The sequence below is a fragment of the Nonomuraea sp. NPDC005650 genome, from assembly GCF_040605375.1.
GTDB lineage: Bacteria > Actinomycetota > Actinomycetes > Streptosporangiales > Streptosporangiaceae > Nonomuraea.
Genome location: NZ_JBEXCR010000019.1, coordinates 166,379 through 256,218 on the forward strand (window position 1 = coordinate 166,379; position 89,840 = coordinate 256,218).

General features: G+C 70.2%; 84 protein-coding genes and 1 pseudogene (1 of these 85 cut by a window edge). 42 read left to right on the forward strand and 43 right to left on the reverse strand.

What is annotated here, in order from left to right:
- From lysS to ABZS69_RS31510, 4 genes are all read left to right on the forward strand, one after another.
- Window positions 1–91, forward strand: the final stretch of a protein-coding gene (gene lysS / locus ABZS69_RS31495; protein ID WP_355378921.1) for a lysine--tRNA ligase. 1,511 nt of this gene lie to the left of the window's left edge; the window shows 91 of its 1,602 coding nt (coding positions 1,512–1,602); the start codon falls outside the window, past its left edge; the stop codon is at window positions 89–91.
- Window positions 88–618, forward strand: coding sequence for an AAA family ATPase (locus ABZS69_RS31500; RefSeq protein ID WP_355378923.1), 531 nt, complete (start codon window positions 88–90; stop codon window positions 616–618). Before lysS ends, ABZS69_RS31500 begins: the two co-directional genes overlap by 4 nt.
- A gap of 62 nt (window positions 619–680) precedes the next feature.
- Window positions 681–1,409: a glycosyltransferase family 2 protein gene (locus ABZS69_RS31505; protein WP_355378925.1), complete on the forward strand. Its 729-nt coding sequence runs from the start codon at window positions 681–683 to the stop codon at window positions 1,407–1,409.
- Between the two features lie 12 nt (window positions 1,410–1,421).
- Window positions 1,422–2,384: a 2-dehydropantoate 2-reductase N-terminal domain-containing protein gene (locus ABZS69_RS31510; protein ID WP_355378926.1), complete on the forward strand. Its 963-nt coding sequence runs from the start codon at window positions 1,422–1,424 to the stop codon at window positions 2,382–2,384.
- On the opposite strand, the gene ABZS69_RS31515 is transcribed toward ABZS69_RS31510, so the two are convergent.
- Window positions 2,359–2,886 carry a DUF6886 family protein gene (locus ABZS69_RS31515; protein WP_355378928.1) on the reverse strand — a complete coding sequence of 176 codons (528 nt, stop codon included), beginning with the start codon at window positions 2,884–2,886 and terminating at the stop codon, window positions 2,359–2,361. The two genes, ABZS69_RS31510 and ABZS69_RS31515, sit on opposite strands and share 26 nt — an antisense overlap.
- A gap of 74 nt (window positions 2,887–2,960) precedes the next feature.
- Between ABZS69_RS31515 and ABZS69_RS31520 the strand changes: the two genes are divergently transcribed.
- The gene (locus ABZS69_RS31520; protein ID WP_355378930.1) at window positions 2,961–3,317 is read left to right on the forward strand and encodes a hypothetical protein; all 357 of its coding nucleotides are present in this window, start codon (window positions 2,961–2,963) and stop codon (window positions 3,315–3,317) included.
- A 1-nt stretch (window position 3,318) separates the two neighbouring features.
- On the opposite strand, the gene ABZS69_RS31525 is transcribed toward ABZS69_RS31520, so the two are convergent.
- Entirely contained in the window at window positions 3,319–3,732 is a 414-nt protein-coding gene (locus ABZS69_RS31525; RefSeq protein WP_355378932.1) for a hypothetical protein, read from the reverse strand.
- A gap of 62 nt (window positions 3,733–3,794) precedes the next feature.
- Here ABZS69_RS31525 and ABZS69_RS31530 point away from each other — a divergent pair, with 62 nt between their 5' ends.
- A complete protein-coding gene (locus tag ABZS69_RS31530; RefSeq protein WP_355378934.1) occupies window positions 3,795–5,696 on the forward strand; it encodes a nitrate- and nitrite sensing domain-containing protein in 1,902 nt (633 codons plus the stop codon).
- Between the two features lie 3 nt (window positions 5,697–5,699).
- On the opposite strand, the gene ABZS69_RS31535 is transcribed toward ABZS69_RS31530, so the two are convergent.
- Genes ABZS69_RS31535 through ABZS69_RS31545 form a run of 3 tightly spaced genes read right to left on the reverse strand, consistent with a single transcriptional unit; the run spans window position 5,700 to window position 7,530 of the window.
- Window positions 5,700–6,605: a WD40 repeat domain-containing protein gene (locus ABZS69_RS31535; RefSeq protein WP_355378936.1), complete on the reverse strand. Its 906-nt coding sequence runs from the start codon at window positions 6,603–6,605 to the stop codon at window positions 5,700–5,702.
- Window positions 6,606–6,630: 25 nt separating this feature from the next.
- Window positions 6,631–7,356, reverse strand: coding sequence for an MBL fold metallo-hydrolase (locus tag ABZS69_RS31540; RefSeq protein ID WP_355378938.1), 726 nt, complete (start codon window positions 7,354–7,356; stop codon window positions 6,631–6,633).
- A gap of 24 nt (window positions 7,357–7,380) precedes the next feature.
- Window positions 7,381–7,530, reverse strand: a complete 150-nt coding sequence (locus ABZS69_RS31545) for a hypothetical protein (RefSeq protein ID WP_355378940.1) — start codon at window positions 7,528–7,530, stop codon at window positions 7,381–7,383.
- A 409-nt stretch (window positions 7,531–7,939) separates the two neighbouring features.
- Between ABZS69_RS31545 and rho the strand changes: the two genes are divergently transcribed.
- The 3 genes from rho (at window position 7,940) to ABZS69_RS31560 (ending at window position 12,463) form a co-directional block, all read left to right on the forward strand.
- Window positions 7,940–9,043 (forward strand): transcription termination factor Rho, encoded by a 1,104-nt coding sequence (gene rho, locus ABZS69_RS31550; protein WP_355378941.1) that lies wholly within the window; start codon window positions 7,940–7,942, stop codon window positions 9,041–9,043.
- A 453-nt stretch (window positions 9,044–9,496) separates the two neighbouring features.
- A complete protein-coding gene (locus ABZS69_RS31555) occupies window positions 9,497–10,546 on the forward strand; it encodes a putative RNA methyltransferase (protein WP_355378943.1) in 1,050 nt (349 codons plus the stop codon).
- Window positions 10,547–10,690: 144 nt separating this feature from the next.
- The gene (locus ABZS69_RS31560; RefSeq protein ID WP_355378945.1) at window positions 10,691–12,463 is read left to right on the forward strand and encodes a prolyl oligopeptidase family serine peptidase; all 1,773 of its coding nucleotides are present in this window, start codon (window positions 10,691–10,693) and stop codon (window positions 12,461–12,463) included.
- Between the two features lie 100 nt (window positions 12,464–12,563).
- On the opposite strand, the gene ABZS69_RS31565 is transcribed toward ABZS69_RS31560, so the two are convergent.
- Complete coding sequence (locus ABZS69_RS31565) at window positions 12,564–13,757, reverse strand: GAF domain-containing SpoIIE family protein phosphatase (RefSeq protein ID WP_355378947.1); 1,194 nt, start codon at window positions 13,755–13,757, stop codon at window positions 12,564–12,566.
- A 36-nt stretch (window positions 13,758–13,793) separates the two neighbouring features.
- Between ABZS69_RS31565 and ABZS69_RS31570 the strand changes: the two genes are divergently transcribed.
- The 3 genes from ABZS69_RS31570 (at window position 13,794) to ABZS69_RS31580 (ending at window position 19,049) form a co-directional block, all read left to right on the forward strand.
- Window positions 13,794–14,147 carry a hypothetical protein gene (locus tag ABZS69_RS31570; protein ID WP_355378949.1) on the forward strand — a complete coding sequence of 118 codons (354 nt, stop codon included), beginning with the start codon at window positions 13,794–13,796 and terminating at the stop codon, window positions 14,145–14,147.
- An 81-nt stretch (window positions 14,148–14,228) separates the two neighbouring features.
- Entirely contained in the window at window positions 14,229–18,416 is a 4,188-nt protein-coding gene (locus ABZS69_RS31575) for a HAMP domain-containing protein (protein WP_355378951.1), read from the forward strand.
- Between the two features lie 3 nt (window positions 18,417–18,419).
- A complete protein-coding gene (locus ABZS69_RS31580) occupies window positions 18,420–19,049 on the forward strand; it encodes a response regulator (protein ID WP_355378952.1) in 630 nt (209 codons plus the stop codon).
- A 389-nt stretch (window positions 19,050–19,438) separates the two neighbouring features.
- Here the strand turns inward: ABZS69_RS31580 and ABZS69_RS31585 are convergent, their stop codons facing one another.
- Window positions 19,439–20,641 (reverse strand): NYN domain-containing protein, encoded by a 1,203-nt coding sequence (locus ABZS69_RS31585; RefSeq protein ID WP_355378954.1) that lies wholly within the window; start codon window positions 20,639–20,641, stop codon window positions 19,439–19,441.
- Between the two features lie 187 nt (window positions 20,642–20,828).
- The gene (locus ABZS69_RS31590; RefSeq protein ID WP_355378956.1) at window positions 20,829–23,252 is read right to left on the reverse strand and encodes a sigma-70 family RNA polymerase sigma factor; all 2,424 of its coding nucleotides are present in this window, start codon (window positions 23,250–23,252) and stop codon (window positions 20,829–20,831) included.
- A 135-nt stretch (window positions 23,253–23,387) separates the two neighbouring features.
- Between ABZS69_RS31590 and pyrE the strand changes: the two genes are divergently transcribed.
- Window positions 23,388–23,921 (forward strand): orotate phosphoribosyltransferase, encoded by a 534-nt coding sequence (gene pyrE, locus ABZS69_RS31595; RefSeq protein ID WP_192789323.1) that lies wholly within the window; start codon window positions 23,388–23,390, stop codon window positions 23,919–23,921.
- A gap of 12 nt (window positions 23,922–23,933) precedes the next feature.
- Here the strand turns inward: pyrE and ABZS69_RS31600 are convergent, their stop codons facing one another.
- Window positions 23,934–24,368: a hypothetical protein gene (locus ABZS69_RS31600; protein ID WP_355378958.1), complete on the reverse strand. Its 435-nt coding sequence runs from the start codon at window positions 24,366–24,368 to the stop codon at window positions 23,934–23,936.
- 38 nt (window positions 24,369–24,406) lie between these two features.
- Window positions 24,407–25,099, reverse strand: coding sequence for a VTT domain-containing protein (locus tag ABZS69_RS31605; RefSeq protein ID WP_355378960.1), 693 nt, complete (start codon window positions 25,097–25,099; stop codon window positions 24,407–24,409).
- Window positions 25,100–25,207: 108 nt separating this feature from the next.
- Between ABZS69_RS31605 and fbaA the strand changes: the two genes are divergently transcribed.
- The 4 genes from fbaA to hisC all read left to right on the forward strand — a co-directional run bounded on the left by fbaA (window position 25,208) and on the right by hisC (window position 29,212).
- Window positions 25,208–26,230, forward strand: coding sequence for a class II fructose-bisphosphate aldolase (gene fbaA / locus ABZS69_RS31610; protein ID WP_355378962.1), 1,023 nt, complete (start codon window positions 25,208–25,210; stop codon window positions 26,228–26,230).
- Window positions 26,231–26,264: 34 nt separating this feature from the next.
- Entirely contained in the window at window positions 26,265–26,675 is a 411-nt protein-coding gene (locus tag ABZS69_RS31615; protein ID WP_355378963.1) for a DUF3151 domain-containing protein, read from the forward strand.
- 107 nt (window positions 26,676–26,782) lie between these two features.
- On the forward strand, window positions 26,783–28,066 hold the full coding sequence (locus tag ABZS69_RS31620) for an adenylosuccinate synthase (protein ID WP_355378964.1): 1,284 nt from the start codon (window positions 26,783–26,785) through the stop codon (window positions 28,064–28,066).
- 87 nt (window positions 28,067–28,153) lie between these two features.
- Window positions 28,154–29,212, forward strand: a complete 1,059-nt coding sequence (hisC, locus tag ABZS69_RS31625; RefSeq protein ID WP_355378965.1) for a histidinol-phosphate transaminase — start codon at window positions 28,154–28,156, stop codon at window positions 29,210–29,212.
- Here hisC and ABZS69_RS31630 read toward each other — a convergent pair whose 3' ends face one another.
- The 3 genes from ABZS69_RS31630 to ABZS69_RS31640 are packed head-to-tail and all read right to left on the reverse strand — an operon-like array spanning window position 29,213 to window position 32,469.
- Window positions 29,213–30,736 carry a hypothetical protein gene (locus ABZS69_RS31630; RefSeq protein ID WP_355378966.1) on the reverse strand — a complete coding sequence of 508 codons (1,524 nt, stop codon included), beginning with the start codon at window positions 30,734–30,736 and terminating at the stop codon, window positions 29,213–29,215.
- A gap of 27 nt (window positions 30,737–30,763) precedes the next feature.
- Window positions 30,764–31,585: a carbohydrate ABC transporter permease gene (locus tag ABZS69_RS31635; RefSeq protein ID WP_355378967.1), complete on the reverse strand. Its 822-nt coding sequence runs from the start codon at window positions 31,583–31,585 to the stop codon at window positions 30,764–30,766.
- Entirely contained in the window at window positions 31,582–32,469 is an 888-nt protein-coding gene (locus tag ABZS69_RS31640; RefSeq protein WP_355378968.1) for a sugar ABC transporter permease, read from the reverse strand. Before ABZS69_RS31640 ends, ABZS69_RS31635 begins: the two co-directional genes overlap by 4 nt.
- Window positions 32,470–32,669: 200 nt before the next feature.
- Between ABZS69_RS31640 and ABZS69_RS31645 the strand changes: the two genes are divergently transcribed.
- Genes ABZS69_RS31645 through ABZS69_RS31670 form a run of 6 tightly spaced genes read left to right on the forward strand, consistent with a single transcriptional unit; the run spans window position 32,670 to window position 39,407 of the window.
- Window positions 32,670–33,965: an extracellular solute-binding protein gene (locus ABZS69_RS31645; RefSeq protein ID WP_355378970.1), complete on the forward strand. Its 1,296-nt coding sequence runs from the start codon at window positions 32,670–32,672 to the stop codon at window positions 33,963–33,965.
- Window positions 33,949–34,950 carry a Gfo/Idh/MocA family oxidoreductase gene (locus tag ABZS69_RS31650; protein WP_355378971.1) on the forward strand — a complete coding sequence of 334 codons (1,002 nt, stop codon included), beginning with the start codon at window positions 33,949–33,951 and terminating at the stop codon, window positions 34,948–34,950. The genes ABZS69_RS31645 and ABZS69_RS31650 overlap by 17 nt, the downstream gene beginning before the upstream one ends.
- Window positions 34,941–36,551, forward strand: coding sequence for a heparinase II/III family protein (locus ABZS69_RS31655; protein WP_355378972.1), 1,611 nt, complete (start codon window positions 34,941–34,943; stop codon window positions 36,549–36,551). Before ABZS69_RS31650 ends, ABZS69_RS31655 begins: the two co-directional genes overlap by 10 nt.
- Window positions 36,545–37,282, forward strand: coding sequence for an amidohydrolase family protein (locus ABZS69_RS31660; protein ID WP_355378973.1), 738 nt, complete (start codon window positions 36,545–36,547; stop codon window positions 37,280–37,282). Before ABZS69_RS31655 ends, ABZS69_RS31660 begins: the two co-directional genes overlap by 7 nt.
- Window positions 37,279–38,085 (forward strand): amidohydrolase family protein, encoded by an 807-nt coding sequence (locus ABZS69_RS31665; protein ID WP_355378975.1) that lies wholly within the window; start codon window positions 37,279–37,281, stop codon window positions 38,083–38,085. Before ABZS69_RS31660 ends, ABZS69_RS31665 begins: the two co-directional genes overlap by 4 nt.
- Window positions 38,086–38,093: 8 nt before the next feature.
- Window positions 38,094–39,407 (forward strand): GTP cyclohydrolase IIa, encoded by a 1,314-nt coding sequence (locus ABZS69_RS31670; protein WP_355378976.1) that lies wholly within the window; start codon window positions 38,094–38,096, stop codon window positions 39,405–39,407.
- Here ABZS69_RS31670 and ABZS69_RS31675 read toward each other — a convergent pair.
- Genes ABZS69_RS31675 through ABZS69_RS31695 form a run of 5 tightly spaced genes read right to left on the reverse strand, consistent with a single transcriptional unit; the run spans window position 39,404 to window position 44,292 of the window.
- On the reverse strand, window positions 39,404–40,144 hold the full coding sequence (locus tag ABZS69_RS31675) for an SIS domain-containing protein (protein WP_355378977.1): 741 nt from the start codon (window positions 40,142–40,144) through the stop codon (window positions 39,404–39,406). The genes ABZS69_RS31670 and ABZS69_RS31675 overlap by 4 nt on opposite strands.
- Window positions 40,141–41,400, reverse strand: a complete 1,260-nt coding sequence (locus tag ABZS69_RS31680) for a hypothetical protein (RefSeq protein ID WP_355378978.1) — start codon at window positions 41,398–41,400, stop codon at window positions 40,141–40,143. The genes ABZS69_RS31675 and ABZS69_RS31680 overlap by 4 nt, the downstream gene beginning before the upstream one ends.
- Entirely contained in the window at window positions 41,397–42,320 is a 924-nt protein-coding gene (locus ABZS69_RS31685; protein ID WP_355378979.1) for a BadF/BadG/BcrA/BcrD ATPase family protein, read from the reverse strand. The genes ABZS69_RS31680 and ABZS69_RS31685 overlap by 4 nt, the downstream gene beginning before the upstream one ends.
- Before the next feature lie 16 nt (window positions 42,321–42,336).
- A complete protein-coding gene (locus tag ABZS69_RS31690; protein WP_355378980.1) occupies window positions 42,337–43,437 on the reverse strand; it encodes an AraC family transcriptional regulator in 1,101 nt (366 codons plus the stop codon).
- 9 nt (window positions 43,438–43,446) lie between these two features.
- Window positions 43,447–44,292, reverse strand: coding sequence for a fumarylacetoacetate hydrolase family protein (locus ABZS69_RS31695; protein ID WP_355378981.1), 846 nt, complete (start codon window positions 44,290–44,292; stop codon window positions 43,447–43,449).
- 114 nt (window positions 44,293–44,406) lie between these two features.
- Between ABZS69_RS31695 and ABZS69_RS31700 the strand changes: the two are divergent.
- Window positions 44,407–45,558: pseudogene (locus ABZS69_RS31700) on the forward strand (aminotransferase class III-fold pyridoxal phosphate-dependent enzyme); the annotation flags it as partial.
- A gap of 12 nt (window positions 45,559–45,570) precedes the next feature.
- Here ABZS69_RS31700 and ABZS69_RS31705 read toward each other — a convergent pair.
- Window positions 45,571–46,590, reverse strand: coding sequence for an EamA family transporter (locus ABZS69_RS31705; protein WP_355378982.1), 1,020 nt, complete (start codon window positions 46,588–46,590; stop codon window positions 45,571–45,573).
- Window positions 46,591–46,756: 166 nt separating this feature from the next.
- Between ABZS69_RS31705 and ABZS69_RS31710 the strand changes: the two genes are divergently transcribed.
- Complete coding sequence (locus ABZS69_RS31710; RefSeq protein ID WP_355378983.1) at window positions 46,757–47,191, forward strand: rhodanese-like domain-containing protein; 435 nt, start codon at window positions 46,757–46,759, stop codon at window positions 47,189–47,191.
- Window positions 47,192–47,774: 583 nt separating this feature from the next.
- Here ABZS69_RS31710 and ABZS69_RS31715 read toward each other — a convergent pair.
- The 4 genes from ABZS69_RS31715 to purD all read right to left on the reverse strand — a co-directional run bounded on the left by ABZS69_RS31715 (window position 47,775) and on the right by purD (window position 52,656).
- A complete protein-coding gene (locus tag ABZS69_RS31715; RefSeq protein ID WP_355378984.1) occupies window positions 47,775–49,064 on the reverse strand; it encodes a GTP cyclohydrolase IIa in 1,290 nt (429 codons plus the stop codon).
- A 201-nt stretch (window positions 49,065–49,265) separates the two neighbouring features.
- The gene (gene murA, locus ABZS69_RS31720; protein WP_355378985.1) at window positions 49,266–50,531 is read right to left on the reverse strand and encodes a UDP-N-acetylglucosamine 1-carboxyvinyltransferase; all 1,266 of its coding nucleotides are present in this window, start codon (window positions 50,529–50,531) and stop codon (window positions 49,266–49,268) included.
- 77 nt (window positions 50,532–50,608) lie between these two features.
- Window positions 50,609–51,445, reverse strand: coding sequence for a phosphoribosylaminoimidazolesuccinocarboxamide synthase (locus ABZS69_RS31725; RefSeq protein WP_355378986.1), 837 nt, complete (start codon window positions 51,443–51,445; stop codon window positions 50,609–50,611).
- On the reverse strand, window positions 51,442–52,656 hold the full coding sequence (gene purD, locus ABZS69_RS31730; protein WP_355378987.1) for a phosphoribosylamine--glycine ligase: 1,215 nt from the start codon (window positions 52,654–52,656) through the stop codon (window positions 51,442–51,444). Before purD ends, ABZS69_RS31725 begins: the two co-directional genes overlap by 4 nt.
- A 453-nt stretch (window positions 52,657–53,109) precedes the next feature.
- Between purD and corA the strand changes: the two genes are divergently transcribed.
- A complete protein-coding gene (gene corA, locus ABZS69_RS31735; protein WP_355378988.1) occupies window positions 53,110–54,132 on the forward strand; it encodes a magnesium/cobalt transporter CorA in 1,023 nt (340 codons plus the stop codon).
- On the opposite strand, the gene ABZS69_RS31740 is transcribed toward corA, so the two are convergent.
- Window positions 54,129–55,034 (reverse strand): glycerophosphodiester phosphodiesterase family protein, encoded by a 906-nt coding sequence (locus tag ABZS69_RS31740; protein WP_355378989.1) that lies wholly within the window; start codon window positions 55,032–55,034, stop codon window positions 54,129–54,131. The genes corA and ABZS69_RS31740 overlap by 4 nt on opposite strands.
- Before the next feature lie 109 nt (window positions 55,035–55,143).
- On the opposite strand from ABZS69_RS31740, the gene ABZS69_RS31745 reads away from it, so the two are divergent.
- Window positions 55,144–55,791: a GNAT family N-acetyltransferase gene (locus ABZS69_RS31745; protein ID WP_355378990.1), complete on the forward strand. Its 648-nt coding sequence runs from the start codon at window positions 55,144–55,146 to the stop codon at window positions 55,789–55,791.
- Between the two features lie 167 nt (window positions 55,792–55,958).
- Here ABZS69_RS31745 and ABZS69_RS31750 read toward each other — a convergent pair whose 3' ends face one another.
- The 5 genes from ABZS69_RS31750 to ABZS69_RS31770 form a co-directional block, all read right to left on the reverse strand.
- Entirely contained in the window at window positions 55,959–56,627 is a 669-nt protein-coding gene (locus ABZS69_RS31750; protein WP_355378991.1) for an NUDIX domain-containing protein, read from the reverse strand.
- Window positions 56,628–56,670: 43 nt separating this feature from the next.
- The gene (locus tag ABZS69_RS31755) at window positions 56,671–58,458 is read right to left on the reverse strand and encodes a DUF4434 domain-containing protein (RefSeq protein WP_355378992.1); all 1,788 of its coding nucleotides are present in this window, start codon (window positions 58,456–58,458) and stop codon (window positions 56,671–56,673) included.
- A gap of 10 nt (window positions 58,459–58,468) precedes the next feature.
- Window positions 58,469–59,560, reverse strand: a complete 1,092-nt coding sequence (locus ABZS69_RS31760; RefSeq protein WP_355378993.1) for a glycosyltransferase — start codon at window positions 59,558–59,560, stop codon at window positions 58,469–58,471.
- Between the two features lie 19 nt (window positions 59,561–59,579).
- Window positions 59,580–60,833 carry a nucleotide sugar dehydrogenase gene (locus ABZS69_RS31765; protein ID WP_355378994.1) on the reverse strand — a complete coding sequence of 418 codons (1,254 nt, stop codon included), beginning with the start codon at window positions 60,831–60,833 and terminating at the stop codon, window positions 59,580–59,582.
- Window positions 60,834–60,963: 130 nt separating this feature from the next.
- Window positions 60,964–62,511, reverse strand: a complete 1,548-nt coding sequence (locus ABZS69_RS31770) for a glycosyltransferase family 4 protein (protein WP_355378995.1) — start codon at window positions 62,509–62,511, stop codon at window positions 60,964–60,966.
- Window positions 62,512–62,687: 176 nt separating this feature from the next.
- Here ABZS69_RS31770 and wecB point away from each other — a divergent pair, with 176 nt between their 5' ends.
- Together wecB and ABZS69_RS31780 are read left to right on the forward strand one after the other, a co-directional pair.
- Complete coding sequence (gene wecB, locus ABZS69_RS31775) at window positions 62,688–63,818, forward strand: UDP-N-acetylglucosamine 2-epimerase (non-hydrolyzing) (RefSeq protein WP_355378996.1); 1,131 nt, start codon at window positions 62,688–62,690, stop codon at window positions 63,816–63,818.
- A gap of 54 nt (window positions 63,819–63,872) precedes the next feature.
- Window positions 63,873–65,909 carry a glycosyltransferase gene (locus tag ABZS69_RS31780; protein ID WP_355378997.1) on the forward strand — a complete coding sequence of 679 codons (2,037 nt, stop codon included), beginning with the start codon at window positions 63,873–63,875 and terminating at the stop codon, window positions 65,907–65,909.
- A 200-nt stretch (window positions 65,910–66,109) separates the two neighbouring features.
- Here ABZS69_RS31780 and ABZS69_RS31785 read toward each other — a convergent pair whose 3' ends face one another.
- The 4 genes from ABZS69_RS31785 to ABZS69_RS31800 all read right to left on the reverse strand — a co-directional run bounded on the left by ABZS69_RS31785 (window position 66,110) and on the right by ABZS69_RS31800 (window position 69,966).
- Window positions 66,110–66,793: a hypothetical protein gene (locus ABZS69_RS31785; protein WP_355378998.1), complete on the reverse strand. Its 684-nt coding sequence runs from the start codon at window positions 66,791–66,793 to the stop codon at window positions 66,110–66,112.
- A 75-nt stretch (window positions 66,794–66,868) separates the two neighbouring features.
- Window positions 66,869–68,200: an SPFH domain-containing protein gene (locus tag ABZS69_RS31790; protein ID WP_355378999.1), complete on the reverse strand. Its 1,332-nt coding sequence runs from the start codon at window positions 68,198–68,200 to the stop codon at window positions 66,869–66,871.
- A gap of 78 nt (window positions 68,201–68,278) precedes the next feature.
- The gene (locus ABZS69_RS31795; protein ID WP_355379000.1) at window positions 68,279–69,751 is read right to left on the reverse strand and encodes an SPFH domain-containing protein; all 1,473 of its coding nucleotides are present in this window, start codon (window positions 69,749–69,751) and stop codon (window positions 68,279–68,281) included.
- A 14-nt stretch (window positions 69,752–69,765) separates the two neighbouring features.
- Window positions 69,766–69,966 carry a hypothetical protein gene (locus ABZS69_RS31800; RefSeq protein ID WP_355379001.1) on the reverse strand — a complete coding sequence of 67 codons (201 nt, stop codon included), beginning with the start codon at window positions 69,964–69,966 and terminating at the stop codon, window positions 69,766–69,768.
- Between the two features lie 230 nt (window positions 69,967–70,196).
- On the opposite strand from ABZS69_RS31800, the gene ABZS69_RS31805 reads away from it, so the two are divergent.
- The 5 genes from ABZS69_RS31805 to ABZS69_RS31825 all read left to right on the forward strand — a co-directional run bounded on the left by ABZS69_RS31805 (window position 70,197) and on the right by ABZS69_RS31825 (window position 74,681).
- Window positions 70,197–71,054, forward strand: coding sequence for a PrsW family glutamic-type intramembrane protease (locus tag ABZS69_RS31805; RefSeq protein WP_355379002.1), 858 nt, complete (start codon window positions 70,197–70,199; stop codon window positions 71,052–71,054).
- Between the two features lie 167 nt (window positions 71,055–71,221).
- On the forward strand, window positions 71,222–73,348 hold the full coding sequence (locus ABZS69_RS31810; RefSeq protein ID WP_355379003.1) for a nitrate- and nitrite sensing domain-containing protein: 2,127 nt from the start codon (window positions 71,222–71,224) through the stop codon (window positions 73,346–73,348).
- A gap of 13 nt (window positions 73,349–73,361) precedes the next feature.
- On the forward strand, window positions 73,362–73,769 hold the full coding sequence (locus ABZS69_RS31815) for a roadblock/LC7 domain-containing protein (RefSeq protein WP_319707425.1): 408 nt from the start codon (window positions 73,362–73,364) through the stop codon (window positions 73,767–73,769).
- Entirely contained in the window at window positions 73,766–74,128 is a 363-nt protein-coding gene (locus ABZS69_RS31820; protein WP_185069806.1) for a DUF742 domain-containing protein, read from the forward strand. The genes ABZS69_RS31815 and ABZS69_RS31820 overlap by 4 nt, the downstream gene beginning before the upstream one ends.
- Window positions 74,109–74,681: an ATP/GTP-binding protein gene (locus ABZS69_RS31825; RefSeq protein ID WP_355379004.1), complete on the forward strand. Its 573-nt coding sequence runs from the start codon at window positions 74,109–74,111 to the stop codon at window positions 74,679–74,681. Before ABZS69_RS31820 ends, ABZS69_RS31825 begins: the two co-directional genes overlap by 20 nt.
- Here the strand turns inward: ABZS69_RS31825 and ABZS69_RS31830 are convergent.
- The 7 genes from ABZS69_RS31830 to ABZS69_RS31860 form a co-directional block, all read right to left on the reverse strand.
- On the reverse strand, window positions 74,678–75,055 hold the full coding sequence (locus ABZS69_RS31830; RefSeq protein ID WP_355379005.1) for a DUF742 domain-containing protein: 378 nt from the start codon (window positions 75,053–75,055) through the stop codon (window positions 74,678–74,680). The two genes, ABZS69_RS31825 and ABZS69_RS31830, sit on opposite strands and share 4 nt — an antisense overlap.
- Complete coding sequence (locus ABZS69_RS31835; protein WP_355379006.1) at window positions 75,052–77,433, reverse strand: nitrate- and nitrite sensing domain-containing protein; 2,382 nt, start codon at window positions 77,431–77,433, stop codon at window positions 75,052–75,054. The genes ABZS69_RS31830 and ABZS69_RS31835 overlap by 4 nt, the downstream gene beginning before the upstream one ends.
- A gap of 56 nt (window positions 77,434–77,489) precedes the next feature.
- Complete coding sequence (locus tag ABZS69_RS31840) at window positions 77,490–78,176, reverse strand: DUF998 domain-containing protein (RefSeq protein ID WP_355379007.1); 687 nt, start codon at window positions 78,174–78,176, stop codon at window positions 77,490–77,492.
- Between the two features lie 79 nt (window positions 78,177–78,255).
- A complete protein-coding gene (locus ABZS69_RS31845) occupies window positions 78,256–78,627 on the reverse strand; it encodes a VOC family protein (protein WP_355379008.1) in 372 nt (123 codons plus the stop codon).
- A gap of 17 nt (window positions 78,628–78,644) precedes the next feature.
- Window positions 78,645–79,022 (reverse strand): VOC family protein, encoded by a 378-nt coding sequence (locus ABZS69_RS31850; RefSeq protein ID WP_355379010.1) that lies wholly within the window; start codon window positions 79,020–79,022, stop codon window positions 78,645–78,647.
- Window positions 79,023–79,167: 145 nt separating this feature from the next.
- Entirely contained in the window at window positions 79,168–80,169 is a 1,002-nt protein-coding gene (locus tag ABZS69_RS31855) for a S1 family peptidase (RefSeq protein WP_355379011.1), read from the reverse strand.
- Window positions 80,170–80,414: 245 nt separating this feature from the next.
- A complete protein-coding gene (locus tag ABZS69_RS31860) occupies window positions 80,415–80,747 on the reverse strand; it encodes a helix-turn-helix domain-containing protein (RefSeq protein WP_355379012.1) in 333 nt (110 codons plus the stop codon).
- Window positions 80,748–80,830: 83 nt separating this feature from the next.
- Between ABZS69_RS31860 and ABZS69_RS31865 the strand changes: the two genes are divergently transcribed.
- Together ABZS69_RS31865 and ABZS69_RS31870 are read left to right on the forward strand one after the other, a co-directional pair.
- Entirely contained in the window at window positions 80,831–81,403 is a 573-nt protein-coding gene (locus ABZS69_RS31865) for an NAD(P)H-dependent oxidoreductase (protein ID WP_355379013.1), read from the forward strand.
- Between the two features lie 15 nt (window positions 81,404–81,418).
- A complete protein-coding gene (locus ABZS69_RS31870) occupies window positions 81,419–82,699 on the forward strand; it encodes a TIGR04013 family B12-binding domain/radical SAM domain-containing protein (RefSeq protein WP_355379014.1) in 1,281 nt (426 codons plus the stop codon).
- Here the strand turns inward: ABZS69_RS31870 and ABZS69_RS31875 are convergent.
- Window positions 82,696–82,929, reverse strand: a complete 234-nt coding sequence (locus tag ABZS69_RS31875) for a hypothetical protein (RefSeq protein WP_355379015.1) — start codon at window positions 82,927–82,929, stop codon at window positions 82,696–82,698. The two genes, ABZS69_RS31870 and ABZS69_RS31875, sit on opposite strands and share 4 nt — an antisense overlap.
- Before the next feature lie 44 nt (window positions 82,930–82,973).
- Window positions 82,974–83,483, reverse strand: coding sequence for a VOC family protein (locus tag ABZS69_RS31880; protein ID WP_355379016.1), 510 nt, complete (start codon window positions 83,481–83,483; stop codon window positions 82,974–82,976).
- Between the two features lie 63 nt (window positions 83,484–83,546).
- Here ABZS69_RS31880 and ABZS69_RS31885 point away from each other — a divergent pair, with 63 nt between their 5' ends.
- The 5 genes from ABZS69_RS31885 (at window position 83,547) to ABZS69_RS31905 (ending at window position 87,708) form a co-directional block, all read left to right on the forward strand.
- Window positions 83,547–83,996: a MarR family transcriptional regulator gene (locus tag ABZS69_RS31885; protein WP_355379017.1), complete on the forward strand. Its 450-nt coding sequence runs from the start codon at window positions 83,547–83,549 to the stop codon at window positions 83,994–83,996.
- A 60-nt stretch (window positions 83,997–84,056) separates the two neighbouring features.
- The gene (locus ABZS69_RS31890) at window positions 84,057–84,245 is read left to right on the forward strand and encodes a hypothetical protein (protein ID WP_355379018.1); all 189 of its coding nucleotides are present in this window, start codon (window positions 84,057–84,059) and stop codon (window positions 84,243–84,245) included.
- 29 nt (window positions 84,246–84,274) lie between these two features.
- Window positions 84,275–85,420, forward strand: coding sequence for a xylose isomerase (xylA, locus tag ABZS69_RS31895; RefSeq protein WP_355379019.1), 1,146 nt, complete (start codon window positions 84,275–84,277; stop codon window positions 85,418–85,420).
- The gene (xylB, locus tag ABZS69_RS31900) at window positions 85,417–86,820 is read left to right on the forward strand and encodes a xylulokinase (RefSeq protein WP_355379020.1); all 1,404 of its coding nucleotides are present in this window, start codon (window positions 85,417–85,419) and stop codon (window positions 86,818–86,820) included. The genes xylA and xylB overlap by 4 nt, the downstream gene beginning before the upstream one ends.
- A gap of 129 nt (window positions 86,821–86,949) precedes the next feature.
- Window positions 86,950–87,708, forward strand: a complete 759-nt coding sequence (locus tag ABZS69_RS31905) for a hypothetical protein (RefSeq protein WP_355379021.1) — start codon at window positions 86,950–86,952, stop codon at window positions 87,706–87,708.
- A 107-nt stretch (window positions 87,709–87,815) separates the two neighbouring features.
- On the opposite strand, the gene ABZS69_RS31910 is transcribed toward ABZS69_RS31905, so the two are convergent.
- Complete coding sequence (locus tag ABZS69_RS31910) at window positions 87,816–88,673, reverse strand: class I SAM-dependent methyltransferase (protein ID WP_355379023.1); 858 nt, start codon at window positions 88,671–88,673, stop codon at window positions 87,816–87,818.
- A gap of 267 nt (window positions 88,674–88,940) precedes the next feature.
- Between ABZS69_RS31910 and ABZS69_RS31915 the strand changes: the two genes are divergently transcribed.
- The gene (locus ABZS69_RS31915; protein ID WP_355379024.1) at window positions 88,941–89,507 is read left to right on the forward strand and encodes a 2'-5' RNA ligase family protein; all 567 of its coding nucleotides are present in this window, start codon (window positions 88,941–88,943) and stop codon (window positions 89,505–89,507) included.
- Window positions 89,508–89,840 lie beyond the last annotated feature (333 nt).

The following is an 89,840-nucleotide window of genomic DNA, read 5'->3' on the forward strand; positions in this document are numbered from 1 at the left end:
GCTGCTGGTCGGCCGCGACACCGGCCCCAGGCTGCCCACGCTGCTGCTGGCCGTGGGCGCCGACCGGGTGCGGAAACTGGTCGGCGCGTGAACGGCGCCGTCCTGATCACCGGCATCTCGGCCGCCGGCAAGTCGACCGTGGCGCAGGCGCTGGCCGAGCGGCTGCCGCGCGCCGCCCACGTGCGCGGGGACACCTTCCGGCGCATGGTCGTGAGCGGCCGCGCCGAGATGACCCCCGACCTCGACGACGAGGCGGTCCGCCAGCTCCACCTGCGTCACCGGATAGCGGCGAACACCGCGGACCTGTATTTCGATGCCGGATTCACACCAATAGTCCAGGACGTTATTCTTGGCCCGGACTTGGAACGGTTTACGAAATTGATTCATACTCGTCCTCTTCATGTAATCGTCCTGGCTCCGGATCCGGATGAAGTCGATCGCCGCGAACGCGCCCGCGCCAAGATCGGATACGGCGCCGACTGGACGATTGCCCAGCTAGACGAGTCGCTGAGGGCCGAGACCCCGCGCATTGGCCTATGGCTGGACACCACGCGCCAGACCCCCGAGGAGACCGTCGACGCGATCATCGCGAGGGCCGCGGAGGCGCAGGTCGGATAAAGAGCAGACCAATGCAAGGCAGCTTCAAGTGACTTGCATGCGTGTGGAGTCACCTTGATTCCATGAACAAGCAGCCTTTCGCCACCAGCGTCAGCGTCATCGTCCCCGCGATGAACGAGGCCGAGAACCTTCCCCACGTCTTCGCGACGCTGCCCGACTGGATCGACGAGGTGATCCTGGTCGACGGCAACTCGACCGACGACACCATCGCCGTCGCGCGCAGGCTGCGCCCCGACCTCCGGGTCGTCGTGCAGAGCCGGCGCGGCAAGGGCAACGCGCTCATCGAGGGCTTCCAGGCCGCCCGCGGCGACATCATCGTCATGATCGACGCCGACGGCTCGACCGACGGCCGGGAGATCCAGTCCTTCGTCTCCACTCTTCTCAACGGCGCCGACTTCGCCAAGGGCTCCAGGTACGCCCCTGGTGGCGGCTCGGACGACCTCAGCCCGATCCGCTCGCTCGGCAACAAGGTCCTCACCGGGATCACGAACCTCCTCTACGGCACCCACTACACGGACCTCTGCTACGGCTACAACGCCTTCTGGGCCCGCCACCTCGACTCCCTCGACCTCGACTGCGACGGCTTCGAGATCGAGACCCTGATGAACGTCCGCGCCGCCCAGGCCGGCCTCATCATCCACGAGGTCCCCAGCCACGAGCGCTCCCGCATCCACGGCGTGAGCAACCTGAACGCGGTGCGCGACGGCTGGCGCGTGCTCAAGACGATCATGCGGGAGCGTACGCGGGGGTCCGCCGTGACGGCCCAGGCTCAGGTCGCCCTCGCGAAGTGACATCCTTGGACAATGCGCTACATAGTGATCGGGGCCGGAGCTGTCGGCGGAACCATCGGTGCCCGCCTCCACCAAGGCGGGCACGACGTTCTCCTCGTCGCGAGAGGCGCCCACCACGAGGCGCTCAAGCGTGACGGCCTGCGCCTGATCACCCCCGGATCCACCGAGACCCTCGACATCCCCGCCGCCGACGGCCCTGTGCCCGCGCGCGAAGACGACGTGCTGATCCTGGCCACCAAGTCCCAGGACACCCTCGCCGCGCTCGCCGGCTGGCCCTCCGATCTGCCCGTGGTCTGCGCCCAGAACGGCGTGGCCAACGAGCGCATGGTCCTGCGGCGGTTCGACCGTGTTTATGGCATGTGCGTGTGGCTGCCCTCCCAGCACATGGAGCCCGGCGTCGTCGCCGCGTACGGTCACCCCTACTCGGGCCTGCTCCACGTCGGACGTTATCCCCAGGGTGTGGACGACCTCGCCGAGCGGATCGCCGGCGACCTCGGCAAGCACGGGCTGGTGGGTTTGACCCAGCCCGACGTCATGCGCTGGAAGTACGGCAAGCTGCTCAGCAACCTGGGCAACGCCGTGGAGGCCCTCCTGGGCCATGTTCCCGGCCGGGACGACGTGGTCGAATCAGCCAGGGCCGAGGCCAGAGCCGTGCTCGACCGGGCCGGGATCGCGTACTCCACGCCCGCGGAAGAGGCGAGCCTGCGCGGCCACCAAGTGGACATCCAGCCCATCGAGGGCATCGTCCGTGGCGGCGGGTCGTCGTGGCAGAGCCTGGCCAGGAGCACCGGCTCGATCGAGGCCGACTACCTCAACGGCGAGATCGTGCTGCTCGGCCGCCTGCACGGCGTGCCCACCCCGGTCAACGAGGTGCTGCGGCGCGAGGCCAACAGGTTCGCGCAGGAGAGGCAGGCGCCCGGCTCGATGCCGCTGGAGACCCTGCTGACCCTCATCGACGGGCGTTCCGCAGCCTGATCCCGCTGAACTCCAGCGTGCTGGCGATCACCTCGTCCCAGAACGGCCACAGGCTCGGCAGCACCCTGAGCTGGATCCCCGCCTCCGCGTGCAACTCGAACAGGTCGCCCACCCGCTCCGGCGGGCCGAGCGGCGTCACGGCGACCGTGGAGACCACGGCGGACGGCGGGTCGCCGATGGGCGCGAAGGCGTCGGCCGGCAGCCGGTAGGCGTACAGCCGGGCCTCCCTGAGCTCCTTGAGCCAGCCGTACTCGATGGCGTGCACCCGCTCGCCGCACCCCGCGCCGACGATCCGGGCCGCGTCCTCCTCGGTGGTGCGCGGCCCGACCCAGGCCAGGGCGCGCGGGCAGGCGCGCGGGAACCAGTAGTCGGGGCTGCGGTCGTGATCGACCGCCCACACGTACGGCTCGCTCATGATGGACGTCGGCGCCACGTGCGGGACGAACCGCTCGATCGTCGGGTCCTCGGAGAAGTGGAGCACCTGCCCCGGCTCAGGTCTCATGATTGCAATCATGGCGCATACCCCGCCTCCGTCAGGGCAGTGGAAACGGGCTCTTACGACAAGGGGTGAGTTGGATGGTTCTGCTTGGGGTGCTCTTGGTCCTCCTCGCCGGCGGCGCGGTGGCCCTCGTCCTGACTGAGGAGAGCGCCAGGTACATCCTGTTCGGGTACACCTTCGAGCCCAATCAGGTGGAGATGTTCCTCGTGGGGGCGGCCACCGCGGCCGTCCTGCTGGCGGGTCTCTGGCTGATCGGCTCGGGCTCGCGCAGGTCTGCCAGGCGCCGCCGACGGTTGCGCGGCGCCAGGTCCGAGGCCTCCAGCCGGGTGGCCCGGCTGGAGGACGAGAAGCGCGAGCTGGAGAAGCGTCTGGAACACAACCCCGAGCCGGGCGACCGCCTGGTCGCGCGCGGCTCGGAGGACACCAGGCCGTGACCTACTGGCGCGAGGGCAGCAACTTGCCCTCGCGCCAGAGCGCGAACCCCGTGATGAGCGCGCCGAGCCCTTCCCAGAGCCCGACGCCGAAGAACTTGGCCGGAGCGGCCCCGGTGAGCACCAGCGTGGTGAAGACCGCGAACGTGACAAGCCTGAACGGCACCGTCCACCGGAAGAACGGCGTGAAGTCGGCAGAAGCCGCGAAAACGTAATAGACGCCCATGTTCACCGCCGCCATCGATGAGGCGGCCATATAGACCAGCGTGTAATCACCGGCGGGCCGCACGTCGAGCACCTCGAAACCCAGCATGGCCAGCAGAGAGTCGGGCGAGACCAACCCGAGCAGGCCGAGCGCGAAGGCCAGGAATCCGAAGACCGCGATGGTCCAGCCGGAGAAAGAACGCGGAAGACGCACAGAAATCCTTCCAAAGGGGGGTGTACTCTGCGAGGCGATCTCATCTTGCACCCGGAGGTCGCATGCCCCCCACGCGTGGCCGCCCCATCGCCGTGAAACTCCTCGTCCTCCTACTCGTCCCGCTGCTGTCCCTCGTGGGCCTGTGGGCGTTCGCCGCGGGCCTGACCGGCGGCGACGGAGTGCGCCTGTTGGCGATCAAGGACTTGGCGACAAACCTGGCCGACCCGTCCGAGCGTGTCAACATCGAACTGCAGGACGAGCGGCTGGTCTCCGTGGAGTTCCTGGTCAGCGGGCAGGGCGCCGCCAAGGTGGCCGCTCAGCGCGCTGAGACCGACAAGACCGTGGCCACGTTCCGCGCGCTCGCCAAGACCCAGAGCGACCTGTCGCCGGAGATGACCTCGCAGCTCGCCGCGCTGAACACCAAGCTCGACCAGCTCGCGGAGGTCCGCCGCGAGGTGGACGGCATGACCGTGGCGCCGCTCGACGTGATCGACGGCTACAGCCAGATCGTGGACGCGTCCTTCCGCATGTACGACGCCATGGTGCTGGTGCCCGACATGGCCCTGTACAAGCAGGCCAGGGCGGTGACCATGCTGGGCGAGGCCAAGGACGTGCTGTCCAGGGAGCGGGCGCTGGTGGCGGTCGTGCTGGCCAGAGGCCGGGTGGAGGCCAGGGAGCACGAGGCGTTCACGGGGATGGTGGCCACCAGGCGGCTGCTGTTCTCCCAGGCGCTCTCGCATCTCGACCGCGACCTGCGCGGCCCGTACGCGCGGCTGGCCGGGTCGCCGGTCTACAAGGAGTTCCTGGACGCCGAGGACGCCATCCGGGGTCAGGCGGCCACGAACGGCCTGCCCGCCACCGCCGCCACCTGGCCCGTCGACGGCCAGAACCTGTGGGCGGCGGTCGAGCGCAACCAGGCCCTGGCCGTCAAGGCCCTCGTGAACCGGGTGACGCCGACGGCCATCGGCATGCTGATCAAGATCGGGGTCGCGGGCGGCCTCGGCCTGATCGCCGTCATCGCGTCCATCATGCTCTCGCTCCGCTTCCGCAAGCGCCTGGTGCGCGAGCTGGCCGGGCTCCGCGACGCCGCCACCGAGCTGGCCGAGGTGCGGCTGTCCGGCCTGGTCAAGCGGCTGCGGACGAACACGGCCCCGCCCACCGCGGAAGAGGTCGCCCCGATCGAGGTCAAGTCCAACACCTCCGAGGTACGCGACATCGTCCAGTCGTTCAACGACGTGCAGTCCACGGCCGTCGCGGCCGCGGTGAGCCAGGCCCGGCTCCGGCACGGCGTCAGCCAGGTCTTCGTGAACCTGGCCAGGCGCAACCAGTCGCTGCTGCACCGGCAGCTGCTCCAGCTCGACAGCATGGAGCGGGCGACGGAGGAGCCCGACGCCCTGGCGGACCTGTTCAAGCTCGACCACCTGACCACCCGCATGCGCAGGCACGCCGAGAGCCTCATCATCCTGTCGGACCAGACGCCCGGGCGCGGCTGGCGCAACCCGGTGCCGATCCTCGACGTGCTGCGCGCGTCCGTGGCGGAGGTGGAGGAGTACGAGCGGGTCGAGATCCTCCAGCCGCCGCCGGTCGCGCTGCTCGGCGCGGTGGTCACGGACGTGGCCCACCTGATGGCCGAGCTGGTCGAGAACGCCACCCTCTTCTCGCCGCCCCAGACCAGGGTGGACCTGCGGACCTCGACCACCCCGCACGGGCTGATGATCGAGGTCGAGGACCGCGGCCTCGGTCTGCCCAGGGCCGAGCTGGACGAGCTCAACGAGCGGCTGGCGAAGATGCCGGAGTTCGACCTGGCGCAGAGCGACCGGCTCGGTCTGTTCGTGGTGAGCAGGCTCGCGGCCAGGCACGGCATCAAGGTCACTCTCGCGCCCTCCCCGTACGGCGGCCTGACCGCGATGGCCTCCCTGCCCTCGTCGCTCCTGGCCGATCAGCCGGCCATGAGCGGGCGGTAGGCGCTAGGACACGACCTGGAGCAGCGCCTGGTTCTTGGCCTTGGGCGGCTCGGCCAGCCGCTGGAGCTCGTTGCCGGCGTTGTCGAACACGAGCAGCGTGTTGTGGGCGTGGCCGCCCGCGTTGCCCGACTGCGTGTGCGGCGGGGTGGCCGTCCGCACCACGAGACGGCCGTCAGGCAGGTAGGTGGCGCCGATCAGGTTGCCCTTGACCGGCAGCTGCTGCCGCTTGCCCGTCGGGATCGCGAGGACGACCGGCCGGAACGTGGCGGGCCAGGTGCCGGCGCCGGTCGCGTCCGAGTTCTCCGGGAGCGCCACGATCGCCTTGCTGCCGTCGGGCGACAGGCTCTGCACGTGGGTGACGGACGTGACGCCCTTGACTATGACGGTCTTGCCCGTCTTGGAGTCGAGCCGGTAGAGGGCGCCGCCCGTGCTGGTGTAGCCGGCGAGGAAGCGCCCGTTGCCCGACCAGGCGAGGTGGCAGACGCCCTTGGAGACGCCCAGACTCCGCGGGGCGTTGCTGCCGTCGGCCCGGACGACCCTGATCGTGCCGTCCGCGCTCGGGTAGGCCACCTTCTCGGAGTCCGTGGACCAGACCGGGGTGAGGCACGGTGTGCTGCCCTGGAGCCCGCTGACGATTGTGCTGGTCTTGCCGCGCTCCCTGATGTTGAGGTTGCCGCTCTCGGTGATCCAGGCGGCCTTCGCGCCGTCGGGCGACGCGGCGAACTGCGCGGCTCCGAGTCGGGCGAGCGGGTGCCACTCGCCGCTGCCCGAGTATCGGCTGAGCTGGTTGCCTGTCGCCGCGTAGACGGCGGCGCCCGACAGGTGGTCAGGTGTGGGCGCGGCCGACGCTGCCGACGGGATGACCAGAGCGGCGCCGAGCGCGACGCCGGTCACAATACGTATCTTCATGGCTACATATCGTGCCCGGGAAACGTCACAGACGCAGGAACGGCTCGCCGAAGTGAGCGGTCGCGAGAATCGCGTGCTCGGCCCTGAGCGTCGCCAGCACCTCTGCCCGGGTGCGCGCGGACGTCTCATGATCGTCGTCGTAGACGTACCGGATGGCCGGGTCGTCGAGCTGCACCGGGTGGAGCACGAGGTCGCCGGTCATGGCCACATCGCCGACCCTGGCGATCTGGTGGCCCGGGGTGTGACCGGGCGCCAGGTGCACGTGGACGCCCGGCGAGACCTCTGCCTGGCCCTCTACGACGTGCAGCTGCCCCTTGATCGGAGTGAGCAGCCGGTCGAGCACGGGGCCCCGCGCGGCGTCCACCTCGGCCTGCTGGAGGACGTACCGGGCGTTCTCGAACGCGGGCCTGCCGTCGGTCACCACGCCGCTGGCGTGGTCGCTGTGCAGGTGCGTGAGGACGACGGTGCCGATCTCGGCGGGCGAGACGCCCGCGGCGGCCAGCTCGCCGGTCAGGGTGCCGGGAACCGGCGCCCAGCTCGCGGCCGGTGAGTCTTCGTCACCGATGCCGGTGTCGACGAGGGTCAGCCGACCGGCCGCGTCGCGGATCAGGTAGCAGTGGAAGTGCAGGACCCAGGGCTCGTCCTGAAGCCCGGAACCGGGGAACATCTCGGCGAGCGGGCGGCGGATCGCCGCTCCCATGGGACCTACGGCGTCGCAGAGCGGTGTCACCTCGACGCCGGACAAGTTCATCGATGCATGCGGCACTCCGCCAGCTTAGGCGGCTACGGGCACCGGCTGACGCGGCACGAACTCGTTCTCGATGTCGGCCGCGTAGACGGCGCGGCAGCAGTGCGCGCACCTGTACATGATCGGGCCCTCGTCGAGCTCGTGGCGGCACCGCGGGCAGTGGTTGACGGTCTTCATTGGTGCTCCCCCAAGGAGATTCTGTTGGTTCTATGGAACCCTCATCGAGTTGCAGGGGTCCTGCATGTCACTTGACACGATGGCGCTGCTTCGACGAAGGTCCTATGCCCTCCGGAACACCGGGTGCGGTAATTTTCCTCGCAGTACGGTGCCGAGAAGAACATTGTCACGTGCCCCTGCCCGCGTCCGTGGGAGAAACTCCGAGAACGGCCCGGGAATAGCCCAAGAGGGCTAGGCGTTTACTGGACCAGATGGTGTGGTATCTTGCCACCAGGCGTCGAGCTTAGGCTCCGCCGGTCTTCATCTGAGTCTCGCCCCGGTTCTCCCCAGGGGCCCGGCTTCCTTTCTTTCGCACCGCGCCCGACCGCTTTCGGGCTGGTCCGGCGCATTCCCCCGAAGGGGTTTCACCATGTCTGTACACATTCCTGAGCAGCGCACGGACGTGTCCGTCCGCCAGGTCGAGGGCCTCCTGGACATACGCGACAAATCCGCGTTCATCCGGGCCGGGCACCTCCCCGGCCCCGGCGACGTGCGCGTCACACCCGACAAGGTACGGCAGTTCGACCTGCGGCCCGGCGACCGCGTCGTCGCGTCGTTCGCCGGCAACAAGCTCGTCGGCGTCACCTCGGTCAACGGCTCCGAGCGGTGGCGCGACCGGCCCAGCTTCGCCGAGCTGACACCCGTACACCCGACCGAGCGGCTCACCATCGAGACCGAGTCGCTCAGCACCCGCGTCATCGACCTCTTCGCGCCCATCGGCAAGGGCCAGCGCGGCCTCATCGTCGCGCCGCCCAAGGCCGGCAAGACCATGGTCATGCAGGCGCTGGCCGCCGGGATCACCCGCAACCACCCCGAGGTGCACCTCATGGTCCTCCTCGTGGGCGAGCGACCCGAAGAGGTCACCGAGATGCGCGCCACGATCTCCGGCGAGATCTTCTACTCCACCTTCGACCACCCCGACCGCGACCACACCGCCGTCGCCGAACTGGCCGTCGAACGCGCCAAGCGGCTCGTCGAGTCCGGCCAGGACGTCGTACTGCTGCTCGACTCGCTGACGCGGCTGGGGCGGGCGTACAACAACCTGGCGCCCAGCGGCGGCCGGGTCCTCACCGGCGGCATCGACGCCGGGGCCCTCTACCCGCCCAAGCGCTTCTTCGGCGCCGCCCGCAACGTCGAGGGCGGCGGCTCCCTCACCATCCTCGCCACCGCGCTGGTGGACACGGGGTCGCGGATGGACAACAACCTGTACGAGGAGTTCAAGGGGACGGGGAACATGGAGGTCCACCTCGTCCGGGAGCTCGCCGAGCGGCGACTGTTCCCGGCCGTCGACCTCGACGCCTCGGGGACGCGGCGGGAGGAGATCCTGCTGCACACGGAGGAGCGGCAGGTGGTGTGGCGGCTGCGCCGCATGCTCACCGCCCTGGAGAAGCAGCAGGGCCTCGAACTCCTCGTCGACAAGCTCCGCTCCACCCCCTCCAACGCCGCCTTCCTCCTCGAAGCCACCACCGCCTAACCGGCCCGGCTCCCCCGTCTTCCGCGCCACCGCGCCACCGCGCCACCGCGCCACCGCGCCACCGCGCCACCGCGCCACCGCGCCACCGCGCCACCGACGAGTGCACACGCCGGCACCCAAGCGCACCACCACTTCCCAGCCCGCGCACGCCCTTCGGCTCGCCACACCCCCTGCGCCCCTCAAACGCCACACGCCCCCTTTGGCGCCGCGTCGGCGAGCAGGTGTACGGCGGAGCCCGGCGCAACCCGCACGGCGCCCGATCGCCCACACCCCACAGCGCCACCACAGCGCCACCACAGCGCCGGCGCGCCGCCGTCCAAGCGCCCCGTCTCCAGGCGCACGCGCGTCCCAGGGTGGCGAAGGCGACCACTTGTGGCAGGGCGCGCGGCCGGCGCCCCGTGGTGGCAGAAAAGGCGCCGCCCCGTGGGAAGGGTCCCGGGGTGGTGGGCGAGAATGGGCGGCATGCTGGCCGATATCGTCGAATTCCTGGCGTGCCCCGTCTGCCGAGCCGTCCTCCGGCTCGACGTCGGCGTGCTGCGGTGTGCCCAAGGGCACACCTTCGACGTGGCCAAGCAGGGCTATGTCAGTCTCCTGGTCGGCAACAAACCACCGGGAACGGCCGACAGCCCCGAGATGGTGGCCGCGCGGGCGCGATTTCTCGATGCGGGCCACTACTCACCACTGCACGACGCAGTAGCAGAAACCGTACGAAAGTACGTATGCGACAAGAACGTTCCAGCAAAACGTGAGTACTCCACCGAAACGAATGACGGCGCGGAGCTGAGGGCGTACCGTGGGGCGGGAGTGGAGGCCGGTTACGGCGCTGGACCGATGGGTCCCACGTACGAGCCGGAAATCGACGGCGATCGTAGCGCGGAGGGCAGGGCCGCGCCGTTGATCGTCGACGCAGGCGCGGGCACCGGGCACTACCTGGCGGCCGCGTTGGACGCGGTGAACGATGGCATCGGGATGGCGTTCGATGTGTCGAAGCACGCTGTACGCCGGGCGGCGCGGGTGCATCCCAGGGCAGGGGCGTTCGTGGCCGACGTGTGGCGTCCGCTCCCCATCAGGGATGGGGTGGCCGATGTGGTGATGGACGTGTTCGCGCCCAGGAACGGGCCCGAGTTCAGGAGGATCCTGCGCCCCGATGGGGTCGCGGTGGTCGTGACCCCGGCGGGGCGGCACCTGAGCCCGCTGGTCGAGGAGCTCGGGCTGCTCTCCGTGGACGAGGAGAAAGAGCGCAGGCTGGCGCGGAGCCTGGAGGGCTTCGCCGAGGTGGAGCGGCGCTCGGTCGAGTTCGAGATGGAGCTGGGGCATGACGACATCGCCCAGGTGGTCGGTATGGGGCCGAGTGCCTGGCATACCGAAGCGGCGGATCTTGACAAGCGAATCGCGGGATTTTTCTCCCGAAATGTCATGAAAAGACAACAAAAAGTAGTAACGCACGCCGCGTTTCACGTGTCTATCTTCGAGCCCGTACCCCGATCAAGACCCGTTCCTTGACGGGCATGTGGGACTGGTGTTACTGATGGGGCATTTAGTCCGAAATTCCCCCACATTCTCCGAGTTTTTCCCCGGCACACGCGCAATACTGGACGGCATCCCGCGCCCGGAGGCACGGGACATCAATGGGAGGGGGCGCGCCGGATGAAGGCGGAGGAACGCTGGCAGGCCAGGTTCCGCGCGTCGCGCATGACGCTGCCGTCCTGGGCGCGCCAGGCCCCCAACCGCTCCATCTACCGCTCCAACGCCACCGGCACCTGGGAGGTCTACGCCTGGGACCGCGTGACGGGCGCCGTCCGCCAGGTCACCGACCGCCCGAAGGGCACCGCGTACGCCGCCATCGACCCCACCGGCCAGTGGATCTACTGGTTCGCCGACACCGCCGGCGGCGAGTTCGGCGTGTGGTGGCGCCAGCCGTTCGCCGGCGGCCCCAACGAGCCGGTCGCCCCCGACCTCCCGCCGGGCCAGCCCGGCGGCATCTCCCTGTCCACGACGGGCGTCGCGGCGATCAGCATGGCCAGCGAGGGCACGTTCAGGATCCACGTCGTCCGCGTCGGCGGTCCGGCGACGCTCCTGTACGAGCACACCGAGGCCGCCTGGGTGGCCGACATGTCCCTCGACGGCTCGCTCGTCGCGATCAACCACGGCGAGTACGGCGACTTCCGCCACCCCGCGCTCCGCGTCGTCCGCCAGAGCGGCGAGACGGTGGCCGAGCTGTACGACGGGCCCACCAAGGGCGTCACCGGCCTGCACTTCGCCCCGGTCGTCGGCGACCGCCGCCTGCTGGCCCTGCACGAGCGCCGCCGGCGGCACGAGCCCCTGGTCTGGGACCCGGTCAGCGGCGAGCAGCGCGAGATCTGGCTGAGGGACCCCGGCGACCTCAACGCCGAGTGGTACGACGACGGCCGCGGCCTGCTCCTCCTGCGCGACGACCGCGCCCGCACGTACCTGCACCGCTACGACCTCGCGGGCGGCGGCCTGACGCTCATCGACACGCCGCACGGCGTGATCGACGAGGCGGCGCCCCGGCCCGGCGGCCACGTCGAGTACTCCTGGTCCAGCGCCTCGCGCCCGCCGATCATCCGCTCCAGCAACGGCCAGGTCGTGGTCAACCCCGGCGGCCCGCCCGCCCCGCCGAGCGTCCCCGTCGAGGACATGGACGTCGAGGGCGAGGGCGGCCGCATCCACGCGCTGGTCTCCAAGCCCGAGACGGGCGTCGCCCCGTACCCGACCGTCTTCCTGCTGCACGGCGGCCCGACGGCGCACGACCGCGACGAGTTCTCGCCGGAGGTCGCGGCCTGGGTGGACTCGGGGTTCGCGGTGGTGCGGGTCAACTACCGGGGCTCGACCGGGTACGGCTCCGCCTGGCGCGACGCGCTGCACGGCGACGTCGGGCACATCGAGCTGGCCGACGTGGCCGCCGTACGCCGGTGCGTGGTCGACCGCGGCATCGCCGACCCGGAAAGGATCGTGCTGGCGGGCGCGGCCTGGGGCGGCTACCTCACGCTGCTCGGCCTCGGCACCCAGCCGGACCTGTGGGCGGCCGGCATCGCGGCGGTGCCGATCGCCTGCCACCAGACCTCGTACGAGGACGAGGCGGAGAGCCTGCGCGCCTACCACCGGGCGCTGCTCGGCGGCTCACCCGACGAGGAGCCGGAGCAGTACGCGGCCAGCTCCCCCATCACCTACGTCGACCAGGTCAAGAGCCCGGTGCTGATCCTGGCGGGCGAAAACGACACGCGCTGCCCGCTGCGCCAGATCGAGAAGTACGTGGCCAAGCTGGCCGAGCACGGGCGCCAGCACGAGGTCTACATGTACGACGCCATCGGCGGATCGCTCGTCATGGCCGAGCGGATCGCGCAGACGGCGCTCCAGCTGGAGTTCGCCAGGAAGCACGTGAATCACCCTGACATTTGACACACTGTAAGAATCTTTCCTGACTTCTTACCTTGACGACCGACCTCCTTCGGTGACAGCATGTGTCGACCCTGTCACAGGGAGGCGTCAATTGAGCGTGCTAGCGGGCGCGCAGGACCACGATGGCCAGGTCGTCCTGGCTCGGCTCGGAGGCGAACTCGGCCGCACCCCTGCGGATGCGCTCGGCCACCGCCCTGGCCGACAGCCCGGCACATTCGGCCAGCAGCTTGGCCAGCCCGCCGTCGTCGTCGAGCAGCCGCCCGCCCGAGCGCCGCTCCGTCACCCCGTCGGTCACGGCCAGCAGCACGTCGCCGTGCTCCAGGTGCACCGTGTCGGCCTCGAACATGACCTCGTGGAAGACCCCCAGCAGCGACTGCGGCGTGGTCACGGCCTCCACCTTGCCGCTCGGCTTGAGCCGCAGCGCCTCGGGGTGCCCGGCCGACACCAGGCGCACCTCCAGCCCCGTCTCCACGGGCGTGATGTCACCGTGCAGCAGCGTGAGGAACCGGGCGCGCTCGCCCTCCTCCAAGATCGCCTGGTTGAGCCGGCCGAGCACGGCCGCCACGCCGTACCCCTCGCGGGCCAGCAGCCGCAGCGTGTGGCGGGCGAGGCCGGTCACGGCGGCGGCCACGGGGCCCGTGCCGCACACGTCGCCGATCGCGAACCGCCACGAGTCGTCGCCCGCCTTGAACAGGTCGTAGAAGTCGCCGCCGACCTCGTTGGTCTCGCCGGCGGGCTCGTAGATGACGCCGTAGTCGAGCCCGGGGACCTCCGGCTCGTTGGGCGGCAGCAGGCTGCGCTGGAGCGCCCTGTTGGCGGCGGCCTGCTGGGCGTAGAGCCGGGCGTTGTCCATGGCCAGCGCGGCGCGCCTGCCGATGTCCTCGGCGAACTGGATGACGTCGTCGGGGAAGCGGTCGGGCCGGCCCAGGCACATCATGCCGAGGCCGCGCCCGCGTGCGGTGAGCGGCACCGCGAGCACCTGCGAGTCGGACAGGTGGATGGTCGAGGTGACCCTGGTGTCGGCGGCGGCGACGTCCATGTCGGCGAGCTGCTCGCGCAGGCCGTCGATCCTGGCCTCGTCGGCGTGCCAGAGGTAGACCAGCCGCATGGGCCCGACGGAGTTGTCGGAGGTGTAGACGGCGCACCAGCTCGACAGCCGCGGCACTACGACCTGGGCGACCAGGGCCGGTACCATGTCTGGGTCGAGCGTGCCCGCGAGCAGGTCACTCGCGTCGGCCAGAAACCCGAGCCAGTGCGGCCCTCGGGCGCTCTCCTCCAGCCATTCGGCTGCCACCCTGTCCGGGGAGCCAGGTAGCGTGAGCCTAGCCCAATGGACACGGGAATCGCCCGTGAAGGTGACTCCCCACTCTTCGACGTTAGCGGAAGGAGCTTTTGGATCACCCTGGGAGAGGCTTCGCTGCCTCAGTTCGACCTGTACGGCATCCCCGAGATGCTTCCAGATCACCTCAAACGGCTCGTCAGCGACCTGCTCGGCCAGATCTCCCGCGACTTGTTCGGCGGTATGGAGCACGCCGCCGGTGGCCCACGCGGTCATCACCTCGCGCGTGAACCTCATAGCAGCCGTAACAGCGGTATCGCCCGGCGCGAACGTCGCAGCGAGCACCGCGTGGGGAGAAGCAGTCATCCCACCGTGCCTACCACACTTAGCGCCGACTTGGGGTAAATCCAAGGGCAGGACTATGAGCTACTCATCGTGACAGACTTGAATCACTCGCAGGAGCCCGCCGCGAGTGAAGGAGGCCCCATGACCACGGCCAAGGCCGCGCCGACTCCGGAGGAGAGGACCTACACCGAGTCGGATCTCGTTCCCATCCTTGAGACGCTTTTCTCTTGGCGGGATGGTGACTTCCGGCGTCGTGTCCCACATGCGCCTCCCGGGATCCTCAGCGAGGTCCGGCTGCTGCTCAACGAAGTGGCCGACCGTCGCGAACACCTGGCCAACGAGCTCGTACGCGTTCGCAAAGAGGTCGTCAAGGAAGGCCGGTTCGGAGAGCGGCTGACGCCCGGACCGGGCGTCGGCGCCTGGGCGGAGAGCGTCGAGTCGGTCAACCAGCTGATCGACGCCCTGGTGAGCCCCGTGAGCGGCGCCGCCGACGTGATCGACGCGGTCGCCAAGGGCGACCTGTCGCGCCGGATCGACCTCGACCGGTCGGCCAGGGGCGAGGTGCGGCGCCTGGGCAAGGCCATCAACGGCATGGTCGACCAGCTGGCGCTGTTCAACGGCGAGGTGACCAGGGTGGCGCGCGAGGCCGGCACCGAGGGCCGGCTGGGCGGCAGCGCCAACCTGCGCGGCATGTCGGGAAGCTGGCGCGACCTCACCGAGGCCGTCAACACGATGTCGTCCCGCGTGGCCGCGCAGGTGCGCGACATCGCGGTCGTGACCACCGCGGTGGCCAAGGGCGACCTGAGCCGCAAGGTGACGGTCGACGCCGTGGGCGAGATGTTCGAGCTGAAGAACACCGTCAACACGATGGTCGACCAGCTCTCCGGCTTCGCCGAGGAGGTCACCCGAGTCGCCCGCGAGGTGGGCACCGAAGGCCAGCTCGGCGGCCAGGCGCAGGTGACCGGCGTCTCGGGCGTCTGGAAGGACCTCACCGACAACGTCAACTTCATGGCCAACAACCTCACCTCGCAGGTGCGCAGCATCGCCACCGTGGCGACGGCGGTGGCCCAGGGCAACCTGTCGAAGAAGATCACCGTCGATGCCGAGGGCGAGATCCTCCAGCTCAAGGACACCCTCAACACGATGGTGGACCAGCTGTCCTCCTTCGCCGACGAGGTCACCCGAGTCGCCCGCGAGGTGGGCACCGAAGGCAAGCTGGGCGGCCGGGCCGAGGTGAAGGGCGTGTCCGGGGTCTGGAAGGACCTGACGGACAACGTCAACTCGATGGCCAACAACCTGACGTACCAGGTGCGGAACATCGCCCAGGTGACCACGGCCGTGGCCAACGGCGACCTCACCCGCAAGATCGACGTCGACGCCCAGGGCGAGATCCTCGAGCTCAAGTCGACCATGAACACCATGGTCGAGCAGCTGTCGTCGTTCGCCTCCGAGGTGACCCGAGTCGCCCGCGAGGTGGGCACCGAGGGCCAACTGGGCGGCCAGGCGCAGGTGCGCGGCGTGTCCGGGGTCTGGAAGGACCTGACCGACAACGTCAACTCGATGGCCAACAACCTGACCTCGCAGGTGCGCCAGATCGCGGCCGTGTCGTCCGCGGTGGCCCAGGGCAACCTGTCGAAGAAGATCACCGTCGACGCGCAGGGCGAGATCCTCCAGCTCAAGGACACCCTCAACACGATGGTGGACCAGCTGTCCTCCTTCGCCGACGAGGTCACCCGAGTGGCGCGCGAGGTGGGCACGCAAGGCCAGCTCGGCGGCCAGGCCCGGGTGACCGGCGTCTCGGGCGTCTGGAAGGACCTCACCGACAACGTCAACTTCATGGCCAACAACCTGACCTCGCAGGTGCGTAACATCGCCGAGGTCACCACGGCCGTGGCCAACGGCGACCTCACCCGCAAGATCGACGTCGACGCCCAGGGCGAGATCCTGGCCCTGAAGACCACCATCAACCGCATGGTGGACCAGCTGTCGTCGTTCGCCTCCGAGGTGACCCGAGTCGCCCGGGAGGTGGGCTCCGAGGGGCAGCTGGGCGGCCAGGCCCGGGTCGAGGGCGTCGAGGGCACGTGGAAGCGCCTCACCGAGAGCGTCAACGAGCTGGCCGGCAACCTCACCACGCAGGTGCGCGCCATCGCCACCGTCACCAGCGCCGTGGCCCGCGGCGACCTGACCCGCTCGATCGCGGTCGAGGCGCAGGGCGAGCTGATGGAGCTGAAGGACAACATCAACTCGATGGTGGCCAACCTCCGCGAGACCACCCAGGCCAACCAGGAGCAGGACTGGCTCAAGTCCAACCTGGCCCGCATCTCCCGGCTCATGCAGGGCCACCGCGACCTGCTCGAGGTGGCCAAGCTGACGATGAGCGAGCTGACGCCGCTGGTCTCGGCCCGCTACGGCGCCTTCTACGGCATCGATCCCGAGGGCGACCACGAGCTGATCCTGATCGGCGGGTACGGCGTGCGCCCCGACCGGGGGCCGCGCCAGCGGTTCGCGATCGGCGAGGGCATCGTCGGCCAGGCGGCGGCCGAGGGCCGGCACATCATGCTCGACGACGTGCCGCCGCAGTTCATCACCATCGACAGCGGGCTCAGCCAGTCGACGCCCGCGCAGATCGTGGTGCTACCGATCCTGTTCGAGAGCCGCGTGCTCGGCGTGCTCGAGCTGGCCTCGTTCACGCCGTTCGGCGAGGTGCACCTCGACTTCCTGCGCCAGCTCGTCGAGACCATCGGTGTCACGATGAACACGATCATCGCCAACTCCCGCACCGAAGACCTGCTCACCGAGTCGCAGCGGCTCACCCGGGAGCTCCAGGAGCGCTCCGACGAGCTGCAGCGCCAGCAGGAGGAGCTGCGCAGGTCCAACGCCGAGCTGGAGGACAAGGCGGCGCTGCTGGCCAAGCAGAACCGCGCGATCGAGATCCAGAACTTCCAGATCGAGCAGGCCCGCCGCACGCTGGAGGAGCGCGCCGAGCAGCTCGCGGTCTCCTCGCGCTACAAGTCCGAGTTCCTCGCGAACATGTCCCACGAGCTGCGCACGCCGCTCAACAGCCTGCTGGTGCTGGCCAAGCTGCTGACCGAGAACGCCGAGGGCAACCTGACCTCGCAGCAGGTGGAGTTCGCCCGCACGATCCACAGCGCGGGCTCGTCGCTGCTCCAGCTCATCAACGACATGCTCGACCTGTCCAAGGTCGAGGCGGGCCGGATGGACATCCATCCGATCCAGGTGTCGCTGCCGAAGATGGTGGATCTGCTGGAGGCCGCGTTCGCGCCGCTGGCGCAGGACAAGGGGCTGTCGTTCACCGTCGACGTCGAGTCCGACGTGCCGAAGGAGCTGCGCGCCGACGAGCAGCGCCTGCAGCAGGTGCTGCGCAACCTGCTCTCCAACGCGGTGAAGTTCACGCCGCGGGGCGAGGTCAAGCTGCGCGTCTCCATGGCGCCGCCCGGGGTCGACTACGACGACGACAGCCTGCACGACGCCGACGACCTGCTCGCGTTCCAGGTGATCGACACCGGCATCGGCATCGCGCCCGACAAGCGGGACGTCATCTTCGAGGCGTTCAGGCAGGCCGACGGCACGACGAGCCGCAAGTACGGCGGCACGGGCCTGGGCCTCGCGATCTGCCGCGACATCGCCAGGCTGCTCGGCGGCGAGATCCACGTGGACAGCGAGCTGGGCAAGGGCAGCACGTTCACGCTCTACCTGCCGGCCTCGTACACCGGCCCGCTGGCCGCGACCGACGCCGCCGCGCCGCGTCGCCAGCTGATGACGGCGCCGACGGTGGAGTCGGCCGCGACGGTCACGACGGAGCCGCCGCTGCCGCTCGACCTGCCGATGCACGAGCTGGTCGAGCCGCCGGCGGAGACCCCCGTCCAGTGGCAGGGCGACGACCCGCTCAGCGGTGCCAAGATTCTCATCGTGGACGACGACATCCGGAACGTGTTCGCGCTGACCAGCGTTCTGGAACGACACGGTTCCACGGTCGTCTACGCTGAAAACGGTCGGGAGGGGATCGAGCAGCTCGAACGAAACGAGGACGTCGCGCTCGTGCTGATGGACATCATGATGCCGGAGATGGATGGCTGGGCCACCACGTCCGCCATCCGGCGCATGCCTCAGTTCGCCGATCTGCCGATCATCGCGCTGACCGCCAAGGTCATGCGGGGCGACCGCGAGAAGAGCATCGCCTCCGGCGCGTCCGACTACGTCCCCAAGCCGGTGGACGTGGACCGCCTGCTCGAACGCCTGCGCGGCTGGCTGAGCCGCGGGCGCGGGTCCACGTCCGACGCATCTGCCTCAGCAGCCGAAGGGTCGTGATCGATGCCGGATCGCGCCAAGATTCTCCTCGTCGACGACCGCGAGGAGAACCTGATCGCTCTCGAAGCCATCCTCAGCTCGCTCGACCTGGTGCCGGTGCGCGCCCGGTCGGGCGAGGAGGCGCTCAAAGCGCTGCTCAACACCGAGTTCGCGCTGATCCTGCTGGACGTGCGCATGCCCGGCATGGACGGCTTCGAGACGGCCGCGCACATCAAGCGGCGGGAGCGGACCAGGAACATCCCGATCATCTTCCTGACCGTGGTGGACAGCGCGCCCGACTACGCCTTCCGCGGCTACGCGGCCGGGGCGGTCGACTACCTGACCAAGCCGTTCGACCCCTGGGTGCTGCGGGCGAAGGTGTCGGTCTTCACTGAGCTGTACAACATGAACAAGCGGCTGGCCGAACAGGCGTCCCTGCTCCGCGACCGCCTCAGCGGCGAACTGCCGCCGGGGGTCGGGGACCACGCCGCGGTGCTGCCCGAGCTGTCTCGGCGGCTGACCGCGGTGGAGGACGAGCTGGCCCGGGTGCGGGAGCTGGCCCGCAAGTCCCAGGACCCGGCCCTCGCCGTCCCCCTCTCCGACCTCACGGACCGCCTCAACCACCTCCGCGCCGGCTTCGACGCCCTCTCCTGACCCCACCCCGACCACCGCCGCCCCCACGCGGGCGGTGCGAGGGTGCCCGGCCTTACGCGGTGAACCCTTGAGGGGTGCGCCGGCGGTGAGGTGGCGCTGCGGGGTGTGCGGGTGGTCGGGCGCCGTGCTCGTTGCGCCGGGTCCCGCCGTACGCCTACTCGCCGACGCGGCGCGCAGAGGGGCGCGGGCGGTGGATGGGTCAGGCGGTGGCCAGGGAACTGGCGGAACGGGGCACCGTAGCCGAGGGGTTCGCGTGGCGAGAGGTGTTGTGGCCGGAGAGCCCGTGGCCGGAAGGTCGCGTGATCGGCGAGGCGGCGGAAGCGGGAGTGGCCAGGAAGGGGGGTGACGGGCCGGGGGGGTGAAGGGCAGGGGGTGACGGGCGGGGAAGGTTAGTGGCGGGCGCGTTCCAAGGCGTCCCAGAAGCCGCGGCGCAGCGCATGTCGTACTTCGTCGTGCAGCAGGAAGTCGATCGGCAGCGAAGACCCCTGCAGCAGCCGCGCCTCCAGGTCGGACGGCATCCGGGGTTTGCGGGCCAGCACCGCCTCCAGCCACAGCGCGGGCGCGTCGCGCGCCACGGACTCGCCGAAGTCGTGCCCCTCGCGGTGGGCGGACTTGACCGCGTCCGCCAGCGTGGTGGCGCCGGCGGTGGCGGCGGACGGCGGGGTGACGGGCGCGGGCTGCGGCCCCGTGTACGGCCCCAGTTGGGACGGCTGGTAGGTGCCGCTGGACGACGGGCTGGCGAACTGCCCGGTGGTGGGCGACTGCGGCTGCGCCGGGATGGGACCGGTGGCGGGAGCGGGCGGCGTCGGCGGCGTGGCCGGCGGCTCGGGCTGGTAGCTGGCGTACGTCGGCAGCACGGGTGGCGTCGACGATTCTCGGCCGCGGCCGGACGAGGACCCGTTGGACGAGGGCTGGGACGAGGAGGAGGCGGCGTGGCTGCCGCTGGACGGCGGGAGCGGGGGCAGCGACGGGGGAAGGGACGGCTGGGCGGGCGGCAGCGAGTGGGCGGCCTGCCCGTTGCTGATCGGCTGGTGCCCGTTGGACGACTCGGCGATGCCCGCGACGAGGCTGACGTAGGGGCGCAGGTGGACGGCGCCCAACTCGACCAGGTCGTCGCACTCCTGGCGCAGCGAGCGCGACACGGCCCAGCCGCCGTCGGCCGCGATGTGGATCACGCTGACCCTGATGCCGAGGTCCTGCGCGTCGCACACGACCTGGGCGAGGTCCTCGTCCCCGCTCACGACCACGGCGTCACAGATGGCGTTGTTGCGGGCGAGCGTCATCAGGTCGCGATGAACCTGGGCGTCGACGCCCTCGCGCCGGCCCGGCCGGATGCGCGACAGCCTGAGCTTGAGGCCCGGTATGTCGGCCAGCGCGTCGTGCTCCGGCGTGCGACGGCCTTCGACCGTCGCCTCGTACCAGTAGCACCTGAGCAACGGCAGGCCGGTGCGCTCGCGCGACAGGCTGGTCATCAGCTGGAGCAGCCCCGGGTAGTCCCAGGCAACCGCTTCGCGATGACGCGTGCCGTGCACGGCCATCGCGCCATCGGCCAGCAGATAGCCGGCGTCTACGAACAGCGCACAGCGATCCACTAAGCACCGCCCCTTTCCTGGTGGTCCGTCCTGGCTGGCTCTGCACCGTCAGAGACCGGACTCGGCGGCCCTCTCTCAGGGTAATGAAAGCAGGTGATCGCGCGAGGGTTAATCCCGACGATTCGGCATCGACCTGCTGCCACACCGGAGCATTCAGCCAGACCGTACCAGTTTGTCCCGTTCACCATCATGATCGCGCACGGACGCTCAACGCTGCCACTCCGAAGAGCACGACGTCCTTGTCCGTCGCGATCGTGAGCCCCGGATCCACCCCGAGCTCGGCCCCGATCGTGTCGACGTCGACGCCGAACGTCATCTCCGCCGCCCCGGTCGAGGACTCGTCGAAGACGTTCGAGGCGTCCCGGTCGCCGCCCTCGGGGGCGAGCGCGCCGGACCCGAGCGAGACCTTGTCGCCCTTGAGGTCGGCGTCGCCCTCCCACGTCACCAGCTCGACCCTGGCGGGCGAGGCGGACGGCCTCAGCCCGTCGAGCGGGATGTGCACGCGGCCCGCCGGCCCGCCGGCCACGGTGGCCGCGTCGAGCACCATGGCCTGGCTGTACGGCTCTGCCGGATCCGTGACGACCAGGACCAGGCTCCACCCGGCGTGCCGGGACGCCCCTTCCTCCATGGGCATGTCGGCCGCCCACCACGTGCCGTTCCCGGGTGAGGCGGCGACCAGCTTGCTGACGTCGGCGTACGCCTGGTAGACGGGCCCCGACGGCAGCTCGCGCAGCGCCACGTCGTCGGGTTTGACCAGCGTGTACTGGCGCCGCCCCGGCGGTCTGACCTTGATGGGCCCGGCCGTCGTCGAGCTCGCGGACCAGTAGAGGCCGGCCCACACGACCTTGCCCCCCTTGGGCAGGCTCAGCGTGGCCCCGCTGGACGCGCCGGTGCCGGAGCTGTCGTCCTGGTCGAGCGCGGTCATCGGCCAGAGGTCGTTGTCGCGCCGGCCGTGCTGGCGCCGCCTGGCCTCCGCGCAGCCGGCCTCCGTCTCGGGGCAGGTCAGCAGAGAGTTGCCGATCGCCCTGACGGCCACCTTCCCGTCGGTGGCGAACCTGGCGGGCGCTCCCGTCGCCCGCACGCCGTTCTCCGACTGTGCCCTGACGTGCAGGGGGCCCGCGTCGATCCGGACGGCCGGGCCCGCGCCCTCCGGTGCCTCCGCCGCCACCCGTACCCGCAGGAGCAGCGTCGTGCCCTGCCCCGCCGCCAGCGGCGCCCTGGCGCACCGCGCGCCGTGGCCGGAGGGGCGGCACGCCCACCCGTCCGTGGTGCCCGCGGTGTCGCGGTCGTCCGGGCGCGCGGGCGGGACGAGCGTCACGCCCGCGGGCAGGTCCACGGACGCCGCCAGCTCCTCGCTGGGCGCCTCGCCGTAATTGCGCAGGCGCAGGCCGACGATGCCGGGCCGGGCGCGTACGAGCGAGCCGAGCGCGTCGACGGTGGCACGCAGCCGCGCCGTACCGGGTTCCTTGCTCTTGATCGGGCTCTTCGCCGGACTCTTGGCCGGCGGCCGCACCCGCGCGGGCTCCTCGCTCTGCAGCGGCACGGGCACCGGCGGCTGCTCGCCGCCCGCCGGCGGCGGTCCGGCGACCGGCACGGCGGCGGTGGGCCTCGTGATCGGGTTCTTGTCGGTGGCCAGCAGCAGCCCGGCCGCCACGGCCACGGTGACGGCCATGCTGCCGGCCATCGCGGCCCGCTGGTGCCTGGGCGCCCGCCACAACCGGCCGAACCCCCGCAGCAACCCGCCCGCGCCACGGCCGAACCCCCGCACCAGCCCGCCCGCGCCGCCGCCGAACCCCCGCACCAGCCCACCGGCGCCGCCGGCCACGGCCGGCTTCGCCAGCGTCGCCGCGTACCCGCCGAAGATCGGCCCCGCGACCAGCGGCCCGACCATCACCCGCAGCCCGCGGTTGACGTCGGTCAGCTCCAGCAGGACCCCGTTGCACTCCTCGCACGCCTTCACGTGCTCATCGACGTCTTTGGCGTCGCGCCTGGTCAGCCCGTCCCGGACGTACGCGCTCATCTTGCCGAGCACCGGCCGGCAGTCGTGCCTGGGCGGCGAACCCAAATGCATCTGCAGGTACGCCTGCCGCAGCCCCTCCCTCGCCCGGTACGCGAGCGCCGCCACGCCGTTGGGCGTCAGCCCCAGCAGCGGCGCCACCTCGGCCGGCTTGCACCGTTCGACCTCGGTGTGCCAGAGCACCGCCCGCCACCGCTCGGGCAGCGACAGGAACGCCCTGGCGATCAGCGACCTCTCCAGCCCCACGAGCGCCGGATCGACGAACGGCACCCCCGGGTCGTACGCCTCGATCTCCCCCGTGGTCACCTGGCGGCTCTCGATCCTGGAGCGGTCGTAGACCGTGCGCCGCACCACGGTCAGCAGATAGGTGCGGAAGCCCGCCTCGGGCCCGCCGCCCCGGCCGACCAGGTCGAGGATCTTCGTGAACGCCTCCGCGACCACGTCCTCGACCTCGGAGCGCCTGACGAGCTGCCTGGCCAGCGCGCGGGCGGCGGCGACGTGGCGCTCGTAGAGCTGCCCGTAGGCGGCCGCGTTGCCCTCTCTGACCGCCTGGAGAAGCTCTGCGTCGCTTCGCGACCACGATTCGACACCCATAGTGACCTCACGATTACGCGGGGTTGCCTCGCGCATTCATTCCGCACTCCCCGCCGGTACTAAACCGCGCCCGCGCCTTTACCTTCTGGAGGGCGCCGCCGCGGCCCCTCCGGCCGGAGCCATAAGCTTGGCCGCATGACGGATCGCGACAACCTGCTGGCCGAGATCAAGAGCAAGGCCGTCGTCCACGGCAAGGTCACCCTCTCCTCCGGCATGGAGGCCGACTTCTACCTCGACCTGCGCCGCATCACCCTCGACGGGGTGGCCGCGCCGCTGGTCGGCCGGGTGATGCTCGACCTGACGGCCGACCTGGAGTTCGACGCGGTGGGCGGGCTCACGCTGGGGGCCGACCCGGTGGCGGGCGCGATGTTGCACGCGGCGGCGGCGCGCGGGCGCACGCTCGACGCGTTCGTGGTGCGCAAGGCGCAGAAGCAGCACGGCATGCAGCGCCGGATCGAGGGGCCCGAGGTGAAGGGGCGGCGGGTGCTGGCCGTCGAGGACACCTCCACGACGGGGTCCTCGCCGCTGACGGCCGTGGAGGCGCTGCGCGAGGCGGGCGCCGAGGTGGTGGCCGTGGCGACGATCGTCGACCGGGGCGCGCGGGAGCGCATCACCGGCGAGGGTCTGGAATACCGCTCGGTCTTCACCCTCGACGACCTCGGGCTCTGAGCGCCGCGGGCCTCAGCCGCCGGACGCCTTGACGGTGAACGCCTCCCGCTCGCCGTCCTTGCCCTGCTCGCGCGGCTTGCCGTTCTCGGTGACGCGGACGCTGCCCGCGTCGCTGAGCACGACGTCGAGCTCCGGCTCGAAGTAGCTGACCTCCTCGCCCCTGCTCATCTCGCGATACTGCAGCACGTCGCCGCCCGGCACGCGCACCGTGACGATGGGGCAGGTCTCGGTCAGGCACTCGATGCGTACGGTCGGCACCCGCGCGGTGGTCTCCGCGGCGGGGCCGGGCGTGACGGCCACCGCGCGCTCGCGTTCGGCCGGCGTCGCGCCGGACGAGCCCAGCAGCGCGCGACCGCCGATGATCAGCAGCGTCACCACGGCGCCCGCGGCGAGGACGGCGAGCGCCAAGCGGGCGACGCCCATCGGATCTGACCTGTGGCGTCCCACAGTCGGCAGCGTACCCCGGGTAACCCCCGGTTTACGGGTCAGTGGACGCGGTGGTGCTTGCCGTTGGGCTCGGGAAGGCTCTTGCGCTCCCGGCGCTTCTTGATCACCTCGACGATGATCGGGATCAGCGAGATGAACACGATGACGAAGACGCCCGGCAGGATGTACTTGTCGATCTGCTTGGGGTCGACCTTGCTGCCGAGGAAGTGACCGAGCAGGAGCAGGCCCTCGACCCAGACGATGCCGCCGACGACGTTCCACAGGAAGAACCGCTTGGCCGGCATCTCCAGCACGCCCGCGACGGGGTTCATGAACGTGCGCACGATCGGGACGAACCTGGCCAGAATCACCGCCTTGGCCGGACCGAACTTCTCGAAGAACTCCTCGGCCCTGTCGACGTGCTCCCTCTTGAACAAGCGCGAATCAGGTTTCTCGAAGAGCCGGCGGCCGAACCGGGCCCCCAGGAAATGCCCGAGTTGGGCACCCGCAATGGCGCACAGGGGCGTGCCGATCAGCAGGACGGGAAAGGAGAGCGGCTCGATGCCCATTCCCTGTGCCACCGAGACCGAGCTGAAAATCCCCGCGGCCACCAGCAGCGAGTCACCGGGCAGGAAGAACCCGAGCAGCAAGCCCGTTTCGGCGAAGATGATGGCGAGAACGCCGATCGTCGCGAAAGCCCCCAACACGGTCAGCCACCACGTCGGGTCGAGGAGATTCCAGAGCCAGTCCACGACGAGAGCCTACCTGTAGCGGCGACAAACGCGTTGTGTCTACCACACGGGGTAGTGAGTCGGGATACTGGGCCTGCGCGAAGCCGTTACTTCTCAGGGAGATGAATCATGCCTATTGCGACTCCAGAGGTCTACGCTGAGATGCTCGACCGGGCCAAGGCCGGCGGATTCGCCTACCCGGCGATCAACGTGACCTCATCGCAGACGCTGAACGCCGCTCTGCGGGGCTTCGCCGAGGCCGAGAGCGACGGCATCGTCCAGGTCTCCACCGGCGGCGCCGAGTTCCTGTCCGGCGCGACCGTGAAGGACATGGTCACGGGGGCCACGGCGCTGGCCGAGTACGCGCGGGTGGTGGCCGCCAAATATCCCGTGACGGTGGCGTTGCACACCGACCACTGCCCGAAGGACAAGCTCGACGGCTTCATGCGGCCGCTGCTCGACATCTCCCTGGAGCGGGTCTCCAAGGGCCTCGACCCGCTCTTCCAGTCCCACATGTGGGACGGCTCCGCCGTGCCGCTGGAGGAGAACCTGGAGATCGCCAGGGAGCTCCTGGAGAAGTCCGCCAGGGCGCGGATCATCATGGAGATGGAGATCGGCGTCGTCGGCGGCGAGGAGGACGGCGTCGTCGGCGAGATCAACGAGAAGCTCTACACGACCCCCGAGGACGCGCTGGCCACCGCCGAGGCCGTGGGGATCGGCGAGAAGGGCCGCTACCTGCTGGCCGCCACGTTCGGCAACGTCCACGGGGTCTACAAGCCGGGCCACGTCAAGCTGCGCCCGAGTGTGCTGAAGGAGATCCAGGAGGCGGTCGCCGCCAAGTACGGCAAGGACAAGCCGTTCGACCTGGTCTTCCACGGCGGCTCCGGCTCCTCGCAGGAGGAGATCCACGAGGCGATCTCGTACGGCGTCGTCAAGATGAACATCGACACCGACACCCAGTACGCCTTCACCAGGCCGATCGCGGACCACATGTTCCGCAACTACGACGGCGTGCTCAAGGTGGACGGCGACGTGGGCAACAAGAAGACGTACGACCCGCGTTCGTACGGCAAGTCGGCCGAGGCCGGCATGGCCAAGCGCATCGTGGAGGCGTGCGAGAACCTCAAGAGCGCTGGGACGAAGATCTCCTAGCCAGTTTCGGGGCCCGGCGGGTATGACTTGTCCTATGGATAACCTTCTCGCCGGGCCGCCCCCGACTCAACTGCCGGATCTGCCCGAGGCCAGGGAGGCGCTCGAATCCGGAGCCAAGGCCGCGGACGTGGCCGCCCGTTTCCCCGCCTTCCCGGCGGCCTGGGCAACGCTCGCGGAAGAGTACTTCGCGCAGGGGCACGCCGTCACTTCCTACGCCTTCGCCCGCACGGGCTACCACCGCGGGCTCGACGCGCTCCGCCGCAGCGGCTGGAAGGGACACGGGCCCGTCCCCTGGGAACACGAGCCCAACCGCGGCTTCCTGCGCTGCCTGTACGCTCTGTCCAGGGCCGCCCAGGCGATCGGCGAGAAGGACGAGGCCGAGCGGTGCCTGCAGTTCCTCAAGGACAGCAGCGAGACCGGCTACGAGGCACTTACAAAGGGTTAGCCCTCGTTGTCTTGGGACGAATAGGCACGTTCGGGTAGTCTCTCTACGCAAGAGCCCCTGTCGCGCTTGCGCCAGGGGTTTTCGTTTTGTGCACGGGAGACTGAACCATGCCGGCTGCCGTTCTCGTTGGCGCCCAGTGGGGCGATGAGGGCAAGGGCAAGGCCACCGACCTGCTCGGTGGCGACGTCGACTACGTCGTCCGCTATCAGGGTGGCAACAACGCGGGACACACCGTGGTCATCGGGGACCAGAAATACGCGCTGCACCTCCTACCGACGGGGATCCTGTCTCCGGAGGTGGTCCCGGTGATCGGCAACGGCGTGGTCATCGATCCGGGCGTGCTGCTGAGCGAGATCGACGGGCTGGCCTCGCGCGGCATCTCCGCCGAGCGCCTGCTGATCTCCTCGAACGCGCACCTGATCATGCCCCACCACAAGGCCCTGGACAAGGTCACCGAGCGCTATCTCGGCAAGGCCAAGATCGGCACCACGGGCCGGGGCATCGGGCCCGCGTACGGAGACAAGATCGCCCGCATGGGCGTGCGCGTCCAGGACCTGCTCGACCCCGGCATCCTGGCCAAGAAGATCGAGGTCGCCCTGGCCGAGAAGAACCAGGTGCTGACCAAGGTCTACAACCGGCGCGGCATCGACCCGTCGGCGGTCCTGGACGAGTACCTCGCCTACGCCGAGCGCCTCAAGCCGCACATCGCCGACACCTCGCTGGTGCTCTCCAAGGCGCTGGACGAGGGCAAGTTCGTGCTGCTGGAGGGCGGACAGGGCACGCTGCTGGACATCGACCACGGCACCTACCCGTTCGTCACGTCCTCCTCGCCGACCTCCGGGGGCGCCTGCGCCGGGGCGGGGATCCCGCCGAACCGCCTCACGAAGATCATCGGCATCCTCAAGGCGTACACGACCCGGGTCGGCTCCGGCCCCTTCCCGACCGAGCTCACCGACGAGGTCGGCGAGTGGCTGCGCCAGACGGGCGGCGAGTACGGCGTCACCACGGGCCGCAACCGGCGCTGCGGCTGGTTCGACGCGGTCATCGCCCGCTACGCGACCCGGATCAACGGGGTCACCGACTACTTCCTCACCAAGCTGGACGTGCTGTCGGGCCTGGAGCGGATCCCGGTGTGCGTGGCGTACGAGGTGGACGGGGTGCGGCACGACGAGATCCCGATGACGCAGACCGACTTCCACCACGCCACGCCGATCTACGAAGAGCTGCCGGGGTGGCAGGAGGACATCACCAGCGCGAAGTCCTTCGACGACCTGCCGCCCAACGCGCAGTCGTACGTGCGGACGCTGGAGGAGATGAGCGGCGCCCCGATCTCGGCCATCGGCGTGGGCCCCGGCCGCGACCAGACCGTGGTGGTGCGCTCGCTCGTCTGAGCGGGCCCGGGGTCCGGTCCCGCCGGGCCCCGGCACGCCGCGAGGCCAGGTGATGCCTCAGCCTGCCTGGCCTCATATGGTTGGGGTATGCCTCGTTTCCGCCACATCCTGGACACCATGGCCGCCTACAAGCCGGGCAAGGTCGTAGCGACCCCCGACGGCCGGTCGTACAAGTTGTCCTCCAACGAATCCCCGTACGACCCGTTGCCGTCCGTGGTCGAGGCCATCGCCGAGGGGGCGCGGCAGATCAACCGCTACCCCGACCCTGGCGCCGTCAAGCTGACGGAGACCATCGCGGAGCGGTTCGGGGTGCCGGCCGACGACATCGCGCTCGGCGCGGGGTCCGTCACGGTGGCGCAGCAGCTGTTCGAGGCGGTCGGGGAGCCCGGGGTCGAGGTCGTCTACGCGTGGCGGTCGTTCGAGGCGTACCCGCTGCTGGCCGACCTGTCCGGGGTGACGTCGGTCAAGGTGCCGCTGGCCGGGGAGGACCACGACCTGGACGCCATGGCGGAGGCGATCAACGAGCGCACGCGCATGGTGCTCGTGTGCAACCCGAACAACCCGACCGGCACCTCGATCCGCCGGGGCGCGCTGGAGGCGTTCCTCGACCGCGTGCCCGAGCACGTGCTGGTGGTGCTGGACGAGGCCTACCGGGAGTACGTGCGCGACGAGGACGTCCCCGACGGCCTCGCCCTCTACCGCGACCGGCCGAACGTCTGCGTGCTGCGCACGTTCTCCAAGGCGTACGGGCTGGCGGGCCTGCGGGTCGGCTACCTGATCGCGCAGGAGCCCGTGGCGACGGCGATCCGCAAGACGATCGTCCCGTTCGCGGTCAACCACCTCGCCCAGATCGCCGCCATCGCCTCGCTGAAGGCCGAGGACGAGCTGCTGGAGCGGGTCGAGCACGTGGTCAAGGAGCGCACGAGGGTCCGCGAGGCGCTCATCTCCCAGGGCTGGACGGTGCCGCCCACCGAGGCGAACTTCGTCTGGCTCCGGCTCGGCGAGCGCACCCTCGACTTCGCGGCCGCCTGCGCCGTGGAGGGCGTGGCGGTGCGGCCGTTCGCCGGGGAGGGCGCGCGGGTGTCCATCGGCTCCCCCGAGGCGAACGACGCGTTCCTCACCGCCGCCGCGGCCTTCCGCGGCTGATCAGCGGCGGGCCTGCCAGTTGAGGTAGGCGACCGACAGCAGCGTGGAGCCGTACTGCGACTGGACGGCGTGGTCGACGTAGACCGCCAGCGCGTGCGGGTGCAGGGCCCCGTCCCACGGGGCCACCGGCATGAAGCGCGGCGCCTGGAGGTACTGCCCGGCGGGGGCCAGGCCGCCGCTGCCGTCCACCCTCAGGAAGGTCGTGGCCACGCCGTTGTCGGTGGTGGCCATGTTCCTGGTGTAGCTGCGGGCGAAGCGGCCCATGTCGGCGGCGGTGAAGCCGAGGCCGAAGCGGTGCGCGGCGGCGGCGAACTCCACGTCGATCCCGCCGTGGCTGAGGTCCTCGATCTGCTGCCCGCCCTTGGGCGGCGTGCCGAAGGACGGGGTCCACTCTGAGACGCCGTCGGCCTTGGTGTAGCCGCTGTAGAGCTTGCCGAAGCCGGGCCAGTAAGGCCAGTAGTAGGCGTCCTTGTCGTTGACCTTGAGGTCGCGGGCGAACGTGGTGGCGAGCCGGCGGGTGCGCTCACGGAAGTGCGGGTCGCGGGTCGCCGCCGCCAGCTCCGCGTAGGTCTGGCCGAGGGAGACGCTCTGGTTGATCGGCTGCTCGACGCCGTCGTAGGGGACGGGCATGCCCTTGGGCCAGATGTAGTAGCCGTCGGCGACCCATTCGGGGTCGTGCACGGCCGCGGCGTCCCGGCACGCCTTGAGGTATTCGGCGGCCTTGGCCCGGTAGCGGGCGTTACGCAGGAGACGCGGGTCCCGTCGGACGATCCGGACGAACGACGCGAGCGGGTAGGTGATCATGCCGGTGTGCACCGAGAAGATCACCGGCGCGGCGGCCAGCTTGAACGTCCCCAGCGCCGGCGTCACGGCCCCCGCCGGCGCGGGCCGCAGGTCCTTGGCCGTCACCATGGTCGGCGACGGGTAGGCGTCGAGGATGCGCTTCACGGCGTAGTCGGGGCTCGCGGGGTCCATCGACAGGTCGGCGAAGGTGGACACCTTGTTCTTGACGGGGTTGCTCACCTCCAGCGTGAAGCGCCCCTCCGAGGTGCCCGCCCGTACGGTCGCCACCGCGTCGTTGACGTTGACGAGCGCGCTGCGTACCTCCAGGAGGGGCTGCCCGGAGGCGTCGAGCAGGCTCACGCCGCCCGCGCTGTAGACGACGCTGCGCCAGGCGGGCAGCGACAGGCCACGGTAGTCGGTGACGCCGCGCTCGGAGTCGCGGTTGCCCAGCACGAGGTCGGCGTTGTGGATGAGCCGGTCCAGGTATGAGGTGTCGCGGTAGGCCTCGTACATCCTGATGTAGGCGGCCATCACGTAGGAGGCGCCCCAGCCGAGCCCGCCCGCCTCGTTGGTGTCGGTGGGCTGGCCGGCGGCGCCGCTCTCGTGGAACAGCTTGTCGAACAGGTCGAACGTCTCGCGCGAGGTGTAGTCGTAGCCCGCCGTGGCACGGGCCGTGCCGGGCAGGGCTGCCAGGGCGCCGAGGGAGAGCGTGCCCAGGCCGAATTGGCGGCGAGTAAGCATGGGTGACCCTTTCACGAGCGGGCGGCGTCAGCTCTTGACCGCGCCGCGCATGCCTTCCAGGACGTGTCGTTGCATGATCATGAAGAAGACGACCACGGGCAGGATCGAGATGATCGTGCCCGCCGCCAGGCTGCGGATGTCGGTGCCGGTGATCCCGGCCAGGTAGGCGATCCCCAGCGAGATGGGGTACAGGGAGGAGTCCTTCAGCACGACCATCGGCCAGATGAAGCTGTTCCAGACCGAGATGAAGCCGAAGACGCCGAGGATGGCCAGGGTGGGGCGGGCGGCCGGGAGCATGACGTGCCAGAAGATGCGCAGTTCGTGGCAGCCGTCGGTCCTGGCGGCGTCCACCACCTCGCGCGGCACCCCGGCGAAGGTCTGCCGGAGCAGGAAGATCCCGAACGCCGACAGCAGGCCGGGAAGGATCACTCCCAGGTAGCTGTCGGCCATCCCGATCTGGGACACCACCAGGAACCTCGGCAGCAGCATGACCTCTCCGGGCAGGAACATGGTGGCGAGGATGGCGAAGAAGATCAGGCTCCGGCCGCGGAAGACCATCACCGCCAGCGGGTACGCGCACAGCGCCGACACCAGGATGTAGAGCGGCACCATCACGGCCACGAGGAACGCCGAGTTGAGCAGGTAGCGCGGGAACGGGATGGCCGTCCACGCCTCCTTGGCCCAGGTGAGCACGGGGGGCCGGGGGATGATGTCGGGCGGGAAGGAGAAGACGGCCTGCCCCGCCGGCTTCAGCGCCGCCGACAGCAGGATGAGGAAGGGGCCGACGAAGGCCAGGGCGATCGCGACGAGCAGCACGTACATTCCGGTGCGGCGGATCCACCAACTCAACGCGTGTCCTTCCTTCCGCTGGTGAGCCGATAGTTGAGCAGGGCCATCACGATCAGCAGGACCCACAGGACGAGTCCGACGGCGCTGGCGTAGCCCATGTCGTACTTCTCGAACGCCTCGGACCAGATGTAGTAGCCGAGCATCAGGGTGGCGTCCTGCGGGCCGCCCTTGGTCATCACGAAGACGGTCGTGAACGCCTGCATCGCGTCGAGCATGGCCATCGTGACGGTGACCGCGATGTAGGGGACCATCAGCGGGACCGTGATGCGCCGCATCCGGTGCCAGCCGTTGGCGCCGTCTATCTTGGCGGCCTCGTACAGGTCCGACGGGATCGTCTGGAGGCCGGCGAGGTAGACCATCATGTAGACGCCCATGTTCTTCCAGCCCTCGACCAGGATCAGGGCGGGCAGCGCCCAGACGGGGTCGAGGAGGTACTGGATGGGCTCGTCGAGCAGGCCGAGGCCGGTGAGCAGCCAGTTGACGACGCCCTGCTGGTGGAAGACGTAGTTCCAGGCCACCGCGACCGCGACCATCGAGGTCACGACCGGCAGGTAGTAGAGCATGCGGAACGTCCTGATGCCGGGCAGCTTCTGGTTCACCAGCACGGCCAGCGGCAGCGGGAGCACGACGAGCAGCGGGAACAGGCCCACGAGGAACACCAGCGAGTTGCGCAGGGCGATCCAGAACCTGGCGTCGTCGAAGATCTTGACGAAGTTGTCCAGCCCGGTGAAGACGGGCGGGCTGACGCCGTCGTAGTCGGTGAAGGAGAGCTGGACCGCGGTGACGGCCGGCCAGGCGAAGAACACCCCGAACAGCACCAGGGCCGGCAGCGGGAAGAGGTACGGCGTGTACCAGCGCTGCCCCGGGATCCGGCTGGCGGCCACCGGCCTCACATCCTTCAGTGTCTAATAGTGACGCCTAAAGCCTTGATAAGAGTCGGCCAGAATTTGGACGCAGACTATAGATCGCCCATCTCGACCGTCAAGAGCCGATCAGAGCAGGGATCCTTGACGGACGGGCCGCAGAGATGTCATTGTGCCGAAAGAATTATTAAGGACGGCCATAATTCTCAGGAGGTCCCCCGATGTCGAGGAGAAGAGCGTTGGGGGCAGGCGCGCTCGCGCTGGCCCTCATGTCGTCCGGCTGCGTCGCCGGAACGTCGGGCGGCACATCAGGGGGGCGGGCGGACGACCAGCCGTTCGAGGGGGAGGTCGAGTTCTGGACGATCAACCTGAAGAAGAATTTCGGCGCCTACATCGACGGGCTGATCGCCCAGTACCAGAAGGACCATCCCAAGGTCACCGTCAAGTGGGTGGACGTGCCCGGCCAGGACATCGCGACCAAGCTGCTCGCGGCGGTCGCCAGCGGCGACGTCCCCGACGCGGTCAACATCGCCTCCTCCGACCTCGGCCGGTTCACCCCGTCGCTGGCCCCTCTCGACGAGCTGTTGAAGCCCGCCGACCTCGCCGACTTCCAGCCGAACCTGGTCGAGTCGCTGCGGGTGTCGGGCAAGCTGTACGCCGTGCCGTGGTACAACGGCGGCACGCCCGTGGGCATCTACCGCAAATCCGTCGTCACGAAGGCGGGCTTCGACGAGCAGGCCCCGCCGAAGTCCTTCGCCGAGGCCCTCACCCTGGCCGACGAGGTCTACGCCAAGACCAAGGTCTACGGCAGCAACGACATCCCGGGCGTCAACGCCGCCTCGGTGCTGCGCTACTACGGCGTCGAGCTGCTGAGCGCCGACAAGAAGAAGGCGATCTTCAACACGCCCGAGGTCGCCGAGCTGCTGGAGTCGTTCAAGAAGAGCTACGACAAGCACGGCATCGCGCCGGGATCGGTCTCCAAGGACATCAGGAACTACCCGCAGACCCTGGAGAACGGCCAGATCGCGATGGCGGCCAGCGCGTCGGCGTCGACGCTGGTCAACGTCGAGAAGAACGCCCCCGACATCTACAAGGACCTGCTCGTCACCGAGCCCGTCCAGACGAAGAGCGGCGGATACCTGCTGCTCGCCCAGCAGACCGTGGCCATCCCCAAGGCGTCGAAGCACCAGCGGGCGGCGGCCGAGTTCGTCAAGTTCTTCACCAACGGGGCCAACCAGCTCGCCTTCTGCAAGCTGGTGCCGATCTACCCCTCCACGATCTCCTCCACCAAGGACGCCTACTTCTCCGACATCACCGGCGACTCCCCGATGGACGTCGCCCGCCGGGTGATCGTCAAGGGCCTGCCCAAGCTGGAGTACGTCCCGCTGGGCACGGCCAAGGACGCCGAGCTAGGAGAGTCGCTGTCCGAGGAGATCAGGGCCTTCCTCCAGGGATCCAAGAGCGCCAAGGAGGCGCTCGACGCCGCAGAGAAGCAGTGGAATGACGCACTTGCCTAAGCTCAGAGTCGGGATCGTCGGCGCCGGGATCATGGGCCGCGGCCACGCCGAGGTCCTTTCCGCCCACCCGGACGCCGAGGTCACCGCCGTCGCGCGCCGCGCCCTCGACGCCGCCCCGCAGGCGGCCGTCTATCCCGGCTACCGGGAGCTGATCGCGTCCGGCACGGTCGACGCCGTGTCGATCACCACCCCCGACCACCTGCACGCGGACGTGATGGTGGCGGCGGCGGAGGCCGGGCTGCACATCCTGGTCGAGAAGCCGTTCACGACCACCGTCGAGGACGCCGACCGCTCCGTGGCCGCGATCCGGCAGGCCGGCGTCACCGCGATGTGCCTGTTCAACCACCGGTGGGTGCCCGCGTACGCGCAGGCCAAGCAGCAGATGGAGCTGATCGGCGAGCCGGTCGTGGGCTACGCCCGCAAGGACGACACGATCCACGTGCCCACCGAGATGATCGGCTGGGCCGACCGGACGACCTGCGCCTGGTTCCTGTCCAGCCATGACATCGACCTGGTCACCTGGCTCTACGACGACCACGTGGTGGAGGTGTTCGCCACCGCCCGCCACGGCAAGCTGCGCGGGATGGGCATCGACACCCCCGACGCGATGCAGATCCAGGCCCGCTTCAGCCGGGGCGCCGTCGCCACCTTCGAGTCGGCCTGGATCTACCCGAACACGTTCCCGACCATGGTCGACAGCTACGTCACCGTGGCCGGCGAGTCGGGCGTCATCCAGCTCGACAGGCAGAAGGAGAACATCCAGCTCGCCACCGAGAAGTCCTACTCCTACCCGCGCAACATGCTCCAGCGGGTCGTGCACGGCATCCCCGCGGGCGCCTACCGCGACGCGATCCACCACTTCGTCGGCTGCGCCCGCACCGGCGCCGAACCGCTGGTCAGCGTGGAGAGCTCGCGGCACGTGACCGCCGTGCTCGCCGCCGCGCACGAGTCCGCCCGCACCGGACGGCCGGTGACATGTTCGTAGAGAAACCGCCGCACGTGCACCCCACGCGCATGCGGCACATCACCGACGAGGCGCTGCTGGAGGCCCTCGGGGCGAGCGGCGTCGCCGAGGCCAGGGCCTGGCGCCGGCGGCGGCCGGTCCCGGCGGCCCTCGGCGCGGAGGGCGCGGACGCCCTGCTCGGGATCGAGGCCGACTTCCTGGACAAGGGCCACGGCCGCTCCCTGCTGTACGGCTTCCACTACCTGCGCTGGATGTCCCCGCTGATCACGGCCTACGCCGAGACCGGCGATCCCCGCTACGCCGCCGAGTGGGACCGCCTGTTCCGCCAGTGGTACGACGACCGCGACCGGGTCCAGGGCGACTGGCCGGGGCTCGACGTGGTCTGGTACTCGCTCGGCGTCCGCGCCCGCGCCATGTACGTCACCGAGGCGCTGGCCGTCTTCGCGGACGAGCCCGCGCTGAGCGACGGGTGCTGGCTGCGGATGATGAAGACGGTCCTGGGCGGCGCCCGTTGGTCGGCCGAGGAACACGACGAGTTCCGCCACGGCAACTGGCAGTTCGTCAACGCGTGCGAGCTGCTGGTCACCGCCCGGGTGTTCGCCGACCTCCCCGAGGCGGGGCAGTGGGCCGAGGTCGCCATGGCCCGCGTCCTGGAGCACCTCGACCAGGACGTACGCGCCGACGGCGGCCACCACGAGCGCTCCCCCAGCTACCACCTCATGTGCCTGGACAACCTCGAACGGGCCGTGGCCGTCGAGCCCGCGCTCGCGCGGCATCCGCGCCGCCAGTCCATGTACCGCTGGCTGAGCGTCCTGACGACCTCCGGCGGCTGGGTGCCCCATCTGCAGGACAGCGGCCTGATCTGGCCGGAGGGCATCGATCCGGCCGAGGGCTCGCACAACCTGGAGGCCAGCGGCTACGCCACCTTCCGCCACGGCGGCTTCCACACCGTCGTCAACTACGGCCCGTACGTCGGGCACGAGCTCGAACCGCACAGCCACCACGCGGCGCTCGACTTCGTGCTGTCGGGCTGGGGCGTGCCGCTGGCCTGGGAAGGGGGCGGCCCGCCGTCCTACGACGACCCCGGCTACTACGACTGGTACCAGGCGACCAGGGCGCACAACACGCTGCTCGTCCCGGGCGAGGACTACACCGAGGACCGCCGCGCCGCCTGCGACCTCTTCTCCGTCTCCGCGCGGGCCGACGTCTTCGCCGGGCACCACCACGGCTACAGCGCGCGGCACGACCGCCGGATCGTCTTCGTCAAGGGCGAGGAGCCGTACTGGATCGTCACCGACCGGATCGACACCAATGGAATGGGCGCTGGGGCGATCTGGCAGGTCCACGGCCTGTCGCCGTGGGTGGCGCGCGACGGCGGATTCGCGGGCACCCGTGGCCCGGGAATCCTCGTGGTGCCCCTGGAACCCCCGGACGAGGTCCTGTACGGGACGGGCCCGGCCAGGATCCCGGACCCGGCCACCAGGACCGCCGAGTACGGCGAGATCCACTCGCTCGGCCTGCGGCGCGCCGACGGCAGGTTCACCGTCGGCATCTTCCCCTACCGCGACGAACCCCCCGCAGTGCCCGAAGACTGGCCCCGAAGATTGGACGGTTCATGCTGATCGACGCTGACGCGATGCTCGGCCGCTATCCCCGCAGGGACGTGGGCACGGGCTCGATCACGGAGGCGCTGGACAGAATGGACCGCTTCGGCATCGCAGAGGCGGTGGTCAGCCACACCCTGTCGTGGCTGCACGACCCCGCGACGGGCAACAGGGAGCTGCTCGGCCTGGTCGCCGATCAGCCCAGGCTGCGCCCCTGCTGGGTGCTGCTGCCCGACACCTGCGGCGAGCTCGGCACCCCGGACGAGTTCGTGGGCGCGGCACTGGAGCGCGGGGTGTGCGCCGTCCGCGCCTACCCCGCCGACCACGGCTACGACCTCGCGGGCGGCGACTGCGCGGGCATGCTCGCCGCCCTCGCGGAGGCCGGGCTGCCGCTGCTCGTGGACGCGGCCCAGACCTCCTGGCCCGCCGTGGAGTCCGTGGCCACCGCGTACCCGAAGCTGAGGGTCGTGGTCGGCGCGCTCGGCTACCGCCAGCTCAGGCAGGTGGCCGGGGTGCTCTCCCGCACCGGCAACGTCTACCTGGGGCTGGCCAACCTGTCCTCGCACTGCGGGCTCGAATGGCTCGTCGAGCGCTACGGCGAGCGCCGGCTCGTCTTCGGCACGGGGGCACCGGTCAGAGATCCCGCGGAGGCGGTCACCCGGCTGCTGTGGGCGGAGCTCGACGACGCGGCCGTGGCCGCCATCGGCGCCGGCACCCTGCTGGAGCTGCTGCCCGTGGGGGCGGTGTGAACGCGATCACCTCGGCGCTGTGGCAGCGCCGGCCGCAGACCAGCGTCCGGATCGTCGACGCGCACGCGCACGCCGGCCCCTACAGCCTGTTCTTCATCCCCGAGCCGTCCCCCGACGCGATGGTCAGGGTGATGGACAGGTGCGGCGTGGCGCACGCCGTCATCTCCAGCCACCTGGCGATCCAGCTCGACGCGGCGGCGGGGAACGCCGCGACCGCCGCGGCGGTGGAGCGCGCGCCGGACCGCTTCACCGGCTACCTGACGATCAACCCCTGGCAGGACCCCGACGGCGAGCTGGGCAAATGGGGCCAGGACCCGCGCTTCGGCGGCATCAAGCTCCACCCCGACCTGCACGACTACCCGCTCACCGGCCGGCGCTACGCGGGCGTGTGGGAGTTCGCGCGGCGCACCGGCTGCCCGGTGCTCACCCACACCTACGACGGCTCCGCCTACAACGACCTGGACAAGGTGGACGCCGTCGCGTCGGAGCACCCGGACGTGACGATCATCGCGGGGCACGCGGGCGCGACCCCGCTCGGCTTCGAGCAGGCCATCGAGGTGGCGCACCGGCGCCCAGGGGTCATCCTGGAGGTGTGCGGGTCCTTCAACACCGGGCCCGACATCGCCAGGATGGTGCGGGAACTGGGAGCCGGCCGGGTCGTCTACGGGTCCGACTTCCCCTTCATCGATCTTCGGATCTCGCTGGGGAGGGTAATCTTCAGTGGCCTCGCAGAGGGGGACCAGGCCGCGGTGCTCGGTGCGACGATGACCCGCTTGCTTCAGTGGAGATCCGGACTGGGGTGATCAAGATCATGGATCGGCTGCGTTCGGAGTCGCGGCCCAGGGTGACGATCGGCGTCGTGGGGCCGCATGATCTCGTCGAACAGATCATGACGATCGGCGCGGGCATGCCGGCCGCGGCCGACTGGCGGCTGGTCGGCGCGCCTCACGCCGAGGAGCACGAGACCTACGACAAGTTCTCGCGGATCGCCGACAGCATCGACGTGGTGCTGTTCACCGGGCCGCTCCAGCACGACCTGGCCAGGCAGGCGGGCGAGCTGACCGTCCCCGCCACGTTCGTGCCCATGAGCGGGGCCAGCCTGTACGCCAGCCTGCTGCGCGGGGTGCTCACCCACGGGATCGACCCGGCCAGGGTGAGCATCGACTCGCTGCCCGCCGCCGACGTGGACGAGGCGTACGGCGAGATCGGCGTGAGCACGGCCGGCGTGCACCTTTCCGAGTACGACCGGCCGGAGTCGGCGCGCGGCTTCGGCGACTTCCACGAGCAGCTCTACCGCCAGGGTGCGACCACCGCGGCGCTGACCACGATAAGGACCGTCGCCAACAAGCTGACCGCGGCCGACGTGCCCGTGCTGCGCCTGCTGCCGACCTCCCACACGCTGCGCCTGGCGCTCAACACCGCCGCCCTGCTCGGCACCGGCAGCAGGCTGGAGGACGCGCAGATCGCCATCGTGGTCGTCGAGCTCGCCGCCTCCGCCAAGCCGAGCTACTCCGGGCCTGGCAACTACTGGCAGCAGGAGCTGAAGCTGTCGCTGCACCGGTCGCTGCTCGCCGACGCGCGGGTGATGGGCGCGACCGTGGCGCCCCGCGACGAGAACGGCTACGTCGTCACCACCACCGTCGGCGCTCTGGGCCAGGCCACCGACGGGTTCAGGATGGCGCCGTTCATGGACCGGATCCGCTCCGACGCCGGCGTCGACGTCGAGGTGGGCATCGGGCTCGGCAGCACGGCCCGCGACGCCGACGCCAACGCGGTGGCGGCCGTCGAGAAGGCCCGCAACGCGGGGGCGAGCGCCGCGTACCTGGTCGGGGGCGACGGCACCGTGCTGTCCCTGCCGGTACGCAGGCGCAAGCGGCAGGAGAGCGAGCCGATCGTCGCCACCAAGGCGGCCAAGCTGCTCGAACGCCTGGTGGAGGGCCTGCACGACGGCGACTCCATGGTGGTCGACGCCGAGATCGTCGCGGAGGTGCTGTCGATCTCCCCGCGCAGTGCCCGCCGGGTCCTGCAGAGCCTCGCGGAAGAGGGCCTGGCCTGGCCGATGCCCCCGGTCAAGGGCACCCAGGCGGGCCGGCCCCGCCAGCCGTACCGGCTCGTGCGGAGTTAGGCGTCGCCCAGGCGCACGCGCGGGCCGTACCTGTCCAGCAGCCGGGCGTTGTGCGCGTCGCCGCCCGGGGTGTTGGCCGACTTGAAGACGGGCGGCGGCTCGCCGGCCGCGAGGAAGCGGCCGACGACCTCGGCGACCAGGAGCTGCGCGGCCAGCACCCCGGTGAGGGTCGAGACGCCGCAGGCGCTGCCGCCGCCCGGCAGCGGCAGGGCGGCGTCGCCGTACGGCGCCCCGTTGTCGACGACCACGTGGGCCAGGTCGGCCAGCCGCTCTTCGACGGCCATCTCGGCGGTGTGCGCGCGGGAGGTGATGGCGATCACCTGGTGCCCGTGCCGCACCGCCAGGCGGGCCATCTCGACGATCGCCGCGTTGGCGCCGGAGTTCGAGATGATCACGAAGACGTCTTCGGGCCGGATGTCGGCCAGCTCCCAGATCCGCGCGGCGAGGCCGGGCTCGCGCTCGATCTTCGGGTCGAGGATGTCGCCCGGCGAGGCGTCGCCGTAGTAGGCGACGTCGCGGATGCCGAGCTGGTTGGCCGGCACCAGGCCGCCCGCCCGGCCGGTGAGCTCCAGCGCGACGGACCTCGAATGGCCGGTGCCGAACGCCTGGAGCACCCCGCCCGCCCGCAACGAGGCGAAGACGAGCTCGCCGGCCCGCCCGATCGCGTCGCGTTCGGCGGTGAGCAGCCGGTCCACGGCCGATGCGGCGGTCCGCGCGTACGCGCTCTGGTCGATCACAGGTCCTCCAGCAGGTTTCGTGCGGTCTCGGCGACGAGTTCGGCGCTGCCCTGGGCCACCTGGCTGACCAGGACCTCGTACTCGGCCCGCCGGTAGGCGGCGGCCGTCGGCAGGTATCCGGGATAGCCGTTGACGTAGCCCAGGACCACGGTCGGCGCGCCCGGCCGGTCGGCGACGCGCTCGCCGACGGCGAGGAACGGCTCGCCGGGGAGCCCGGCCAGGGCGAGCCCGCCCAGGCGGACGGCGTTCACGTCGACGCCCGTCGGGACGGGTGACCCGCCCAGGCGCGCGGCATTCACGTCGACGCCGGTCGGGACGGGCGGCCCGCCCCGCGCCCGCAGCCCTTCGAGCCTGCTGCGGGCCAGGCGGGTGGCGACCGGGTCGCCCGACGCGGCGGCCCGCTCGTACCCGGCGACGAGCGCCGCCTCGTCGGCCGTCGTGGTGGCGGGTTCGAGCGTCAGCCGCCGCGTGGCCCAGGAGATCCGGCCGCCGGTGGATCCGGCTCGCCAGAGCGGGGTCCCCTGGCCCGCCAGCAACTCGGCGCAGCGGTCGGCGACGAGCTCGCCCAGGCGTAGCAGCTCCGCCGCGTCCTGGCCGCGCCTGGTGTGGCGGGTGCTGATGTCGCCGGCCGCGCCGGTGGCGACCGCCACCCACACGTCCTCGCCGAGCCGCCGCGTCAGGCTCCCGCGTACGGCTCCGACCAGGTCGGCGCTGACCAGGCGGTTCGCCGCGGGCAACACGGTGGGGTGCACGGGAAGCACCACCAGCACCCCGGCGAGCCCGCCGTCGCGCACGGCGATCAGGTCGAGCGGCACCACGGCCGGCGCACCCGGCCTGCTCCGATCGGCGCCGACCCCGTGCAGCTCCCCGCGGTGAGCCATGCCCTCGCACGGCCGCTCCGCGTCGACCGCCCGCCGCACGGCCGTGCGGACCGCCTCTGTGACCAGGCCGAGCCACGGCTCGGGGGTCGGCCCGCCGCCCGGCACGCATCCGGTCTCGGGCCCCGCGTGGGTGTGGCTCGCCGCCAGCCACAGCTCGCAGCCGGCCGCCTGCCTGGCCCGCCTGGCGAGGTCCTCGTTGACGCAGATGACGTCGGCGATCGCCAGCGCGAACCGCCTCTCGCCGTCCGACCAGGTCACCGCGCTGACCGACAGCGGGTCGGCCGTGCCCATGGACGGCCCTGGCCGGTCGATGTAACCGCCCATCGGCGTGCCGTCCGGCACGGGCAGGTCGGCGGAGCCGTGTCCCACTCTCATCGTTCAGCCGTTCTGATCATCGTCCGGTAGCGGACGGGTCCGGTGGAGGCGGCCAGCAGGGCGGCTCCCGCGAGGCTGTCCCCCGCGGGTGGCCGGAGTTTCGCTTCGGGGAGCAGCCGGGCCAGTTCCGCCTCGAAACCGGCGCGTAGCCCGGGGTCGCGCAGCAGGCGGCCGGTCCACGCGACGGGCACCGGCGCCCCCTTCTGGAAGCAGCGGGCCGCCGCCGCCACCGTGCCCGCCAGCTCGCGGGCCGCCTCCTCGGCGATGGCGCGCGCCGTGGCGTCCGGGAGGTTCGGGCCGCCTGCCAGTTCCACGGCGTTCGGGTCTCTTGCCAGCTCCAGGACGTGGACGGCGAAGCGCGCGATCCGCGCCACCGCGTCGGGGGCGAGGTAGAGGCGCTCGGGCAGCCCGCCCAGGTCGCCGAACACGGCCTGGGCGCGCTCGGTGAGCGCGCCGGGCTCCGCGCGCCCGTCGAACCCCCTGCAGGCGGCGTCGAGGCCGCGCCGCCCGATCCAGAAGCCGCTGCCCGCGTCGCCGTAGAGGTAGCCCCAGCCGTCCACCTGCCGGATGCCGTCGCCCACGCCCAGGGCGATGGCCCCGGTGCCCGCGGCCAGCACCACGCCGTCGCCGCCCGAGAACGCGCCCGCGTGCGAGGTGACCACGTCGGTCGTGATCAGCACGCGGCCGGCCATGGCGAGCAGCCGGTCGGCCAGTTCGTCGGGATCGTCCAGGATCGTGGTCAGCCCGAGGCAGATGGTGCCGAGCCGCCCCCATCCCGTCCCGATCCGCTCCAGCACGGCCTTGACCGGGGAGCCCTCCGCGTATGACAGGCCGGGCAGCTCGCGGACCTCCAGGACCCGCCCCGACTCGGCCAGGCCGAGCCGTAATCCCGTCTGCCCGCCGTCGATCGCCAGGTCCATGGACACCCTCCTGGGGTCACGATCCGGGCCGGAGCCCGGCCCTGCGGTATTCCGTGGGGGAGCAGCCGACATGCCGCCGGAACGCGCTGCGCAGAGCCTTCGCGGTCGGGTAGCCGGTGTGCGCGGCGATCACGTCCACCGGCAGCGCGGAGGTCGAGAGCAGCCGGCGGGCGTGCCGCAGCCGCAGCCCGGTGAGGTGCCGCAGGAACGTCGTCCGCCGCTCCTCGGCGAACAGGTGCGAGATGTAGTACGGGCTCGCGCTCACCGCCTCCGCCACGGTCGCCAGCCGCAGCCCGGGATCGGTGTAGTGCTCCGCCAGGTACGCCTCCGCCAGCGCGAGCACGTCACGGCGCGGCGCGGCGGGCATCAGCCGGCCCAGTGTCTCCCGCAGCCATAGGTGCAGGTAGGAGCGCTCGTGGATGTCCCCGACCATGATGATGTCCTCGATCGGCAACCGGGCGCAGGCCTCCACCCAGTCCGTCGACCCGTCGGCCAGCCTGGCCCGGTTGGCCACGTCCACCACGAAGAGCAGCTGGCCGATGAGCCAGTTGCGCAGCGTGCGCGGGTCGACCCCGGGCTCCCTGGCGCACCTGTCGACCCACCCGGCCAGCAGGCCCGCCGCGCCGTTGCGGTCACCGGCGCGGACCCGCCTGGTCAGCTCCTGCTCGATGCGCACCGGCGGCGTCGGCGCGGCGCTCTCACGCGGTGTCGGCGCTTCGCTCTCGCGCGGTGGGGGCGCGATCACTCGGTCGCCGCCGAGCACGAGCTTGTAGTCGTTGGCCCGCCGCGCGTCCCGCTCCGCCGCGACGTGTCCGAGGCTGGGCGCGCCCAGGCTGACCGTGGCCGTCCACGCCGTCTCGCGGACGATCCTGGCCCGCAGCTCCTCGGCCAGCGCCTCCGCGTCGGACATCAGCGCGCCCGGATCGGCGCCCGACAGCACGATCAGCCACTCCTCCGGGGGCAGGAGGTGGCACGTCGCGTCGCGGCGGGTGCCCGCGGCCGAGCGCACCGCGTGGTCCGTGCGCTGGAGCTGGCGATGCGCCCATGACCGGCCACGGGTCTTCTCGGAAACCAGGAAGTCGTCGATGTCCACCAGGGCAGCCACGGCGTAGGTCATGCTTCCACTTTAGGCGGACCGAAATTTGACCGTATTCACCAGCGTCCCGACTCCCTCGACGGTGGCCCTCATGGTGTCGCCGTCCTTGAGCGGGGCGATCCCGGCGATGGTGCCGGTGGCGATCAGGTCCCCGGGCATCAGCGTCATGCCGTCGGACAGGTCGGCGATGAGCCGGGGCAGCCCGAAGACCATCTGCCTGGTGTTGGCCCGCTGCCTGACCTCGCCGTCCACCTCCAAGGTCAGCTCCAGCGCCTGCGGATCGGGCACCTCGTCCACCGTCGCCAGGTACGGGCCCGCGGGCGCGAAGGTGTCGAACCCCTTCGACTGGTCCCACGGCACGTTGCGGGCGATGTTGGCCAGTTGGAGGTCGCGGGCCGTCATGTCGTTGATCACGGTGTATCCGGCGACGGCCTCGCGCCACCGCTCGGCCGGCAGGTCCCTGGTCACCTTGCCGATGACCACGGCCAGCTCCACCTCGTGCTCCAGGTGGCGGGTGCGGGCGGGGGCGACGACCGGGTGGCCGTGGCCCACGAGCGCGGACGGCGGCTTGAGGAACAGCACCGGCTCCGGCGGCACCTCCAGGCCGCTCTCGTCCGCGTGCTCCTGGTAGTTCAGCGCCAGGCAGCAGATCTTCGTGCAGGTGGCCACGGGCGGCTCGAAGATCACCGCGCCCTCGTCCAGCGTGGGGCCGTCGTGGCCGGCCACCAGCTCGGTCAGGCGGTCGAGCCCGTACGAGTCCAGCGCCGCCACCGGGTCGGACCCGACGCCGGCCAGGCTCACGAGCTCGCCGGGCGCGCGCCGGGCCACCAGCTCCACGGGGCCGGAAGGGGTGCGCCGAATGCGTCCAAGAAACATGTCCGTAAGCCCATCAAGGCCCTGTGACCTCCACAAGCACCGAAATTTGCGCTTAGACCCGCTTCTTGCTGTCTTTCTTGTGGCCGGGCGCGGCGCCGCCGTTTGATGGTCGGCATGACCCGCACTCTGGATGTCAGCCGCGACCTCTACACCACCGCCCGGCGCTACATCGCGGGCGGCGTCTCCAGCGACGCCCGCCGCACCGCGGGCGTGCCGCTCTACGTGGACAGGGCGTCGGGATCCCGGCTCTGGGACGTCGACGGCAACGTCTACCTCGACTACGTGCTCGGCCAGGGCCCCGCGCTGCTCGGCCACTGCCCGCCCGCCGTGGTGGAGGCCGTCGCCGCGCAGGCCGCCCGCGGCATCGTCTACTCCGCCCAGCACGCGGCGGAGGCGCGCGTCGCCGAGCGGCTGTGCGCGATGGTGCCCTCGGCGGAGCGCATCCGTTTCAACACCGTCGGCTCAGAGGCCGCGCACGCCGCCTGGCGCCTGGCGCGCGGCTTCACGGGACGGCCCAAGATCCTCAAGTTCGAGGGCCACTACCACGGCTGGCTCGACCCGGTCCTCTACAGCGTGCACCCGTCCCTGGAGGACGCAGGGCCGCCGGACCACCCCCGCGCCGTCCCCGGCACCGCGGGCCAGCCGCCCGCCGCCGACCTGGTGATCTGCCCCTGGAACGACCTGGACGCCCTCTCCCGCCTCATGGACGAGCACGCGGGCCAGATCGCCGCCGTCGTCACCGAGCCGGTGCTCTGCAACACCGGCGCCATCGAGCCGGACCCCGGCTACCTGCAGGGGGTGCGCGCGCTGTGCGATCGCCACAGCAGCCTGCTGATCTTCGACGAGATCATCACCGGTTTCCGGCTCGCCCCCGGCGGCGCCCAGGAGTACCTGGGCGTCAGCCCCGACCTGTCGGTCTTCGGCAAGGCGATGGCGGGCGGCATGCAGGTGTCCGCGCTGGCGGGGCGGGCGGGCGTGATGGACGCCATCTCCTCGGGCAGGGTCGCGCACGCCGGGACGTTCAACTCGCAGCCCGTCGGCATCGCCGCCGCCGAGGCCACCCTGCGCATCCTGGACGAGCGGCGCGAGGAGGTCTACGGCACCCTCTACGCGCGCGGGCGGCAGCTCATGGCCGGCCTGCGCGCGGCCGCGGCCAAGGTGGGCGTCCCGATGCTGGTGGACGGCCCGGGGCCGGTCTTCCAGACGTACTTCACCGACGCGCCCGCGGTGCGCGACTACCGCGACTTCGCCGGGACCGACCGCGCCATGATGGCCCGCCTACACGCCGCGCTGCTCGACCGCGGGGTCAACATGGTGCCGCGGGGGCTGTGGTTCCTGTCCACCGCCCACACCGAGGCCGACGTCGCCGCCACCGTCGAGGTCTTCGAGGACGCGCTTCGGTCCCTTCCGCTCGGTTGAGATCACCAGCGCCACGCCGGCCAGGATGACCAGGCCGCCGACGACCACCCGGGTCGTGATCGGCTCGTCCAGCAGGAGCGCGCCGAGCGCGACGGCCACCGCCGGGTTGACGTACGCGTACGTGGACACCAGCGAGATGGGGGCGTTGCCGAGCAGCCACGAGAACGCCGTGAACCCGATCAGCGACCCCACCAGGATCAGGTAGGCCAGCGCCAGCCACGACCTGGTGGTGACGGCCGACACGTCGAGCCGCTCGCCCGCCCCGGCCCCGACGGCCAGCAGCGCGGCGCCGCCCACGAGCATCTCGACCGCGCTGGTGGCCAGGCCGTTGGCGGGCATCTGGATCCGGCTCGACAGGAACGAGCCCACGGCCCAGGACAGCGAGCCGAGCAGCACCGCCACGATCCCGACGCCGCTGCCGCCCTCGCCGCCGGTCAGCGACAGCGCCGCGACCCCGCCGAGCCCGACCAGCACGCCCGCGAGCGTGAGCGCCTTGGGACGGTCGCGCACGGCGAACCTGAACACGACCAGCCACAGCGGCACCGAGGCCACCAGGAGCGCCGCCAGGCCCGTGGAGATGTACTGCTCGGCCACCGCCAGCAGCCCGTTGCCGGTGGTCAGCAGCAGCACGCCCACGACGGCCGCGCCCAGGAACTGCCGGCGCGACATCCTGAAGGCCGCCGGCCCCGACCGGATCAGCAGGAAGGCGGCGAGCAGGGCGGCGGCGGCGACGAACCGCAGGCCCCCGCTGAGCAAGGGCGGGATCGACTCGATCGCGATGCCGATCCCGAGATACGTCGACCCCCACACCACGTAGACGATCGCCAAGGCGCCCCAGACCAGGACTGTGGCCCGGCTGTCAGTGGTGTCCGTACGCATGGCTCATGACTGTACCGGGCGACCCCGGCAAACTCTCGCGGGTATCAGACATCGCACCATGGCGGGATATTAGCGATCAGCGGCTTTCACGCCACTGTCCCCTCACCTGCGGCGGGTGACAGGATCCTTCGCGTCACCCACCCGCGACGAAGGGAATGGCCTTCCGATGTACGACAACGCCGCCGCGCTCGCCCACTTCGCCGCCCGCCTCGCCTTCGAGACCGACGTCTCGGACGTCGCCGCCGACCTGGCCGCAGGAGTCCCGGGCGTCGTGGTCGTCGACTCTCGCAGCCGGGAGAGTTGGGACCAGGGCCACATCGAGGGCGCCGTCCACCTCCCCACCGCCGAGATCGCCGCGAGGGCACCCGGCCTGGTCCCGGCGGAGGCCGCGGTCGTGACGTACTGCTGGGGGCCGGGCTGCAACGGCGCCACCAGGGCGGCCCTGGAGTTCGCGAAGCTCGGCTACCGGGTCAAGGAGATGATCGGCGGCTTCGAGTACTGGGCCAGGGAGGGCTTCCCCGTGGAGACCGCCTCGGGCGTCACCCGGCACCCCGTCGACGCCCTCACGGCACCGGTGTCCGGCGTCGCCTGCGCCTGCTGACGCCCCGCGGGCCCCGGCAGACCCGCAACACCGGACAAATCAGCCCGAAATCTGCCACTTCCCTACCACGGCCTCCGGGCTCCGACCAGCGCAAACGCGCCGAGCCACGTGGTGCTGGGCGAAACCGCGCCGCCTCAGCCAGAAACGCTCAGCCAGAACGGGGGACGCGACGCGAGAGGGCGGAAGATCGACGCCTGAAAGAATTGGCGCCCCCGTCCGAATCCCGTCGATCGGGGGCGGTGAGAACATACCCGGATCTACCCGGGTCAACCAATAAGTTCACAAGAGTCAATGTGAGAGTTCGCAAAGATGACATTGATTGTCAATGCCATCCTGTGGCGCGGGTCACGCGAAAGCCCTCACCAGTCTCACACGACTCCGTAATGGCGCTCAGTCCCACCCAGGAGGCGCGCGACTCTCAACGGGGCATCGGAGTAGCCCCCGGAGCGTTTCCAGCCTCAAAAGACGCCTCAGGCCCGTACGGCGGGCAGCACGAAGTGCTCCGCGGGCGCGGGACCTCGCCCGATGACCCTCGGTGCCGAGAGGCGGCTCGGCACCGAGAACGTTCAGCCTCGGGAAACCCTCATCGGGGCCCGAGCTTCTCCACGATCAGCCGGTACAGCTGGCGCGGACGGCCAGGCTGCGGTGTGCGGTTCGGCGGTAGCGGCCACGCGAGTCCCTCGTCAACCAGCGTGCGCAGCAACCTTCGAGCCGTACGCGGCGTCACTCCCAGCATCTTGCCCGCGCCCTCGGCGTCCACCACGGTGTCTCCGCCTTCGAGCTTGGCCGCCAGCCGGGCAAGTACTTCCACCCCCTTCGGTTTGAGTGCGTTGGACCCGGTAGGCGGCATCCGCGGGGCCGGGATGAGTGCCCGTCCCTCGCGGTCCACCGCGAATCCCTGTGCCTGTTTGCCCGCCTGTGTGCGGGCCAGTGCCGCCCGGGCATGCGACTCCGCATCGTGTGTCGTGCGACCCATGCCCACGCCGACCTCGACCGCCAGTCCCAGCTCGTCCCTGATCCTGGCCGCGAACGGCAACACCCTGAATCCGTCCGTCGCCGCCGCGATCGAGCCCCTGGTAGCGGTAACCAGATAGCTGTGATCGTCGATCGGCCAGACGGTGGCGTTGATCCGGTTCGCCTCCTGGACCAGGAGCCGGTGCAGCGACAGCCGCAGCTCGTCGCGCCAGTAACGAGGTGCCGCGCGGCGCACGGGTTCGCGCAGCGTCGGCACCTCCACCAGCACCACGGTGAGCTGCGACTCCTCCAGCCGGTGGTGTGCCCCCAGCAGCGCCGCGGTGTGCAGCGCCGTGCGGACCGCCCCCGACGTCGGCCTGATCCTGATGACCGGCACGCCCGCCGCATGCAGGCGGTCGGCCACCGCGGGCAGGCACGTCAGTGCTCCCGTGGTCGCTCCCTGCCTGGCCAGGCGTTCGTGGTAGGCCGCGATCGTGCCGGTGGCTCCCGGCTCGTCGCGGCTGTGCACGTCCGTCGCGGGGATGCCGAGGTCTGTGTAGGCCTCCTCGACATCGGCCCTGCTCACCACGTCGATGCTGACCCGCTGCGGGTCGATGCGGGTGTCCAGCGCGGCCTTGGCCAACGCCGCCACCAGTGCTGCTCCGCCGAGTTGGACGTACGTCGCCGGCATCGTCAGCACGCCGGAACGCCTGGCCAGGTCATAAGGGACCGGGCTGGCGAACAAGCATGCGTCGACTCCGGGACCGAGCCTCGTCACCTTGTCGGGCGCCTCCTGTTCGTCGCGGTATGCGGCCGCGACCAGGCGACACGGCAGCGGTGCCGCTGCGTGACCCATCAGCATGACTCGCTCGACCAAGTCGTGGGGTCCGACCACACCGATGGTGAGGTCCGGTGTCATAGCGCCCGGGCGTGACACTCGGGGAGTTTCTTCGGCCCTCTCGACCAATGTTCGTCCCATCCTGCCGTCCGTTGCAGTGCTCTCTTTTGGAACGATCGCTCGCGGGGGCCGTAATGTCACGCCCGACTTTTCCGGAAAGTCGTTCAGGTTGACCGCCCGACAAGATGTCCTAGCAGCTCAACGAGGTTTTTCTGGCGTTTTTTAGTGCTCTGAAATCTCTCGTGTAATGTCCGCGCCGAGAGCGCGCATTCGGGCGGCGAGATGCGCGTGGCCGCGATCGATGAGGTATCCGGAGTCGATCTGGGTCTCGCCTTCGGCGGCGAGGCCGGCGAGCACGAGGGCTATGCCGGAGCGGAGATCGTGGGCCGTCACCTGGGTGCCGATCAGCGGCGTCCGGCCGCGCACGACGGCCCTGCTGCCCTCGACCTCGACGTTCGCGCCCATCTTGTTCAGCTCTCCGGCCAGGGCGAACCTGCCGTCGAAGATGCGCTCGTGGATGTAGCTGGTGCCGTCGGCGAGCGCCGCGACGGTCATCATCGGGGACTGCAGGTCGGTGGCGAAGCCGGGGTAGGTGTCGGTGATGATGTTGATCGGGCGCAGCGGGCCCTCGCACCGCACGTGCAGGACGGCGCCCTGCCGGGCGAACTCGACGCCCATCTGCTCCAGCTTGTAACGGACGACGCCCAGGTCGAGACCCGTGCCCACCAGGCTCAGCTCGCCCCCGGTGATCGCCGCCGCCATCGCGAACACGCCCGCGTCGAGCCGGTCGGGCATCACGGTGTGCTCGACGGCGTGCAGCTCCTCCACGCCCTCCACGGTGATGAACCCCGTGCCGCCGCCGCTGATGCGCGCGCCCATCTTGGTGAGCATGTCGATGACGTCGAGCACCTCGGGCTCCAGGGCCGCGTTCTCGATCACGGTCGTGCCCTTGGCCAGGGCGGCGGCCATGATGAGGTTCTCGGTGCCGGTGTGCGACGGGGTGTCGAGGTAGAGGGTCGCGCCGGTCAGCCCGGACGCCTTGACGTGGATGACGGTCTCGCCCTCGTCCACGAGCGCGCCGAGGCGCTTGTAGCCGAGGTAGTGGAAGTCGAGGTTGCGGCTGCCGAGGTTGCAGCCGCCGATGCCCTCGATGATCGCCTCGCCCAGCCGGTGGAGCAGGGCGGGGGTGAACAGTACGGAGCCGCGGAAGCGCCGGGCGATCTCGGCCGGGAGCACCGCGCTGGTCAGCCTGGAGGCGTCGATGACCAGCGTGCGCTCCGACTCGTGCAGCTCGACGTACGCGCCGACCGCCTCGGCCAGCTCGACCGCGCGGCGGACGTCCTCGATGAGCGGCACATTGCGTAGAACGGTGCGGCCCCTGGCGGCGAGCAGAGCCGCACCGATCATGGGGAGCACGGCGTTCTTCGCACCCTGGATGAACGCGGTTCCACGCAGTGCGTTGCCACCGCGCACGCGGTAACGGACCATTCGTGCGGCTCCTTGAAATCAACGGTGAGGCTCGATCGGGCCAACAGTAGTCGGTAACACCACCCGGCCCAGCCGAATCATCCGCTAAAGGAAGCCCCCGTGACGCGCTCATATGCTTCTCGGTATCGCTGCCTCGTGCGCTCCACGATGTGGTCAGGAAGCGGAGGTGGGGGGTTTCCGGAGGCTTTGTCCCATCCGGATTCGGGCGATAGCAGCCAATCACGTACAAATTGCTTGTCGAAAGAGTGCTGCGTGCGGCCGGGCTGCCATTCGTCGGCCGGCCAGAACCGCGACGAGTCGGGGGTCAGCACCTCGTCGCCCAGGGTCAGCACCCCGTCGGCGTCCCAGCCGAGCTCGATCTTGGTGTCGGCCACGATGATGCCGCGCTCCCTGGCGATCTCCGCGCCGCGCGTGTAGACGGCCAGGGTGATCCGCCGCAGCTCCTCGGCGGTCTCCTTGCCCACCTCCTGGACGACCTGCTCGTACGAGATCGGCTCGTCGTGCTGCCCCATGGGCGCCTTGGTGGACGGCGTGAAGATCGGCTCGGGCAGCCGGGAGCCGTCCTGGAGCCCCTCGGGCAGGCCGACCCCGGAGACCGTGCCGCCGGCGCGGTACTCGTTCAGCCCGCCGCCGGTGAGGTAGCCCCGCGCCACGCACTCGACCTGCACCATCGTCAGCGGCTTGCACAGCACGCTGCGGGAGTCGTCGCCCCGGCCCAGGATGTGGTTGGGCACGACGTCCTTGAGCTGGTCGAACCACCACAGCGACATCTGCGTGAGAATGGCCCCCTTGTCGGGGATCATGGTCTCCAGCACGTAGTCGAAGACCGAGATCCGGTCGGAGGCGACCATCAGCAGCTCGCCGTCGTCGGTCTGGTAGAGGTCGCGTACCTTGCCGGAGTGCACATGCTTCATCGGGCGATGTCCGTCCTGTGGTGGGAGCCCCGCAGCTCGATCCGGCCGACGAGGTCATAGGCCGCCCGGCGCGCGCTCTCCTGGTCGGGCCCGTTGCCGACCACGGCGAGCACCCGCCCGCCGGCGGAGACCACGTCGTCGCCCTGCCTCGCGGTGCCGGCGTGGAGGACATACGCGTCGCCGGTCTCCCGCAGCCCCGTGATCACGTCGCCCTTGACCGGCGCCTCAGGGTAGCCCTCGGAGGCGATCACCACGGTCACGGCCGAGCCGTCCTTGAACACCGGGTCGAGCCCCAGCTCGCCCGTCGCGCACGCCATCAGCAGCCCGCCCAGCGGCGTCTCCAGCCGGTCGAGCAGCACCTCCGTCTCCGGGTCGCCGAAACGCGCGTTGAACTCCACGACCTTCGGTCCCTTCGAGGTCAGCGCCAGACCCACGTAGAGCACGCCCTGGTAGGGCAGCCCGCGCCGGGTCAGCTCGCCGATCGTCGGGTGCACGACCTCCCGCATGACCTGCTCGGTCAGCCCGTCGGGCGCCCACGGCAGCGGCGTGTAGGCGCCCATGCCGCCGGTGTTGGGGCCCTGGTCGCCGTCGTAGGCCCGCTTGAAGTCCTGGGCGAGCTGCAGCGGCACCGCCGTGCTGCCGTCGCACAGCGCGAACAGCGACACCTCCGGCCCGTCGAGGAACTCCTCGATCACCACCCGCTCGCACGCCAGCGCGTGCGCCAGGGCCTGGTCCCGGTCGTCGGTGACGACCACGCCCTTGCCCGCCGCCAGCCCGTCGTCCTTGACCACGTACGGGGCCCCGAACTCGTCGAGCGCGGCGGCCGCCTCCTCCTCGGTGACGCATGTCCTGGCCCGCGCGGTCGGCACGTCGGCCGCCGTCATGACCTCCTTGGCGAAGGTCTTGGAGCCCTCGATCATGGCGGCGTCCTTCGACGGCCCGAAGCACGCGATGCCCGCGTCGCGCACGGCGTCGGACACCCCCGCCACGAGCGGCGCCTCCGGACCCACGACCACGAGATCGACCCGCAGCCGCGCGGCCAGCTCGGCCACCTGCCCTGGGTCGAGCGGATCGACGGGATGAAGGGTCGCGACCTCCTCGATGCCCGGGTTGCCCGGGGCACAGTGGAGCTCGCTGACCTGGGGATCGAGGCTGAGGGAACGGCACAGGGCGTGCTCACGCCCTCCGGAACCAATGACTAGAACGCGCACGGGGTCCATTGTCGCAGGCCCGCCGCCTGGCACAGGCTAGGGTCCGGCTCACACCAATCGCCGGAATAGGGCCATAACTTTGTGGAGTTCTACCTGAGTCGAGACCGCCCCGGCGAGTATCGTCAAAGAAGTTCACCCGCCTGTGGTAGGTTAGGGCGGCTTCGCGGCGTCCCAAGGCGATTGGAGGTGGTCCGGGATGAAACCTGGTGATCCCAGCAGTACGTGCTCGCTCACGTACATCTCGTATACCCCCGACTACTCCAATCCGGCAGCCTGATCGTGCCTCCACGCATTTCTGTGAGGTGAAGTTTCATCGCGCGTGGAGCGTGCCAGGTCGGGCGGAAAGGGACTGCCATGCGCTCGTCCACGCTCTTCCGTCGCATCAACCGTCACCCTCTTCAGGCGCGCACCGCGCTCAAGCTCGCCGCGTCACCCACTGGGCCGGTGCGTGACATGTGTGTGCCCCCCGTCGACTCCGTCGTCGAGTTCGGCGCCTACGTCCAGGGCAAGAAGGTCGCCGCCTCCGGCATCGCCGAGGCGCTCGACCTCGTACGCGAGCGCAACAAGGACTCCGAGAACGCCAACGCGTTCGTCTGGGTCGGACTGCACGAGCCCGACGCCCCCGAGGTCGAGTGGCTGTCCGAGGTGTTCGGCCTGCACCCGCTCGCCGTCGAGGACGCCGTCAAGGCCCACCAGCGCCCCAAGGTCGAGCGGTACGGCGAGTCGCTGTTCATGGTGCTCAAGACCATCGCCTACCTCGACCACGACGAGCTGACCGCCACCAGCGAGATCATCGCCACCGGCGAGATCATGGTGTTCATCGGCCCCGACTTCGTGGTGACGGTGCGGCACGGCGACCACTGCCCCCTCACCGTGGTCCGCGAGCGCCTCGAAGACAAGCCCAAGCTGATGAACCGCGGCCCCGCCGGCGTCCTGCACGCCATCTCCGACCACGTCGTCGACCAGTACCTCCAGGTCGCCGACCTCATGCAGCTGGAGTTGGAAGAGGTCGAGGCGACGGTGTTCGCCGACGTCAGCTCCCGCGACATCAACCGGATCTACCAGCTCAAGCGGGAGATGCTGGAGATGAAGCGGGCCATCACCCCGTTGCAGGCCCCCATGGCCGCGCTGCCGCAGCGTCGCGTCATCCCCTCGGAGATGCGTGAATACTTCCGCGACGTCGGCGACCACCTCTCCCGCGTCTGCGAGCAGGTGGAGGCCTCGAACGAGCTGTGCAGCTCGATCCTGCAGGCCGCCCTGGCCCGCTCGAACGCCCTGGCCAACGAGGACATGCGCAAGATCTCGTCCTGGGTCGCCATCATGGCCGTGCCCACCATGATCGCCGGGATCTACGGCATGAACTTCGACTTCATGCCGGAGCTCCGCTCGGTCTGGGGCTACCCCGCGGTGCTGGGCGTCATGGTCACCGTCTGCGTGCTCCTGCATCGGGGCTTCCGCAGGAACGGCTGGCTCTAGACCCCCACCGGCTTCAACGGGCCCACGGGCTCGGGCAGCTCCATCCCCCGCTCCCGCCAGAGCTCCCGCATCCGATCGGGGTAGTCGGTGACGATCCCGGCCACCCCCAGATCCAGCATCCGCGCCGCCAGGCCGATCTCGTTGACGGTCCAGACCGCCACGTCGAGACCGGCGGCCCCGGCCTGGGCCATCAACGCCTCGTCGACCATGGCGTGCTCGGGCGAGAGCGTGGTGGCCCCGGCGTCGCGGGCGGCGGCCGGGATGTCGTCGCCCAGGTCGTCGTGCCAGTGCAGGGTGTCCAGCTCGATCAGCGCGAACCGCCGGGTGCCCGGGGCGAGCCTGGCGGCATGGGTGATGACCCGCCAGTCGAAGCTGAGGATGGCCACGTTGTCGAGCCTGCCGTGCCGGTCGAGCTCCTCGACGACCATCTCGGTGAACAGCTCGGGGTCGGCCGTCAGGTGGGGCCTGGTGGGGTCGGACTTCAGCTCGACGTGCAGCCGCACGCCCTCCGCCTCGTAGGCGTTCACCAGCCCCAGCACCGCGCCGAGCGTCGGCATCCTGGTCTCGGGCATGGCGACCTGCGTCAGCGCGAACGGGTCGTCGGGGTGACGCGGCAGCCGCACGCCCACGTCGAGCATGCGCAGCTGCGCCAGCGTGAGGGCGTTGATCGGCTTGCCGACGTACGGGAAGAGCGGGTCGTCGGCCCTGAGCGGCCGCCGGTCGGCACTGGTCACGGCGGAGACAGTGAGGTCGTGCGTGAGCACGAGCCGGCGATCGAGGGTGAGCGCGACGTCGAGCTCGAGCGCGTGAACGCCGAGCTCCATCGTGCGGCTCATCCCCGGCAGGGTGTTCTCGGGCCAGAGGCCCCGAGCTCCCCGGTGACCATGTATCTCAACGCGCACAACGGGGACCCTACCTGGCCCGGGGCACGACTAGGCGGTGCCACGCCGTGTCCTTTTTATCCTGCTACGCCCCGGTCAGCAGTGGAGACCAGACCATAAGCTGGACATCATGACGGAGGTTCTCAAAACTCCCCATACCGCGACAGTTCGGGCCTGGGTGGACGGCTGGGTGATCTCCCGCAACGTCCCCCGGCCCGTGCCCGAGCCATGGGGCCTTCGGGTGGACGTGGGCCTGCCCGGCCACGTCTCCCGCCACATCGTCACCGTTCCGACGCCGGAGACCCTCCACCGCCTGACCGCCACCCTCACGACGCCCGGGACCTGGCTGAAGCTCTGCGCCTCCGCCCCGGACGTCGTCCCCTTCCTGCCTGAGGGGTGGACCGTCCAGGACCCGGAGTACATGATGACGGCGTCGCTGGCCCGCGGGACCTTCCGGGCTCCCCCCGGCTACACGCTGGCCGTCACGACCCGCGCCGGGGTCACGGCGGCCAGGCTGCTGACGGCCGCGGGCGAGGTCGCCGCCAGGGGCCAGTTCGCCCTGGCGGGCCGCACGGCCGTCGTGGACAAGGTGGAGACGGCGGGCAACCACCGCCGCCGCGGGCTCGGCACGGTGATCATGCGGACGCTGGCCGGCACGGCGGCGTCGCTGGGGGCGCGTTCGGGCGTGCTGGTGGCCACCGCGCAGGGCCAGGCCCTCTACGAGACCCTCGGCTGGAGCCTCCACACCCCCGTGACCGCCGCCGTGCTGGTAATGTGATCGCGTTGGGTACCGCCGGACGGGCGGGAACGGGGCCAAGAGGCTCAAAAGCCCGTGGAGACTGGGTAAGACCACCTCGGTGGCGCCGGTCGGTGAAGCAGGAAGCCGCAGAAGTGTCGCGTAATGCGGCACAGGCTGAGTCTTCGGTCTTCAGGCCGAAGAGCGCGTCAATCCTTGAGGCTGCGCAGCAGCATCGGGGGATGGAGTAGTTCGGCGGGGCCGCGGCGGTAGAGCTTGGCCGGGCGGCCCCCGTCCCGGGTCGTGGTGGCACCCGTCTCCACCAGGAAACCCTCGGCCTTGGTGACCTTCCTGTGGAAGTTCCGTGGGTCGAGGGAGCGGCCCCAGACGATCTCGTACACGCGGCGCAGGTCGGCCACCGTGAACTCCGGCGGGCAGAAGGCCGCCCCCAGCGACGTGTACTCCAGCTTGGCCCGCGCCCGCTCGATGCCGTCCTGCATGATGCGCCGGTGGTCGAAGGCCATGACCGCGAGCGAGTCGACCGGCTGCCAGCTCATGTGGGCCTTCTCCGAGGCCGGGAGGTCGGGGGCGAGGCCCAGGTAGGCGACGCTCAGGACACGCTGGCGGGGGTCGCGGTCGGGGTAGCCGTACGTCTGGAGCTGCTCCAGGTGGACCGGCGCGCCCGGCAGGCCGGCCCGCTCGGCGAGGATGCGGTGGGCGGCGGCCGGGAGGTCCTCGTCGAGCTGGATGAAGCCGCCGGACAGCGACCAGCGGCGGAGGAACGGGGAGTTGTCGCGGCGCCAGACCAGGGCACTCAGGGCGTGGTTTCGCACGGTGAGCACGACCAGGTCGACGCTGACCGGGATGCTCGGGACCATGGAGGCACGCTACACGCTGTCAGTAGTCGGTAGGTAACTGTGCCTAAGTGACAATGCGTACGTGTAAGGGCTCCGTCGCGGCCTGGCCCGACGGGCCCTTGACCGTGATCTGCACCCACTCCCCGGCCTGCACCTGCGTCCAGTCGAACGGCACCCAGGCCGTGACCATGCCCTCGGGCAGCCCTTCCTGGCGGGTCTCGTCCAGCCATCCGACGGCCGGCACCGACAGGTCCTTCGTCCCCCCGGGCCACGTGATCGTGATGGTGCTGTCCTTGAAGTTGTACCCGCGCACCTCGACCCCGTCCTGGATGTCGCGGGCCTTCCTGATGGCGTCGACCGCGATCGGCCGCCGCCAGTCGGTGGTGATCTCCTTCTCCAGCGACGGGGTGCCGCACGTCATGAAGTCGCTCCACATGTAGGAGACGACCTTCTGCACATAACGCCCCGCCATGGTCACGGCCTGGTCGAGGCGCTTCTTGTCCGTCTTGCCGCGGGTGCCCTGCGGCGCGCACGGCTCCTTACCCGAGGGCTCGAACGCCTCGACGTTCGCCCACAGGTCAACCTGGAAGCCGGCCGCGAGCATCTCCGCGCGGGCCGCCGACATCTCCCGGTAGTAGTCCCGCGTGGAGCCGTAGTAGGCGGTCCCGTTCGTGGACTCCCCCACCATCGGCCGCAGCCGCTCGTCCACCTCGTCGTCGCGCTGGTCCGGCCAGAACAGCCCCACCTTGCCGGTGCCCCGGCTGTCCTGGGGCGCGATGATGCCGACCCCGGTCTTGGCCAGCGCCTTGAACGCCTCGGCCACCTGCTTGGGCGTCTGCCCGAAGGGCACCCGCTTGCGCGCGTCCATGTAGGGGCTGATCAGGATGGGCTTGCCGAGCTCCTGCTCCACGATCGTGTGCTGGTCGGCGTAGACCTCCAGCGTCGGGTTCGTGGCCAGGGTGGCCGCCATCTGGACCTCGAACGGCTGGTAGACGCCGCCGAGCGAGTCACGGCCGGCGAAGCGCACGCCGTAGTCCTGCAGGATGCGCCGCGTCAGCGTGGTCAGCGTGCCGAGGTGCTTCTTGTACGCCCTGGTGGGCGTCTCGGGGTCGCGCGGCGCCAGCGGCAGCGCCGGGAAGATCCGCATGCCGAACTGGTCACCCAGGTCGAGAAGCTTGGCCAGGCTGTCCTCCTCTGACCCGGCCACCAGGATCATGTCGTACGAGGTGGCCTTGCGGGAGAAGTCGCACGTCGCGTCGTCCGAGCCGTCCGGCTGGGTGATGAGGCGGTAGTAGATCCGCTTGCCCACCTTGATGGAGTGCTCCATCTGCGGGCAGCGGAACAGGTTGGGGCCGTACGCCTCGTCGGTGCGGTAGACGTAGGTGCGGCCGATCCGGTTGCCGGGGTTGGCCTCGCGCAGGTCCTTCTCGGCCGCGTCGCGGCAGGTGAGCCCGTCCTCCTCGCACGCCTTGTAGAGCGGGTCGAGCTCCCCGTCCCTCGTCATGATCTCGCCGGAGTCGGAGACGGTGCGGAACTGCAGGCCGTACCCGATCCTGATGATCGTGTCGCCGCCCACGCTGTGGATCTCCTCCAGCTGGCTGCGCCAGGTGCAGGGGTTCGACTTGGGGGTGATCCAGTAGCCGGTGACGGCGTACGGGGCCCGCTCTCTGGTCTCGAACGTTCCACAGTCGTCGGTGAACTTCGACACCTTCGGCGTGGGCTCAGTGATCGACGGCTTGGGCGTCGAGGACGCGGCCGTGGGCGCCGGCTCGTCGGACGACGGCATGACGATGATCACGGCGGCGACCACTGCCAGGATCGCTGCGCCCACGACGAGTAAGAGCCAGCGCACGCTCAGGAACCTACCCTCGCTTGACCCCGGCCCAGGACTCCAGCTGGGTCACGAAGCGCTTGGCCGAGTTGGGCCAGTGGTGGTTGGCACGGGCCGCCGCGTAGCCGCGCGCGCCCTGCGCCCGCCGCTCCCGTACGTCGTCCCGCAGGGTCAGCACGGCCTGCGCCACCGCCTTGGGGTCCTCCCAGGGCACCACGACGCCGCTGTCGTAGCGCTCCACCAGCTCCACGGCGCGCGGCGACGGGGTCGTGATGACGGGGATGCCGTGCGCCATGTACTCGACGATCTTCGTGGGCATCGAGTGGCGGTAGTTCGGCTCGTCGTGCAGCAGCGACAGCCCGGCCAGCGCACCGTCGAGCCGCTTGAGCGCCTCGTCGTTGGGCATGAAGTCGCGCCACTCCAGCAGGCCCTCGGTGACGGCCTGGTTGAGCACCGGACGGCTCTGCGGGTCGGCGTACCCGATGAGCTCCACGGCCACCCGGTACGGCTGCAGCAGCTTCGCCACCTCGACGGCCTCCATCACGCCCCTGGCCCTCGACAGCCAGCCGAGGTAGACCACCCGGTCGTCGCCGGGAGGCGTCACCGAGTCGGGCACCCAGGTCTCGTTCGGGACGATCAGGTGCGCGTGCTTGAACCTGCCCGCGTACGCCGTCTCGGCCAGCAGCAGGTGCATGTGGCGCTCCGCGGTGCCCTCCAGCATGCGGGCGAAGAACCGCACGGGAGGCCGCAGCGGCGCCGGCAGCCACGGCTTGAGCGAGAGCGTGGCGGGGGTGTCCTCGTGCACGTCCCACACCACGGGCGGCCGGTTGCGCACGCCCCAGACGGCGAACAGCAGCTCGGGGTCGTGGATGAGGACGAGGTCGACCTTGTCGCGCATGCGCTTGAACAGGCGCCGGGCGGCCCACACGGCCGCCATCCGCTTGCGCTGCGCGGCGCGGGGAAGGTCTACGCCGGTTACCCAGGGTCGCGGGACCACGCCGTGCGCCGTGAACGACGCCGCATACGTGACCTCATGACCGGCATCCACAAGGGCACGAATCTGCCTATGCAGAATTCGAGCATCCTCGGGGTTATGCACCACCGTCATGACGAGCACGTGCACTGCGCGCAGCCCTCCGTCGCTACAGCCGCTCGACGCGTTCACCCTCGGTGAGCACACCGCGGGTGTCGAGCACGAGCCTGGCCTTGTCCTCCACCATGTCGAGGTCGAACGCCGCGTGCTGCTGCAGGAGCAGCGTCACGTCCGCGTCGATCACGGCCTTGGCCAGATCCTCCTCACGCGGCACCGGGGTGCCGTCTACCGACCACTCCTTGACGTAGGGGTCCGCGAACGAGAGGTCGGCACCCAGCTCCAGCAGCGCACGCGCCACCGGGAGCGCCGGAGTCTCGCGCTCATCGGCGATATCCGGTTTGTAGGTGACGCCGAGCATAACGACTCGGGCGCCGTTCACGGGCTTCTTATGCCGGTTCAGCAGTCGCTGTACGCGGGCCACCACGTATGACGGCATCCGCTCGTTGATCTCCTGCGCCAGCTCCACGAACCGGAACGGGTAACCGAGCTTGCGGACGGTGTACGACAGGTACGACGGGTCGACGGGGATGCAATGCCCGCCGACGCCCGGACCCGGCAGGAACTTCTGGAAGCCGAACGGCTTGGTCGCCGCGGCCTCGATCGACTCCCACAGGTTTATGCCGAGCTCGTCGCAGAAGATCGCCATCTCGTTGACGAGGGCGATGTTGACGTGTCGGTAGGTGTTCTCCAGCAGCTTGGCCATCTCGGCCTCGCGGGTGCCGCTGACCGGCACCACCTGCTCGATGAACTGCCCGTAGAACGCCGTGGCCCGGTCGCGGCAGGTCGGCGTGTAGCCGCCCACGACCTTGGGTGTGTTCCGCAGGCCGAACTTGGGGTTGCCGGGGTCGATGCGCTCGGGCGAGAAGGCGAGGTGGAAGTCCTTGCCCGCGACGAGCCCCGAGCTCTCCAGCAGCGGCCTGGCCACCTCGTCGGTGGTGCCGGGCCAGGTGGTGGACTCGAGCACGACGAGCGTGCCCTTGCTCAGGTTGCGGCCGACGGCCTTGGTGGCGCCCTCCACGGCGGACAGGTCCGGTCGATGGTCCTCGTCCAGCGGGGTGGGCACGCAGATCACGATCGTGTTGCTTCTGGCCAGCACGGTCTCGTCGAGCGTGGCGCTGAACCCGTTGGCCAGCATGTGCTCGAGATCGGCGTCGGCCAGGTCATCGATGTACGACTGCCCGGCGTTGAGCGCGTCGACCTTGGCGGGGTCGACGTCGAGGCCGACGACCCGCAGGCCGGCGGCGACCGCCTCCTTGGCCAGCGGCATGCCGACATAGCCCAGGCCGATGACAGCCAAGTCCATTTCTGTCACAGCAGCGCCTTAGAGAGCCGGAAACAACACTTCATGGTCGCAAAGGCTATCTCAAGTCCACCTAGCTCACGCCTAATGCGACCGAACCCGTCAGAAGTGACAGCCAACGTGAAGGTCAACATTAGGCAAGCGACCGGTATAGGGCTTGATAAGTCTCGGCAACACGGCTCCAAGTCCGCTTGGCCGCCACTTCGGCCCGTCCCGCCTCACCCATCTCAGCGCGCCGGGCAGGGTCTTCCCTGAGCCCGGCGATGGCCTTGGCGAGCTCGGCCGGGTCGCCAGGAGGAACGAGCAGTCCGGCTCCGTCAGAGCCCACGAGCTCGGACAGAGCGGGCAGATCGCTGAGTACGACGGGCTTTCCGAGCGCCATCGCCTCGACGGGTTTCAATGGCGTAACAAGTCGGCATACCCGCAGGTCCTCTCGCGGGCAGGCGAAGATGTCGATGGCGTCCTGCGCCTGCAGCGCCTCGTCCGGGCCGACCCGGCCCGGCAGGATGGCGTCGCCGAGGCCCAGCTCGTCGACCAGCGCCAGGAGGTTCTCGCGCTCGGTGCCGTCGCCCACGATGAGCACTCGTACGGGCGTTCCTTCGTCGCGCAGCAGCGCGGCGGCACGCAGCAGGGTGGCGAAGCCCTCGTAGGCCACGATGCTGGACACCGAGCCGACGACGATCTCGCCGGGGGCGATGCCGTACGCGGTCCTGAACGAGGCGCCGTCGTAGTGGACGGTCAGCAGCGAGTCGTCCACCGCGTTGGGCGCCAGGTGGATCTTCTCCCGGGGCACGCCACGCTCGACGATCTCCGTCGCCATGGTCTCGGCCAGCGTGACCACGGCGTCGGCCTCGCGCATGAGGAACGCCTCGCGCTCGCGCTGGAGCACCTGCCGCTCGCTGCCCACGCGGATCGGGTCGCGCGAGGCCCAGGTCTCCTCCAGGAAGCCGCGCACCTCGTAGACGAACGGCGTGCCCGTCCTGTCGCGCACCGCGTGGGCCATGGAGCCGTTGCGGTGGTCGGTGGCGGCGTGCAGGACCTGCGGCTTGAGCTCGGTGACGAGCTTGGTGACCGCGTCGGCGCCCCTGATGATGCGCCCGCGCGTCTCGAACGGCATCTCGCCGTGGCCGTCGGGCAGCAGCCGGTAGTAGGGGATGCCGTCGAGCTCCTCGAACGGCGCCGCGTCCGCGTGCCCCTGCAGCATCGGCCAGCCCCAGCTGGTGACCACGTGCGGGTCGAGCCCGGCGGCTTTCTGCGAGGTGACAATACGGTGCGTGCGCACCGTGTACCCGGCCTGCGTGTACGGCAGCGCGTTCGTGACCATGTGCAGCACCCGGCCCGCGACGCGGTCGGTGATGGCCACCTTGGGCCCTGGCGGGATCGGGTCAGGGCTGATCGCGGCCAGCTCGCCCCGGTAGTAGGCGGCCCTGCGCTTGACGAACGGGTATTTGGTGTGGGCTTCGAGCGCCTCGGCGGCCTCGGTCACCCTGCCGGCGTCCCACAGCTCTTTGGCCTCGTTCCACGGCCCCTTGACCACGCGCATGCCGAACTTGCGCACGATGCGCCTGGCACGGCGGGCGACGGGCCAGGCGACGCTGCCCACGACGGGACGCAGCCGGGGAGGGAGCGCGTCGGCGGCGGCCTGGGCCACCCGGACGGGGTCGGATTTGACCTTCGTCACGACGACGCGGGAAACGATGATCGGGTGCTGGACGAAACCTTTGAGAAGTCCACCGACGCCGGCTCGGGCGGACTTCGCGGAAACCTTGGAGGAGTCTTGACGACTGGCGTCGGATGCCACGCGGTGACCGTACCATAGGCAACGTTTTTCCCCTTCCGCTATGAAAGGCGAGGTCAATGAGGGAGAACCCCCTGGTCCTGCACGTATTGGGCGCTCGTCCCAATTTCGTGAAAGCGGCCCCGGTGGTGCGGGCACTCGGTGAACTCGGCGTGCGGCAGGGCATCATCCACACTGGTCAGCACTATGACGCGCTGATGTCAGACGTCTTCTTCGCCGACCTCGGTCTCCCTGAGCCCGTGGCGAACCTGGGCGTCGGCTCGGGCAGCCACGCCAAGCAGACGGCGGCGCTCCTCGTCGGGCTGGAGGAGGTCGTCCAGGAGCAGGACCCCGACCTGGTCGTCGTCTACGGCGACGTGAACTCGACGCTGGCCGCGATCCTCGTCTGCGCCAAGCTGGGCATCAAGACCGCGCACGTGGAGGCGGGGCTGCGCTCGTTCGACCGGGGCATGCCTGAGGAGGTCAACCGGGTCGTCACCGACGCGCTGGCCGACATGCTCTTCGCCACCTCTCCCGAGGCCCTGGCCTACCTGGCGAACGAGGGCGTGCCCGCGTCCAAGGTGCACCTGGTGGGCAACCCCATGATCGACAGCCTCTACTCGGCGCTGCCCTCGCTGGACCCCGCGCCCGTCGTGGAGCGGCTGGCCATACCGGCTCGTTATGCCGTGGCGACCCTCCACCGGCCCGCGAACGTGGACACCCCCGAGGCCGCCAGGGAGCTGGTGGACGCGGTGCTGGAGGTCTCGCGGCAGATCCCGGTCGTGGTGCCGATCCACCCGCGCGGCAAGGTGCGGCTGGCCGAGGCGGGCCTGGTCGACGGGGAGTCGGTCAAGGTCGTCGACCCGCTCGGCTATGTGGACTTCCTCTCACTCGTACGCGGCGCCGCGCTGGTGGTCACGGACTCCGGCGGCGTCCAGGAGGAGACGACCGTGCTGGGCGTCCCCTGCCTGACTGTGCGGCCCAACACCGAGCGGCCGATCACGATCACGCACGGCACGAACCGCCTGGTCACCCCCGCCGTTCTGGCGGCGGCCGCGGAGAAGGCGCTGGCCGACGGCGCCGCCACGCCGGCGGGCGAGCTGCCGGTGCTCTGGGACGGCCAGGCCGGGCCGCGGATCGCGCGGGTGATCTCCGCCTGGCTGAAGGGGGACAACCTCGCCCCTGCTTCTCAGGGCAAACGCCCCGAATAGCGGACGTATCCGCCGTAACATGATGAACCTCCGCTGAGCGATAGGCGTATCACCATGGCCGAAACCCCCGAAGAGCCCACTTACCAGCGCCTCGGGCCCGTCAACTGGCTGCCCGAGGAGCGCAAGCTAGTCGAACGGTTCGAGGTCGAGGTCAGGGAGCTGCGGCGGCGGTTGGAGATCGCCGAGGCCAAGGCCGCGTACGCGACCTGGAAGCTGGAGGCCACGCAGGCGAAGCGGACGTACAAGCTGGGCGAGGCCCTGGGCTCGAAGAGCCCGGGGAAGATCGTCGAGGCGGTCCGGTCGAAGGAGAAGGCGCCGAAGCCGCCCGTCCCGGTCACCGAGGCGACCGAGCTCGCCAACCACCGGCCGCCGCTGGTCGAGGTGCCGGCGGTGAAGTGGCCGAAGGGGCCGGTCAACCGGCCGGACCTGAAGGTCGCGGTGATCCTGGACGACTTCTCCCGGATGGCGTTCAGGTACGAGTGGGACCAGATCGAGTTCGGGCTCAAGGACTGGCCGGAGATCTTCGCCGAGAAGCGGCCCGACCTGCTGTTCTGCGAGTCGGCCTGGCACGGGAACCAGGGCCGCTGGCGCTACCAGATGACCGGCACCAACGCGCCCAAGGAGCCGCTGCGCGACCTGGTGGCCTGGTGCAAGCGGGAGGGCATCCCGACGGTCTTCTGGAACAAGGAGGACCCGCCGAACTTCGACTTCTTCATCGACACGGCCAAGCTGTTCGACTACGTGTTCACCTGCGACGGTGACATGGTGCCGAAATATCGGGAAATTTTGGGACACGATCGGGTGGACGTGCTGCAGTTCGCCGCCCAGCCCCGCGTCCACAACCCGATCCAGCAGCGGCAGGGACGCCTGCACGACGTGGTCTTCGCCGGGATGTACTTCCGCGACAAGCACCCCGAACGCCGCGAGCAGATGGAGACCGTCATCGACCCGGTCAGGGAGCTGGGTCTGCACATCTTCGCGCGCAACGGCGAGGTGGACGAGAAGTACGCCTGGCCGGAGAAGTACCGGCCGCACATCGTGGGCGAGCTCCCCTACGACCAGATGCTGGCCGCGTACCGGATGTACAAGGTCTTCCTCAACGTCAACTCGGTGCTCGACTCGCCGACCATGTGCGCCCGCCGGGTCTTCGAGCTGTCCGCCTGCGCCACGCCCGTCGTGTCGGGGTGGTCACGGGCGGTCGAGGAGACGTTCGGCGAGCTGATCCCCATCGCGCGGGAGCCCGTCGAGTCGTACAACCAGGTCCTGCACCTGATCAACAGCCCCGAGCTGCGGGCCAGGATGGGGCACCTGGCGATGCGCGAGGTCTTCGACAAGCACCTGTTCTCACACCGCGTGGACCAGATCCTGCAGGACCTCGGCCACCAGGTGCAGCCCAGGTCGCGCTCGATCTCGGTCGTGCTGCCCACCAACCGCGCCTCCCAGATCGAGCACGCCATCTCCTCCGTGGCCCGCCAGATCCACCGGCCGCTCCAGCTCGTCATGGTGCTGCACGGGCTGGACATCGACCCGGTCGTGGTCGCCGACAAGGCCCGCATGGCGGGCATCTCGGACGTCGTCGTCCTGCCGGCCGACGAGTCCCTGTCGCTCGGCGCCTGCATGAACCTGGGCATCGCCGCCGCCGAGGGCGACCTGATCGCCAAGATGGACGACGACAACCTGTACGGGGAGCACTACCTGTCGGACCTGGTGCGCGCGTTCGACTACTCCGACGCCGAACTGGTCGGCAAGGGGGCGCACTACGCGTACTTCGAGGGCAGCAACACGACCATGCTCCGCCTGCCGGGGCTGGAGCACCGCTACTCCTTCCTGGTCCAGGGCGGCACGTTCCTCGGCAAGGCGGACATGTTCCGCTCGTACGGGTTCGCGGACATCACCCGTGGTGAGGACACCCACCTCGTGCGGCGGCTGAAGGAGGACTCCGTCAAGATCTACTCGGCGGACCGCTTCAACTTCGTCTACTGGCGCAGCGCGGACGCGTCGATGCACACCTGGCAGGCGGACCACATCAAGCTGACCCGCAACGCCCAGTTCTCCTTCGTCGGCCGCCCCGACGCCCACGTCCTCATCTGACCCCCGGGCGGGCGTCCCTTTGAGGGGGCGCGCCCGCGCACGCGGGACGGCCGACCTGCCGTCACCCGGGCCGCTCACCCGACGGCCCTTCCCGACCCACGCGGCGAGCGTCCTTTCAAGGGGAAAGTGGATCGACGCCTTTCCGACGCACGTGGGGGGCGCCCCCAAGGAGGGTGCGCCGCCCAAGGGACCCCGGCGGGTCAGCGGATGACGCGGGCGAGGTTCTCGTCGGCGAGGCGGGCCAGCTCGTAGAGCCCCTGCGGCTTCACCCGCTGCCCGACCACCAGCATGCTCATGATCAGCGTCCCCCGCCGGATCATCACCGACCCGATCTCCGCGTTCTTCTTGTTGTCCCCCGCCGCCGTCGTGAGATACGCCCGCGACTCGTCCCCCTTGGCCGGCATGGCGAGGGTGCGCGTCTTGTACGTCACCTGCGTGCCGCTCACGTCCGCCGTGTACGAGGCGCACTCCTTGGGCAGCGGCGCCGGGAAGGCCGCCTTGGGCAGCGCGACGACGGCCTGGGTGATCGAGCCGCGGTCGGCGGCGAAGGCGATCACCGCCGCCGGCGCCTTGGCGACGTCGGGCTTGGCGGCGTCGAGCTGGGCCGCGCCCGCGCACTCCGGCCGCTGCAGCTTCGCCTGGCGGACGGCCGCGAGGCCCTGCTGGGTGGACTTGAGCGAGCCGAACGCGCCCAGCTCGGGCCCGTACGCGACGTGCATGCCCTTGGGCACCGGCAGCAGGGCGGCGCGGAGCCGGGCCGTCTCGGCGGACGCCTGCGGCGCGGACGGCGCCGCGGCCGCGGGCGCCGCCGCGGGGGTGGTCTCGGCGGCACATCCGGCAATGGCCAGCAAACTCAGGAATATTCCGGAAATGGGCTTCAGCATGCGTCCTCCAATTCGCTCCAGCGGCATTTTCCAAAACGCTAGAGGAATCGAAGAGCGGGCAGCCGAGTAACGTCGCTATTCGCGGGATTCAGTGGATTTACGAACGATTTCCGGTTCGGCGCCGTTTGGCGACCCGCCGTTGAGCAGGGCCCTGGCCAGGCCCAATCCGGTGCCTCCGAGTGTGAGCGCCTTGGCGAGCATTTCTTCCACGCCCTGGGCGCCGTTCAGCACCACCATGTGATCGACGTTTCCGAACGCCTTCGCGCCCGCCTCGACGATTTCCGGCCAGTGCTCGGCGAGTTGCTGCGCGACGACCGCCTCCTGGTTGCTCGCCAGCGCCTCCGCGCGGGCCTTGATGGCCTCCGCCTGCGCCAGCCCCTTCGCCCGCGCGGCGTCGGCCTCTGCCATGCCGAGCAGCCGGACCGCCTCCGACTCCGCCTCGCCGCGCAGCCTGATGCCCTCGGACTCGGCCTGCGCCTGGGCGACCGCCGCGCTCCGCGCCGCCTCCGCGAGCGTGACCTGCTCGTACGCCCTGGCGTCCGCGGGCCTGCGCACCTCGCCCTCCAGCCGCTTCTCGGCGAGCATGGCCTCACGTTCGGCGGCGGTCGTCTGCTGGACCACGACCTCCTGGCGGGCGGTGGCCTCGGCCAGAGGGCCCGCCTGCTTGGCGGAGGCCGCGGCCCGGTCGATCTCGGCCTGGTACCCGGCCTGCTGGATGCGGGCCTCACGGACGGCGGCGGCCTTCTTGATGGTGGCCTCCTGCTCGGCGGCGTTGGCCTCCTGGTCGCGCTGGGCCTCGGCGATCCTGGCCAGCGAGGCCACGGCGGCGGCGTGCGGGCGGCCGAGGTTGGAGATGTAGCCGGTGGCGTCCTCGATCTCCTGGATCTGCAGCGAGTCGACGTTCAGGCCGAGCTTGCTCATCTCGTCGGCCGACGACGTGCGGATCTCGTTCGTGAGCGCGTCCCGGTTGACGATCAGGTCCTCGACCGTGAGGTTGCCGATGATCGAGCGCAGGTGGCCGGAGAAGAGCTGGTGCGTCTTCTCGTCCACGGTCTTCTGCTGGTCGAGGAAGCGGCGGGCGGCGTTGGCGATGGAGACGAAGTCGTCGCCGACCTTGTAGATCACCACGCCGCGCACGTGCACCGGGATGCCCTGCTTGGTGACGCACTTGACCTCGAGCTGAGAGACGCGGCTGTCGAGCGACATGCGCCGCGCGGTCTGGAACCCGGGGACGACCAGCGCACCCTTCCCCGTGACGATCTTGAAGCCGAGCGTCTCCCTGCCGCGGGCGCCCAGGCCCGAGATGAGGATCGCCTCGTTCGGCTCGGCGACCCGCCAGATCAGCTTGAACGCCACGACGGCGACGAACACGATCAGGGCGATGATGCCTGCGAGCATTAAGTCCATGACCACTCCCGGGAGGACGTCGTCAACTAAGTCGCCGACCAGACTTCCCGGCTCGCCCCAATTTGAAGGTACGCCCGATCAAGGCGCTTTGCTAGGAATTTCCGGCTCTGTCCCGTTGGGAGTGGCGCCGTTGAGCAGGGCCCTGGCCAGACCGATCCCGGTGCCGCCGAGCGTGAGGGCCTTGGCCAGCAGTTCCTCGACTCCCTGGGCGCCGTTCAGCACGACCATGTGGTCCACGTTCCCGAACGCCTTCGCGCCCGCCTCCACGACCTCCGGCCAGCGCTCGGCGAGCTGCTGGGCGATGACCGCCTCCTGGTTCTCCTTCAGCGCCTCGGCCCGGGCCCTGATCGCCTGCGCCTCCGCCAGCCCCTTGGCCTCCGACGCCTCGGCCTCGGCCAGGCCCAGCGCCTTGGCGGCCTCGGCGTGGGCCAGACCGCGGGCCTGGGCGGCCTGGGCCTCGGCCTCACCGGCGATCTTCGTGGCGGCTCCGGCGGCCTCGCCGCGCAGCCGTACCGACTCGGCCTCGGCCGCGGCGGCGAGCTTGACCTGGGAGGCCTGCGCGGCGGCGCGCAGCTCGGTCTCCCTGGCCTCGGCCTCCGCCTGCGCGATGCGGGCGTCGCGCTCGGCCTGGGAGAGCGTGACGGTCTCGTACGCCTTCGCGTCGGCGGGCTTGCGCACCTGCGACTGCAGCCGCTGCTCGGCCAGCTTGGCCTCCAGCTCGGCGGCCTTCGTCTCCTGGACCACCACCTCCTGGCGGGCGGTCGCCTCCGACAGCGGGCCCGCCTGGCGGGCGGTGGCCTGGGCCTGGTCGATCTCGGCCTGGTAGGAGGCCTCCTTGATGCGGGAGTCGCGGCGGGCGGCGGCCATGTTGGCGGCGGCGACCTGCTCGGCCTCGGTGGCCTCCTGGTCGCGCTGGGCCTGGGCGATGCGGGCGGTGGCGGCGACCTTGGCGGCGTGCGGCTTGCCGAGGTTGACGATGTAGCCGGTCTCGTCGTCGATCTCCTGGATCTGCAGGGAGTCGACGATCAGGCCCAGCTTGCTCATCTCGTCCGCGGCTGAGGCCCTGGTCTCGCTGGTCAGGCGCTCGCGGTTGAGGATGAGGTCCTCGATGGTGAGGTTGCCGATGATCGAGCGCAGGTGGCCGGTGAACAGCTCGTGGATGGCGCTCGTCATGAAGTCCTGCTGGTCGAGGAAGCGGCGGGCGGCGTTGGCGATGGAGGACAGGTCGTCGCCGACCTTGTAGATGACCACGCCGCGGATGTGCACGGGGATGCCCTGCTGGGTGACGCAGGAGACCTGGAGGTTGGCGGCCCTGGTGTCCAGCCGCAGCCGCCTGGCCGCCTGGAAGCCGGGCAGCACGGCCGTACCTTTGCCTGTGATGATCTTGAAGCCGAGGCTGTCCACGCCCTCGCCGCGGCGGCGGGCGCCCAGCCCGGAGATGATCAGGGCCTCGTTGGGCTCGGCGACCCGCCAGACGGCCTTGAACAGCAGGATGATGACGACTGCCGCGGCGGCGATGCCGCCGACCGCGATGAGGAGCTCGGGGGACATCGGAGCGGCCTCCCTTAGATGAGTGCCCTGGCCACGTAGACGGTCCGCGGGGGGAAGTACTCGACGACGATCACGATGGAGCCGGCCTGGAACTCCTCGTCGGGCACGCTCGGATGGGCGTAGAACGCCTCCACGCCGCCCCGCACCGGGATCATGACCTCGCCGACGAGCCCTGGGCCGATCTTTCCTGTGACCCTGCCCTGCTTGCCGACCACCGGACTCCCCCCGCTCGCGATATTCCGGACGCTACTCCAATCGAGGATTCGCGGTAATAGGCGGCGCGAAAGTTCCCGCGGCGTCGCGCGGCCTCGCGGGCGGGCGGGGTGAGCACGCGGGCACGCGGCGCGATTGACGCAGGGGAAACGGGGTATCCGGGGTTCGACGGTTGGGGCTGGGCCTGGCGGCGCCGTCACGGCAGCCCTCCGTGCCGTGAGGTGGAGGCGTTGTGAGACTGTGGCTGCGGATCTTCCTGATCGGTTTCGTCCTGTGGCTGGCCAGCGTCGCCGTCACCGCCTGGACGGCCAACTCCAACCTCGTGCCGACCGTGGTGCTGTTCGGCAGCTTCCTGGTGCCCGTGACGTTCGTGGTCTGGGCGTACGGGCGCGAGCGCTCGCCCCGGGTGACGGTCGAGCTGCTGTTCATGGCGTTCGTGGTGGGCGGCGTGCTGGGCGTGCTCGGCGCGTCCCTCCTGGAGAGCCTGCTGATCCGGCCCTCGGTCGTCATGTACGTCCTCGTCGGCCTCATCGAGGAGGGCGTGAAGCTCGGCGCGCTGATGTTCGTCACCCGGAAGATGGAGCGGCGCTCCGCCGGAGACGGGCTCATGCTCGGCGCCAGCGTCGGCTTCGGCTTCGCCGCGTTCGAGAGCGCCGGGTACGCCTTCAACGCCCTCTTCACCTCCGACGGCCTGTCGCTGTCCCAGCTCGTCGAGACCGAGGTGCTGCGCGGCATCCTGTCGCCCGTCGGGCACGGCCTGTGGACGGCCATCCTGGGCGGCGTGCTGTTCTCCGCACGTGGCCGGCTCACCGGTTCCGTCCTGCGGACCTACCTCGGCGTCTCGTTGCTGCACGCCCTCTGGGACTCCATGACCGCCATCGCGATCGCGATCACGCTCGTGCTGACCGGCAAGCCGTGGCAGTGGGAGCTCCTACGTATCGGCCGGGTCCCGAACGTGACCGACTGGCAGGTGCACGTGTTCACCATGGTCAACTGGGCCGGGCTCATCACGATCTCCCTGGTGGCGCTGCTCTGGTTGCGGACGATCGCCGGGAAGGCGCGCCACGATCGGGAGATCTTGTCCCAATAATCACGGTAATGAACGTGTTCCTCCCACTGCGCCGGAACCATAAACGATGCTAGTCTCCTATGCGATCTTCCGGAGGTGTATTTACACAAGGTGTGGAAATGCCCCCGACTCGAGGTTGGGACATGGGCTCGCGAAACCGGTCAATTCGGTTCAAGATCTTCTTATTGTTGCTGCTACCCCTCCTGTCTCTGAGCGCGCTCTGGGGTTTCGTCCTCAACCTCACCATGGGCGACGCCCAGTCACTGCTCCGGGCAAACACGCTCTATCGCACTCTCGGCGTCGCCTCCACCGACCTGGGATTACAGTTGCAGGCCGAGCGGGTGCGCTCAGCGGAGACGCTCACTACGCGTAAGCTCACCTCGGTTCTCAGCGCCCAGCGCGCCCGCACCGACAGGTCCGTCACGGACTTCAAGCTCGCCGTCATGGAGGCCGGCAGCTGGGTCGGCGAGGACCTGCGACTGCCGCTCGACACCCTCGACTCCACCCTCGGCCGCCTCGGGGCGATCAGGGCCGACATCGACGGCGGCCTCGGCTCCCGGCTGGCCGGGCTGAACGAGTACAACCGCATCCTCGACGCGATCTTCAGCCTCTACGACCACCTGGTCTCCGTCTCCGACCTGACGATCTTCCAGCAGGCGTCCTCGCTGCAGGCCATGGGCATGGCCAGGGAGTACATCGCCAGGGAGCACGCGCTCATCATCGGGGCCCTGTCCGACGGCCGGCTGACCGCACCCGAGGTCTCCGCCTTCACCGAGTACGCGGCCTCCAGGAAGTTCCTCCACTCCCGCGGCCTCGCCGGGCTCGACGTGACGCTGCGCCGGCCGTACGAGCAGGTCTTCGCCACCGAGCCGTTCCAGAGCTTCGCCACCATGGAGGCTCGGATCATCAAGACCGGCAGCCCGCCGCCCACCGCCGAAGGGTGGACCGAGGCCACCGACAAGCTCACCTCGCGGCTCGACCAGCTCGGCTCCTCCTCGACCGCCGTCCTGGCCACGCGCACGTCCGAGGCCGCGACCTCCACCATCGTCAAGATCGCCATCGCGGGCGGCGTCGGCTTGATCGCCGTGCTCGCGTCGATCATCATCTCTGTACGCTTCGGTCGCCGGCTGGCCGGCGAGCTGGCCGGGCTGCGTACCGCCGCGGTCGAGCTGTCGCAGAGCCGGCTGCCCGACATCGTCGAGCGGCTGCGCAGGGGCGAGGACGTCGATGTGCAGAAGGAGGCCAAGGCGATCAAGGTCCACGGATCCGCCGAGATCACCGACGTGGCCAGGGCCTTCGGCTCCGTGCAGCGCACCGCCGTGACGGCGGCGGTCGGCCAGGCCGCGCTGCGGCGCGGGGTCGGCCAGGTCTTCCTCAACCTCGCCCGGCGCAAGCAGGGCCTGCTGCACCGGCAGCTCGCGCTGCTGGACGGCATGCAGCGCCGTACGCACGACCCCGACCGGCTTGAGGAGCTCTTCCGCCTCGACCACCTGACCACCCGCATGCGCCGGCACGCGGAGAGCCTGATGATCCTCTCCGGGGCCGCGCCTGGACGGGCCTGGCGCAAGCCGGTGCCCGTGATCGACATCGTCCGCGCGGCCATCGCCGAGATCGAGGACTACACCAGGGTCTCGGTCGAGGGCATGCCGGTCGCCGCGGTCGACGGGACCGCCGCCGCCGACCTCACCCACCTGGTGGCCGAACTGGTCGAGAACGCCACCATCTACTCGCCGCCGAACACCACCGTCCACGTGAGCGGCGACCTGGTGAGCAACGGATACGTCATCGAGGTGGAGGACCGCGGGCTCGGGCTGTCGGTCGCCGAATACTCGGTGTTCAACACGCGGATGGCCGCGCCGCCCGAGTTCGACCTGGCCGACAGCGACAGGCTGGGCCTGTTCGTGGTGGCCAAGCTGGCGCAACGGTACGGGATCAAGGTGCTGCTGCGGCGCTCACCCTTCGGCGGGACGACGGCCATCGTGCTCGTGCCGCGTTCGATGGTGACCGAGCAGGCGGCGCTGGAGGCGGGCGACGTCGACGGCAAGGCCGATCTGCCGAACCGTACGCGGAAGAAGGCGCTCGCCGTGGTGACCTCGGGCACCCACGCGGGACTGCCCAGGCGGGTGCGCCAGGCCAACCTGGTGCCGCAGCTCAAGGAGAGCCCGCCGCTCGGGCAGGAGCAGGCTCCCGAGCCGGAGCCGCGCGGGCAGGAGCCGCCTCCCGAACGCTCTCCAGACGAGGTAAGGGACTTGTTCTCCGCGTTCCAGCGGGGAACCCAACGCGCCCGAAATGAAGCCTCTGAGGAGGGGCCATGAGTAAGGGGGATGCATGACTTTGCCGACCACCAACACCGGTGAGCTCAACTGGCTGCTGGACGACCTTGCCACCAGGGTCGCCGCGGTGCGACAGGCGGTCATCTTGTCGACCGACGGCCTCGCGGTCGGCTACTCGAAGGGTTTGACCAGGGAGGACGCCGAGCATCTGTCGGCGGTTGCGGCCGGGTTCCAGAGCCTGGCCCGTGGCACCGGACGCCATTTCGGCGGCGGTGACGTGCGTCAGACCATTGTGGAGATGGAGTCGGCCTTCCTGTTCGTGACGGCGGCTGGACAGGGCACGTGCCTGGCCGTGATCGCCGACGCGAACGTGGACGTCGGCCACATCGCCTACGAGATGGCGATGCTGGTCAAGCGGGTGGGCCAGCACATCACCACCAACCCGCGCGCTGGAGCGTCATGAGCGATAGCCCGCAGTGGTTCGATGAGGACGCGGGGCCCGTCGTTCGGCCCTATGCTCTCATCCGCGGCCGCACGCGTTCCTCAGGGGACGCGTTCGACCTCGTGGCAACCGTGCGCGCCATCGGCGACCCCCCTGGCGAGCTCGGCCCCGAACAGCAACTCATCCTGCGGGCAGCACGTAATCCGATCTCGGTGGCCGACCTGGCCGTCGAGCTCGACCTGCCCGTCGGCGTCGTCCGGGTCCTGCTGGGCGACATGCGTGACCACGGCCTCATCTCGGTGTCGTCGCCCTCATCCGGAGGGTCGCGGTCGAATGAGCGCATTCTCAAGGAAGTGATCAATGGACTCCGTGCTCTCTGAGGACCCCGTCGCGCTGAAGATTCTCATCGCAGGGGGGTTCGGCGTCGGCAAGACCACACTGGTCGGGGCGGTCAGCGAGATCAAGCCGCTGCGCACGGAGGAGGTCCTCTCCGACCGCGGGATCGGGATCGACGACCTCGACGGCGTGGAGGGCAAGAACACCACGACCGTGGCGATGGACTTCGGCCGCATCACGATCCGCGAAGGGCTGGTCGTGTACCTGTTCGGCACGCCCGGGCAGGAGCGGTTCTGGTTCATGTGGGACGAGCTGTCCTACGGCGCGCTGGGCGCCGTCGTGATCGCGGACACGCGGCGGCTGACCGACTGCTTCCCGTCCGTCGACTACTTCGAGCAGCGCGGCACGCCGTTCGTGGTGGCCGTCAACTGCTTCGAGGGGGCGGCCCGGCACACCGTCGAGGACGTGCGCATCGCGCTCGACCTGGACGACGACGTGCCGGTCATGCTGTGCGACGTGCGGCGGCGCACCTCCGCCAAGGAAGTCATGATCGCCCTCGTGGAGCACTCCCTGCGGACGCTGACCTCCGCGAACTAGAGTGCCCTGAGGCCGTTGATCACCTCTCGGAGCAGGCTCTCCGTGGGCGTCGCGGCCTTGTCCTGCGGCGGGCGTACCGTGACCAGTCCGTGGTCTAGCAGGTCCCCCAGCAGCACCCTCACGACGCCGACGGGCAGGCCCAGATCCGAGGCGACCTCGGCGACGGGCCTGGTCTGACCTGCCACGGCGCCCAGCAGCCGCCGGTGCTGGGCGCTGAGCTCCGCCTTGGCCGGGACGGGCAGGCCCGTCGCGGCGACGGTCGCCAGCAGGTCGAGCGCGGAGGAGGAGGTGGGCTTGGTGCGCCCGCGCGCGACCGCGTACGGCCGCACGACAGGACCCGCCTCCTCATCGACCCACTCGTGCTCGCGGCTCACGATTGAGATCCCCCATCCTGGTCACTGCTGTCCTGCCGCCCCCGCTGCCACCCCGACTGGAGCGAGGAGAGCAGCGCCCTGGCCTCCTCAGGTGAGCGCTCCTCTGCCGGTGGCGCGGACGGCGGCGTCTGCTTGAGCCGCTGCGGCAGGCTCGTCTGCCGCTCGCGCTGCGGCAAGCCGGTCTCCCTCTGCCGCTCGCGCTGCGGCAACCCCGTCTCCCTCTGCCGCTGGCGGCGCGGCAGCTCGGGCTCCTGTTCCTGCTGCGGCACGGCCACCGGGCCGCTGCCGACCTGCTGTGGTCGCTGCTGGGGTCGCTCCTGGAACCCTTCCTGGGGCCGCTGCTGCGGCAGGGCCACGGGGCCGCTGCCGCCCGCCTGCTGGCTCCGCTTGCTGGTACGGACCCGGCGCGGCAGCTCGCCCGGCCCGGTGGTCTCCTGCCGGACTTCACCGCGGCCGAGCACCGAGACCGAGACGGACTCGAACTCCAGCGGCTGCACCGGGGTCACCATGGGCTCCACCAGGGAGCCGGGCACGAGCACGATGGCGGTGGTGCCGCCGTACGGCGAGGGCTTGAGCGTCACCTTGACGCCGTGCCTGGCCGCGAGCATGCCGACCACCGCGAAGCCCAGCCGTTCGGTCTGGGCGGGGTCGAAGTCGGGCGGGCTGGCCAGGCGGGCGTTGATGCCCCTGCGGGTGGCCTCGTCCATGCCCAGGCCGCGGTCCTCGATCTCGACGGCGAAGCCCCTGCCGACCATCTCGCCGCGTACGGAGACCTCGTTGCCGGGCGAGGAGAAGGAGGCGGCGTTCTCGATCAGCTCGGCGAACAGGTGCATGAGGTCGGCCACCGCCGCGCCCGAGACGCCGCACTCGGTCATCGGGTAGACGCGTACCCGGGTGTACTCCTCGACCTGGGCCGCCGCGCCGCTCAGCACGTCCTCGATCGGGATGACGCCGCGCCACCTGCGGCCCGCCGCGCCGCCCGACAGCAGCACCAGGCCCTCGGCGTGGCGGCGCATGCGCGTGGTCAGGTGGTCGAGCTTGAACAGGCGCTCCAGCGCCTCCGGCTCCTCCGTCTGGCGCTGCATCTCGTCGAGCATCTTGAGCTGGCGCTGGAGCAGCGACTGGCTGCGCCTGGCCAGGTTACGCAGCGCCTGCGACACGCCCTCGCGCATCCTGGCCTGCTCGACGGCCGCGTCCACAGCCGTGCTCTGCACGCTGTCGAACGCCGCGGCCAGGTCGGCGACCTCGCTGGTCGAGTCGCGGCCCACCGTGATGGGCGGCGCCTCGGTCGCGATGTCCACGCTCTCGCCCTTGCGCAGCTTCGTCACGACGTCCGGCAGCCTGATCTCGGCCAGGTCGAGCGCGGTACGGCGCAGCGCCCTCATCTCGCGGGTGAGCCGGCGGCCGACCTTGATCGAGATGACGATGGAGAACACGACCGCGATGAGGCCGAGCAGGCCCGCGATGCCGGCCCGCACCACGATGCCCACGCCCGCGGGCTCCATCCTGGCCAGCAGCTTGTCGCCGGTGCGCCAGACGGCGTCCCTGAACTCCTTCTGGACCTGCTCGGACACGCCCCGCCACAGCTCGACGTCCACGGGCTGGCCGGAGATGTAGCTCTCCAGCAGGTTCTCCATGGTGCCGTAGCGCGGGGAGTAGTACAGCTTCTCGAAGGGGGCCCGCAGCTCGGTGTCGAGGTTGGCCAGCGCCTTGGGGAACAGGTACGTCCTGGTGTGGTCGAGGCCGGCCAGCAGGTGGAGGTCGGAGCTCATGGTCATCCGGCCGTTCCCGGCGACGATCAGCGCGTGCTCCCGGCTCAGCAGCTCGCGTACCTCGTCCGCGGCGATCAGGCCCTGCGCCTGGAGCGCCATCTGGAGGTCGGTGCTGACCATCATCCTGGAGTACAGCAGGTGGATCTCGTCGGAGATCTTCGCGTACTCGGTGACCAGGGTGCCGGGGGTGAGCTTGCGCTCGTCCACCTTGCGGCGGATGTCCGGGATCTGGTTGATCGCCTCGAAGACGTTCTGGAGCTGGGTCTTCATGTCCGGCGTGAGCGCCGACTGGACATCCTCGGACATGCCGCGCTCGCGCAGCGTCTTGCGGTTGTTGTCGACCTTGGCCCGCGCCTTGTTCAGCGTGTCGGAGTCCGTGACCGAGCCCGCGATCCGCTCGGCCGAGGCCAGTCGCTCGGCCTGGAGGTTGGAGATCAGGCCGTCGGCGTTGTTGATGACCCCTGTCCAGATCGTCTCGACCTTGAGCAGGTTGAACGCGTCCCCCGACGTGGTGCTCGCGGCGAAGCCCCAGAGCGCGACCAGGGAGACCAAGGGGATGACGAGCAGCGTCGAGATCTTGAATCTGATGGATCTGCCCGATGCCATGACACCCGCTCCCGGATAGAAGATCGCGGGAGAGAATAGCACCGAAACAGGTGGTTTTAAGATCGACTTGCGATAAATCTGTGATATGTCGGGAAATCTGCATGCTGGGTGCCGGCCCGCACGCTGACCGGACGCCAGGTCAGCCAGGCCAGCCACGCGGCCAGCACGCCCAGCAACGTCACCTCGGCGCCCAGCAGCAACCGCTCGACGAGCCCGATCATCACCCGCTCGCCCGGCAGGGCCACGTACGTGATCGCCAGCAGCCCGAACCCCCCGGCCAGGGCCACCCACTCCACCACCCGCGCCACGGGCTTCCAGCGAGCGTCTGAGCCCAGCCTGGGCACCAGCAGCGCCCCGGCGGCGGGCAGGCTGACGAACGCGGCGACGGACACGTACCGGTGGATCTGGGCCGCGAGGTCGAGATCCGTCCCGAGGGGCGTGGTCGGGACCAGGGCCGCCACGACCAGGGCCCCGGACCACACCCCCAGCAACCACTGAGGCATCCCCCGCACCGGCGCCCCGGCCGCCCGCAACCCCAGGAGCAGAGCCAGGGACCCCAACCCCAGCACCGCCATGGCGACCTCCGTGACGCCCCCGCGGTCGGACACGGCGTATTCGCTGACGGTGACGTTCATGGGGTCGAGCTGGGGGTCGGGCCCGAACTGCCCGACCAGCACGGCGACCACTGCGAACAGGATCGCGGCGCAGGCGACCAGGGGGGAGAACCTCTTCACTGCGGTCATGAAGCCACTCTCCCGCCGGGGCAAGCCCCCTCACATCCGGCCCTGCCCCCGACCCGACCCTGACCCAACCCTGAGGGGATTACAGCTCGATCACCGACAAGACGTTCCCCGCCGGATCCGTGAACCAGGCGATGGGCGGGCCGCCCTCGCCGCGCAGAACGCCCCTGGCGTCCTGGGCGAAGCCCTCGTAGCGCTCGAAGCGCACCCCTCGCCCCGTCAGCTCCTCCACCGCCTTGTCGATGTCCTCGACCGGGAAGTTGAGGATCGTGAACGTGGCCGGGGCGTGGTTCTCCTTCGGATAGACCAGGATGTCGGCGCCCCCCTCGATGTGGAGCGTCAGCATCCCGTGCTCCTCCGACACGCGCAGCCCCAGGGTCTCCCCGTAGAACCGCCTGGCCGCCGATATGTCGTTCACCGAGAAACCGCTGAACGCCTTCGTCGTCCCGAACATGATCGCCTCCCCCGACGTCACATGCCTGCCCGATGGGCCTCGCTGAGCTGAATGATCTGCACGTAGTTGCCGTCCGGGTCGACCGCGGTGGCGAACAGGCTGCCGTCGCGGTCCTCGAGCTCCGCCAGCCACGTCACGCCCGCGCTCTCCATGCGCGCGGCGACCGCGCGGGCGTCGGCCACGTCGAAGTTCAGTATCACCCTGCCGGGCTCGGGATTCTTGTCCGACACGTCCGCCCGCGTGTCGATGAACAGGTAGAACTCGCCGAACTTGAGCACCCCGTACCCGTTGACGTCGGAGTTGTCCTCCGGGTCGAGTGCGGTGACGTACCAGGTGCGCAGGCGCTCGGGGTTCGTGCTGGCGAGCAGCAGGCTGCCGAGAACGGGTCGCCTCATGGCGGCCTCCTCTGATGGTGTCGACGTGCTTTCCACCAGGCAGACCGGACGGAGCGGGAAAACTCATCGCCGCGGGGCAAAAAATTCCGCGCGGCGCGCCCGGGGTGGTCGGCCGGGCGGGCCGCGCGGATTCTGGCGCCGTGGATCAGCCTGTGCGGAGGGTGAGTCCGTAGACGCTCAGGATCTCGTTGACGGGCTGGTGGTACGTGGTCCCGCCGACGGAGCAGTTGCCCGAGCCGCCCGAGGTGACGCCCTGGGCCTGGCTGCCCGAGATGAACGAGCCGCCGGAGTCGCCGGGCTCGGCGCACGCGCTGGTGCGCGTCAGGCCGGTGACGGTGCCCTGCGGGTAGGTGACGGTGGCGTTGTGCTGCTGGATGGTGCCGCAGCGCCAGCCGGTGGTCGAACCGGAGCGGCAGATGGACGAGCCGACGGCGGCCTGGGTGGAGCCGCGGACGATCACGGTCGCGCCGCCGGAGCCGCGGACCCAGGGCTGCGCGGTGTTGCCGGGAGCGGCGACCCATGCGTAGTCGTTACCCGGGAACGAGGCGCCCTGGAAGGTGCCCGTCGGGTTGGTGGTGTTGGTGGCCACGCGGCAGTGCCCGGCGGTGACGAAACCGGGGGTGCTGCCCCTGGTGACGGAGAAGCCGACGCTGCAGCGGCTGGAGCCGATGTAGAACGGCGAGCCGCCGATGATGTCGATGAGCGGCACGGGCCGCTCGGCGGTCGCCGACACGCTGACCGCGCTCCTGTCCACGCCCGCGGCCTTGGCCAGAGCCTCAGCGGACTCCACCGTGGGCGCCTGGATGGAGACGCTGTTGGTCTTCACGTCCACGAACCAGAGCGCTGCCGCGGCCTTGGCCTGCTTCGGCGCCTGGTCGAGCTGCTGCACGATCCCGTCGAGCTGGGCGAGCGAGCGCGCGACCACGACCGGCTCGGCGCCCTGCGCCTTGATGGTGGCGGTGGCGTTGGCGTCAGTGGTGGCGACCAGGAGCTTGGAGGCGTCGTCGTTCAGCCAGGCGCCGCCGTACGACGCGCCGAGCTGTGAGGTGAGCGAGGCCTGGGTGGCCGCGGCGCGCTCCTCGTTGGCCAGGCGGGCGGAGACCTGCTGCTCGGAGAGTCCGAGGTCCCGCTCGAGCGCGTCGACCACGGATGGGGGAAGGGATGGGGAGGCGGATTGAGGTGCCGGGTCAGCTGCTGCGGGGCTGAGGGGGGCGGCCAGGCAGGCGGCGAGGATGACGCCGCCCACTAACGCACAGCGTTTACTCAACATGTGCACTCCTCGGGTGGGGGTGCTGTCAAGTTAACGGCTGCTATGGCGCCTGCCAGCATGCCAAACGGCCCCTATTTCGGTGTTATAGGGGCTTTTAGGACATGGATTGGTCGCCTTAGTGGCTAGGCGGATTTGGCCTCCGGCAGCGGGATCCACTTGTGCGCCCAGGTCACCATCTCGTCCAGCACCGGGCGCAACTCCTGCCCCATCTCGGTCAGGTGGTACTCGACCCGCACCGGCGAGGTGGGCAGCACGCGACGCTCGATGAGCCCGGCGCTCTCCAGCTCGCGCAGCCGCCGGGCCAGCATCGTGTCGTTGATGCCGGGGATGGCCGCCTTGAGGTCGGCGTAGCGGTGAGCGCCCTTGAAGATCATGTGGATGACCGCCCCCGACCACCGGGCGCCGATCAGCTCTAAGGCGATGTGGAAGCGAGCGCAGACCGAATCGAGACTCACGCCACACATCCTAGCATTTGCTCTGAAATATGTAGTTACTCAATAATGTTGAGCAGCTAGCCGCCTGAGTGAAGGAGCACGTCATGAACAAGCCGGTCCTGCAGATCGTCGTCGCCAGCACCCGTCCGGGTCGCGCGGGGCGTCCCATCGCCGAGTGGTTCCACGGCAAGGCCGTGGAGTCCGGGCTTTTCGAGGTCGAGCTGATCGACCTGGCGGAGGTCGCGCTGCCGTTCCTGGACGAGCCCAACCACCCCAGGCTCAAGCAGTACGTGAACGCGCACACCAAGGAGTGGAGCGCCACGGTCGAGCGGGGCGACGCGTACGTGTTCGTGACCCCCGAGTACAACCACAGCTTCAACGCCGTGCTGAAGAACGCCCTCGACTACCTGCACCACGAGTGGCAGCACAAGGCGGCCGGGTTCGTCAGCTACGGCGGCGTCTCCGGCGGCACCCGCGCCACGAACAGCCTGCGCCAGGTCACCAGCACGCTGCGGATGATCCCGGTGCTGGAGGCCGTGAACATCCCCTTCTACTCCCAGTTCATCGGCGAGGACGGCAAGGTGCACGCCAACGACGTCATGGACGCCGCCGCCGACGCCATGCTCGCCGAGCTGGCCAAGCTGACCGGCGCGTTGCGCCCGATGCGCGTCGCCTGAGCTACGCTGCCGGACGTGGCGACGGCTGTGGGTGTGGTGGTCCGTTATCGCAAGGCGGTGACGTACGGCGTGCACGCGCTGCTCGCCGCGCTGGAGACCGCGGGAGTGGAGCACGAGCTGAGACTCGGCACCACCCCCGAGGAGACCGCCGGGCACGTCACGGCCAGTCAGGCCGGCCGGGTGCTCGTGCTCTGGTCGTTCTACTCGCCCGACGCCGAGGCCATGGCGGCCGAGTTGGCCACGGTCAGGTCGCTGAGCGGCGGCCGGGGGCTGCACATCGCGGGCGGCGTGCACGCCACGGCCGAGCCGCAGCAGGTCATCGACGCGGGCTGGGACCTGGCGGGGATCGGCGAGGGCGAGTCCACGATCGTCTCCCTCGTCCGGGCGCTCCAGCGGGACGAGCCGCTCACCTCGGTGCCGGGGCTGGCGATCAAGGACGCCGACGGCGTCGCCCTGCGCACGAGGCCGGCGCCGCAGCTGCCGCTGGACGCGTTCCCCTCCTTCGTGGGCAGGAACGGGCCGATCGAGATCACCCGTGGTTGCCGCTACACCTGCCGCTTCTGCCAGACGCCGTTCATGTTCGGCGGGCAGTTCCGCCACCGCTCGGTCGCCAGTGTGCGCGAGCACGTGCGCGGCATGGTCGACCGGGACCTGCGCGACATCCGATTCATCACGCCGACCTCGCTCTCGTACGGCTCCCCCGGCCCTGATCCCGACCTGGACAAGGTCGAGGAGCTGCTGGCCGGGGTGAAGGAGGAGCTGCCGCCGCGCGGCCGGGTCTTCTTCGGGAGCTTCCCCTCGGAGGTGCGGCCCGAGCACGTCACCCCCGAGGCCATGCGCATGCTCAAGCGCTACGTGGCCAACGACAACCTGATCATCGGTGCCCAGTCCGGCTCAGACAAGGTGCTGGCCGCCTCGGGGCGCGGCCACGACACCTCGCCGGTGCGCGACGCCGTCAGGATCGCGGTCGAGCACGGCTTCCGGCCGAACGTCGACTTCATCTTCGGCATGCCGGGCGAGACCGAGGAGGACCAGGAGCAGTCGCTGCGGCTCGCCTCCGACCTGGCCGAGCTGGGGGCGCGCATCCACACCCACACGTTCATGCCGCTGCCCGGCACGCCGTGGCGGGACGCCGAGCCCGCGTTCATCCCGCTGGCGACCATGAGCGAGCTCGACCGGCTGGCGCAGCGCGGCGACGCCTACGGGCACTGGCGCAGGCAGGCCGAACACGCCGTCCGGCTGGCCGAGACGGCCAAGGCCTATCCGCGGCGGGCGCGGCGCCGGCGCGCGGACTAGCGGTCGTCGTCGTCGAAGGTGTGCAGCACCCGCTCGAACGCGTCGCTGACAGGACGCAGCGCCTGCGCGAACGCGTTGACCAGCGGACCGAAGATCTCCGACACCTCGGTCATGAAATCGGGACTCTTGCTTTCGGGAGGCGCCCAGCGCATGGCGTCCGCGCTCAGCGTCTCCCACTCGTCGACGGCGCCGTCGATGGCGTCGAGCACGTGGTCAGGATCGCTTGGCATGACCGTTCCCCGTGGAAGAAGGGTCCTATCACATCTACGGTACTTCAGGCGGGGATGGACACGCCTACCCCGCCTCGGGTCTGAGCGCCGTACCTCTCCTTGTCGGCGGTCAGGTCGAGCGGGCGGATGCCGGCGCGCGCGGCGAGGGTCTCGTCGGTGATCATCGAGGCCGGCACCAGCCACGACACCTCGAACTCCAGCCCGTCGGGGTCCTTCGCGTACAGCGCCTTGGTCGTGCCGTGGTCGGAGGAGCCGACCAGCGCGCCGAGCTCGCCCAGCTTGACGGCGACCCGCTCCAGCTCGTCGAGGGTGTCGACCTCCCAGGCCAGGTGGTAGAGGCCCACGGACGTGCTGCCCGCCGGGGACGGGTCCGCGTTCGGGCCGATCTGGAACAGGCCCAGGTCGTGGTCGTTCGTCGAGCCGGGGGCCTGCAGGAAGGCGGCGCCCGGCATGCCCATCACGACGTCGAAGCCGAGGGCCTCGCGGTAAAAGGCGACGCTGCGTTCGACGTCGCGGACGTAAAGAACCGCGTGGTTGAGTCGTTGAACAGGCATGATGTGCCCCTTTCCGAGCTGGGTCCCGTCTCAAGTATATGAGCGTTCAACTAAATTGGGAGCGTGACGAGATGGCTGGATGCGGACGAGCAGCACACCTGGCGGAACTTCCTGGCGGCGACCCAGCTCATCAACGAGGCGCTCGACCGCCAGCTCCAGCGGGACGCGAGCATGCCGCACACGTACTACATGATCCTCGTGGCGCTCTCCGAGGCCCCTGAGCGGTCGATGCGGATGAGCGAGCTGGCGGCCCGGGCCCAGAGCTCGCAGAGCCGCCTGTCACACGCCGTGGCGCGCCTGGAGGAGCGCGGGTGGGTCCGCCGCGAGCGCTGCCCCGACGACGGGCGCGGCAGCTTCGCCGTGCTCGCCGACGCCGGGTTCGCCGCGCTGGCCGCCGCCGCGCCGGGGCACGTCGAGGAGGTACGGCGGAGCCTCTTCGACGCGCTGACGCCCGAGCAGGTACGCCGGCTCGACGAGATTTGCCGCGCAGTGCGGAACACGCTGGAGGGGTAGCGAGCGAAGTGTCGTCCCGAGGCCGTAGGTTTCTCCGCGTACCCGAACAAGGAGAGGCCGATGCACGACACCGAAGAGGCGCTGTTCAGGGCGGTCCACGGCATCGCGGGGCGGTTCGCCGGCCAGCCCGTGCCCGTGGTGATGGAGGAGTTGCTGCGCCATCTGCCCAAGGCTCCCGGCCTCGAGGTGGCGGAGATCCGGAAAATCGCCGAGGAGATCAGCGTGGGGCGTGATCCCTCGGGCTTGTGAACAACTGATCACCAGGGGAGCATCGAGACATGTACGAGCCAACCCCTGAAGATCGATTCACATTCGGTCTGTGGACGGTCGGCTGGCAGGCGCGCGATCCGTTCGGGGACGCCTCGCGGGCGCCGCTCGATCCGGTGGAGAGCGTGCATCGGCTGGCCGAGCTCGGGGCCTACGGCGTCACTTTCCACGACGACGACCTGCTGGCCGTCGAACGCGATCGCGACCGGGCGATCGCGGCCTTCAGGAAAGCGCTTGCCGAGACTGGGCTCAAGGTGCCCATGGCCACCACCAACCTGTTCACGCACCCTGTCTTCCGCGACGGCGCGTTCACCAGCAACGACCGTGACGTGCGGCGATACGCCCTGCGCAAGGTCATGCGCAACCTCGACCTGGCCGCCTCCCTGGGCGCCACCACGTACGTGTGCTGGGGCGGCCGGGAGGGGGCCGAGTCCGACGCGGCCAAGGACGTGCGCTCGGCCCTCGGGCGCTACAAGGAGGCCGTCGACCTGCTCTGCGGCTATATGCGTGAGCGCCGCTACGGCATCAGGTTCGCCATCGAGCCCAAGCCGAACGAGCCGCGCGGCGACATCCTCCTTCCCACGATCGGCCACGCCCTGGCGTTCATCGGCGAGCTGGAGCACCCGGAGATGGTGGGCCTCAACCCCGAGGTCGGCCACGAGCAGATGGCCGGGCTCAACTTCGTGCACGGCATCGCCCAGGCGCTGTGGCACGGCAAGCTCTTCCACATCGACCTCAACGGCCAGCACGGGCCGCGGTTCGACCAGGACCTGGTCTTCGGCCACGGCGATGTGATGAGCGCGTTCTTCCTGGTGGACCTGCTGGAGCACGGTGGCTACGACGGGCCGCGGCACTTCGACTACAAGCCTTTGCGCACGGAGGATCCTTCGGACGTGTGGGTGTCGGCCGCCGCGAACATGCGCACCTACCTGATCCTGCGGGAGAAGGCCCGCGCCTTCAGGGCCGACCCCGAGGTGCGCGACGCCCTGCGGGCCTCCCGCGTCGAGGAGCTCGGCCTGCCCACGCTCAACCGCGGCGAGACGCTGGCCGACCTCGCCTCCGACGACTTCGATCCGGACGTCGCCGCCGCGCGCGGATACCATTTCACGCATCTCAACCAGCTTGCGCTGGAGCACTTGTTAGGAGTTCGTGGGTGACGCTGGTCGCTGGGGTTGATTCCTCGACGCAGAGTTGCAAGGTCGTCATTCGTGACGCGGAGACGGGCGCGCTGGTCCGGCAGGGCCGCGCGTCGCATCCCGACGGCACGGAGGTGCATCCGTCGCACTGGTGGAACGCGTTGCTGCGGGCCATCGAGGAGGCCGGTGGGCTGGACGATGTGGCCGCCATCAGTGTGGGCGGGCAGCAGCATGGCATGGTCTGCCTCGACGAGTCCGGAAATGTCGTACGTGATGCCCTGCTGTGGAACGACACCCGCTCCGCCCAGGCAGCCGCCGACCTCGTCGCGGAGCTGGGCGGGCCGCAGGCCTGGGCCACCGCCGTCGGGTCGGTGCCGGTCGCCTCGTTCACGGTGACCAAGCTGCGCTGGCTGGCCGAGCACGAGCCGGACAACGCCGCCCGTACGGCCGCCGTCTGCCTGCCGCACGACTGGCTCACCTGGCGCCTGGCCGGCGCGTTCGCCTCGGGGACCTTCTCCGCCGACTCCCCGGTGCCGCCGCTCGACCGGCTCGCCACGGACCGGGGCGACGCCTCGGGCACCGGCTACTGGTCGCCGTCGACGGGCGCGTACCGGACGGATCTGCTGAAGCTGGCGTTCGGGTCGGTTCCGCTGCTGCCCCGGGTGCTGGGGCCGGCGGAGGCGGCGTACGAGGGAGACGGGGTGCTGATCGCCCCGGGAACGGGCGACAACATGGCGGCGGCGCTCGGCGTGGGCGCCCGCCCCGGCGACGTCGTGGTGTCGCTGGGCACCTCCGGCACCGTGTTCGCGGTCGCGGAGTCGCCCAGCGCCGACCCGACGGGCGCGGTGGCCGGGTTCGCCGACGCCACGGGGCGGTTCCTGCCGCTGGTGTGCACGCTCAACGCCGCCCGCGTCATGGACGCCGCCGCCCGCATCACCGGGGTGAGCCTGGACGCCTTGAGCGATCTGGCGCTCCAGGCCCCGCCGGGGGCGGACGGGCTGACGCTGGTGCCGTACCTGGAGGGCGAGCGCACCCCCAACCGCCCGACCGCGACGGGCTCCGTCCACGGGCTGACGCTGGCCACCTCGACCCCCGCCCACCTGGCGCGGGCAGCCATCGAGGGCATGCTGTGCGGCCTCGCCGACGCCCTCGACGCGCTGGGCATGAAGCCGGAGCGGGTGCTGCTGATCGGCGGCGCGGCCCGTTCGGAGGCGGTCCGCCGCATCGCCCCCACGATCTTCGGCGTCCCGATCACGGTGCCGCCGCCGGCCGAGTACGTCGCCAACGGGGCCGCGTACCAGGCCGCCACGCTGGTCACCAGCCCGGACTGGCGGTCGGAGGAGACGGAGACGTACGAAGGGGACGCCGTCCCCTCGATCCGCGACCGCTACGCCCGCGCCACCACCCACATCCTCGACTGACCCCTTTGTTCCCGGCCGCCTGTCCGGCTTGATTCCGGCCGCCTGTCCGGTGCCCCTGACTTTCGACAGGGGCGCCGGTTGACCATCGGCCGATGACGGGCCCACCCCAGCGGCGCCAGGCTCGCTCCCATGAACACCCCCTCCCCTCTCACCGGCGCCACGCTCGCCCCCACGAGCACCCCCTTCCCCTTCCCCGGACGGTGGATCGGCGGCGTGACGCTCATCGTGGGGCCGGTGATCATGTGCGCCGGATACCTGCTGCGTTATCTGAGCACGGTCACCGCCCTCACCCCTCAGCAGCAGGCCTGGGCCGAGGCACAGCCCTTCGCCGCCTTCGGTCAGCTCCTCGCCTACACGTCGGCGCCCGCTCTGCTCACCCTCTCCTACGCGGTGTTCGCGCTGGGGGCGCTGCTGCTCTTCCCCGCCTTCGTCGCCCTGTCCCAGCAGGTGGGCGGCCACCTCTCCTACTGGGGCGCCACGCTGCTGGTCACCGGCCTCTTCGCCCGCCTGTACTTCGCCGGCGCCGACCAGACCGCCTTCCAGCTCACCGAGGTCATCGGCCTGGACCAGACGACGAGCGCGATCATGAAGGAGTATGTGGACATCTCCTACGGACCGTGGCGGGTGCCGGTCTGGGCCTCGGTCGGCCAGTACGCGGGCTCGCTCCTCTTGGCCGTCGCCGCCTGGCGCTCGGGTCTGCTCGGCACCGCCCGCGCCGTGATGTTGCTGCTGGCAGGAGGTACGTGGATGGGCGTGCTGAAGGGCGCCTCCATCCCCGACGTACTGGTCACCGGCCTGCTCTGCGTGGCCCTGGTCCCGCTGGGCGCCCGGATGCTCCGTAACCGGCTGCCCACCACGACCGGCCGGCCGAAGGCGCTGAGTTGGTGACCAAGACCTGCCGCCCAGGCGGTTGGACGCGCCCCCGGCGCGATGAGTCGTGCTGAGGCGGCCGCTGCGACCGTTCCATAGATCAAGCGAGTTGCAGCGGCCACGGCTCAGGGGCGGCGAAGCTTCCAGACAATCAAGGCGGGAGTGTCTTCACATGCCACCGCCGCCGCCTCCGGACACCACCGCTGGGCGAGAGGGCCACCATGCCCGCCGGGCACCTCACCCCACCGAGGTTCGTGGCAGGCCACAATCTGCAGCCCCGCCCCATGGATGGCGCCGATGTAGTCGCTGGCCAGAAACCGGCTGGCCGGCATAGCCCGCAGACCCCCATCCGGCCCTGCCACCCTGGGCACCCCTCCCAGATAAAGCGACAACGGATGAATGTCCGACAGCACCACATGCCCACCCGGCCGAACGACCCGCGCCAATTCGACCAGCGGCGGCCCCAGCTCCGGCAGATGGGTCATCGCCAGCGCACAGACCACCACATCGAAACTCCCCGACGGGACCGGCATCCGATGCAGGTCCCCCCGGTGGAACTCCCCACCCGGAACCTTGGCCTCCGCCCGGGCCAGCATCTCCACCGAGGAATCCACACCGACGACCTCATGCCCCAGCTCAGCCAGGAACGCGGCATGCCGACCCGTACCGCACGCGACGTCCAGCGCCCGTCCCACGGCGAATTCGGCCAGAATGCGCCGCACCAACGGCTCCTCCGCCGCGATCAGCGGATTACCCTCGTCGTCGTATCGCTCAGCCCACTGCGCGTAACCCTCCACGGTGGAGGCCTGGCCGACAACCGCGTCCGCGTTCAACGCCGGATCCGGATCGGTGACCATCCTGCGGATCTCAGCGATCCGCCGTTCCACAAAGGCCGCATCCCCCAGATCGCCGGCCTGGGCCCGCAACAACGCGACCCCTTCCAACCCCAGAAGCCAGGCGAGCGTGTGAGCGTAGGAAGGCATGCCGACACGATAGAAACCCGGCATCGCCCGCAACCACCCAATTAACCCCTCAGACCACCACAGCACCGCCGACCAAGTCCGATCACCCGCTGTAGAACCTCAGGAAACTCACGCACAATCGCGGCCACTGTCAGCTCAGGCACCATTCCTGTGCTATCAACGGCAACGCAGCAACAGCAGCCGTGATCGGCGGCCGAAGGGCCGATCCGCCGCAGTCGTGCGAGGGCAAGACTGATCGGTGCGGGCCGAGTGTGGAAAGGTGCGACGATGGCCCAGGCAGTCGAGATGTTCTTCGATGACCAGGCGGACCAGAAGGTTCGGCGGTTGTGGGAAATCCTCGCGGATCACGGTCTGCCCAGTCTGGCGACCCTGACACACCGCCGCCACCGGCCACACGTGTCGCTGACTGTCGCCGAAACCCTGAACGAGGCAGACCTGGACGACCTACGCTCGGCTCTCACCCAACAGCCCCCAGCCCTGAACCTGGATTTCCTGGGGACATTTCCCGGCGCGGAAGGTGTGCTCTTCGCCGGGGTCGCCGCGACAACCGAACTCCTGGCCTTCCACAGGAGGATCCATGCCGCCCTTCCGAGCCACCGAATCAAACACTGGCCGTACTACTTTCCGGACAAATGGATCCCCCACTGCACCCTGGCCATCGGGCTGAACCGTACGGAGTTGTCGGAGGCCATGGATGTGCTGCACGGCTTTGAGCCAATAGCTGCCGCGGTCTCCAGCATCGGCATCACCGAGACCACCACAGGTACGGTCACGCCTTTGCTTCCCTCCGGCACCCCCGTTCGCCATCCACCAGCAGAAGATCGTGAAGGCTAGCGTCCCACAACGCGTGCTCCCCGCCTCATCTGCGCAGGGGAGTATCGGTACATGATCCCGGCCACGTTCTCCTCCCTTCAGAGCGCCATTCCCACCCACCCAGTGATGCCCCCTTCCGCGGCAACGACGGCCGAGCTTTCTCCCACCGGCGCCGCCTGAAATCATCGCCAGGTGTTCGACTTCGGGATAGCCGGCTACAGACCGGCGTGGCTGAGAGGCGTCTCGGCCGTCATCGCCGGGGAGTGTAAGAACAACGGTGTAACTCCTGATCATGGAGGAACGCCTGATGAGTACTGTGATCCAGGCATCGACGGAGATCGACCTGGAGGATGC

Excerpts from the sequence above, each read along its gene's own strand:
- ABZS69_RS31840 (WP_355379007.1), bottom strand. The coding sequence starts at position 78,176 with ATGACCGCAGTGAAGAGGTTCTCCCCCCTGGTCGCCTGCGCCGCGATC.
- ABZS69_RS31815 (WP_319707425.1), top strand. The coding sequence starts at position 73,362 with ATGACTTTGCCGACCACCAACACCGGTGAGCTCAACTGGCTGCTGGAC.
- ABZS69_RS31520 (WP_355378930.1), top strand. The coding sequence starts at position 2,961 with ATGGTTCTGCTTGGGGTGCTCTTGGTCCTCCTCGCCGGCGGCGCGGTG.
- corA (WP_355378988.1), top strand. The coding sequence starts at position 53,110 with ATGTGTGTGCCCCCCGTCGACTCCGTCGTCGAGTTCGGCGCCTACGTC.
- ABZS69_RS31880 (WP_355379016.1), bottom strand. The coding sequence starts at position 83,483 with ATGCCTGTTCAACGACTCAACCACGCGGTTCTTTACGTCCGCGACGTC.
- ABZS69_RS31510 (WP_355378926.1), top strand. The coding sequence starts at position 1,422 with ATGCGCTACATAGTGATCGGGGCCGGAGCTGTCGGCGGAACCATCGGT.
- ABZS69_RS31590 (WP_355378956.1), bottom strand. The coding sequence starts at position 23,252 with ATGGGTGTCGAATCGTGGTCGCGAAGCGACGCAGAGCTTCTCCAGGCG.
- ABZS69_RS31660 (WP_355378973.1), top strand. The coding sequence starts at position 36,545 with ATGCTGATCGACGCTGACGCGATGCTCGGCCGCTATCCCCGCAGGGAC.
- ABZS69_RS31795 (WP_355379000.1), bottom strand. The coding sequence starts at position 69,751 with ATGTCCCCCGAGCTCCTCATCGCGGTCGGCGGCATCGCCGCCGCGGCA.
- ABZS69_RS31655 (WP_355378972.1), top strand. The coding sequence starts at position 34,941 with ATGTTCGTAGAGAAACCGCCGCACGTGCACCCCACGCGCATGCGGCAC.
- ABZS69_RS31915 (WP_355379024.1), top strand. The coding sequence starts at position 88,941 with ATGGCCCAGGCAGTCGAGATGTTCTTCGATGACCAGGCGGACCAGAAG.
- ABZS69_RS31790 (WP_355378999.1), bottom strand. The coding sequence starts at position 68,200 with ATGGACTTAATGCTCGCAGGCATCATCGCCCTGATCGTGTTCGTCGCC.
- ABZS69_RS31570 (WP_355378949.1), top strand. The coding sequence starts at position 13,794 with ATGGACACGGGAATCGCCCGTGAAGGTGACTCCCCACTCTTCGACGTT.
- ABZS69_RS31865 (WP_355379013.1), top strand. The coding sequence starts at position 80,831 with ATGAACAAGCCGGTCCTGCAGATCGTCGTCGCCAGCACCCGTCCGGGT.
- ABZS69_RS31825 (WP_355379004.1), top strand. The coding sequence starts at position 74,109 with ATGGACTCCGTGCTCTCTGAGGACCCCGTCGCGCTGAAGATTCTCATC.
- ABZS69_RS31725 (WP_355378986.1), bottom strand. The coding sequence starts at position 51,445 with ATGAAGCATGTGCACTCCGGCAAGGTACGCGACCTCTACCAGACCGAC.
- ABZS69_RS31555 (WP_355378943.1), top strand. The coding sequence starts at position 9,497 with ATGGGCGGCATGCTGGCCGATATCGTCGAATTCCTGGCGTGCCCCGTC.
- xylA (WP_355379019.1), top strand. The coding sequence starts at position 84,275 with ATGTACGAGCCAACCCCTGAAGATCGATTCACATTCGGTCTGTGGACG.
- ABZS69_RS31845 (WP_355379008.1), bottom strand. The coding sequence starts at position 78,627 with ATGTTCGGGACGACGAAGGCGTTCAGCGGTTTCTCGGTGAACGACATA.
- ABZS69_RS31715 (WP_355378984.1), bottom strand. The coding sequence starts at position 49,064 with ATGACACCGGACCTCACCATCGGTGTGGTCGGACCCCACGACTTGGTC.
- rho (WP_355378941.1), top strand. The coding sequence starts at position 7,940 with ATGTCTGTACACATTCCTGAGCAGCGCACGGACGTGTCCGTCCGCCAG.
- ABZS69_RS31745 (WP_355378990.1), top strand. The coding sequence starts at position 55,144 with ATGACGGAGGTTCTCAAAACTCCCCATACCGCGACAGTTCGGGCCTGG.
- ABZS69_RS31875 (WP_355379015.1), bottom strand. The coding sequence starts at position 82,929 with ATGCCAAGCGATCCTGACCACGTGCTCGACGCCATCGACGGCGCCGTC.
- ABZS69_RS31910 (WP_355379023.1), bottom strand. The coding sequence starts at position 88,673 with ATGCCTTCCTACGCTCACACGCTCGCCTGGCTTCTGGGGTTGGAAGGG.
- ABZS69_RS31630 (WP_355378966.1), bottom strand. The coding sequence starts at position 30,736 with ATGCTTACTCGCCGCCAATTCGGCCTGGGCACGCTCTCCCTCGGCGCC.
- fbaA (WP_355378962.1), top strand. The coding sequence starts at position 25,208 with ATGCCTATTGCGACTCCAGAGGTCTACGCTGAGATGCTCGACCGGGCC.
- ABZS69_RS31615 (WP_355378963.1), top strand. The coding sequence starts at position 26,265 with ATGGATAACCTTCTCGCCGGGCCGCCCCCGACTCAACTGCCGGATCTG.
- ABZS69_RS31765 (WP_355378994.1), bottom strand. The coding sequence starts at position 60,833 with ATGGACTTGGCTGTCATCGGCCTGGGCTATGTCGGCATGCCGCTGGCC.
- ABZS69_RS31580 (WP_355378952.1), top strand. The coding sequence starts at position 18,420 with ATGCCGGATCGCGCCAAGATTCTCCTCGTCGACGACCGCGAGGAGAAC.
- ABZS69_RS31540 (WP_355378938.1), bottom strand. The coding sequence starts at position 7,356 with ATGAACTTGTCCGGCGTCGAGGTGACACCGCTCTGCGACGCCGTAGGT.
- murA (WP_355378985.1), bottom strand. The coding sequence starts at position 50,531 with ATGGTCCGTTACCGCGTGCGCGGTGGCAACGCACTGCGTGGAACCGCG.
- ABZS69_RS31685 (WP_355378979.1), bottom strand. The coding sequence starts at position 42,320 with ATGGACCTGGCGATCGACGGCGGGCAGACGGGATTACGGCTCGGCCTG.
- ABZS69_RS31780 (WP_355378997.1), top strand. The coding sequence starts at position 63,873 with ATGGCCGAAACCCCCGAAGAGCCCACTTACCAGCGCCTCGGGCCCGTC.
- ABZS69_RS31505 (WP_355378925.1), top strand. The coding sequence starts at position 681 with ATGAACAAGCAGCCTTTCGCCACCAGCGTCAGCGTCATCGTCCCCGCG.
- ABZS69_RS31650 (WP_355378971.1), top strand. The coding sequence starts at position 33,949 with ATGACGCACTTGCCTAAGCTCAGAGTCGGGATCGTCGGCGCCGGGATC.
- ABZS69_RS31575 (WP_355378951.1), top strand. The coding sequence starts at position 14,229 with ATGACCACGGCCAAGGCCGCGCCGACTCCGGAGGAGAGGACCTACACC.
- ABZS69_RS31670 (WP_355378976.1), top strand. The coding sequence starts at position 38,094 with ATGGATCGGCTGCGTTCGGAGTCGCGGCCCAGGGTGACGATCGGCGTC.
- ABZS69_RS31690 (WP_355378980.1), bottom strand. The coding sequence starts at position 43,437 with ATGACCTACGCCGTGGCTGCCCTGGTGGACATCGACGACTTCCTGGTT.
- ABZS69_RS31545 (WP_355378940.1), bottom strand. The coding sequence starts at position 7,530 with ATGAAGACCGTCAACCACTGCCCGCGGTGCCGCCACGAGCTCGACGAG.
- hisC (WP_355378965.1), top strand. The coding sequence starts at position 28,154 with ATGCCTCGTTTCCGCCACATCCTGGACACCATGGCCGCCTACAAGCCG.
- pyrE (WP_192789323.1), top strand. The coding sequence starts at position 23,388 with ATGACGGATCGCGACAACCTGCTGGCCGAGATCAAGAGCAAGGCCGTC.
- ABZS69_RS31890 (WP_355379018.1), top strand. The coding sequence starts at position 84,057 with ATGCACGACACCGAAGAGGCGCTGTTCAGGGCGGTCCACGGCATCGCG.
- ABZS69_RS31705 (WP_355378982.1), bottom strand. The coding sequence starts at position 46,590 with ATGCGTACGGACACCACTGACAGCCGGGCCACAGTCCTGGTCTGGGGC.
- ABZS69_RS31820 (WP_185069806.1), top strand. The coding sequence starts at position 73,766 with ATGAGCGATAGCCCGCAGTGGTTCGATGAGGACGCGGGGCCCGTCGTT.
- ABZS69_RS31710 (WP_355378983.1), top strand. The coding sequence starts at position 46,757 with ATGTACGACAACGCCGCCGCGCTCGCCCACTTCGCCGCCCGCCTCGCC.
- ABZS69_RS31850 (WP_355379010.1), bottom strand. The coding sequence starts at position 79,022 with ATGAGGCGACCCGTTCTCGGCAGCCTGCTGCTCGCCAGCACGAACCCC.
- ABZS69_RS31560 (WP_355378945.1), top strand. The coding sequence starts at position 10,691 with ATGAAGGCGGAGGAACGCTGGCAGGCCAGGTTCCGCGCGTCGCGCATG.
- ABZS69_RS31680 (WP_355378978.1), bottom strand. The coding sequence starts at position 41,400 with ATGAGAGTGGGACACGGCTCCGCCGACCTGCCCGTGCCGGACGGCACG.
- ABZS69_RS31905 (WP_355379021.1), top strand. The coding sequence starts at position 86,950 with ATGAACACCCCCTCCCCTCTCACCGGCGCCACGCTCGCCCCCACGAGC.
- ABZS69_RS31835 (WP_355379006.1), bottom strand. The coding sequence starts at position 77,433 with ATGGCATCGGGCAGATCCATCAGATTCAAGATCTCGACGCTGCTCGTC.
- ABZS69_RS31530 (WP_355378934.1), top strand. The coding sequence starts at position 3,795 with ATGCCCCCCACGCGTGGCCGCCCCATCGCCGTGAAACTCCTCGTCCTC.
- ABZS69_RS31785 (WP_355378998.1), bottom strand. The coding sequence starts at position 66,793 with ATGCTGAAGCCCATTTCCGGAATATTCCTGAGTTTGCTGGCCATTGCC.
- ABZS69_RS31695 (WP_355378981.1), bottom strand. The coding sequence starts at position 44,292 with ATGTTTCTTGGACGCATTCGGCGCACCCCTTCCGGCCCCGTGGAGCTG.
- wecB (WP_355378996.1), top strand. The coding sequence starts at position 62,688 with ATGAGGGAGAACCCCCTGGTCCTGCACGTATTGGGCGCTCGTCCCAAT.
- ABZS69_RS31515 (WP_355378928.1), bottom strand. The coding sequence starts at position 2,886 with ATGAGACCTGAGCCGGGGCAGGTGCTCCACTTCTCCGAGGACCCGACG.
- ABZS69_RS31645 (WP_355378970.1), top strand. The coding sequence starts at position 32,670 with ATGTCGAGGAGAAGAGCGTTGGGGGCAGGCGCGCTCGCGCTGGCCCTC.
- ABZS69_RS31750 (WP_355378991.1), bottom strand. The coding sequence starts at position 56,627 with ATGGTCCCGAGCATCCCGGTCAGCGTCGACCTGGTCGTGCTCACCGTG.
- ABZS69_RS31620 (WP_355378964.1), top strand. The coding sequence starts at position 26,783 with ATGCCGGCTGCCGTTCTCGTTGGCGCCCAGTGGGGCGATGAGGGCAAG.
- ABZS69_RS31535 (WP_355378936.1), bottom strand. The coding sequence starts at position 6,605 with ATGAAGATACGTATTGTGACCGGCGTCGCGCTCGGCGCCGCTCTGGTC.